The organism is Providencia sp. PROV182, from assembly GCF_028480325.1.
Lineage (GTDB): Bacteria > Pseudomonadota > Gammaproteobacteria > Enterobacterales > Enterobacteriaceae > Providencia > Providencia hangzhouensis.
Genome location: NZ_JAMPOL010000013.1, coordinates 1 through 115,343 on the forward strand (window position 1 = coordinate 1; position 115,343 = coordinate 115,343).

Below are 115,343 nucleotides of genomic sequence, written 5' to 3' on the forward strand. Positions count from 1 at the left end.
CATATTTTTTTCTGTTCGCTCAGCTTTCCACCAAATTTGACTTAGATAGCTAGTTTTTCCAGCGTTTTGAACCCTTCTGCTTCGAGAACAGGCTGTAATCCTTTTGCGTTGTCATCCATTAATAAGCAATATGCGAAATTTTCTTCCTCTGAATTGGCGATTTCTTCTTGATTATTAATGAGCCAAACGGTTCTTCTGGCGATTGCAGAACCTGAATCAATGAATCGAGTTCCATTTGGTAGCACTTTTTCGAGTTCTTCTATTAATAGAGGAAAATGCGTGCAACCCAAAATAACAGTATCGGGCGGCTCTGGCATTCGAATCCATGGCCTGACCGTTTGGGCGACTTCATCTAACGGTAAGGTTTCCCCATGTAACTTTCTTTCTGCAAGTTGAACTAATTCCGCAGAACCGAGAGAAATCACTTTGCAGTCTGTTGCAAACCGTTCGATCAGCTCTTTGGTGTATTCGCGGTTTACAGTGCCTTTCGTCGCCAATAAACCAACTACGCCATTACGCGTTAACTTGGTTGCGGGTTTAATGGCTGGAACAACCCCAACAACTGGGAACGTAAAATGTGCTCTCAAATTAGGAAGGCTGACCGTACTTGCGGTATTGCACGCAATAATCGCAATGGTTAAAGGATGTTTTGCAGCTATTGCATTTACGATTTGATAGACCCTATCAATAATGAACTCTTCGCTTTTTTCACCATAAGGGAAGGCTTCATTGTCGAATGCATAGATATAGTGAGCATTCGGGATCATTTTTTTGACTTCACGATAAACAGATAACCCGCCCACTCCAGAGTCAAACACTAGAATGGTCGGGCGAACAGATAGGTTGTTATCAGAAGTTGTAGCTTCCTGTAAGGAAATATTCTCTTCCAGCGGTGCGATAACCATACGCGGTCTCATAGTCTTTATCGAACATATTAGCTATTTTACCACGAATTGTGAGATGTGAAGTGATTGGATATGCAGCGGTGAGATCCCAGATGCTAACGCCGCCGACTTTAGTGCGTTGATAAGTTTCATTGGTATCATAACGACTGCCTATATATTGGTAAGTCAACCCCATATCTACAGCAGCAATGTTCCAATCTAGCTGGTATTTGACTTGTTGTTTTGCTCTACGATTAAGCACTTTATTTGTTTTTTCATTTCTTGGGTCTAGATACTGTAACGTGAGTTGATGGCTAAATAGGCCTGTTTGTAATTCACCATTCCACTCGACTCCTTTAATCTTTGCCTTGCCAATATTGTTATAAGAACTAGTTTGCGTCACTGGATCCGAAGTGAAATCAATCAGATTAGTTATCTCGTTTTCATACCCAGTTAATTGCCAAAACAATAACCCTGTTTCGCCTTCTAAACCAATTTCCCACTGCTTACTTTCTTCTGGTTTTAAATTTGGATTTCCTTTGATGTTCCAAGCAACATTATCCGTATAAAGCTGACCTAAGTTAGGGGCTTTATACGCTGTAGCATAAGAGCCGATTAACTTATATCCATCATAAAATTCCCAGCTTAAACCTGATTGCCATGTCGTGTGCCAGTTAAATTCAGAATGGTGATCTGAACGTACTGCCCCTTCCGCATTGACAGAGTCGATGAGTGCATATTGTCCTGTAAGATAAATACCTGTGTTATTGACGGTTTCTTTTTTACTTGTCATCGTATAACCACCGGGCTCAATGCTTTGACGTTGATAATCAACCCCAGCACTGATATTTCCTTTTTCTAATCTATAGCTATTACCCCATTGAAAGTTGTATTGGTCTGATTCATCAATTACAGAACCGCTACCATACCGCCCATTGTGATAGTTGTAGTTGTAATCTTTCATATGGCTGTAGCTCCCAAGCAAACTTGTAGAGTACTTACCATTCGCATATTTCAACCCAGACTCATATGTTCTGCTGTATAGCTTACGAGTGTCTGCTGGCGTACCGTCATAACTCGTACGATTGTCGTAACCATAAGCGCGTGCATAAGCAGAAAGAGCGGAAGAGAATTGATGCTCAACACCTAACCATAATGTTTTATTCAAAAAACCATCTTTATCGGGTTGAGGGCCCCCGCCTGTATTTCCTCTGGCTTCAACATCAAACCCTTTTGTATGAGTATAAGCACCCGCTGCCGTTACCGTTGTATTCTCACCAATTTTTTGCTGAGTCGAACCGTTATAGTTTTGATAACTGTGTGAGCCAATGCCTGCATTTAAAGTAGTGCCATCGTTATCACGACGAGTAATAATATTCACCACACCACCAACAGCATCAGAACCATAAACCGCTGAGCGTGCTCCGCGAATATACTCAATGCGCTGTACCAGAGAAATTGGGATTTGGCTCATATCAGATGAACCTGAAATGCCCGCCTGATTCAAACGAACGCCATCAATTAGAACTAAAACATGACGAGATTCTGTTCCTCTAATAAAAAGAGAGCTTTGTTGCCCCATTCCGCCACTTTGAGAAATATCTACTCCCGGCAAGCGCCTTAATACATCTATTACGGTATTGGATTGCCAATGGTCGATATCTTCACGAGTAACCACCGTCACTGGCGCTAATATAGAAGAAATAGGTTGTTCGAAACGATTAGCTGACACAACCACTTGGTCAGTTTTGTCATTTGCACTTGCCAAAGAAGAAGTAGCGCACAGTACTGCAAGCGCAGCGGCCGATAGCGGCAGCGACTTTTTATTATTCATTATGGTTACACTCGGAAAATCAATTTAATTAACATTCCGCGAGGTTGAATATAAGATCCGCGCGAATATTCAACGAAGCGATTGGATGCGTGGCAGGTATCGGACTTTTACCGTTGCGCGTCAGTCTTGGATTCACACCAAATTCCCTAAACCACAGCCTATTATCGTAAGTTGAATAGTAGTGAGTGTCTACGGATGGATAATGAAAACTGGACATCTTCGCCGCATTCCCTACAATTTCGCTCCTGATACGAATTTATTACTGCTTTATGGAGCCAAACATGCCAAACACCTCGCATACTGAAGACTACGAACAACAACTCGTAGAAAAAACGGATCGTTTAAAGGCGATGATGGCTCCTTTTAACGCCCCTGAACCTGAAATATTTTCATCTCCAACATCCCATTATCGGATGCGTGCTGAATTTCGTATTTGGCATGAAGGTGATGACCTGTTTCATATTATGTTCAATAAAGAAACGAAAGAGCGTATTCGTATTGACCAGTTTCCTGTTGCCAGCCAATTGATCAATGACATGATGGCGGCGTTATTGCCGTTAATTAAGCAAAATGAATTACTGCGTCATAAATTATTTCAAATTGACTATTTATCAACACTAAGTAATAAGCTGATTGTTTCGCTGCTTTACCATAAAAAATTAGGTGAAGAATGGATGGCAGAAGCAAAAGTGTTAAAAGCCGCTTTAGTTGAACAAGGCTTTGATGTGCAATTGATTGGCCGAGCGTCAAAAACAAAAATCATGTTAGATAATGATTATGTCGATGAAGTCTTACCTGTTATGGGTAAGAATATGGTTTATCGACAAGTTGAAAATAGCTTCACGCAGCCTAATGCACAGGTCAATATCAAAATGTTGGAGTGGGCAATTGGGGCAACGCAGAATTCGACGGGTGATTTATTGGAACTGTACTGCGGAAATGGAAATTTCTCTTTAGCATTAGCGCAAAACTTCGAACGCGTATTAGCCACTGAAATTGCAAAGCCCTCAGTGGCCGCTGCTCAATATAATATTGAAGCCAATAATATTGAAAATGTACAAATTATTCGTATGTCCGCAGAGGATTTTACCCAAGCCATGCAAGGTGCCCGTGAATTTAGGCGCTTGGAAGGTATTTCTTTAGCCGATTACCAATGCAATACTATATTCGTTGACCCGCCTCGCAGTGGTTTAGATGCAGAAACAGTGAAACTAGTTCAGGGTTATGAGCATATCCTATATATTTCATGTAACCCAGAAACGCTATGCGATAACTTAGCTGAGCTGACTAAAACCCATAAAATAGAGAAATTAGCCTTATTCGACCAGTTCCCTTATACCCACCATATGGAAAGTGGGGTATTACTGAGCCGCTATTAATTTACTAAAAAACAAAAACGCCGCAGTGATGTGAACTGCGGCGCCTTACTATTAGAAAAGTCGTATAAACTTAATTTTCAACTTCTTGTTCAAGTGCTAGCTCCGCTTTTTCTTTCTTACGTGCTTTCCAGCTTGAGTACATCCACAATGCGATAATGACAATAAAGGTTGCGGGAATAAAATTAGAGCCTATTTCAGGGTTTTGCACACGTAAAATCGCGGCATAGCCAAAAAGCCCAATAAAAAAACTACCGGCAACAAATTTTGGCAGCCCCATAGGCATCGCTTGATGCAAATAGCGCTGATGTAAACAATACACTGCCAATATCAGGGTTAAAATTGGGAAAAATGAAAAATCGACCAGCGAGTTAAACAGCGTTGAAAAGGTTCCATGGGTTGCAAGGCCAATCACAAAGGCTAGCAATAATGTGCTTCTTTCATAACTTTTTTGATCCGTCATTGATTCTCCTTATTATTTAGTCAGGTCTGGGTCAGTTTGATTTTGTTTTTCCTGTTCCCGGCGGTACCAGTAATAGGCGCCTTTCGCTATCATTCTTAACTGTAATACCAGCCGTTCTTCGAGATTTCTGCGTTTTTCTTCATCGATATCTAGCGCCTCTGCACCTGCGCTAAAGACAATCGTTACCATGGCCTCTGCTTGCATTTCAGTAAAATGGCGAGGCATACGGCTTTCAAGTTCAAGATAATCGGCCAATTCCGCAATAAAATGCTGAATTTCCCGAGCGACTGCCGCACGAAACTCAGCAGATGTTCCTGAACGCTCCCGCAATAATAACCTAAAGGCGTTAGGGTTATTACCAATAAACTCCATAAAAGTTGAGACTGATGTACGGATCACACTCCCGCCTTTTGCAATACGCTGCCTTGCTTGGCGCATTAGCTGGCGTAACATCAAGCCGCTTTCGTCGACCATCGTCAGCCCGAGTTCATCAACATCCTTGAAATGACGGTAAAATGAAGTCGGTGCAATCCCAGCTTCACGCGCAACTTCTCGCAAACTAAGGCTAGTAAAACTCCGTTCAGCGCTTAATTGGCTAAATGCGGCTTCGACGAGTGAACGCCGAGTTTTTTCTTTTTGTTTTGCTCTAACGCCAATTGTGTTACTCACGGTGATCCTAGTTTCTTATCATGAAAGGTAAATGTAATAAGCCTTACTCTTCGCCTAGCATACCTGAAAATAGCTAAACTGTTTTGGAGAAAAAGCGACTATCGCTACAATTTACTCATTTTCAGAATTTAACTTAGCCTTTTTCAATTAGTTTTTTAACACTGATATACTACCAACCTTTTATTAAACAATGCGTCAGCAAATCCTTGGAAGCATGCATAAATATGTGACTAGGGTAAGCGAGTGTAGCCAACGCTGTATCAATTTGAAAAACGACGAGGAAATTAGGTGAAATAACCAACTAATGATAACATCTTGTTGTCATTTTGTTTTAGAGCAGGTCTTACCTCATGCAACTTACCCATTTTGATGCAATAGTCATTGGTTCCGGTCCTGGTGGTGAAGGCGCCGCCATGGGGCTAGTGAAACAAGGAAAAAACGTTGCTGTTATAGAACGTTATAATAATGTCGGCGGAGGCTGTACCCACTGGGGAACCATTCCCTCAAAAGCCCTCCGTCATGCTGTTAGCCGTATTATCGAATTCAACCAAAACCCTCTTTATAGTGATAACTCCCGTAGCTTAAGCTCCTCTTTCTCTGAAATTCTTCGTCATGCTGAAACGGTAATTAGCCAACAAACACGCATGCGCCAAGGTTTTTATGAGCGTAATGGTTGCCAAATGTTTTCGGGTGAAGCCACCTTTATCGATGAGCAACATATCAGTGTCCGTTACGCAGATGGTAGTTGTGACGTTTTAAGTGCGGATAAAATCGTGATTGCCACAGGTTCTCGTCCATACTGTCCGTCCGATGTTGATTTCAATCATTCTCGAATTTATAACAGTGATACGATCCTCAACCTAACTCACGAACCTCGCCATGTCATTATTTATGGTGCCGGAGTGATAGGCTGTGAATACGCCTCTATATTTCGTGGATTAGGGGTTAAAGTTGATTTAATCAACACGCGCGATCATCTATTGGCCTTTCTTGACCAAGAAATGTCAGATGCCTTGTCGTATCATTTTTGGAATAGTGGCGTTGTTATTCGCCATAATGAAGAATATGAAAAAATCGAAGGGGTCGAAGACGGTGTTATTGTTCACCTGAAGTCGGGTAAAAAAGTCAAAGCAGACTGTTTACTGTATGCGAATGGTAGAACGGGTAACACGGATAGCTTAGGTCTCGCTAATGTCGGGATTGAGGCTGATGGCCGCGGTTTAGTTAAAGTCAATAAAGCATATCGCACCACTAATGAACATATCTATGCTGTTGGTGATGTCATCGGCTACCCAAGCTTAGCCTCTGCGGCCTACGACCAAGGACGAATTGCGGCCCGAGCCATTGGTGGTAGTTTAGGTGATGCTCATTTAGTAGAAGATATTCCAACAGGGATTTATACCATTCCTGAAATTAGTTCAGTTGGTAAAACAGAGCAAGAATTGACCGCAATGAAAGTACCTTATGAAGTCGGTCGGGCACAATTTAAACATTTAGCACGTGCACAAATCGCAGGTATGAATGTCGGTAGTTTGAAAATATTATTCCATAGAGAAACATTACAGATACTAGGCATTCACTGTTTTGGTGAAAGAGCGGCTGAAATTATCCATATCGGCCAAGCTATCATGGAACAAAAAGGTGAAGGTAATACTATAGAATATTTCGTGAATACAACCTTCAATTACCCAACAATGGCGGAAGCTTTCCGTGTTGCGGCTTTAAATGGTTTAAATCGACTATTTTAATTATTTTGTGATTTATGGTTGCCAATAACCTGGCAACCATCATCAACTAAAAAATAATATTGGCGGCTTAACCTTAAACTCTATTTTTATAATAGTTATCCATTGAGTTATAGATGGTCTCAGCTAATTGTTCATAGCGCCCACGTAACGGTGAACCCGGGCGATAAACTAATACAATTGTACGTTTCGGCTCAGGCTCAATACAATTTAAATAACATACCCCATCACGACAAACTTCATTTGGTACCGATAAATCAGGTAAAAGTGTAATTCCACTCCCTGCGGCCACCATATTTCTTAACGTTTCTAAGCTCGTTGCCCTGAAGTGTGTGTCTTCCTTCGCGCCCGCTTGGAAGCAGAAGCCCATCGCTTGGTCACGTAAACAGTGGCCATCTTCTAACATTAATAGCTTTTCACCTGACAACTCACTCATTTCAATCGTATCACGATCATGCCATGGGTGACTCTCATAAATAGCCAGTTTCATCGGTTCTTCGAATAACGGAACAACAATAAAAGGTTCCGTTTCTTTAACTTCCGCTAAAATAGCGCAATCTAATTTACCGCTGTCTAACTGAGCTAATAATTGCTGAGTTTGCGCTTCATGCAAATAGATTTCTAATTTCGGATGAGCTTGGTGCAATTGAGGAATAATATGAGGTAATAGATATGGCGCAACCGTTGGGATTAAACCAATATGTAATGGGCCCGACATACTTTCCCCTTGGAGGGCGGCCATTTCTTGTAATACTTTAATTTCACGCAAAATAGTACGGGCTTGTTCAACCAATAATAAACCTTGTTGAGTGAAAAGAACTTTGCGGCTGGTTCTTTCTAACAACATAACGCCAAGTTCTTCTTCTAATTTACGAATTTGGCCACTAAGAGTAGGTTGGCTAACATGACAAGAATCCGCGGCACGTCTAAAGTGTTTATGTTCGGCGAGTGCGACAAGGTACTCTAAATCTCGAATATTCATATTTCTTTTCCTTTCGTGAATTCTCTGTCAAACCAAAGATAGATAATACCAATCACTATATCGATATTGTTTTGTTTTATCTATTGATAAATTGAAAAATAGGGAGAAAACCTCATTTTCTGTACAAAACACGCAATAAAATGAAACAAAATGTAATATTTAGAAACAAAATGTGTCATTATTTACCCTCCTGTTATTTACAAAGAAAACACAACACCAGAAAAACATTAAGTTTTACTTATCATACTTAAAGCAGTATTAAATATCAGTGTAAACTCTACTTAAGATCGATATTAAAGTAAAAATCCAATTGACCAACCTCAAAAACATTTCAAGCTAGTACATGGGTACGATCTTAAAAAAAAGAAGAAGTAATTTTTTTAAATTTGAATTAATTTATTATTTTAGTTTTATAATTTCATGAGTGAAAATAACGTCATGTATAAAGTCCTTTAAAATCTTACACATAATTACACACACTTTTATTGTGGATAAACTCAAAATAACACCCTATATTTATTATAAGAAAAAAAAGCATAGAACAGCATCAATTCAAATTAATAGTTTTATATAGTCACCTAACTTCTGCAATATCCTCATCAATGATGATAATACGGAGGGCTAAATACTATGAACACTATTATCAGCTTTACCTTCCCCATAAATGATCTAAATAGCAAACAAAGTTATTACAGAAAACCACAAGCATGCCGATATAAGATATGCATGTATATGATGAGCAGTGATACAAGCATAAGTTTGAAAACTGCACATACCAATAAAAATCCTCTAGGGGGTATAACAACATAAATAGGTAATTCAAAATACTGATGAATACCAATATGAATGAGGTAATAAAAATGAAGAGTAAAAGCATCAAATACCAATTCAAGTATCGAAAACATAATTTAGAGCAATACTGAAACGTTTTCATTAATAATAAGGTGGTATTAACCAATATTATTTTGGAAACAAAGAACATCACTCTCCAAAGGTTTAAAAAAGAAATCACAATGCCTTATTTCTGAAACATTTTGTCATATTCATTTTCACTTTCAATTAAACTTTGTAAATTTGTATTTAAAAACAAATTAAAAATCTCAATATAACAGCCATTTTTTATATCTAAGAATGAATATATTCAAGGCGGTTTTAAAAAACGCCACAATAGATTAAACCACCCAAAAGGGGGGTTTTGATGCAAACACAGAACATTAAACACTAACAAACCAAATTTAACGGAATATTGTAAATATAAATCATTAAAAAATGACCCTAGAGATATATTAAAGCAGGTCATTTAGAATTATATTTTAATACATTTTTAGCTTTTAGATTTACACCTTTTTAGAGTTTTTCATTTTATAATTCTTCCCATAGCAAGATATATGAAAACTTAAACAAACCGAATTACAGAAATTTGAAATTAGGAGCAAACATTATGACTATTAAAAAAATCACTTCAGTATTAACTTTAACTTTCGCTTTAGCTGCAACATCATTCTTTACTACGAATGTACAAGCTGAAGGAAATCAAACAACCATTACTTTTAAAGCCATGATTGTCTCTCCACCATGTACCTATGACATTAATCAAAACAACACAACTTTGAATTGTTTTAATAATGAAAAAAACAAAATGGAATCTAGCCCAATTAACTTTTCCAAAGAGAAAAAATCCCCAGAATGGAAAAAATTAAATGGAGGCACGAGTATTTACCAATTCAATTGGACTAATAAAGAAAAAGGATATGCATTATTATCCGTGCAACACGCTTAATTAGAAAATAACCCAATTTTAAAAACACATTACATAAACAACTGATTTAAAACGAATTAAGTTGTAGGGCTCTATTATGCAAAAATCAATAACAGAAAGAGTATTTAATCGTTCATTAACAGCTTTAATATTAGTTTTAGCATTCAGTACATTCAATACCTATGCGAACCAAAGCCAAGAATCAGGCACTATTAGCTTCAATGGCGCAGTGGTTCACCCAACTTGTACGAATGCTGTCTCTGATACACATATTAAATTGAGTTGCTTGAATAATACTGAGTCTACAATGACAAATATTGGGCTAAATAATATTACTCAAGGAAAAGATTGGAACGTTATTAATGATGGTCGAAATGAATACTCATACAATTGGATCAATGAGGAGAAGCAATTAAGAATGTTAACCATTAAATATATTTAAAAACGAACGCGTTATGGGAATTGGGGTAGTCATGCTACCCCCCATTTTTATCTTCTATAACCGATCACAGCTCTAATCGTTTTTTTGCTTCTACAATAGCATTTGCCACTTGTTTCTGAGATACCCCGCCTTTTGCTAACCGCTTATCTAAACAAGATTGTAGTGATAAAACTTCATAGACATCCAACTGAATAGTGCTACTGAATTTTTGCAAATCACTTAAAGCCATTTCCTCTAAAGCTTTACCTTGCCCAATTGCGGCAACAACGGCCTCACCCACAATATGATGCGCTTCACGGAATGGAACACCTTTAGCAACCAGATAATCAGCGAGTTCGGTTGCATTCGCATAACCTTGCTTTGCGGCATCTTCACAACGACCACGACGAATTTGAATACCATCAAGAACCAACGCAGCCATGTGCATGCAATCTAACCAAGTATCTAATGCATCAAATAGCCCTTCTTTGTCTTCTTGCATATCTTTGTTGTAAGCAAGAGGGAGCCCTTTTAGGGTCATCATCATACCTGTCAATGCACCTTGGACACGCCCACATTTTCCACGGATCAATTCCAATGCATCAGGGTTTTTCTTTTGCGGCATAAGTGATGAACCCGATGTCACTTTGTCTGATAGCTCAACAAAGCCAGCTTCTCCACTATTAAAGAAAATTAAATCTTCAGCAAAGCGGGATAAATGAACCATACCGATACTTGCGTTCGATAATAATTCAAGAACGTGATCTCTGTCTGATACCGTATCCAAGCTATTACGCGTTGCAGAAGAAAAACCTAACCAAGAGGCAAGCTGCTCACGGTCGATATCATAAGCCGTTCCTGCTAATGCCCCACACCCTAATGGGCTGACATCTAAACGTTTTAAGGTATCTTTTAAACGGCTTTCGTCGCGCGCTAGCATTTCGCTATAGGCTAAACACCAGTGGGCAAATGTCACCGGTTGGGCACGTTGTAAATGGGTATAACCTGGCATTACTGCATCTTGGTTATTTTCTGCGGTGATGACCAACGCTTTTTGTAATTCGGTTACCGCTTCAAGTAGCAACGCAACTTGGTCTTTACACCACAATTTTAAATCTGTTGCCACTTGGTCATTACGGCTACGACCGGTATGTAATTTTTTACCTAAATCACCAACTTTATCAATCAGCTTACCTTCAACCCAGCTATGAATATCTTCTGCGTCACTTTGCAGGATAATTTCAGGGTTATCTTGCACTTCTTTCAGTAAGGAGTTTAGCGCTTGTTCTAAAGTTTGTTGTTCGCTATCAGACAATACACCAACTGTTACTAGTGATTTTGACCATGCGACTGAGCCGATAATATCTTGTTGCGCCAGGCGATAATCGAAACGCAATGAATCATTAAACTGTTTGAACCGTTGATCCGCTTGCTGACTAAAACGTCCACCCCAAAGTGCCATAACTAATCCCTACCTGATTGATAAAATAAGTTTTTAACCCCAACAGCAGTCTTGGCTGTCGGGGGACTACTATTTGATTTACTTCGCTTTGTTTTGTTCTTTCAGCGCACGGATACGTGAAGACAGCGAGTAAAGACGAATAAACCCACCTGCATGACTGTGGTCATAAACTTCATCTTCACCAAATGTGGCAAATTCCTCAGAATACAAGCTCTTATCCGCTTTTTTCTGAATCGCAGTCACTTGCCCTTTATATAATTTCAGAACAACTTCCCCTGTCACATCTTGTGCTAATGATTCAGCAGCCGCTTGCAGCGAGTGACGTAGTGGTGCGAACCAACGGCCATCATAAACTACATATGACATTTCTAAGCCGAGTTGCTCACGCCATTTGTAGCTGTCACGGTCAAGAACCAGTTGTTCAATACCACGTAATGCCGCCATCATAATGGTGCCTCCCGGGGTTTCATAGCAACCACGAGATTTCATACCCACTAAACGGTTTTCAACAATATCAATACGGCCCACTCCATGTTTTGCACCTAAAGTATTTAATGCTTCTAAACAGCCAAGTGGAGACAATGCTTGACCATTTACCGAAACGACTTCACCGTGTTTGACACCAACGGTAACTAATTCAGCTTCATCTGGTGCATCTTGCGGATCGACAGTCCATACCCAACAATCTTGGTTTGCAGCATTCCATGTGCTTTCTAAAACACCACCTTCCGTAGAAATGTGCCATGCGTTTTCATCACGGCTGTAGATTTTTTCAAGGCTAGCTGTTGTTGGAATATTACGCTCTTTCAGATAATCGAGCAGCGCTTCACGGGAACGTAAGTCCCACTCACGCCATGGTGCAACCACTTGTAACTGTGGTGCTAATGCCGTATAGGTGCTTTCAAAGCGCACTTGGTCATTACCTTTACCTGTTGCGCCATGGGCAACGGCATCAGCACCCACTTTTAAGGCAATTTCAACTTGCGCTTTAGCAATGATTGGCCGAGCCATTGAAGTTCCTAATAAATAGCTACCTTCATATAACGCCCCCGTTTTTAATACCGGGTAAATATATTCTTTGACAAATTCTTCTCGCAAGTCAACTACATAGCACTCGGACGCACCTGATTGCAGGGCTTTTTTCTCTACACCCACTAAATCTTCACGGTCTTGCCCCACATCCGCAACGAAGGCCACGACTTCGCAATCGTCATAGTTTTCTTTTAGCCATGGAATAATTGCTGATGTATCCAGGCCACCTGAATATGCTAATACAATCTTTTTAATGCCCTTTTTCATAACGTACCTATCCGCTCAATTAATATAGTTATTCCATGGCTCATTTATGATGCCAAGATCCGTGTTCCGATTGCTGTTCCATTAAACAGCTCGGGAAGTTGTTCTGCATGACGCCAACTTGCGATATCAACAGAGCGTTGTAAGGCTGCCGCAGCGTCTAACGCCGCATTGACCTTCACAATCATTCCATCGGTAATAATTCCCTGCTCAATGAGCTTTTGTGCTTTTTGCGTCGTCATTTCGTCAATTTTTTGGCCTTTACCATCCAAAATACCGCTCACATCAGACAGTAAAACCAAATCTGCGTTTAAGGCTTGGGCGATAGCGGTTGCAGCTTGGTCCGCATTTACATTCATCAACTCACCTTCTGGTGTGATACCTATAGAGCTGATAATGGGTAAATAGCCCGCACCTAACAATAATTTTAATAATTTCGCATCGCCAGGTTTGGCATCACCGACATGACCTAATTCTTCGTTTAATTGAGTCACTGTGGCACTTTGCCCATCACCGAGAGAAAGCCCTACGGCTGGAAGTTGATACTTCGTTGCCCATGCCAGTAATGTTTTATTCGCCGTACCCGCTAATGCCCCTGTAATGATATCGATTTGGTCTGCTGGCGTGACTCGTAACCCTTGCTTTTTAACGACAGGTAATTGCAGTTTTTGCATCAATTCATCAACTAAACAGCCACCGCCATGTACAATCACCAACTCACGTTGATGTGCTTGCCGATAGGTTTGAATCGCTGTAAATAATTTTTCAAGTGCCTCGACGCTATCAAGTAACACTCCGCCCAATTTAATCACTAAGGGTTGCATGGGGTTAATCCTTCTTAAAATAAAGACTGAGTTTCAGCAAAACCAAAACGAATATTCATGCACTGAACGGCTTGTGCTGCCGCACCTTTAAGTAGGTTATCTTCTGTACCCACTAAAATCAGGTGTTCACCTTTCAATACATAGCCAATATCACAAAACGGCGTACCAACTACCGATTTCAATGCAGGAACGCCTTTTTCATATAGCCGCACTAACGGTTTATTTTGATAAGCATCTTTAAACGTTTGTGTGATTTTTTCTGCCGAAACACCCGCTTTTACTTTGCACGTAATCGTTGCAAGGATGCCTCGAGAGAAATTGCCTAAATGTGGTGTAAAAATAACCTCTCTTCCCAAGTGGGTCGCAATTTCTGGCTGATGGCGATGAGTAAAGATGCCATAAGGTTGCAAACTCACTTCACAAAAGCTGTTGGTCATCGAGGCTTTACGGCCTGCTCCAGAGACTCCGCTGGTGGCATTAATCACTGGCCACATAGCTTCATCTAGCAAATTGCCTTCAATCAATGGTTTAAGTGCTAATTGGGAAACCGTTGGGTAACACCCTGGTACTGCGATCAGTTGCGCTTGACGAATTTTATCGGCCTGCCATTCTGCTAAACCGTAAACTGCTTGCATTAGCCATTCAGTATTTGTATGTTCAAAGCCATAGTATTGCGTATAGAACGCAGGATCTTGAACACGATAAGCACCCGATAAGTCGAACACAACGCAGCCCGCTTCAAGAAACTGAGGGGCTATGTCGTGGCTTACTTCATGTGCAGTGGCAAGAAAAACAACATCAATACCTTCCGCTGCTTCTGCGACATCGGTTAATGGCAGAACGGGAAGGTCTATGATGCCTTTATACTGAGGATGTAAATCAGAAAAACGTTTATTTGCATCCGCACTTTGCTTCGATACCATCAATCCTTGAAGATTAACTTCAGGATGGCGTTGCAAATAACCGGCTAATTCTGCTCCAGTATAGCCACTGGCCCCGATAATGAGTGTGTTCAACATATGCTTTCTACCTTGTACTCGTGACCCAAACAGTTTAATGTGTATTTTTATTCAAATAAAGTGCATGAATATTGATACTATTATGGATAAAGGCTGTCAACAGTGAATATTAAATTACCTGCATTTATTGAGATTTATCGTCAATTAATTGCGACTCCGTCGATTAGTGCGACTGATTCTCATTTGGACCAGAGCAATAAAGCCCTGGTGGAACTTCTCGGTGGGTGGCTGGAGACGTTAGGTTTTTCGGTCAACATTCAACCTGTGCCGGAAACGCGAGATAAATATAATTTGCTTGCATCTATTGGTGAAGGAAATGGTGGGCTGATGCTATGCGGCCATACCGATACCGTGCCCTTTGATGATGGACGTTGGAGTAAAAACCCGTTTGAGCTAACAGAGCATGACGGCAAGTTATATGGGCTCGGAACCGCAGATATGAAAGGCTTTTTTGCTTTTATTGTTGATGCGTTACGGGATATGGATTTAACTCAGCTCAAACGCCCTCTGCATATATTGGCCACTGCGGATGAAGAAACATCGATGGCTGGCGCACGTTATTTTGCAGCCAGTACAGCGCTAAGACCGGATTTTGCGATTATTGGTGAGCCGACGTCGTTACAACCGATTCGTGCGCACAAAGGACATTTATCAAATGCTATCCGCATTACTGGACAATCGGGGCATTCTAGTGACCCAGAACGTGGGGTCAATGCCATTGAATTAATGCATGAGTCTATTTCCCATTTGATGGACTTACGAAATACGTTAAAAGAACGATTTAACAACCCTGCATTTGTCATTCCCTACCCGACGATAAACTTTGGTCATATTCATGGCGGTGATGCAGCCAACCGAATTTGTGGTTGTTGTGAATTACACATGGACATTCGCCCACTCCCCGGCCTGACTTTGCAGGACTTAGATGAACTACTCAATGAAGCTCTTGAGCCTGTTAGTGCCCGTTGGCCAGGTCGCTTGGCGATCGAGCCCATGCATCCGCCGATCCCTGGCTATGAATGCCCAACGGACCACAAGATGGTGGCAGTAATTGAACAGTTGTTGGGGCAAAAAGCGGATACCGTGAATTACTGTACTGAAGCGCCGTTTATCCAAGAGCTCTGCCCGACGTTGGTTCTTGGCCCTGGTTCTATTGAGCAAGCACATCAGCCTGATGAATTTATCGATATGCGCTTTATTGAACCTACTCGCCAATTAATTAGCCAAATGGTTGAGCACTTCTGTTTCACTGAGTAAATCTGACTAGCCATCGATTTAAGCGCGACACTGAACAGGGTCGCGTTTTTTATCATGAATTATTTTCCTGTTGCCTTTGAAAAAACCTCAGCGTCATAATTTAATTTAAGTATTGACTATTGGTACCGATCTGGTAATTTCTATTTAGACGTCTAAACGTATAGACGCACAAATGGATATAATAACGTACAAAAAATAGTTAGTTTGCAAATTGCGAGGTTACAGGGTATGAGTTTTTTTCACGCAAATCAGCGCGAAGCGCTAAATCAAAACTTAGCTGAGTTAGATGGCCAAATTAATGTTTCATTTGAGTTTTTCCCACCTCGCAGTGAAGAGATGGAGCAGACACTATGGAAATCTATTGATAGGCTCAAAAACCTGAAACCTCAATTTGTCTCTGTGACTTATGGTGCAAATTCTGGCGAACGCGATAGAACGCACAGTATCATCAAAGATATTAAGGATAAAACCGGTTTAATTGCAGCCCCTCACCTAACGTGTATTGATGCAAGCCCTGAAGAACTGAAAGCCATTGCTCGTGACTATTGGAATAATGGTATTCGCCATATTGTTGCATTGCGTGGTGATTTACCTGACAACAGCCGTAAACCAGATATGTATGCTGTTGATCTAGTTGAGCTGTTAAAAGGTGAAGCGGATTTTGATATTTCTGTTGCGGCCTACCCTGAAGTTCACCCTGAAGCCAAAAGCGCTCAAGCCGATTTAATTAGTTTAAAAAAGAAGATTGATGCGGGAGCTAACCGTGCAATCACTCAGTTTTTCTTTGATGTTGAGAGCTATTTACGTTTTCGTGACCGCTGCGTCGCGACAGGTATTGATGTAGAAATCGTGCCGGGGATTTTACCCGTCTCTAACTTTCGTCAACTCGAGCGCTTTGCCAAACTGACTAACGTACGCATTCCTGCGTGGATGAGTAAAATGTACGAAGGGCTAGATGACGACCCTGAGAGCCGTAACCTTGTCGGCGCATCAATCGCCATGGATATGGTCAAAATTCTTAGCCGTGAAGGCGTGAAAGATTTTCATTTTTACACGCTGAACCGCTCTGAGCTCACCTATGCTATCTGCCATACTTTGGGAGTTAGGCCTTAATTTAGTCGGATGAGGCGAATATTTTGTCTCATCCCTTTGCTATTTTCTTCTATTCTTATACATATCTTCTATTTTCCCAGAAAAAAATATCAAATAGCTAGAACTAGTTATTTCTTGTTTAAAAAAGAACCAGTGTCTTTAAGGTAAATATATTAACGTGATATCTAAACTGATTAGATTTGCGAACTACTTTTCCACAATATAACTCATGCTATTATTTTCTTTATATTCAAATTCATTTTGCCACAATAATTATATTTAACGGTTAACGGTATAAATTAACTTTAAACATTATGAAAATCAGGGTTTAAATAAAAGTTACATAACTTAACATTATTGAAATATTAGTTTTTTATGAACATTAATTTATTTCCACTACATTTTTCGCCCATATAAAATCAAATAAAAACAACTAAAAAGCTAAATACATAGAAATAAAAACCATAAAAATGTAATAATTTAGTTAAATTGAGTGGTTTTTAGCATCATTTTATGAACACAATCAGCTCTTGGGAAAAATTATCTATAACCAAAATAACCATAACCCATCATTCACTCTACTGTTACTTTCTAATTATGACGGTTTTCATTAAATTATCTTTTTTATTTGAACACTTTTGAATTTTTCAAAAGACGGCGTATATTTAATATTGAGCTCAAGATTAATAGTATTTAATTACCACATGGTCATTGAGGAATTAAAACATGAGTAATAATGCATTAAATTCAAAACACAGTGGAATGGATGATGTCTACGCATCATTAGAATTATCCAAATCATTACCAAAAACCAAGTTTCCATTGAAAGAACAAGCACCACGTAATGTATTTAGTGCAGTACGCGATGAATTAATGCTAGATGGGAATTCACGCCAAAACTTAGCAACATTTTGCCAGACATGGGTGGATGATGAAATTCGTGATTTGATGGATTTGTCTATCGACAAAAACATGATAGATAAAGACGAATATCCACAAACAGCAGAAATTGAAAACCGCTGCGTACATATGTTAGCGGACTTATGGAATTCACCGGATGCAGAAAATACCCTTGGTTGCTCAACCATCGGGTCCTCAGAGGCTGCAATGCTTGGTGGGCTAGCGCTAAAATGGCAATGGCGCAAAAAACAAGCCGCTAAAGGAAAACCGACCGATAAACCTAATTTAATTTGTGGCCCAGTTCAAATCTGTTGGCACAAATTTGCTCGTTATTTCGATGTTGAACTCCGAGAGATCCCTCTTGAAGGTGACCGCCTCATCATGACACCGGAAGAGGTGCTCAAACGTGTCGATGAAAATACTATTGGTGTCGTACCGACCCTTGGAGTGACATTTACCTGCCAATATGAGCCCGTAAAAGCTGTACACGATGCGCTCGATAAACTGCAAAAAGAAACTGGACTGGATATTCCTATCCATGTGGATGGTGCTAGTGGCGGCTTCTTAGCTCCATTTTGTGCACCAGATTTAGAATGGGATTTCCGCTTACCACGTGTAAAATCCATTAATGCATCAGGCCATAAATTTGGTTTGGCGCCATTAGGCGCTGGCTGGGTTATTTGGCGTGAAGCCAAAGACCTTCCAGAAGAATTGATTTTTAATGTGAATTATTTAGGCGGTAATATGCCAACATTCGCACTGAATTTCTCTCGCCCTGGCGGTCAAATCATTGCTCAATATTATAATTTCTTGAGACTGGGTCGCGAAGGCTATGCAAAAATCCACAACGCTTGCTATGCAACTGCACAATACCTCAGCCGTGAAATTGAAAAATTAGGGCCATTTGAAATGATTTTTGATGGTGATAGCCAAACTGGTATCCCTGCATTAGCATGGAAACTGAAAGAAGGCACCGCCACCAGCAAATATTCCCTCTATGACATCGCAGACAAACTGCGTAGCCGTGGCTGGCAAGTTCCTGCTTACTCCATGCCAGCAAACCGTGAAGACCTTGTTATTCAACGTATTCTAGTGCGTCATGGGGTTAGTTTAGATTTAGCCGCATTACTCATTGATGACTTCAAACGCACCTTAGAGTATTTCGATAAGCACCCCGTCAATAAACCGCTAACAGAAGAAGAAGGCGGCGGCTTTAATCACAGTTAATTCTTTTATTCATGATTGTGTTGTTAACGAGCCAAAGAGCCTTAGGTTCTTTGGCTCCTACTGAGATCCGCCCTGAAAAGGCAGATTGTTTATCGATTTGAGGAGAACTCGTATGGCAACAACGACAGCTCCAGCCGCAAAGCAACTGACACTACTTGGCTTTTTTGCCATCACTGCATCAATGGTGATGGCCGTTTATGAATATCCAACATTTGCAACATCTGGCTTTAGCCTCGTATTTTTCCTGCTATTAGGAGGATTATTGTGGTTTATTCCTGTCGCATTGTGTGCCGCAGAAATGGCAACCGTAGAAGGTTGGGAGGAAGGTGGTGTATTTGCATGGGTTTCTAATACATTAGGCGAACGTTGGGGATTTGCCGCTATTTCATTTGGTTATTTACAAATTGCGATTGGCTTCATTCCTATGCTGTATTTCGTATTAGGGGCACTGTCTTATATTTTGAATTGGCCAGAACTAAATACAGACCCAATCACTAAAACGATAGGGGCACTTGTTATTCTCTGGGTATTGGCTTTCACCCAATTTGGCGGAACTAAATATACTGCCACGATTGCGAAAGTCGGTTTTTTCGCAGGCATCTTGCTTCCAGCGCTAATTTTGGTCTTTCTAGCGATCAGCTATTTAGCCAGCGGCTCTCCATTGGCCATTGAAATTAGTACTGAAACCTTTATTCCTGATTTCACCAAAATTGGCACACTCGTGGTATTTGTCGCCTTTATTTTGAGCTATATGGGTGTTGAAGCTTCAGCAACTCACGTTAATGAAATGAAAAACCCCGGTCGAGATTACCCCGCAGCGATGTTTTTACTCATGATAGCGGCAATTTGTTTAAGCTCAATTGGTGGGTTATCGGTAGCAGCGGTGATCCCAAACAGTGAAATTAATTTATCTGCTGGTGTGGTACAAACCTTTGAGGTTCTCGTTACCCACTTTAATTCCACTTTAGAGTGGGCAGTACGGATTATTGCCGCGTTGCTATTACTCGGCGTATTAGCGGAAATTGCCTCTTGGATTGTGGGACCTTCCCGTGGGATGTATGTCGCTGCACAAAAAGGAATTCTGCCGAAAAGCTTTGCCAAAGTGAATAAAAATGGCGTACCGGTAACACTGGTGATTTCGCAGTTGTTGATCACAACAGTCGCGATTATCGTCCTCACTAACACGGGTGGTGGCGGGAATATGTCCTTCCTGATAGCCCTGGCATTAACCGTTGTTATTTATCTGTGTAGCTACTTTATGCTGTTCCTCGGTTATATGCATTTAGTCTGCAAACAATCTGATAAAAAACGGGCATTCAACGTTCCGGGTGGTAAAAGCTTTAAATTGTTAATCGCGTTTGTTGGGTTAGTGATCTCAATTCTGGCATTTGTGGTGTCATTCTTCCCGCCAAGTTCATTGCCGGGCGGGGCAGATGATACGACTTACGTGACGCTGCTCGCGGTCAGTTTTGTGATTATCTTCCTGCTGCCTTTTGTGATTTATGCATTCCACAATAAAGCCGGAAAATCCACCAACGTCTCCATGGTGCATATCAAAACTCACAATGCTCCAACGAACCATTTCTTTATCCATCCTCGGGCGCGTTCGCCTTATCATCTGATCCATAATGATCAGAACAAAAAATAACGTTCGACAATAAACGAAAAGGCTGCCAATTGGCAGCCTTTTACTTATCACTAATTTATAAATAGCGTAATCAATTACTAGCCGGTATTACGCATTCCCGCCGCAACACCTGCAATGGTCACCATCAAAGCTTGCTCGACACGTGGGTCTGGCTGCTCTTGTTGACGGGAACGGTGTAAAAGCTCTGCTTGTAAGACATTTAATGGGTCAGTATAAACATTACGTAACGCGATGGATTCCGCTATCCAAGGTAAATCCGCCATTAGCGCTTCATCTTTTGAAACCGCCAGCACGCTTTTAATATCTTCAGATAACTGGTCACGCAGTTTTTGCCCTAATGGCCATAAGCGCTCTTCCACCAAGCGGTGGTCGTAATATTCCGCCAGCCATAAATCTGCTTTTGCATAAACCATTTCTAACATCGCAATACGCGTATTAAAGAATGGCCACTGCTGCCACATTTCATCAAGAATGGCTTGTTTGCCTTCTTTCTCAATGACATGTTTTAGCGCCGCTCCTGCCCCTAACCATGCGGGTAACATTAAGCGGTTTTGCGTCCATGCAAAAATCCATGGGATCGCACGCAAAGTTTCCACACCACCAGTTGGGCGGCGTTTTGCAGGCCGCGACCCAAGCGGTAATTTACCTAACTCTAGCTCCGGTGTTGCGGCACGGAAATAAGGCACAAAATCCGGTTGTTCACGTACATAATCACGGTACATCGCACAAGACACATCAGATAGCGAATCCATCACGGACTTCCACTCATCTTTTGGCTCTGGTGGCGGTAAAAGGTTCGCTTCTAAAATAGCACTGGCGTATAACGCAAGGCTGCTAATGGTAACTTGCGGCAAACCGAATTTAAAACGGATCATCTCGCCTTGCTCGGTTACCCGCAACCCACCTTTTAAACTACCCGGCGGTTGAGAAAGTAATGCAGAATGTGCAGGCGCACCACCGCGGCCAATTGTGCCGCCACGCCCATGGAATAATGTCAGTGTGACACCTTCTTTCTCACACAATTTAATCAGTGCATCTTGCGCGCGATACTGCGCCCATGAAGCTGCCATTACCCCTGCATCTTTAGCAGAATCCGAGTAACCAATCATCACCATTTGGCGATCATCGATAAGGTTGCGATACCACTCAATGCTTAACAGCTTGGTCATCACACTTTCTGCGTTATTTAAATCTTCCAGTGTTTCGAATAGTGGCGCGACGGGTAAGCGGACTGACGCCCCATTCTCTTTTAGCAGTAATTTAACCGCCAACACATCTGATGGGACTTTCGCCATTGAAATAACATAAGCCGCAACAGAATCATTTTTGGCTTTCGCAATCACTCGACAAGTTTCAAACACTTCCTGTGTTTCTGCACTCGGCTGCCAATCTTGCGGGATAAGTGGGCGTAAAGATTGTAGTTCTTCCAGCAAGAACTGTTGTTTTTCCTCTTCTGACCACTGCGAGTAATCACCCAACCCTAAATACTGAGTCAGCTCTGCAATGGCTTCAGTGTGACGAGTACTTTCTTGGCGCACATCAATACGTACCAGTTGCAAACCAAAGCTACGAATACGGCGCAGAGTATCCAACAACTGACCATTGGCAATAATTTTCATATTGCAGGCAATTAATGATTGGTAGCATGCGTATAGCGGGTCCCATAATTGGGCGTTATCCACCAATAAGTCTGCCGGTGGTAAAACTTGCTCGCCTTTTACACGGCGCTCTAAGTACTCTAGCGTCGAAAATAGTTGGCTACGTAAATTTTTCGCGATTTGGCGATAAGGCTCATCAACGTCATCCCCCCCAGCTAGCGCACGCAGCTCTGGGGTCGCTTCCGTCATCGAAAGCTCTGAAACCAATACTTGAATATCTTTGAGGAATAAGTCTGCCGCTTTCCAGCGACTCAGCAATAGAACTTGGCGAGTCACATCCGCAGTTACGTTCGGGTTACCATCACGGTCTCCACCCATCCATGAGGTAAAACGAATAGGATTGGCTTCAACCGGTAATACTGCCCCAATAGAGTCCTCAAGTTGTTCGTTAAATTCACGTAAGAAAGCAGGAACCCCTTCCCACAATGAATTTTCCACAACAGCAAAACCCCATTTAGCTTCATCAATGGGTGTTGGACGAATTTTACGAATTTCATCGGTATGCCATGATTGAGCCACCAATTGACGCAAGCGGCGCATGATATTATTGCGTTCATAATCCGCAATGTCATCATGGTCGAGTTGTGACAAACAGTTATTTACCTCAACTAATTTATGGATCAACGTACGGCGAGCAATTTCCGTTGGGTGAGCCGTTAAAACCAGCTCAATTGAAAGCTGTTCAACTGCTTTTTGGATATCACCATCAGTGAAGTTTTTGCCTTTTAATCGGCTAAACAGATTTTTCAATGCTACTGGGTTACTTGCCGCTTCGCCGTGAGGCGAAATACTGTGGTATTGCTCAGCGACGTTTGTCAGGTTTAAGAATTGGTTAAATGCCCTTGCAACGGGTAGCAATTCATCATTAGAAAGATTTTGTAATGTCATCAGCAGTTTTTGCCGCTGAACTTCATTACCTGCACGAGAAGATTTGGAAAGCTTACGAATGGACTCAACTTTGTCGAGTATGTCCTCACCTAAGGCTTCCTTGATAGTATCGCCGAGTAGCTTACCCAGCATACTGACATTACTGCGCATTGCGGAATATTGCTGATTCATGAGACTCCTGACCTTGTGCTTCTGGCAGAATGCATTCCCGCACGGTTCACGGTTAACAGACTGCTACCTGTTTCCTGTAACAAAATTTCAGTCGGCTGCGTTAGAGTTGTCGTTTTGTGATGCAGGCCGCTAAATTTACCCTTCAGTGTATATTCATATCAGAAAAAAATGACTTTGGGGGATTTTTCTGAAATTTAATTACAGCCTTATTTTTATTAATTTTTCTTATTTAAGTATTGTTTCAGCGCAATATATCGTCGATTCAGCACTTTTAAGACATGAATAATGTTTAAGAATTAAATCATCAGAATAAAAAACAGAAAATGAAGGGATAAATTAAAAATCTTCATGATGCATTAGTGCCCTCAATACCGAAGAGAACACCAATGCACTGAATAAATGATTATAAAAGTTGAGAGAGTCGGTTCAGATCCGATTGAATAGCACCCGCAGTCACATCGCGCCCCGCTCCAGGCCCACGGATCACTAATGGGTTATCTCGATACCAACGGCTTTCAATAGCAAACACATTGTCACCCGGTAATAATGAGGCCAGTGGATGTTCCGGCTTCACCGCTTCCACCCCCACTTTTGCTTTGCCTTTTACCGCATCAAACCGTGCGACATAACGTAGCACTAACCCAAGTTCTTGCGCTGCTTCTAAGCGCTGCTGCATTTGCTCGTTAATAACCGCACTGTTTTCAAAAAACGCGTCCAAAGAACCTGCCTGTGCTTGTTTTGGCACTAAAGACTCAACTCTCACATCATCCGGCTCGATGTCATAACCCGCTTCACGGGCTAAAATAATTAATTTCCGCATAACATCTTGCCCCGACAGGTCAATACGTGGGTCTGGTTCAGTTAACCCTTGCTGCCAAGCTTGCTCTACTAGCTCACTAAATGGGATGGAACCGTCAAACTGTAAAAATAGCCATGATAGCGTTCCAGAAAAAATACCACTGATAGTCAGGATAGAGTCACCGCTTTCTTTTAAATCACGTACTGTATAATTAATCGGTAACCCTGCCCCTACCGTCGCGTTATATAACCAGTGACGACCTGTTTTTGCGAACGCATCGCGAATTTGACGATATTGTGCCGTTTGCGCCGCCCCCGCAATTTTATTTGCACTAATCACATGAAAACCATAACTGGCAAAATCTACATAGTCATCTGCCAACGTTTCACTGGCTGTGACGTCTAATACCACTAAATCATCATAAGGGTGGGAACGCATCCATAAAAATAGGCTATCGTCCTCATGCTCTACGGCTTCATCATCAAAGAAAGCTAGTGCACGACTTGGGTCAATCCCTTGGTAATTCAGTAAGCTACGGCGGCTGTCTACTACGCCAGCTAGGACGAAATCAAAGTCACTACGTGCAGAAATTTTGTGTTGCTCCGCGGCAAAAAGTTCTAACCAACGCGCGCCAATATTCCCTTTACCAAATAACACTAAACCGATGCGTTTTTCTGCGCGGAATAAGCTTTGGTGCATCCCTTTAATTAGATGTTCCGTTTGGTTAGAACGCAAAACAGCAACTAAACTGATATCGTCCTCTGAATGCCAAATAAATTCAACAGGTTGCCCTTTTAATTCCTCATAAAAACGGTGGCTATGTAACGGTTTTTTACACACCCCCGCACCGACTAATGCAACCAGAGAAAAACCTTCACGTAATGATAATGACCCCGGTAAACCGGCTTCTTCAAGGGTATTTAAGGCACTTTCGACAATCTCGGAGGTATAGCACAATTGCAGTAACGAACGGTCATGATGAATACCGCGAGCCAAAGGGCGCAATTGAGCACGTTTAAGTAATAAATCCACATCTTTGCAGATTTGTTTAAAATCACGCCCCGCGGCGATACGCAATTCAATCAGACACACATCATCATGACTAGTCACGATTTTCGCACCAGCCCCTGATGCAAGCACCCGTTCAATTTTTGTTGAACCCTGTTCGGGTTGATAGCTACACCTTAATTGCAAATCAATGTTGCTCACAGAAACAGGCTGTAAAGTCCGTGTATGTAAAACGGGAGCCGCTAAACGCGCTAATTCACTAGCTTCATCAAGACGTAACAAAGGCAGCAAACACGCATCTTTCACTTTGCGAGGATCCGCGCTATATACCCCAGCGACATCACTCCAAATCGTCACTTTAGCAGCATCCGCCAACGCACCAACTTGTGTTGCAGAATAATCACTGCCATTGCGCCCGAGTAATACAGTTTCACCTTGCTGATTCCGTGAAATAAACCCTGTTACCACAATACGACGGTTAGGTAATTGCGTTAGCTGTTGCTGTAACAAATACCGTGACTGTATTTCATCAACTTGTGGCTGTGCCGCACGTTCCGCACGTAGAAATAAACGTGCATCGAGCCATGCACTTGCCATATCGGCTTGGGCAAGCACTTCTGCCATCAAGCGAGCAGACCAAATTTCACCGTGCCCGACCACTTCTGCATAAATCGCATCATTTATGGGTTGATCCAGCAATGCACTTAAACGCTCTAAATCGTGAATAAATAACTGGCTTAGCTCTGCAGCCTTTTGTTCAGGTAAAAGAGATTCAATTAAATCAAGTTGATAGCGGCGTAATGATTGCTGAGCTTGATGAGCCGAAATACGATCACTTTGGCTTAACTTTAACCAGTTAATCAACTGATTTGTTGTACTACCCGCGGCAGAAACCACCATTAAATCACCGGGTTGGCTATAGTTGGCCATAATTGTTGCAACGCGTTGATAGCACTTCGCATCGGCTAAACTACTGCCCCCAAACTTATGTAACTGGCGGTGGCAAGGAGCCACCTCAACCGCTGTTAGTACACTCATCAAAAAACTCCGCTAACGTTGTGCCGCAACCTGAAATGCGTGATCTAAGTCTGTGATTAAGTCCTGAGGATCTTCAATCCCCACTGAAATTCTTAGCAAGCTATCTGTGATCCCCGCTTGCGCACGGGCTTCTGCTGACATACCTGCATGTGTCATTGTAGCCGTATGGGAAATCAATGTTTCCACACCACCTAATGACTCCGCTAGTGTAAACAGGCTGAGTGAACGAAGAAAATGGCGAAGTTGTGGCTCATCACCTGCAAATTCAAAACTCAGCATCGCGCCAAAGCCTTTTTGCTGTTTCACTGCTATTTCGTGCCCGGGGTGATCTTCTAATGCAGGATAATACAATTTTTTTACTAAAGGCTGTGATTTAAGATATTTTACGATCTCTTGTGCATTTTGCTGTTGCTGTAATACACGTGGAGATAATGTCCGAATACCTCTCAATAGTAGGTAGCTATCAAAAGCGCCCCCAGTAACACCAATATTATTCGCCCACCAAGCAAGCTCTGTTACCCACTTTTCTTCTTTCGCAACCACCACTCCTGCAACAATATCAGAATGGCCATTCAAGTATTTAGTGCATGAATGCACCACAAAATCTGCACCTAGCGAAAGAGGCTGCTGCAAAATTGGGCTTAAAAAAGTATTATCTACAACGACTAATGCACCTACATCATGAGCCAACTGTGCAATATGCTGTATATCAAAAATTCTTAATAGTGGGTTGCTGGGTGTTTCGATTAACACTAATTTGGGCTTTTTCGCTAATGCAGCCTGCAATGCAGATTCATCACTTTGGTCGACAAATTGCACCTGATAAGCCCCACGCTGGCTTTGGCTATTAAATAACCGATAGCTTCCGCCGTAACAGTCATGTGGCGCAACGAGTAAATCCCCCGGTTGCAAAAAAACTGTACATAACAGGTGAAGCGCAGACATCCCACTGTTAGTCATTACCGAACCACTACCACCCTCAAGTTGTGCCAATGTTTTTTGCACAATATCACGCCCCGGGTTTCCACGACGTGAATAATCATGAGCTCTCGGTTCATTAAAGTCAGTAAAATTATAGGTACTGGATAAATAAATGGGAGGCACGACGCAACCAAATTGTTGGTCTTCATTTAATCCATTATGAATTGCGATGGTTGACGGCTTGTAAGTCATAAACGCTTCTCCTGAACAGTGATAGGCTAAATCATACCCATCGGATGTTTAGACGTCAACATATCTAGACGTCTAAACCTCTTTACGTTTATATCTAGTAATGGAATAATCAGCCCTAATAATTATGTGTAAATTGATAGTCAATCGCATAAGTGAACTTAACTCGTTAATTTTATATAATATCTTGTGATAAAATAAGTTAAGTCACGTCTAACATATATGCAGACGTTCTCGATTTAGGGCTTAGATTAAGTTTCTATTAAAAAGAATATGCATATTATTTTTTATTATTATTGAAAATATCCAAGGTAACCCATGGCTGAATGGAATGGTGAGTATGTCAGTCCGTATGCTGAACATGGCAAAAAGAGTGAGCAAGTAAAAAAAATTACAGTATCTATCCCTTTGAAGGTACTAAAAATTTTAACTGACGAACGTACTCGTCGTCAGATTAATAACTTGCGACACGCGACAAATAGTGAGCTCCTGTGTGAAGCTTTTTTACATGCATTCACAGGCCAACCACTGCCAAATGATGAAGATTTACGTAAAGAACGTAATGACGAGATCCCTGAAGCCGCAAAAGAAATTATGCGCGAATTAGGTATCGACCCTGAAACGTGGGAATACTAGCCCCAATTAGTCACCATTACGTATCTCAAAACTTTAACTACGTCGCACGCCTTGCGACGTAGTGCCTTTCCTTATGTTTTATTCAAGATAGCTATAACGATGATGGCGACGCGCTCAAGTCTAAAGTGAAAGTACGAATAATGATATTATGTTCGCCGTGCTTTACCGCTTCTAATTTCTTCATTTAGACATAAAAACACTTATTTTAGGCATTAAAAAAGGGAAACTCAGTTTCCCTTTTTTTCGCATTTCACAAGTTCGATTATTTTTTAGAACCTGGGATGCTGAAACGTTGGTTGAAGCGATCAACACGACCACCAGTCGCAACATCACGCTGTTTACCAGTATAGAACGGGTGGCAGTTACCACAAACGTCCAGGTTCAGCGAGTGACCAGCAGTTGAATTAATTTTCATTACATTACCGCAAGAACAAGTTGCAGTAACTTCTTCGTATTTAGGGTGAATACCTTTTTTCATGGGAGAACCTCTATTAAGGCCGTGTCGCCATTCCAGCCCTAACGCCGGACACCACACGTCGTGTTGATTGAATTTAATATATTGGTAAAAATAGATACCAAAGGCGGCGGATCATACAGAAATTCTGTTTATCACGCAATGAAAACCGAGTAAATTTTGTGGTACTCTAGTCAACAATCGCTCGCATTATCGCATAAAAAATAGACGGAAACCCAGATATGATCGTCGTTCAGGTGGCTTTACCTGTCCCTTTAAACCGCACATTTGATTATCGCCTTCCTGATAACATGCCACTACCAGTGATTGGCAGCCGTGTTATGGTGCCATTTGGCAAGCGCCAAGCCTTGGGTATTGTGGTAAAGCACAGCGATAAAAGCGAATTTGCTGAAGATAAATTAAAAGCCATCGAACTGGTTCTCGACCACCAAACGCTCTTCCCTGACGATATTTGGCAGCTCTTATTGTGGTCTTCACAATACTATCATTACCCAATAGGTGAAGTGCTCTTCCACGCATTACCCACACTATTGCGCCAAGGTAAACCTGCGGAATTTACCCCTATTTGGCAATGGCAAGTGACGGATGAAGGCTTAGCCGTTGACCTTAATGAGCTAAAACGTTCCCCAAAGCAGCAACAAGCTCTTGCACTTTTGCGTCGTAGACCCGTTTATCGCCATCAAGTAAGTGAGCTTGAAATCAGTGAAAGTGCTCTGCAAGCACTGAAAAAGAAAGCTTATATTGAGTTACATCCCGTTCAACCGACTAGCGAAAAGTGGCAACCAAGCTTTACAGTTTGTGGGGAAAGGTTGCGGCTTAATAGTGAGCAAGCGACCGCTGTCGGTGCTATACGTGCTGAAGATGACCAATTTTCGCCATGGCTACTCGCTGGGATCACAGGGTCCGGTAAGACGGAAGTGTACCTGAGTGTATTGGAAAATGTCCTTGCCCAAGGTAAACAAGCTTTAGTTTTGGTGCCTGAAATTGGCTTAACCCCACAAACGATTAGCCGTTTTCGCGAGCGCTTCAATGCGCCTGTTGATGTGTTGCACTCAGGCTTGAACGATAGCGAACGCTTAGCGGTTTGGTTACGCACTAAGCAAGGACAAAACGCCATTATTATTGGCACTCGCTCAGCGCTGTTCACCCCTTTCGCCCGCCTTGGCATTATTATTATTGATGAAGAGCATGACAGCTCATATAAACAGCAAGATGGCTGGCGTTATCATGCACGTGACTTAGCTGTTTTTCGCGCTAAAAAGAACAATATTCCCATTGTGATGGGTACTGCGACGCCATCACTAGAAACCTTATTCAATGTACAGCAACATAAGTATCGGCAATTAAATCTCACTATTCGTGCAGGTAATGCACGCCCTGCGGCTCAGCACCTTATTGATTTAAAAGGCCAGCCGTTAAAATTTGGCCTTTCTCACTTATTAATTCAACACATTAAAGAACACCTTGCACAAAACAACCAAGTCATTCTATTTTTAAATCGTCGTGGTTATTCCCCTGCATTAATTTGCCATGAATGTGGCTGGATTGCAGAGTGCCAGCGCTGTGACCACTATTACACCTTGCACCAAAATTTTCATCAATTACGCTGCCACCATTGTGATAGCCAGCGCCCGGTTCCTCGTCAGTGCCCACAATGTGGTTCAACTCATTTAGTGCCTGTAGGAATGGGAACGGAGCAACTTGAGGAAGGGATTTGTGAACTGTTCCCTGATACCCCCGTTACCCGTATTGACCGTGATACCACGAGCCGTAAAGGGGAACTGGAACAGCATTTAAACCAAGTACATGAAGGGGGGGCTAGAATTCTTATTGGCACACAGATGTTAGCCAAGGGCCACCACTTCCCTGATGTCACCTTAGTCGCCTTGTTAGATGTCGACGGGGCTTTATTCTCGAGTGATTTTCGTGCAGCCGAACGGTTTGCTCAATTATACGTGCAAGTTTCTGGTCGAGCAGGACGAGCTGGTAAACAAGGTGAAGTGTTCTTGCAAACCCACCACCCCGAACACCCATTGTTGCTCACGCTTCTTGAAAAGGGTTATCACGCATTTACCCAAGAAGCGATGGAAGAACGGCAAATCGCAATGTTACCACCTTACACCAGTCATATATTGATCCGTTCAGAAGACCACAATAACCAAGATTCGCGCCAATTTTTGCAAAATGTACGGCAATATATTAGTGAACATCCACAAAGTGATGCCAAAATGTGGATTTTAGGCCCCTCGCCGTCGATTCAAGCCAAACGTGGCGGGCGATTCCGCTGGCAATTGCTATTGCAACACCCTTCGCGGCTTTATTTACAACAATTTATGGCGAAACTGTTGCCAGAAATTATTCAACAGCCAGAAAGTCGCAAAGTAAAATGGAACATCGATGTGGACCCGACCGATTGTTAACTCATTATCAATGCTAAAGGATTCATTTTACCTAACCATTTAACTTTATAGGCCATACCAGTATTGTCTTTGCAGCATGTTGATAAATTTGAATTATTTGCCATATAATTCTAAACGACCAAATTGAGTATTTTTCATACACATTGAGTTTCATTTATCTTTTTGCCCTTAGAATTATTTTCAAAATTTGCGAAGTAGCTCTAAAAAATGACGCAAGTCACATTTTTTATGCAAACTAGGTAACAGATATTCTTGAGAAACCAATTAGAATAACCACTAATAATGACGTACTTGCGCCATTCAAAAAAAGCAAACGATTAAATCAATCTAAGGAAGGCGTTGTGGAAAGTAAAAAACACAATAACACGGCAACGATGAAAGATGTTGCTAGTGCCGCGGGCGTTTCGACAGCGACGGTGTCTAGAACACTTATGAACCCGGAAAAAGTTTCTTTGCAAACACGCCAAAAAGTCGAACAAGCGGTGATGGATGTTGGCTATTATCCTCATAACCTTGCTAGAAGCTATAAGCGCAATGAATCAAAGACTATTCTTGTACTCGTTCCTAATATTCGCGACCCTTTCTTTAGTGATGTCGTGTGCGGCATTGAAGAAATTGCCGCTCAAGAAGGCTATTTTGTTTTGATTGGGGACTGTAAACACCAAGAAAAACAAGAAAATGCTTTTATTAATCTCATTATTACCAAACAAATTGATGGCATGGTCTTACTGGGTTCCAATATTCCATTCGATATCTCAACCGAAGAGCAAAAAAACCTCCCTCCAATTGTGATGGCCAATGAGTTCGCACCTGAGCTAAAACTGCCTACCGTGCATATCGATAACCTCACCGCCGCATTTAACGCAACACATTACCTACAAAAACAAGGCCATAAACTGATCGCTTGTATTGCAGGCCCTGACCATATGCCTTTAAGCCAATATCGTTTAGAAGGTTATAAAAAAGCCATGTTACGCACAGGTGAAAAACTGCGTGAAAATTATATTATTCGTGGTGATTTTACCCATGAGGGTGGCGCTGAAGCAGTGAAAACATTGATGTCACTTCCTGAACCACCGACAGCTATCTTTTGCCATAGTGATATCATGGCAATTGGTGCAATGTGGCAAGCGAAAAAAATGGGCTTAAAGCTCCCTGATGACCTTTCTTTTGTTGGTTTCGATAACTTAGAGCAAGCAAAATACACCTTGCCAGCCCTAACGACTATCAACCAACCTCGTGCTGAAATTGGCCATCATGCGATGCAATTACTGCTCGAGCAGATTCATGGGCACAATGTTAATCCAGGCTCACGTCTCCTAGATTCTGATTTAATCATTAGAGAGAGCACAAAAGCGCCTAAAAGCTAGTCAAAGTTGCTCAGGTTAAGTAACATGTTAACCCAAATGATGACTAACAATTGATAACTAGTGAATTAATAGCGTGGCACAAAAAGATTATGTAGCTCGAGGGCGCTCATCCGCCCGTAAAAAAAGCAAAGGTAAATCAAAGAAAGCACAAGGACTACCAATGACAACATTGGTTGTTGCTGTCACGATTGTCGTGCTATTTGTTGGCGGCCTGTTTTATATCACTCAAAATAAAAAGGACACACCACAACCTCAGGTAGCTACTCCCACAACACCGGGTAGTACGCTTCCACCAAAGCCTGAAGAACGTTGGCGTTATATTAAGGAACTCGAACGTCGTGGTGTGGATATGCCAAATATTCAACAGCCGAGCACGGGGAATAATATTGTGCGCCCATCAGATTTAACACCTGAACAGCGCCAGCTATTAGAGCAAATTGATTCTGACAGACGCCAGCCTGTCACTAACTTGCAAGAAATACCTGCAAACGGTAAACCAGTACCGCGTTCACAAGTGCTCATCAATGAGCCTGCTCAACCTATCGAGCCAGTACAACGTAAACCGGCGGCCAATATCCCTCCAAAACTTGAGGCTCAACCAACCGCGCCTGCAACTCAACCACAAACGGCACCAAGCACTAAACCGACAAACAGCTTGCAAAATATGGTTGTTCAATGTGGTTCATTCCGTACAGCAGAACAAGCCGAGTCTGTACAAGCTACTTTGGCATTCTCAGGTATTGAAAGCCGTGTAAGCGCAGGTGGAGGTTGGCACCGTATCGTTTTAGGACCTTATTCCAAGTCCACTGCCGAAAAAATGCGTGACCGTGCAGCAGGTGCAGGTGTTTCCGGTTGTATTCTTCGTGCTTCTGGGGGTTGAAAAATTCCTCCTTCCCCCCCATGTACTGTTTTAATGTACTCATGAGCGGTACTTTGTGTCTTCAACCTAGTTCAAGTGATAGTTAATTAGACAACTATCACTTGAATTTAATCTTTTGAAAATCACATTCAACCGCATTCTTTTTTGTAATAAAACCAGGGGCTAACTCATGACAACAATCGTAAGTGTTCGCCGTAATGGCCAGGTCGTAATTGGTGGTGATGGACAGGCGACGATGGGTAATACCGTCATGAAAGGCAATGTCCGCAAAGTTCGCCGTTTATACAACGACAAAGTCATTGCCGGATTTGCCGGTGGCACCGCAGACGCATTCACATTATTTGAACTGTTTGAGCGCAAACTCGAACTGCATCAAGGCCATTTAACGAAAGCGGCCGTTGAACTTGCTAAAGATTGGCGTACCGACCGCATGCTTCGTAAATTAGAAGCCTTGTTAGCTGTCGCTGATGAACACACTTCACTGATCATTACGGGTAATGGTGATGTGGTTCAACCGGAAAACGACTTAATTGCGATTGGCTCCGGTGGCCCATATGCACAATCAGCCGCACGTGCTTTGTTAGAAAATACAGACTTAAGTGCTAAAGAAATCGCTGAAAAAGCGCTCGCTATTGCAGGTGATATCTGTATTTACACCAACCATAATGTCAACTTTGAAGAAATTTCTTCAAAATCATAAGGATTGCTAGTATGTCCGAAATGACTCCACGCGAGATTGTCAGCGAACTCGACAATCATATTATTGGCCAAAATAAAGCCAAACGTTCTGTTGCGATTGCTCTGCGTAACCGCTGGCGCCGTATGCAGTTAAACGAAGTATTACGTCACGAAGTCACACCAAAAAATATTTTGATGATTGGGCCAACAGGGGTAGGTAAAACTGAAATTGCCCGCCGCCTTGCGAAATTAGCCAATGCGCCATTTATCAAAGTTGAAGCGACCAAATTTACTGAAGTCGGCTATGTTGGTAAAGAAGTTGACTCGATTATTCGCGATTTAACTGACTCTGCCGTTAAAATGGTGCGTTTACAGTCTATCGAAAAAAATCGCTATCGCGCCGAAGAAATGGCTGAAGAACGTATTTTAGACGTTCTTATCCCACCAGCAAAAAATAACTGGGGGCAATCTGAACCAACGGATGAGCATTCTCCAGCCCGCCAAGCATTCCGTAAGAAATTACGTGAAGGCCAATTAGACGATAAAGAAATTGAAATCGAAGTCGCTGCATCCCCTATGGGTGTTGAAATTATGGCACCTCCAGGCATGGAAGAGATGACTAACCAGTTACAATCCATGTTCCAAAACCTAGCAGGCCAAAAACAGAAACCTCGTAAGATGAAAATCAAAGAGGCATTCAAACTGCTAGTTGAAGAAGAAGCGGCTAAATTAGTCAACCCTGAAGAGCTAAAAGAACAAGCGATTGAAGCGGTTGAACAGAATGGTATCGTCTTCATCGATGAGTTCGACAAAATTTGTAAACGCGGTGGCCAAAGTTCGGGGCCAGATGTATCCCGTGAAGGGGTTCAACGTGATTTACTGCCATTAATCGAAGGCTGTACCATTTCCACTAAGCACGGCATGGTCAAAACTGACCATATCCTGTTTATTGCTTCAGGTGCGTTCCAAGTTTCGAGCCCATCAGACTTAATCCCTGAACTCCAAGGCCGCTTGCCAATTCGCGTTGAGCTACAAGCTCTGACAACTGAAGATTTTGTGCGTATTTTGACTGAGCCAAATGCCTCATTAACTGAACAGTATAAAGCGCTGATGGCAACAGAAGGCGTGAATATTGAATTCACGACTGACGGTATTCGTAAAATTGCAGAATCAGCATGGCAAGTGAATGAGTCAACCGAAAATATTGGTGCTCGTCGCTTACACACAGTGCTTGAACGCTTAATGGAAGATATTTCTTTCGATGCCAGTGACCGTAACGGGCAAACTATCCAAATCGATGCAGACTATGTCAGACAGCACTTAGATGAGCTGGTGGCAGATGAAGACTTGAGTAGATTTATTTTATAATCTTATTAATTATCTGGTTTTCATGTATCCTTAATATACATCGACTAAAGTGCAGCTTTTATCGCTGCACTTTTTTCTATGAAATATTCTGCCCATTGCATTGAAAATACTCAAGTATCTCTCTATATGATGGGTTATTAAATTATTAAGATCACATCTCTAAAGAGTTTGAATTATAGGTAACTGCATGCAGTCGACATCCTCAACAATAAGTCGTAAACAAGCTTGGATTGAAAGTCTCCGCCCTAAAACCCTACCATTAGGGGTGATTGCGATTGTGACAGGCTCTGCACTCGCTTATTTAACTAATAATTTTAAATGGCCTGTCGCTTTATTAGCACTTATCACAGCGGGTTTATTACAGATTTTATCTAACCTTGCGAATGACTATGGTGATGCGGTCAAAGGCTCTGATACGGCTGAACGTATTGGTCCATTACGTGGCATGCAAAAAGGCGTTATCACGCAAGCGGATATGAAAAAGGCACTGAAGCTAAATATTACAGCGGCCTGTCTTTCCGGCTTACTGTTAATTATTGTCGCATGCGAAAAACCCGAGGATGCCATTGGTTTTGTCGCATTAGGGCTTATTGCTATCGTCGCTGCAATTACCTATACCGTGGGCAAAAAACCGTATGGCTACCTAGGGTTAGGGGATATTTCTGTTTTAATCTTCTTTGGCTGGCTAAGTGTTATTGGGACTTATTATTTACAAGCAAATAGTTTTAATATCATCACTGTCCTACCCGCAACGGCTTGTGGGTTGCTCTCTGTCGCAGTATTGAATATCAATAATATGCGTGATATCGAAAATGATATTAAAGCAGGTAAAAATACCTTAGCGGTGCGCTTAGGTCCCCAAGGGGCTCGAATTTATCACACCATTATTATTGTTGCGGCTATTTTATGTTTGGCCTTTTTTAATCTAATTTATTTACACGGCTGGAGCGGTTGGCTATTTTTACTCGCCGTACCAATGCTAATGAACCATTTACGCCGTGTTCTCAGCGACCCAACCCCCGAAGGTATGCGCCCTCTATTGGAAAATATGGTGAAAGCCGCACTCGTGACCAACGTTTTATTTTCCATCGGCGTCGTAATGAGCAAATAATATTCACTATTTGTCGTTTTTTTGACTTTTTCCGCCTATTTTTAGGCGGGTAACTTTGCCAAGTACAGTTCAAAAGGGATATACTGGTTGCCTCTTGCAGCAAAAAAGACCTAACTCCTATGAAATATGATACTTCCGAACTCTGCGATATTTACCAAGAAAGCGTCAACGTGGTAGAACCCCTTTTCTCCAATTTTGGTGGACGTACTTCATTTGGCGGTCAAATCATTACAGTTAAGTGTTTTGAAGATAACGGCCTAGTGTATGATTTGCTGGAAGAGGATGGTACAGGGCGTATCCTACTCGTTGATGGGGGCGGTTCTGTCCGTAAGGCACTTATTGATGCTGAAATTGCAAGGCTAGCTGTTGACAACCACTGGGAAGGAATTGTGGTTTACGGTGCGGTTCGTCAGGTAGATACCCTGATGGAACTCGACCTCGGTATTCAAGCTATTGCTGCGATGCCGGCAGGCTGTCCAGATGAAGGCATCGGTGAAAGTGATATTCGTGTTAATTTCGGCGGTGTGACTTTCTTTTCAGGTGATTACCTTTATGCCGATAACACCGGTATTATCCTTTCTGAAGAGCCATTAACACCTTATGGGAACAACGGTTTTGTCGAAGATGACAATATCGACGCATAATCCGTTAAAAATTCTATAAATAAGGGCTGCAATGATTTGCGGCCCTTATTTTTATATTCTACTACGCGAGGTATGACGAAAGTTTCTCTAAACCCTACAATGCGAGATATAACAAAGATTTCTCTAAATAATTCGTGTTGTAGGTAGGCGGCAAAGTCGATAAGACCCTAGGAGCATACATGAGTATGTGACTAGGGCGAAGAGACGAAGCCAACACCCCTACAACGCGAAGTATGACGAGAAATTACACTTCTTCCATCTTACCGAGTAAAGTCCGTAAACGCTCTTGCCAAGCTTGCTGCTCTTGTTTTAACTGTTCATTTTCACGCACCAGTGAATCCGTGCCTGATTTTGCTGTTTCAAGCTCTTGGCTTAACGCACCATTTTTATCTTTTAATTCATCGATTTCCATTTGTAACAGTGTGATTGTATCAATCGCTTGTTGCACTTTGGATTCTAGTTTCTCAAATACTTCAAATGACATAATTCTGGTCTCCCTTATCAGCTTTTACACGATTGTAAGTAGCATGATCCTCTGTGTCCAGTTCCTTCCTTCTGAATCGTAATAACCTTCATTAAAAAACACTGGTCAGATCACATCACAAAGGTCGAATCCATCACTATTTTTGATTGTTTTGTTTCGCTTTAGTGATGTAACACACACTTTTCAATTTCGATATTTCTCGTTTATGTTCTTTAACGATAAATTTACAGTTAATGATTTTCGATTAGAAAATCTTAACTTAAAAAAACATTACAATATTTTTCATTTTCGTAGGATAGAAACATATGAGCCAAATGACGACTACATCACTCACGGGTCAGTGCATCTCAGAGTTTTTAGGGACTGCGCTACTGGTCTTTTTTGGTCTAGGTTGTGTTGCTGCCGTTAGAATAGCGGGCGCACAACTAGGCCTGTGGGAAATTAGTATTATATGGGGCTTTGGCGTTGCTTTAGCCGTTTACCTAACCGCTGGCACCTCAGGTGCCCACCTAAACCCAGCCGTTACTCTCGCACTATGGCTATTCGCGTGTTTTGATAAGCGCAAAGTTGTTCCTTATATCATCGCACAGATGCTAGGTGGTTTCTTTGCTGCCGCATTAGTTTACTCAATGTATTCCCCTGTATTTTTCGATTACGACCAAGTCCATCACATCATTAGAGGCTCACAAGAAAGCTTATTTACTGCGGGTGTTTTCTCAACCTACCCAGCACCACAAATTAGTGTTCCTCATGCATTCTTTATTGAGGTCATTATTGCGGCCATTCTTGTTTGCTTAATACTCGCGCTAACCGATGATGGCAATGGTGTCCCACGTGGCCCACTTGCACCATTGTTAATCGGTATTTTGATTGCCGTTATCGGTGGGTCATTTGGCGCGCTCACTGGGTTCGCACTCAACCCTGCTCGTGACTTTGGTCCAAAGGTTGTCGCTTATCTCGCTGGTTGGGGTGATATCGCTCTGACTGGTGGCCGCGATATTCCTTATTTCCTTGTCCCATTGACAGCACCTATTGTTGGTGGTCTGCTAGGCGCATTCGCCTATCGCAAACTGATTGGTCGCCACTTACCTTACATGGTATGTGAAGAAGAGACCAAAACAGAAAAATTATCCGTTAAAAACACCAAATCCTCGGAACAGGCTTAAATTATGACTACTGAAACCACTATTGCGAAAAAGTATATTGTTGCACTCGACCAAGGCACAACCAGCTCACGTGCTGTCGTACTCGACCATGATGCGAATATTGTCAGTATTTCACAACGTGAATTCACCCAAATTTATCCTAAGCCAGGTTGGGTGGAACATGACCCAATGGAAATTTGGGCATCACAAAGCTCAACACTAGTGGAAGTACTCGCTAAAGCGGATATCCGTACCGATGAAGTCGCTGGGATTGGGATCACTAACCAACGTGAAACCACTATTGTTTGGGAAAAAGCCACAGGTAAGCCTGTTTATAATGCAATTGTATGGCAATGTCGCCGTACTGCTGACTTTTGTACCCATCTAAAACAAAATGACCGCGATTTAGAAGAGTATATTCGCCAAAACACCGGTCTGGTTGTTGACCCATATTTCTCCGGTACAAAAGTCAAATGGATTTTAGATCATGTTGAAGGCGCACGTGAGCGAGCTGAAAAAGGGGAGTTACTGTTTGGAACTGTCGATACTTGGCTCGTTTGGAAAATGACACAAGGGCGTGTTCATGTCACCGACTATACCAATGCCTCTCGAACCATGTTGTTCAATATCCGTAACCTCGAGTGGGATGACAAAATTCTCAAAGCGCTCAATATTCCACGAGCAATGCTTCCTGAGGTACGCCCTTCTTCCGAAGTCTACGGGCAAACCAATATTGGGGGGAAAGGTGGGACTCGTATTCCAATTTCAGGAATGGCGGGAGACCAACAAGCCGCTCTGTATGGCCAACTGTGTGTCAAATCAGGAATGGCCAAAAATACCTATGGAACAGGCTGTTTCCTACTTCTGAACACGGGAGAGACTGCTGTACGTTCAAATCATGGCCTACTGACGACTATCGCGTGTGGCCCAAAAGGTGAAGTCAATTATGCACTTGAAGGCGCTGTATTTGTCGGAGGTGCCTCTATCCAATGGCTGCGTGATGAATTGAAATTAATTGATGAATCAACAGACTCAGAGTACTTTGCCACTAAAGTGAAAGACAGCAATGGCGTGTATGTTGTTCCTGCCTTTACTGGTTTGGGAGCTCCATATTGGGACCCATATGCGCGCGGTGCTATTTTTGGCCTGACACGTGGTGCAAACCGCAACCATATTATCCGTGCAACATTAGAATCTATCGCTTATCAAACCCGTGATGTACTTGATGCAATGCAAGCAGATTCAGGTGAGCGCTTAAAAGCACTACGTGTTGATGGTGGAGCTGTCGCCAATAACTTCTTAATGCAATTCCAGTCAGATATTTTAGGTACTCCTGTTGAACGCCCTGAAGTGCGAGAAAGCACTGCATTGGGAGCCGCTTACCTTGCAGGCTTAGCCGTTGGTTTCTGGAGTAATCTTGATGAGTTACAGAGCAAGGCGACCATTGAGCGTGTATTCAAACCAGGTATTGAAACGACGGAACGTAATTTCAAATACGAGGGATGGAAAAAAGCCGTAGCTCGTGCCCAAGAGTGGGAAGATCGTGGCTAATCCATCTTTTAATCTGTTTTATTTCTAATATCCCAAAGGCCATATGAATCATATGGCCTTTTTTATTTTATCCCTACAAGTATGACTTTCTTCTAATAACTAATTAGTTAATCAATGAAAATGCAGTTATTAAAACAATAATAAATTAGACCGTTTTTTGCGGTTTATTTAGAATAATATTTCAATAAAATTCAAAATTAACCCTCAAAAAATGGATTATGGTAATGGATAACCTTAAAATATTTGCTGATGAGATACAGCAAGACAACTTACAACTAGGATGGTATAAAAAAGGGAGAGTGGCAATTATTCGGCAAGATACCACCTTAATAAATGCATTAAAGGATAACCCTGAACTATCCGCTGACGGCGAAAAAGCATTTAAGTTATTCAGTTGGTTAAGCAATAAACCTCGCTTAGCGGGTGAAAATAAAAAAACTTATTTATTAAGTGCCCTCGATACTGAACATTTCTCTGGATTTAGTTTCCACCCCAAGCAAAATTTATTTGTCGAAAGCTTTAATTCACCCCACGAATGGATTGACGGAGAAACCAGAGCACAAGCTCAGCTCGCTGATTTATTATTACCAAGCGGGCAATGGCATCGCCATTATAATATCGTCGTCTTGCCTGAAAATGCCAATGACAAACAAGTCGAGCTAGTTCGCCATTGGTTGGAACTCACCGGCGGCAGTTTATTGATAGTCAAAAATAAACACAAAAAACTATCAGCATCGACCCAACAACTCATTGATGAAATTAATCCAGTAGAGCCTATTGAGCAAGCCAGCCGCACCTTAGAAAATCACAGTTTCCAGCAAATTATCACCCTACCAACCCAAGCAATAAACTCATTGAAGCTAACCGATGAGTTACGAAAAAACAGCCAATATTTCTCAATATCTATAGAAAATATGAAGTATAACAAGGTGTTGTCTTCACATGACGCTCCAATTACAAAAACATCATCTTGGCAACAGATTGCCCATTCAGTCGAAACCGATGTAAATAAAATAATGGCAGTAAATCAGCTTCCTGCGGTTAAAATCCGCTATGAAAAGAATACCTTAAAACTTGTTGGTAAAAATATCATTTTTCGCCAGTTCCAATTGAAACAAACAAAACAGGCGATCTCTCGACATGATGCGCAAGAAAGCGTTCCTCAAATTCTACCTATTTTAGTAGCAGAAAACCCAGATGAGCTCCCAAATCAGTTAGTTGTGGGTGCCATAACAGGAAAACTACCAAATAGCCCCCATATTAAGGGTTACAAAATCCTTGAGCAGCCCAAATTTGGTCAATTAACGCTAAATAACACCACCAACGAATGGCAATACATTGCCAATAATGCCAAATTTAAAACCCACTCAGATCAATTTGATTTTATTGCTATGCTACCTAACGGGCAGCAATCCCAGCCCCTTTCCATTCAGTTACAAACCGCAAATGCACCACAACTGCGCATTCCTGGTAAACGCACATATTCCACTCCAGACCCTGTTTATCATGAACCTCAACGGCGTTACAACCCAACACCAAGTGATATGCAAATCCATCATATTCAACTTGCGCAAACTCACCTGCAGAGTATGACCGATAAGCACATGAGCTTAACAGCTAACCGCTGGGCGTTATTGAATGTAGAAATTACCAGCGAAACGGCGGCAAAATCCCCTGATATTGAAGCCATCGTCAGCAATAAAGAAAGAAAAATATTAGGTCGAGTGAGATTAACTGGCCCGGATCATTTGCTCCAAAAATTAACAGCGCTCCCCCAACAGATGAATGTTTCAGCGCAAAATTGGCATCAGCAACGCTTTACAGCTCCGCTAAAAGGTGAGTGGATACAACCGGATATCAACCTCGTTATCACTGTTAATGGCAAACCCATTATCACCGAAGAAACCAACCAACATGGCCTATTCTCCCCCAATGTCACCCTTGATAACCACTTAATTGTTCATGTTGATAGCCACAGTTTATATCAACAAGGACATGGAGTTTATTCATCCTCTCCATTAAGTTGGGGAAAAGAAGCGGCGACAATCTTACCAATTGGGCAGCTCACAGTGCATAGCCTTCCTGCTACGGTGAGTCACCCAAGCTTAACGCCACTTAGGACTGACACCAATAGCAACACCATTCCGTTTATTCATCCTCATTATGATAACCCTGAAGAGATTGACTATCACCCCAATGCACAAATTTTTTGGGCTTATAATAATAGCCATAAATACCAAACTGCTAACAATGCTGATTCTGATTATCAATATACTGCGATTGAAACCCTACCTTCAAATGTTGGCACTGCGCTATTAGGGCTTGGGTCGCCCAACAACGGTGGCGGGGTTCATGAACCTAACGTGATGTTTCATGAGATTTTTGGTCACGGTCTTGGCTTGCCTCATACCAATAAACTAGGTGATGATGATAAGTTAGTATACCCTTACGACCCTCACAGCCATGGCAAAAACCCAGCTTATAACCAATCTAGGCAATATTATGTCACTTATCACGATCTCCATAGTCACTTAAAACAGGCTATGCCGACCATGCTTTCTAGTTTTGTACCTTTTAGGAGCGGTGCTTATGATGCATTTTTGCCTCATCCTGATGTCTACAACCAAAAAATTCACCAATTTTTAAGCAAAAGAATACGCTGGCAAAGCAATAAAACTAAAGGGGAGGATACTGAAGATGGCGGGTTTGCAGGAGACGGTTTTTATCAACGCTGGGATCAAATTAACAAACAATGGGTCACACTAACTCAACAGAATTACTCAAAATATTATCACCTAACGCAAATTGAGCAATTCCCTCATCAACGTGATGTAGCGATTTATTGGATACAGCATCAGTTTACTAAAATGGCAGATAATACCCCACACCCTTATAGCACCATCACGGTTGACCGTACCATAGGAAGCTTGCCGGCCGATTACCATAACCTAAAAACAGGGGTTGGCCGTCCATTTGATATTAATGGTGACTATGCATTAACCGTCACTTATGCAACTCCGAATGGGTTATCGACCGAAGTATTGCAAATCCGACGTACAGAGAGCTTCAATATTGCAGATAAAGGCGAATTGGTTCAGTTTACTGTACATGAATTGAACTACAAAAAAGAGCTTGGGCAGTTGATCTCCCACTATAACAACCCGGATTCATTAGCTTGCCGTGTATTAACAAACAGTGATGGCTATTTATTACCCAACCAGTTGATTCTCGATAATTATTGGCAAGGTGCCCCTATTTACTGGGCAGCAACAGAAGAAGGCTTAATTGATTTTTCGACAGGTAAAGTCAATCTCGACAAAATCACCTCAAAAAGTGCACTTTGCGCCAAGTGGGTTGAAAAAGGCCGGTTACATCAACAATATTTTTCATTATCTGACCCATTTGGCCAAGATTCGCAGGTTGATACCTCTTTGAACTTTATTGCGCTCAATCACCTTGATACTCACGCAAGGCATTACTCAGCAATACCCGATGTGATCTACTACACAGTCGAGCAACCTTTAGTTGCGGATGTAAACTTCGAACAAACGGTGGATATTACTCACCTAAACTTGCCTGATGGCCAGTACTCTTTTTGGGTCACACTAAGGACAAGTGATGACCAAAAACAAATTCAAGAAAGCATACCAATAGAGGAATGGTATTTTTCAGTACAACAAAATCAATTAACAATAAAAGGCACGATAGACAGTACCCCTGAGTTAAAACTGGATGGAATAATCATTCATATAGACCAACACTTGCAGGACCATACTGTACCAAAGTTGATTTGGCTCCAACAAAACACTCAAAATCCAACAGGACAACTAGCAGAAAATACAAAATTTCTAGATTATAACCAACCAGTGATATTTAATTCAGGAGTCATGTTGCCGGAACTTATATCATCAATGCCAGAAGAGGAACCTAGCTCCTTGTATTCATCGGTGCTATCAATTCCGCCACAAAAGCAAGCTGATATACTGCTAAGCGCGTAATTTGATGGTCAGGCTGTCTTTTGCAGCCTGACCATATCCCATTAAACCATGCGTTCTGAGTGATTCATACGTTTTGCTAAAGGTAACCAGCACAACAATACAAGCGTCGACATTAAAAACATCAACAATCCTAAACTAAACTGCCCGTTCTGTGGTAACAAGGCGGAAACCCAAGTCGCAACACCTGAACCGACATTTTGTAAGCCGCCAACGAGTGCACCTGCGGCACCTGCCAAATAAGGGAAAGGCTCCATAGCCCCTGTCGTTGCTAATGGAAATAACATACCAGCGCCAAAGAAAAATACCGCTGCTGGGACTAACAATGTCCATGTATTCATAATCCCAAACCAGCCTGGTACCCACATCATAAAGCCAGCCAATAAACAAATAAGCACTGAGTGCCACATCAAATTATAAAACGTTTTTCCCTCTCGCCCTGCATACCAAGCGCCAAAGAAAGCGGCAGGAATCGGCAATATAAATAAAATACTCACGGTGATACTGCTTAGCCCTAATACACCGCCCATCAATACACCACTGCTGGCTTCAAATACCGCTATCCCAGCTAACGCACCAACTAGCATGGCAAGGTAAGAGAGAAATGAACCACTTGAAAGTAATTCACGATATGAGGCCAACATTCTGTACTTTTCTGGGGAAACAGGCCGCGTTTCTGGTAGCCAACGATACATACTCAATAATACTGAGGCTCCTAAGATAAATAGGAAAATATAGCAAGCATGCCAGCCCCAAAAGTGCGCTAATATTCCGCCAAACATGGGAGCCAATAATGGGCTGACTAACACCCCCATATTTAATAGGCTATTTGCATAACGCAGCGCTGTGCCTTTATATAAGTCACGAGGCATTGTTCTTGCCATTACACCGGCAACACCAGTTCCTAGCCCTTGTAACCCACTTGCCACTGTAAGTATATTTAGCGTTGGCGCGAAAATTGCCACAACCGTTGAAAATAAGAAAATCGTTAAACCGGTTAAAATAACAGGTCGGCGACCAATTCGGTCAGATAGCGGCCCATAAACTAACTGCGAAAAACCATAAGAAAATAAATAAGCCGCCATTACTTGTTGAACAGCACCAGAGGGCTCATTAAAATAAGCGGCAATTTCAGCAATGACAGGAACATAAATAGTTTGTGTCATTTGGCCGACTGCTGCCAATGCAATTAGCATTAATAGCAAATTAAAATGTTCCAGTTTTCTCATTTTTCTCTCAAATACATCCAATAATTCAAATGCACGCTATTTCGGACACAAAATAACGCCGCATTATTTCATTGTAATAACGCAAAATTATTTAGGTGCTTAATTATCAATATAAAAATACTGCTCTACGCTTTTATGCCATTTTTAATAAATAGCAAATAATGCGTTTTGCTTGAGTGTGACTAAGATAACAAAAGCAGCCATCTTTTCGTAGTAGTGCGACATTTTATATTTTTCAACAATGGCAGTAATATTCGCCAGCATTGTCAACATAACTGTACATTGAACTTTAAAATAGACCAATATTAAGAATAAAACACTGGAACACATTATCGATAAGCATAAATAATGAACTGTTTTAGTATTAAATCCTAGTGAACCATGCTTTGGCTCATTCACATCAAAAATGAGTTATTTTTCAGATGGTCGATTTTAAAATATGAAGAGGTGGGATCTATGGCAAATTGGGTAACAGGAACAGTGATTGAAGCCAAATTTTGGACTGATTCATTATTCAGCTTAGTCATTGAGGCGCCAATTAAACCCTTTACCGCCGGACAATACGCCAAACTGGCACTCGAAATCGAAGGCGAACGTATTCAACGAGCTTATTCTTACGTCAACGCACCTAGTGATAACCGACTTGAATTTTATTTTGTCATCGTCCCCGAAGGGAAACTTAGCCCAAAATTAGCACAATTAAAACCCGATGATACGTTACAGATCACGGATGAAGCAGCGGGTTTCTTCGTTTTAGACGAAATACCCGAATGTAAAAACTTATGGATGTTATCAACAGGTACCGCCATTGGGCCTTTTTTGTCCATCTTACAGGAAGGCAAAGACCTTGAGCGCTTCGAGAACATTGTTTTACTCCACGCTGTCCGTTATGAGAAAGATTTAAGTTATTTGTCCTTAATGAAAAAGTTGGAACAACAATATCAAGGGAAATTAAAAATTGTCACCGTGGTGAGCCGCGAACAATGTACAGGTTCATTATATGGCCGTGTTCCAGCCTTAATTGAAAATCATGCACTCGAAGAGGCTGTTGGCCTAGCCCTTTCGCCTGACACCTGCCACGTTATGCTATGTGGTAACCCTGAAATGGTCAGGGACACTCGCGATACACTAAAAAATAACCGTAACATGGTTAAACATTTACGCCGCAAACCTGGCCATATTTCGAGTGAGCAATACTGGTAATTTAGCATGCTACCCTGAAATATTTTCAGGGTAGCATTCATGTTATATGGTAGTCGGGCCACATGGTATTGACGCTATAAATAATCCACAGTTTCTGTTTCTTCACCATAATGATTAACACCATCCATTCCCATAAAAGCTCCGCAATCAAGTACCATTATCATAGTAATTAATAATGGTAAAAAGCGCCCTATCCCCCATTGCCATACAGGTTCAAATTGGCTGACGTCGATTGAAAAAAGAGCAAACGCCAATAAAATCAGCGCAAACCACCCACCCGATTTTCCACGGTCATGTAAACGCTTCACAAAGATAGCGGCCAAAGGGTAAAGTAGTAAAATAAATAACGATATAGCAAGTGTTTCAGAGAATAGCAGTGCATTTTGTAACAGGGCAATTACCGTCATTAAAATAAAAATGACAGCAATACCTACCCAAAATGGCCGGCGACCGATACGGCCTTTGAAGGAAAAAGCCCATTGTTGTAATGTCATTACCTATAATCCTGATACAATGTGGAAAACTAAAAATGAGTGGCTCAAAAATGACCCAAACTTTATTTCGTTCTGTATACGCCATCATAACCATTTTTGTACTTAGTGTGCCACAACTGGCTTTTGCTCAAAAAGTCCCAACGCTGCCAGATACTGACTTTGAGGTCTCCTATTTGGCCCCTGATGCGCCTTCTTTTAACCTCACTATTCCTGAATTACGTAACCAATTCAATCAAGCATACAAAGACTTATATCTTCATGAATATAAAGTAATTGCTAGCCAAGATATCGCAGCTCCCTATATTCGAGCAGCTTCTCGAATTAACCAACAAATTTATTCCTCTGCGGTGTTAGAACGCGGAAGTGAAAAAATTAAAAGTTTACAGATCACATTACTACCGTCTGATAACCCACAAGAAAACCAAAAAAATCGACAATTAATGGAAAGTTATACCATTGCAATGGTCCGTATATTCGCCCCTGAAGTTTCACAGGATAAAGCCCCTGAACTTACGGAAGCCTTAAATAAATTTATTGCCAATAATAGTGCAACTCACGCGGAAGAAGCTCGATTAGGCGCTTTAAGATATATTTTAGTAAAAAGTGACAATAATGTGCTTACTTTTGCTGTTGAACCGATTAAGCTAGAACAACAAACACCCTAAACTGACTGTGATCACGCTCTAAGAACAAGCATGATGAAAAGCAAAGCTATTATTATCCATTGTTCTTATAATGCAGAAGGTGAATGGCGACAACATTGTCACGTTACGCGTGTAACATAAGCGTGTGATGAATAACTTATTGATTAATCATTCAAACTCTCTGGTTGGAGGAAATAACATGCGACATCCATTGGTAATGGGTAACTGGAAACTAAACGGCAGCACACAGATGGTCAATGACCTCGTCGCTGGCTTGCGTAATGAACTCAGCAGCGTTGATGGCTGTGATGTGGCTATTGCACCACCTGCGATTTATTTGACTCAAGCTAAACATGCGTTAGCAGGCAGTCGCATTGCATTAGGTGCACAAAACGTTGACGTTAACCTATCAGGTGCATTTACAGGTGAAACCTCTGCTGAAATGTTAAAAGATGTTGGCGCCAAATACATCATTATCGGCCACTCAGAGCGCCGTACTTATCACAACGAAAGTGATGAATTTGTCGCTAAGAAATTTGCTGTCTTAAAAGAACAAGGTCTGATCCCAGTACTGTGTATTGGTGAAACTGAAGCTGAAAATGAAGCGGGTAAAACCGAAGAAGTCTGCGCTCGTCAAATCGATGCCGTATTGAATTCTTTAGGTGCAGAAGCTTTCCAAGGTGCCGTTATCGCTTATGAGCCAATCTGGGCTATCGGTACAGGTAAATCAGCAACACCAGCACAAGCACAAGCAATCCATAAATTTATTCGTACTCATATTGCGAAAAAAGATGCAGCCATTGCTGAACAAGTTATCATCCAATACGGCGGCTCTGTTAATGCCAGCAACGCAGCTGAGCTATTTACCCAGCCAGATATCGATGGTGCCTTAGTGGGTGGCGCTTCTCTGAAAGCTGACGCTTTTGCTGTTATTGTTAAAGCGGCTGCTGAAGCGAAAAAATCTAAATAAGGTTATTTTAATACCTTGAGATTAACCGCCAAATATTGGCGGTTTTTTATTTTAATTAATTCCAACTTGAATAAAAGCATCACATCAATATTTTTATTATTCTCATAATTACCAACCATATAATACAATTACCACTTAGTTTTAAATTTAATTAATATTTATTAATTAAATTTAAAACTAACAAATAAACATATGATTAAAAATCTTAAATAAAGTTATAAATAAAAATACACCTTTATACCGACAATAATAAAACTCCCAAAAATAACAACAAGATGCAACTTATTAGATTTTTAATTTATATATACCATTCATCATCTATTAAATAATAACGGTAGACAATCTATAAAAGTTAATACACATTTATCTCTCTAATCGCTCAACTAGATAATTAACACTAATAAAACTCACCCTGAAGGATAGATATGAAATATATAGTTGGTTTAATCTATAGCATCATAATTATATTCCCTACAATTTGTTTCTCTGAATTAAATAATGACTCTTGGCGAGTTAATACCAATATCTATTTGGAAATAGAAGAATATCAAGGACAACGGGATTCATTTAATAATAAAGTCTACGATAAAATCAGCACCGTTGGGCAACTAAAGCTTTTCAACCCGCAATCTGCCTGGCGCTTTGCTCTTGAACACCGCGAATCTTTAAGGAATCATGGCCGTAACTTCACGACTTCACGGGATTCTTACATTAGAAATCGCACGCAAATTGATGCTATCAAGAAAATGATTAACACCCCAACATCAGACTTAGAGCTTGGTTTTCGTTACAGAAAAGAGTCAAACGATGTCGAACCCAACACCAAAGCACGTTCTTCGAATCGTTTATATGGCTTAACTCCTGCCGGCGAGTACCGTTTCAATGATGATTGGTCTTTTAACTTTTGGCTCTCTTATTTTTATTACAGTAATTATTTCAATGACAGCAGTCATGAAGCAGAAACCGAATTTGGTGTGACCTATAAATATTCAGATGCATTAAAAGCAAAATTCACTGTTTATATTGATAACCAATGGGATAAACATTTCAGTACCCGCTTTTTACAATCACAAGTTCGTGCGTACCTACCCATTACCATTAAACCCAACTGGAAAATCACCCCCTATGCACGTTATTTCTTACAAGAAAATACCTATGATAAAAATAATTATTTAACACAGGAAATTAAAAATGGCTTCCGCATTGGCTCTCTCGTGGAATACCAAGTCACCCCATCACTGACTTTATGGAGTGAGTTTGCCTATGAACCTTCAACATGGAAATCACCTAAAAAGAATGGAATTACGTCAGGATATGATAATAAACAAACGCTATACCTAAGTAAAATTGGCGTAAAATACCAATGGTAACCTTTGGTTTGTAACTAACTTATTTCTCTTAAAAAAATAAGCCATGTGAAATATCATATGGCTTATATATTTTAAATTAGAAAACTACTTAAATATAAGAATAAAATATATTAAAAAGTAAATAATTAGTGAAAACATTAATTTTTTACGCTCTACCGTCGATTTAAATACCATTTAATTATAATTTATACTTACGTCACATAACAAAATAATATCAAGTTGAAATTATTCTAGGTTAAAATTAATTATTCTTGATAATTTGCTATTTAATATCAATGAGATAAATAAAGCCCCCTTCTCTATCTATTTGTACTCTATTCCTCTTACTCTGAAAGAGAGAATACTATCAACTGTGAGCACTCTCACATCATAAATATATCCAGCCACTTATTATTTTTTGAAAAATAACTTAGGGAAAATGAAAAATGAAGAAATTCACTTTACTTAGTGCTTGTATTTTCAGTGCATTTTCAATGGCGAACCCAATAACACAAGCCCAATTGAATGAATTATGGCAAGACAAACAAAAGTCTGCACAAGAAATAGTAAATAATATGTCCGAGGCTGAGAAAATTGGTCAGCTCTTCATGTTAGATTTCAGATATTGGAATAAAGACAGCCATGGAGAACCCGCTCCTTTTCTCGTTATGAATGATGAAGTTTCTAAGGTTATCAATCAGTACCACCTCGGTTCGGTGATCCTATTTAGAGAAAATCTGATTGATACACCACAAACTGTGGAGTTAATTAATAAACTTCAATCTTCCCGCAGTAACCTTCCACTATTTATTGGCACCGACCAAGAAGGGGGTTATGTCACCCGCTTACGCGTAGGCACCGAAATGCCCGGAAATATGGCATTAGGCGCAGCACGTAACCCAGCCCTTGCAGAGCTAACAGGGATGATCCACGGATATGAGCTATCCAGTCTTGGTTTTAATATCAATTTTGGCCCAGTTGTTGATGTTAATAACAACCAAAATAACCCAGTGATTGGGGTACGCTCATACTCAGATGATAAAAATTTAGTTGGCACTCTGGCCACCAGCTATATTCAAGGCATTCATAAATATAATTTATTGACGTCACTTAAACATTTCCCGGGTCATGGAAATGTCTCTGCTGACTCCCATGTTGATTTACCCGTTGTTAATTCCGACGCGAAAACATGGCGAGACACTGAACTCGTCCCATTCAAATACGCGTTATCTCATGGTGCTGATGCCGTCATGACCGCACATATCATTGTACCAGCACTGGATGACGATAAGATCACCACACTTGCAGGTAAACAAGTTGGCACCCCAGCGACGCTTTCCAAACCTATTTTGCATGGTATTTTACGCGATGAGCTCAACTATGATGGCTTGATAGTGACAGATGCCATGGACATGGGGGCTATTGCTGACAACTTCGATATTAATTGGGCGGTAGAAACCTCGTTACTCGCTGGCTCAGATATTATTCTTATGCCAATTAAAATGTGGGACTCCCAAGCGGTTTCTCGTTTAGATAACATGTACCGCTATTTAGAAACACAAGCAGAGAAAAACCCAGAACTGAAAAAACGTATTGATGAATCCGCAAAACGTGTAGTGCTGAAAAAGCTTCAGCAAGAAATTACAGCACAACCAATAGACTTAGTGAAGGCAGAACAAGTCGTCGCATCAAAAGGCCATAAAGATATTGAAAATATGGTTTCTGAGCAGGCTATCACATTAATTAAAAATGAGAATGTGCTGCCCTATCAATTAAAACCGCTAAATCGAATTTTCATTATTTCTGATGAAAAGCCACGCAATACCTTAATTCAAAAACAGTTAAATGATATCGCACAGGAAACGGGGGTTGCTATTATTACAGGCGAAAGTGTCGTTAAATTGAATGAAAGTACGCTAACTCAAGATGAAGCAAAAAAACTGGTTCAAAACCAAGATTTAGTATTACTGACGACCTATAATTTAAAGGATACGCCAACGAATGCTCAGCTTATCATTGATGCTGCAAACCAACTTAAAACCCCTATTGTTGTTATCTCTTCACGTAACCCCTATGACATTGCATACCTAAACGATGTAAACGCAAATATTGCCATCTATGGTATTACCGGATTTGATATCACCAATAATAACCGCAATTCGTTAGAAACCAATATTCGCAGCGGTTTACGGACATTATTTGCTAACACTCACGGCCAGCCGCTAAACCCACCTCAAGGGTTGCTACCCGTTAATATTAAAAACCCACAAGGTAACAAAGTGCTGTTCCCTTATGGTCATGGTGAAACCTACTCCACAATCAATTAATTACACAACCTATTAATTATTAACAATGATTTAGCCTTTATACCCCACGGTATAAAGGCCAGACACTAACGCCTTGAACTAAGGCATAAAAAACAAAATATACATAAAAATTAAAGGGTTAAAATGAAAACTTCACTGAATGGTTTACTTTTTGTTACTCTCACAGGATTGACAACATCCGTTTTCGCAGCTGATCAGGTCAATAATGATTACTGGCGCGTTTCTTCCAACGTCTATATGGAACTCGAAAAATTTGAAGGACACCATAATACCAGCGGTCGTAAGGTCTACGACAAAACCACGATGGTTGGCCAACTATTTTTAGCGAATCCTGAATCAAAATGGAGCTTTTTTCTGGAACATAAGGAATCATTAAGAAGCTACAACCACAATTTCTCAACATCCAAAGATTCTTTTATTCGTAATCGTACGCAAATTGGCGCTACTCGGAAAATGTATGCGAGCGATATTGGTCAGTTCAATTTGAATGTCACCTATCGTAAGGAATCAAATGACTCCGCACCGGGCACACAGGCACGGCCATCGAATACTATGTTTTGGTTAATGCCTAGCGGGACATACAATTTCAATGATAAGTGGGCATTTAACTTTTGGGATGCGGTTTACCATTACGATAATTTCCATGCCCCCAATAGTTATGAGTGGGAATCCGAACACGGACTTGTTTATAAGGTCAACGACTCTGCAACCGCCAAAGTCTATCTATACACCGATTGGACATGGGATAAAGACTTTAATAAGACATGGGAACAAAACCAAATTCGCGGTTATTTTCCTATCACGTTAAATCAGGACTGGAGCGTAATGCCTTATTTTCGTTATTATTTAAATGAACATAACTACGATAGTAACAAACGCACTACCCAGAAAGTTAAAGACGGCTACCGTGTCGGGACACAAGTTTTTTATAACTTAACACCAAAACTAACACTATGGGGCGGCTTCGCAGTTGAACCTAGTACTTGGGAAAACCCAAAAAATGCAGGTATCACCTCAGGTGGCAACAACCGTCAAACATTTTATCTTGGCCAGTTAGGTGTCAAATACCAGTGGCAATAAATTAACCTCATTCCTAGTCTGCCCCTCACAGGCTAGGAATAATACCCCATTTTAATTCTGTTTTTATTATACCCGCCCTTAACTATCATTACTCAAAATATTTATTACACCTAAGATAATACTCTAAATAGTTCAAATTGTAGGTAGGCGGCAAACAAACGAGACCCTAGGAGCATACACCAGTATGTGACTAGGGTGAGAGCGTGCAGCCAACACCCCTACAAATTGAAATATGACGAGTATTTAGGCGGCAAACAAACGAGACCCTAGAAGCATACACCAGTATGTGACTAGGGTTAGCGAACGTAGCCAACAACGCTACAGTGCGAAATATGAAGAGTATTAGCGTTGGATGATTTCGTCGAACACCCCCCCATTCGCAAAATGAGTTGCTTGTGCCGCTTGCCACCCTCCGAAACTTTCATCTACCGTCAGTAACTTAAGCTCAGGAAACTGCTGCTGATATTTTTTAGCCACTTCCACATTTCGTGGACGATAGTAGTTTTTCGCTGCAATTTCCTGCCCTTCAACTGAATAGAGGTGCTCTAGGTAAGCTTCGGCAACTGCCCTGCGGTCACGTTTATCGACAGTTTTATCAACAACAGCGACAGTTGGCTCAGCAAGAATCGAAATACTTGGCGTCACTATCTCAAACTGCCCACTTTCCCCTAACTCATTGATAGCGAGTAAAGCCTCATTCTCCCAAGCAATTAATACATCACCTATACCGCGTTCAACAAAACTATTGGTTGCGCCGCGAGCCCCCGAATCGAGTACTTCCACATTTTTATAGAGCTGTTTAACGAATTGTTTCGCTTTTTCAGGGTCTTGCTGATTTTTATCTAACGCATAGCCCCATGCTGCTAAGTAATTCCAACGTGCTCCGCCGGAGGTTTTCGGGTTGGGTGTCACCACGGAAACGTCTTTGCGGACTAAGTCGTCCCAATCTTTGATATTTTTCGGGTTATCTTTACGAACGAGAAAGACGATAGTCGATGTATAAGGAGCTGAATTATCGGGGAGCTTTTTTATCCAATTTTTATCTATACGGCCACTTTGTGCTATAGCATCAACATCATAAGCTAAAGCTAAGGTAACAACATCGGCTTCTAATCCATTCACCACTGATATGGCTTGCTTACCTGAGCCACCATGAGATTGCCGAACGGTAACGGTATCGCCCGTTTTCTTTTTCCAATAATCACTGAACTCCTGATTATATTGCTGATAAAACTCACGAGTCGGATCATAAGACACATTCAACAATTGAATATTTTTCGCCCAAGCCCCTGTTGCTAGCAGCAATAGCAATGCCGTCGTAAATTGTGATTTTGTTACCTGCCATGAACGTGTCATCCACATTTCCTCATTAAATTTATGATAAGAAGAGGCTGACAGATAGCATCAATTACGGGAAATAATTAAAAAGAAAAACTTATAAGAATGAGGAATATGTGAACAAAGAATAAAAGATAAAGACTTACAAATAGCCCTATTTTAAATAGTTTGAGTTGTGACTAGGCGGCAGCTCGGGGTGCATACATAAGTATGTGACCCGAGTAACCGAGAGCTGCCAACAACGTCACAGCTCAAAATATGACGAAGAAAAAGAAGAGGAAGAATTAGTACAGCTTCTTCGCCGTATCAAACCAATCTTTCTTAAAGACGCGCTTCATATTCATAACAGCATCAATAATGTCATGATGAACTAATTTTTCATTTTGGATACCAACACAGCGCCCACCATAGCCTTCTAACAGAAGTTGAATGGAATAGGCTCCCATGCGTGATGCCAAAATGCGGTCATAAGCAACTGGAGATCCGCCACGCTGGATATGGCCTAGAACCGTTGCGCGAGTTTCATGATGTGTTTCTTGCTCTATATATTTCGCTAACTCACCCACATCACAAACGTGTTCGGTAATAGCGACAATCGCATGGCGTTTACCTTTTTCAATACCACGCTTGATTTCAGATAAGAGTTCTTCGCGGTCAAAAGCCATTTCTTGCTCAGGTAATACTAAGAATTCACAGCCCCCTGCAATCGCAGCAGATAATGTTAAATCACCACAGTAACGCCCCATGACTTCAACAATCGAAATACGTTTATGGGAAGTCGAAGTATCACGAAGGCGGTCAATGGCCTCAACAACCGTTTCGAGGGCAGTAAAATAGCCGATGGTATAGTCTGTACCAGCAACGTCATTATCAATCGTTCCCGGTAGACCAATACATGGGAACCCTGCTTCCGTCAGTGCTTTAGCCCCCAAATAAGAGCCATCACCACCGATGACAACTAATGCGTCAATATGGTTTTTCTTCAGATTATCAAATGCGACTGCACGCACTTTTTCATCACGGAATTGTGGAAAACGAGCTGAACCTAAAAAGGTACCACCACGGTTAATCATATCCGACACGCTATACCGGTCTAATTGCTTCATGCGGTTTTCATATAAGCCAAGGTAACCGTCAAAAATACCCATGACTTCTAAACCTTCACCTAGTGCCGCACGAACCACACCGCGGATAGCGGCATTCATGCCTGGCGCGTCACCACCACTCGTTAAAACCCCAATTCTTTTAATCTGCTTGACCATGATGACCTCTGATTAATGAACATAAAATTGCAAATCGATAAAACCGTTACGCTGTTAATCTTTTTAACGCTAATTACACTGACTGACTAGTGCTGAATTGATTCACCTAACAGCATAATACGGCAAAGAGTGAATTATGCATCTGCTTTCCATCAAGCTTTTATGTTTTATTGTGATCCAGTTTACATAATTCTAGCCGATCACCCCAATAGGTAAATCCTTCAAGGTAAAAAAAGCCCTAGAGTACAAAATACAGCGTATTACCCTAGTCATACCTTAGTTTGAAATAAAAATTAAGTATTAATGATAACACTTAAATTCCTTCGATGCTGTACCTATAAAACAAAAGAAAAGCACCATTTTGGTGCTCTTTTGATTAACGAACAAAAACGAAAATAAAATGGGATTATGTATAGTAATAACGCGTTAAATGGAAAAAAATAGGCGCAGCAAAACACAATGAGTCAATACGATCCAGCATCCCACCATGCCCTTCAATAATCGCCCCAAAATCTTTAATACCACTATCACGCTTAATTGCTGACATACATAACCCACCCACAAACCCCATAATGGTAATAGCGAATGACATCAGCCCCGCAACCCACCAGCTAAACGGGGTTACCCAGTAAAGACAAACACCAATGAGTACTGAAGATAATACTCCGCCAATAAAACCTTCAATGGTCTTATTTGGGCTCAACTTAGGCACAATAGGCCGCTTACCCATTAACTTGCCAAAAACATACTGCAACACATCTGAAATTTGCGTCACAATAATCAAGAAAAGTAATAATTTTACGTTTTCGCCTTCATAGCCTTGAATATTCAACATCAATAACGCAGGGACGTGGCTTAAACAAAAAACAGCCACCAACATTCCCCACTGAATTTTTGCAGTGCGTTCAAGAAAATGAAAGGTATCTCCAGCTAAAGCAATACGGGTAGGCAAGAAAAGGAATACAAAAACAGGTACGAAAATTGAAAATAACCCATACCATTCAATACATACCAATACATATTGCAATGGAATAAAAACAAAGAAGCACCAAAATAATGCCTCGTGGTCACTTCGCCGTGTTGGCGTTAAGGTAATAAATTCTCTTAGTGCAAAGAACGATATCAGTGCGAATAAGATCACGACACCTATATTGCCAAGCACCACAGCAAGTACACAAATAATGCACATAACCCACCATGCGCGGATACGAGCATTCAAATTATCAATGGTTGGGTTACTTTTTTCACCTGAATAACGATATGCAAGAATACCACCAATAACACTAGCAAATACTAGTATCCCAAACACACCTGACAACAATAATACTAATTCCCTGTCCCCAATACTCATGGCATTAGCTCCTCAAGTGCTTCTTTGGCTCGCTGCAAAAAGTCGATTTTATTTTCATTCTCCATAATAGGCTCCAGAGGCTTACCAACGATAGCTGAGCAAATCACGGGCACAACAAGCTTTGACCCCTTCGGTAATACACGATTTAAATTTTCCAAATAGACTGGAACAACTTCAACATCAGGGTATTTTTTCGCGAGATGGTAGAGCCCACTTTTAAATTGACTTAGCGTTTCCCCATCACCACGCGTACCCTCAGGAAAAAATATTAATGAATGCTTTGACTCTAATACTGATTCTAAAGGAGCTAATGTATTATTTTGTGCGGGCTTATCGCCTTTTCTATCGACTAATACAGCGCGAAAAACCTTATTAACTAAATAACGCCGAAATGGTGTCTTAACCCAATAATCTTTAGCGGCAACAGGGTGAACAAAATGGCGCATTAACGGCGGCAACCCAGACCAAATAACCAAACCATCAAGATGACTGGAATGATTGGCATAATAAATACGTGAAGCCATTGAAGGTTGGCACCCGACCCAACGAGTGCGAACGCCAGTTAATAAACGGCAGGTTCCCGATAACAGCATGCCCATTCCCTTAGCTAAAAGAGAAATTCTCTGCACTTTTTCCATCTTTTTTCCTTGCTAACGTTTTATCAAACGAAAATTTGCAAAATTACGAAAAAACCTGAATATCGTTTAATTAACAAGATAGAGAGTCAATTACAGGAGTACAACGGGATAAGTTCTGATTTGTAATATAAGAAAAGTAATATTGAGATAAACAGCAGGGAATAAGTGATTGGTGTAGCAATATATCATCACATTACTACACCAGAATGACATCCAACTAACATCAATAATTAAATATTATTTTTTGTCAGCAGCAATACGGTCACGGATGTTTTGTGCGCGCTCGCTTGATGGTGGGTGAGAATCAAACATACTTGTTTCACTGCTACCCATTTTCGCTAATTTTTCAAAACCAGTAACTAAACCTTCAGTTTTAACACCGCGTTTTTTCAGTAAATCGTAAGAAAAGTTATCTGCTTCACTTTCTTGGTGCTGAGAGAACTGTGAGTTAATCAGTTTTTCACCCAGTGCAGCAACTTGTGATGCGCTCAGTTGTTCTGCTACGCCACCCGCTGATGATGCAGCAGTACGTGCAGCAACCGTTGCATAAGCAACTTGCATAGCTTTACGTGTATGACCTAATGCAACGTGGCCCATTTCATGACCTAAAACACCTTCGACTTCATTGTCATTCATCACATCCATCAGGCCACTGTATACACGTACACAACCATTCGCCATCGCCCATGCATTTACATCGCTAGTCATATAAACTTTATAGTTTACTGGGGTACCATCAACTTCGTTACCCAATGCTTTTGCGATTTTATCTAAACGTTTTGCATATTTGCTAGACGCTGGTGCAATTTTGTTTTGCGCATCCATTTCTTTACATGATTCATCACTGAATTTTTTAACGTCTGCATCACTCAGTGTTGCCGCTTGGAATAATTGCATACCTGAGTTAGTCAACATCCCTTGGTCTAAATTTTTACAACCCGTTAAAATGACAGCAGAAACAGCAACTGCCACAAGCGCTTTCATCTTCATAGAACATTTTCCTTTAGTATATAGGTATTATTTTTTAACAACGCTAAAGACTATGAATTTTGCGAAAAATAACAATAGGAATAAAGCCATAATTATCTAATATATGAATTTGATAACGTTTTGACTAAAATTGCAAAATGGGCAGAATATTATTCCAATAATAAGTACTATATAAGCTTCATACAAATAGTACTTAAATTTAGAGTAAAAAAATTCTAACTATTTAATAAATAACTCAATAATGCAAAAATCATTTTCTGTATTTTGCTCAATAGTAAATTGTAGATTCTCTCGATTTTCTTTGATTAGTAGAGTCTCGAATGGTTTTAAATAAAAGCAATCTGAATTAATAGTCACCCCCAAATTAGGGGTAATATTAAAAATTAAGATCTCACTTGCTCCACTGACCCAAGAGTTAATAAGCGCAGTATTCACCCATTGTAAGCGGGCTTGATATTTTTCAGGATTATAGATGACATTAAAATCACGAATTGCACCTTGGATAAGCTCCGCATAAACCTCACTTTCTCCATTAAAAGCAAAAAACTCTTTTTGCTTTAACGTCACCGCAGGGTTCTTATCCACATGTAAAGTAAGTCCTTCCCCTTCCAATACTCCAATAATACGTTGTCGATTTTGGAAAAACGAAAATGCTCCCGCCGCTTTAACATCTGCAATAGACACTCGCCAATCAAAATCATCTAAACCTTCACCATGACTGCGTGCCAATTCAAGTGTCGACCCTTGGCCATTTTTCCAAGGCATATTGCGATAATCTTGCGTCGTTAATATCTGAGTCATAAAGTGAACCCTACTTTGGTGGATACGTTATTTTTATAGTGAGCTTAGCTAATGGCTAGCCTAATCATAGATAAGCTATTTTTTAGATACTCTTAAACTGTAGCTTTAATCCGAGAGAATTAACGATTTTTATAATCGTCATAAATGTTGGATTTCCCTGTCCTGATAGCGCCTTATATAAACCTTCACGACTCATTCCAACTTCTTTAGCTAATTGGCTCATATTTCTTGCCTTCGCAATATCACCAAGTGCAGCGAGAACTAGACTAGGGTCACCTTCTTCTAGAATTTCGTTTAGATACATTTGTATTTCTTCTTCACTGTTTAAATACTCAGCGATATCAAATTCTTTTAATTTAGTATTCATAGTTCCCCCTCAACTTCACCAAAAAGGAGTTTAGCCTTATGGATATCCTTCTGCTGCGTTGCCTTTGTCCCACCACAAAGTAAAATTACAATAACATTGTTTTTCTGCTTTAGATAAACACGATACCTTTGTCCTTCATGTACCCTCAGTTCCGAAAAGCCATCACCAATGGGTTGAACATCACCATAATTTCCATTTTTTAACCGCCTAATTCTCATTAGAATTTTAGTTTTAGCTCGAATATCTCTAAGATTTTTGATCCAACTATCAAAACATTCCGTTGTTAGAACCGTGATCATAAGACTGCTCCTTGTCTTTATGTTTTTATCTTAGCAATCTTCGTTTAGTTGTCAACTATAGTTAACAACCATGAATAAAGGACTAGTTTAGAAACAAAAAAAAAGCCCCTAACAGGGGCTATAAAAGACAGGGATGGTGTCTATGGCAAGGAAAAACTTCACTTACTGCTACTTCACTACTTACTATGGAACTCAATATATGAAACTAACTAACTTGCATTACTACAGGCATTACTACAGGTACTAACAACTAAATTTACTGAAACTGCATCGCTTGAAATTCCGCCATTTTGTGTTGGTGAATATTTTCAAGCTCAGTTTTCTGCTCTGGCGTTAACAACTGGTACAATTCATGGTGAATTCGAGCCATTTCAACACGTTGTTCCAGTTCTTTTTGCATTCGCTTTTCAAGCTCTTCACGAACCGCTTTGTCATCAAAGCTATCCGCTATAATTAATTTGTGCAGCGCTTCACGTTCTTTAACTAAAGCAGTGTTATCAACATGATAATGACGCTGTGTTGCCATTAAATCACGTAATTGCTGGCGCTGTTTTTCATTTAACGTGATACCATTAAACATAAAGGTACTGGCACGTTCTTCACTGCTAAATAACTCATGATGTTGAAAGGGCACAACCGTATTGCCTGACGGCGTAGTTGGCTCAGACTGCATCTGTAACATCAAAGGTGTTGAACTTTCATTTGCAGCACTTTGTGGCTCTTCTGCAAAAGCAACCGCTGGCCCGAACACAAACGCAGAAGCTAAAACTAACATTGCGGTTTTATGTACTGTATTATGTACTTTGCTATGTGTTGTTCTCAGCATTTGACACCTTGTCTCCGAACTGTGCTCGTGATTCAATGTGAACAAATATACACCTGTGGCTGCAAACTAGCGTCAGAGCATGTAAAAGAACGTAAAGTCATGGAATCGTACAGATTGTTATCGTATTTTGGCAGTTGGAGGACTTAAAAAATGCATAAAATCCTATTAGTTGATGACGACCGTGAACTCACGTCGCTATTAAAAGAACTGCTGGAAATGGAAGGTTTCAATGTTGTCATCGCCTATGATGGTGAACAGGCATTACAGCAAATTGACTCATCCATTGACCTGTTACTACTTGATGTCATGATGCCGAAAAAAAATGGTATTGAGACATTAAAAGAACTGCGCCAAATCCATCAGACCCCCGTAATCATGTTAACGGCTCGCGGTAGTGAGCTAGATAAAGTTCTGGGCCTAGAATTAGGTGCAGACGACTATCTACCTAAACCGTTCAATGACCGTGAACTGGTCGCGCGTATTCGTGCTTTATTACGCCGCTCTAACTGGAGCGAGCAAACCCAAGGCGACAATAGCAATACCCCTGTTTTACAAGTTGATAAACTGCAACTTAACCCAGGCCGCCAAGAAGCCAGCTTTGATGATGAAATTTTGGACTTAACAGGTACCGAATTTACGTTGTTATATCTGCTCGCACAGCACCTAGGCCAAGTTGTTTCTCGTGAACACCTTAGCCAAGAAGTACTTGGGAAGCGCTTAACACCGTTTGACCGTGCTATTGATATGCATATTTCAAACTTACGCCGCAAACTTCCGGAACGCACTGATGGCCAGCCGTGGTTTAAAACCTTACGTGGCCGTGGATACTTAATGGTTTCTGCCACATGATCAACAGCTTAACCGCAAGGATCTTTGCGATCTTCTGGTTTACCCTCGCACTAGTATTAATGCTAGTGCTGATGGTGCCCAAGCTCGACTCTCGGCAAATCACCGTCCTTATGGAAAGTGAACAACGCCAAGGGGAGATGCTTGAGCAGCATATTGAAGCCGAACTCGCACAAGCTCCGATGAATGACCTACTTTGGTGGCGGCGTATTTCTAACGCCATCAAAAAATGGGCACCTCCCGGCCAACGGTTGATTATCGTCACCAGTGAAGGCCGTGTGATTGGTGCTATGCCAAGTGAAATGCAGGTGATACGTAACTTTATTGGCCAGTCCGATAACGCAGATCATCCGAAAAAGAAAAAATATGGACGAGCTGAAATCCTCGGGCCATTCTCCATTCGCGATGGGGAAGACCACTACCAGCTATATTTAGTTCGCCCAGCAAGCAGCCCGCAATCTGACTTTATTAACTTATTGTTTGATAGGCCTTTCTTATTACTGATTGCCACAATGCTGATCAGTGCTCCGTTATTATTATGGCTATCTTGGAGTCTTGCCCGCCCTGCTCGTAAGTTAAAAATGGCGGCCGACGATGTGGCGAAAGGAAATTTACGGCCACACCCAGAGCTAGAAGCCGGCCCACAAGAGTTCTTGTCTGCTGGGAATAGCTTTAACCAGATGATCAGCGCCCTTGATGGTATGGTTAGCGCACAGCAACGCTTAATTTCTGATATTTCTCATGAATTACGAACTCCATTGACACGCTTACAGCTAGCAACAGCCTTATTGCGCCGTCGCCATGGGGAAAGTAAAGAGTTAGAACGCATCGAAACCGAGACCCATCGCCTAGATAGCATGATTAACGATTTGCTGGTGCTATCTCGTAGCCAGCACAAAAACGAGATCTTGCGTGAAAATATCAAAGCCGATGAACTTTGGGGCGATATCTTAGATGACGCTAGCTTTGAAGCCGAACAAATGAACAAAACCCTCGAGGTCACTTCTAACCCCGGACCTTGGCCGCTATATTGCAACCCTTCTGCTGTCGGGAGTGCTTTTGAAAATATTGTGCGTAACGCACTACGCTATTCGCACACGCATATTGCCGTTGATTTCAAAGAAGAAAATAACGGTATTTTAATCACTGTCGATGATGATGGCCCTGGTGTTAGCCCTGCTGACCGTGAGCACATTTTCCGTCCGTTCTACCGCACGGATGAAGCTCGGGACAGGGAGACGGGTGGGACTGGTTTAGGTCTTGCAATTGTTGAAACCGCGATAACACAACATAAAGGTTGGGTGAAGGCGGATGATAGCCCATTAGGTGGTTTAAGGTTACAAATCTGGCTACCTGAACACGGCCGGTAAATTAATTTTATTCATACAAATAAACCCCCTTATTTTATTCACAATATGGGGGTTTATTTTTTCAGTCAACTTATACCTATTAATAGGGAATAGTCCTATATTGCATCTAAAAACAACAACTCCCAAATACCTAACCAATATAAAACTCTATTTTGCTGTTTTTCACACGCAAAAAAAAGAATAATAGAAAAGAATTTTTGAAATTAGCAACGTACTAGCCTATTAAAAAGTATATCGCTTTACATCTTAAGATGTTACTAATTCCTATACCTAACATATTAATCTGATATTCTGTTATTACTTAGTTAAAGTGTGATAGCTGAATTAATAGAAAGCACAGAAGCCCAACTCAATGCAAATTAAGATACTTATAATGTGGCGGATAATAATCATATTTTAACTCTATTTATAGGTTTTCATTTATTAACCTGTTCAATATTAGGCGAACTCAACTTCAAATGGATTTATCAATGAAAAATTTCAAGCTCACTAAGCTAGCAATACTTGCTGTGCTCGGAACCATCAGTGCACAAAGCATTGCAGGGGGATTAGTTCTACCAGATAACAACTTACGCAGTGACCTTGCTTGGCTTTCTGAACGTAACGTTATTCAAATTAGCTTATCCACTTGGCCACTGTCCCAAGAAGAAATCACGCGTTCTTTAAATAATGCAAATATTACTAATAGCGAACAAGAAGCCATTATTCAGCGCATTAAAAAGAACCTTGACCGTAAGAAAAACAGTGTTCAACTAGAAACTCACCTTGCATCTAGCCACAACTCAATGCCACAAGGCTTTGCTCAAAGTGAATATAGTGATATTCGCTATACCGTTTCAGGTAACTACAGCACTGACGATGTAGACTTAAACCTCACCGCGAATGGCGAACGTGCTTTACGTGTTGAAAATGGTTCTGATTACAACCTCAATGGTTCATATGGTGGTGTAAAAATTTGGAACCAGTGGGTAACTTTTGGTGAGATCCCACAATGGTGGGGCCCTGGCCACGACGGCAGCTTAATTCGCACCGATGCGGCTCGCCCTGTTACTGGCTTTTTGCTGCAACGCGCCGACCAAAGCCCATTTGAAACCCCATGGCTTTCTTGGATTGGCTCGTGGCAATATCAGCTCACCGCTGGCCAAATCAAACAATACTCATCCCAGCCAAACACTAAACTGATTGGTTTACGCATGACCATGAACCCAACTGATTTCTTTGAACTCGGCGGTTCCCGCGTGGTGATGTGGGGAGGCGATGGCCGTCCTAATAACTGGAATTCTTTCTGGAATGCCATGGGCGGTAGGGATAATACTGGTGATGTAAATGACGATCCGGGTAACCAACTGGCTGGTTTAGACTTTAAACTGAAACTTTACCCATTAATCGATCTACCTGTCAGCTTATATGGCCAAATGGTCGGTGAAGATGAAGCCAACCTTTTTCCATCGAAAAATGCCTTTATGGGCGGTATCGAGGGCTATCACACGCTATGGGGCCAACCATTAAATTGGTATATTGAAGGCGCCAACACTCACACTGAGTGGAATAAAGATAAAGTCATGTATCGCCACTTTATCTACACTGATGGCTATTACCAACAAGGTGCATCATTAGGCCATGGTATGGGCGGTGATGGCCGTATGTTAACCACCAAAGTGGAATATACCCTTGATGATGATAACCGTGTTAGCACACGTTTGATGTATGCGAAAGTGAATAAGTCTAACTTTGACGGCAACAAGTTATTCCCTAAATCTGAAACCATTAAAGGTGTTGATATGGGTTGGTGGCATAACTTTGACAATGACGTCAGTACTGACGCAAAAGTGTGGGTTTCAAAAACCGATTATGAAACACGTAATGATGTAGGTGCCGCGGTAACAGTAAACGTGCCATTTAAGTGGTAATCATCTTATAGTCACAAGCCATGCTTATTATTGAAATGGATTATGGGTAAACTATAATCCATTAGGTTGCTGACAAAGCAGGATAAAAGCGTGGTTTTTTTCTGCTTTGTGTTATCAGCCGAAAATCAATTCTTTGATTTTCCTTTGTTTTTTTCAAAACCTATCCAACCTGCAGCCAAGCCTAATCGGTTTGGCTGCAGTCTGACGGATTATAGGTAAACTATAATCTGTTTTTTTGCTAATTTGTTTCTGTTTTACAACAAAACATATCTAGCTGAAAAATAACCACAAAAATTGGGTAAATTAATATTATCAATCACGCATATTATTAATCTATTACAACGCCAAATTCGCGTAAAAATAGGTATGTTTTATTTTTGAGCTAATTATATCCACATTAAATGCAATGATATAAAAGACTTAACTTAAGCAAAATATTTAATCACGGCACAAGCGTATAATAAGAATTATAACCTGATAATTTAAAATAACTTATTCATTTGATACTCCTATTAGGACTATTCTCTAAGACAATCGCAGTGATAGTCACTACCTAGGTTTGGTGGTATTATTAAGCGCTTTTGCTTGACCCGATTCGCCATGAGGCATACCCTTTGGGCGGCAAAAAACAATAAGCCATGCTTATCAATTGAACGCGATAGCAAAAAATGTAACGTTTTCAATTAATAAGTATGCATTTACAATTTCAATGGTGCTCTGGGACCCGACAACCCAGTGCGGTAGCTATGACATTTTTACTCTAATACACTACAAATTAAAACACCCAGCGACTCAAACAGATGACATATGATGAAAAAATAGAAAAACTACCACAATTTTTAATTGTGTGTATTGCATTGTTTATTTCAGTTGATATTTACCTTTATATTCCATGCTTTTTAATTCTTTTGCTCATAATGCCACATAAGAGCATATTAATATCCAAACAAGTAACCTTACTTACCTTAGGTATAATTTTTTATTTACTGTTATTCCTCACCAATAAGGATAACCTTGCATTAACACAGCCCGAGTTTACAATCTTTAGATACATATTTTTAATATTAATCGCTTATTACCTATCTAGTTTTGAAAAGAATAAATATATATTTTCATTCTTATTTTCCTTATGTGTATTTGTATTACTGAGTTCATATATTACCATTATATATAGTTACATTCTTTTTAAGACACAAGGTATTAACTTAGGCTATGGGTTCCTGTTTAACCCAATTCACTCAATTTATGTGAAATCACCTAAAATTGCGCTATATATGTTAGTTAGTACTGCGACACTAGTTTTACTACCAATAAAAACAAAAAAAACAGCTGTTATTATTATAATTATAGGTTTAATCCTATCCATATATATTCAAAGCAGAACTACATTTATACTACTTTGCTTTTTATTAGTGTTAAAGTCGTATTATATATTTAAATCAAATATTAACTCAATGCTAATGATAACATTTATAATTGCTGTTGTGATTACTCTATTATTAATTTTAAACACACAATTAATCCACATCATCCCTGATATAGAAGACTCTCGCGTAACAACTTCGATATTAGAAAGTAAACGTTTTTTACTTTGGGCTGATGGCAGCGAAAAAATGCTATTAAATCCACTGGGTAATTTCAGTACAAATCATGACTTAGATGATACCGATTATTTTCACAACATCATACTAGATTCAGCAAAAATTTATGGTTGGCCCTCATTCATACTGTTATTATCCTTTTTTTCCTTTACCCTACTCAAAGTAATTGAGATAAAAAGACTCGATATATTATTTCTTTTTGTCATATATATTTTAATTATGTCTCAGGATGTGGTTATAGAAGGTAATTTCCAAATATTTCTGATTACATATATAACGACAATAATTCTTCATAAAATTACTATTGCTAATAGAGTAGCTAATCATTAAAAAGGTAAAACTATTGAATCTCCCTAAAGTAAGTATAGTCATTCCGTTTTACACTAAAGAGTGGTTTAACTTAGATATTACATTAGAAAGTATTTTTAATCAGACATATAAGAATATTGAAATTATTATTGTAGATGATAACTCCCCTATGAGTACTGATTGTTGTATAAAAAAATACATCAATGAACCTAAAATTAAAATCATCAAAAATAATAGTAATGTTGGCGGTGGCATTGCTAGAAATATCGGCATAAATAACTCTTCTGGTGAATACATTGCCTTCATGGATCACGATGACAAATGGTATAGTTCGAAAATTGAAAAACAGTTAGATAAGTATCTAGAAGAGATACAAAAAAAACCAGATCAGAACATTGTTATCTACTCTAAATGTCGAGTAATTGATAGTTCTATATCATATATAGTTCCTCGTTATGCTAAAGATGAAAACTCAAGTGTTTCTGAATATTTATTCTTACATAAAGGTTTAATACAAACTAGCGGAATATTTCTTCCAAAAAAACTAGCATTAACCTGCCCATTTCATGATCTAAAGCGTCATCAGGATTATCAGTTCTGTTTTTCACTAGAAGAAGTCAACTCTAAATTTATCATGATTGATGAACCACTTTATGACTTTATACAAATCCCCAAACTAAATGACAATCAATTCTCTTTAACTTGGTTAGAAAAATATAATAAATTTTTCACTAAAAAATCTAGTATTGGCTTTAAAAAGGTAATCATTTTACGAACCATGCTTAGAGAAAACAAATATTTATCTGGTTTCCTATATGCAATTAAAAATGATTTTTTTATTGATGGAACTAAAACAATATTTATTTCCATCTTAAAAAAAACTTTACCTTCTAGTATCCAACAATATATTCAAGTAACGATAAGAAAACGCAAATAATATTAAAACTTAAGGTTTACAAAATGAAGATTATCGCTTTTGTAGGAGAAACATTTGAGAAAAATAATGATTCCTATTTTGCAAAACCAACATCAGCCGCATTCCTCCAAAATGCTATAGGTAAAGATAATGTTTATGTTGCTTCATCGTTTAACAGCAAAAGTACATTATCTACAAATTATAGCACTCAGGTAGATAAACTGCATTTTTATGAATTTCCTCATTACAGCTCAACAAAAAACTTCGTCATTCAAACTGTAACAAAAAAAGGCTTCCTTAAAGAATATAAGGATACGGCTGATAAGATAATTCAAAAACATTCTGGTTCATATTTTTGGGTTAGGACTCCATCAATAGGCAGTATAGTATTTGGTTTACGGGTATTAAAATCAAATGAAAAGCTGCTACATCACATGTGTGCTGATGCATCTCACACATGGAAAGACAAAAAATATACTTTTATTAATAAGGTTGGAGGCTATATTTTATCCCGGATTATTCGCCTATTATTAGCGAATATATGTCGAAATAAAAATACAATAAACCTTTGTACAGGTGATATTTTAGAGAAATTTAGTAAAAAACACTCACCATTAAAAACCTATCAATTTGTTGACTTAATGTCAAAAAAATCAAATCTTATTAATGAAAATCAAACATCACGTACAAATGAGTCTAAACTTTTTCGATTAGCTTTTGTTGGGAGGCTCGTTGAAGATAAAGGCATTTTTGACCTATTGAATGCAGTAAAAAATCAACCAAAAAATGTTATGCTCAACATAGTAGGTGGAGGTGAATCTTACGAAGAAGTTATTGCCTTTATTAATAAAAATAAGTTAAATGACAGAGTGTTTATTCATGGCCAATTATCCTTTCATGAATTAGCAAAAATATATAAAGAAACAGACCTTACTATTGTTCCTTCAAATAACTACTATGAAGGTTTTCCGAGAGTCATTATGGAATCTTGGTCTTATGGAATCCCTGTAATAGTCAGCAATGTAGGCGGAATTAATGCTTTTGTTAAAGATAGAGTAAATGGATTGATCATGCAACCAGGAGACACTAAAGAATTAGAGGAACTAATCAGTTTAGCAATAAATAATAAAGACATTTATCGCTCAATAAAAAATGGTGCCACCGATATGGTAGAATATTCAAGTTTTGAATATTGGTCAGATAAAATGCTATCCATAATAAAAGAGAATAATAATGAAGCATAAATTACTGTTACTATACTCATGGTTAATTAGAACTTTATTTTTCTTATTCCCTGATATACCATTTATCATGCGAACAAGGGGTTTTTTCTACTCATTAGCAATGAAAAAGAGCGGAAAAAACCTGCAAATAGCCTCCTCATCAGTTTTAAAAGGGCTAGAAAATCTCAGTGTAGGTAATAATTGTTTTTTCGCTATAAATACAATTATTAGCGCATCTACCTATATAACTATAGAAGATGAAGTCATGGTTGGATATGCCAGTATCATAGAATCTGGTAATCATACTCTAGAAAATTCGTCGTATCGTTTTGGCCCCCCTAAAAGGGAACCAATCATTATTCATTTTGGAAGTTGGATTGGAGCCAACTGTACAATTTTAGCAGGAGCTATTATTCCCCCTTCAAGCTGTATTGCTGCAGGAACTTCATTAGGTAATAAACTATCTAAACCAGGTATATATTACAGAAAATCCTCACTTCAACATAAAGAATAAACAATCATGAATATTTTATATAAAATTATAGAAATAATTCCTTTAAGACTCAGACTCCAAATTTTTTATTTTTTAAAATTCAAAAAAAAACTTAATTTAAACTCCCCGTCTCTGTATTCGGAGAAAATTCAGAAAAGGAAGCTAAAATTAGATCCAAAATATTCATTATTATCGGACAAACTCGCTGTCAAAAATAATATTAAAGCCAAAATAGGTAATGAATACATCATTCCAACCATTGCATCTGCAAACTCAATTGACGAGATTGATTTCAGCTTATTACCCAATAGCTTCGTAATAAAAACAAATTTTGGAAGTGGCCATAATCATATTGAAATCATTAAGAATAAAAACAATATGAACATAAATAATGTCTTAGAAAAATTTCGAAAAGCCATGAGTGATAAGTATATTGGCTCTCTACTTGGGGAAAGCCAATACAATGCAATTCCAAAAAAAATTCTTATTGAAAAATTTATTGATAATAGTGGAAATGATATTGATGATTTTAAGTTTCATATCTTTAACTCAAAAGAAGGTTTTTTACAAATTGATTTTGACCGATTTTCAAACCATAAAAGAAATCTCTATGATTTGAATTTCAACAGGCTGGATTATGATTTATGTTATACTGGGGGTACATATAATTTACCTAGCAAAGAGTTGCTCGAAAACATGAAAAACATTGCTTTCAAGCTATCTCAAGATTTTGACTACGTAAGGGTAGATTTATATCTAGTCAATAACAAAATATATTTTGGTGAAATGACATTTACTCCAGGAAGTGGATTTGAAAAATTCACGCCATCTATGGCTGATAATTTCTATGGCGAACTATGGGTTCAAAAATAAAAAGAAGATATTTATATGAATAAGCTATTATTTATTGGTGATATTTGCTCTCACGGCTATAAAGAAAATGATTGTATCGATTTTCAAAAAACCAAATTATATACCTTTCTAAATAATTTTGATGGTAAAATAATAGGAAATCTAGAAGCCCCCATACTAGAAAGTAATTTAATAAACAACACTAATAAATTTTCCCTTTTGAATCCACCATCTAATAAAGTATTTTTTGATTTTTGTCATATCGTAACTTTAGCCAACAATCATATATTTGATCAGGGCATTGAAGGATACACAACAACTATTGACTTTCTTTCCACTTTGAAAATAAATTATTTAGGGGCAGGAAAAAATATAGATGATGCCAGAAAGCCAGTTATTGTAGAACTAAATGAGTGTAAAGTTGCCTTACTTTCATATAATTGCTATTCAACAAACTCATTCCTAAATGCAGACTCCAGTAATTATGGAACCGCACCTTTACTGTATGAGTTTATTGAAAAAGATATAGAAAGTGCCAAAAATAATTATAATGCAGACATTGTGATTATTTTACCGCATTGGGGTATTGAAAACCAGTTTTTTCCCACTGCTGAGCAAATTTGTTTCGCTCGAAGAATCATTGACTCTGGCGCAGATGCTATTATAGGTAGCCACACGCATACGATACAAGTGAGTGAAATATATAAAGGGAAAAATATATATTATTCTTTGGGCAATTTCATCTTTAACAACTTCTGTATTAATTCATCTCAAACCTATTATCAATCAAAATTTAACAAAGAAGGATTGATTATTGAGCTAACCATTGAAAATAACACAGTTAAAGCTAAAGAGCACTTTTTGAAGTTTAATGAAAATATGCTTCCTGAGTTGAGTTCTACCGATGAATTATCAACCCCTATAGAAAAAAACAATAAAAAACTTGAATTATTTACTAAAGACTTAAGCTGTAACAATTGTCATCCTGAGCTTAGCCTTTCATTAAAATATAATGGAAATGCAATGCAAATATTATATAGCTCAACCAGTATAGAAAATAGCATTATACTTAATATTGAAACCGTAAAATCAAAAATAAAAAGATTAGTTATTCATAAAATTAGAAAGCTATTAAGGTAGTATCATCGCTATATTTTATTTTCACAATATAAAGTACCTTTCTAAATTTTTATATTAACATCCATCATAGTGAGATTAAAACTTGAAAATAGCAATCGCAGGGACTGGCTACGTCGGTCTATCTAACGCCATGTTACTGTCACAACACCACGAAGTGGTTGCTGTGGATATCATTCCTGAAAAAGTGGCAATGTTAAACAACCACCAATCACCGATTGCCGACACGGAGATTGAACAGTTTTTAACAGAAAAAACACTGAATTTCCGTGCGACAGAAGATAAAGTGGAAGCTTATACGGACGCACAGTACGTCATTGTTGCAACGCCGACAGACTACGACCCAAAAACTAACTATTTCAATACAAAATCGGTGGAATCGGTCATTCACGATGTGAATGAAATTAACCCAGCCGCCACGATTATCGTCAAATCGACTATCCCTGTCGGGTTTACCGCACGTTTACGGGAAGAATTTGGTTATGCTAATGTAATTTTCTCCCCAGAATTTCTACGTGAAGGTCGCGCATTATGGGATAACCTGCACCCGTCCCGTATCGTGGTGGGCGAGCGCTCTGAACGTGCACAAATTTTTGCCGATTTGCTGCTTGAAGGCGCCATCAAAAAAGACGTTCCCGTGTTATTTACCGATGGAACCGAAGCGGAAGCCATTAAACTGTTTGCGAACACTTACTTAGCGATGCGCGTAGCCTACTTTAATGAGCTAGATACTTACGCAGAAAGCCGTGGTTTAAATGCACGTCAAATTATTGAGGGCGTTTCGTTAGACCCACGTATTGGCAACCATTATAACAACCCATCATTCGGCTACGGTGGTTATTGTTTACCTAAAGATACCAAGCAATTGCTGGCCAACTACGATGACGTACCGAATAACTTAATTAACGCGATCGTGGAATCCAACCGCACCCGTAAAGACTTCATTTCTGATGCATTAATTGCTAAAGCACCGCGTAAAGTGGGTGTTTATCGCTTAGTAATGAAAGCAGGGTCAGACAACTTCCGTGCCTCTGCCGTACAGGGGATCATGAAGCGCATCAAAGCCAAAGGCATTGAAGTCGTGGTGTATGAGCCAGTGATGAAAGAAACTGAGTTTTTCCGTTCAAAAGTAGTGAATGACTTAGCGGAATTTAAAGCCCAGTGTGACATCATTTTAGCCAACCGTATGGTACCTGAAATCGAAGATGTGGCGGATAAAGTCTATACCCGTGATTTATTTGGTAATGATTAACTCGGTAACAAAGGTATGTCTGAAATTATAACTCAAGAATTAGTTTCTATTATTATGCCTTGCTATAACGCAGAGCAATATATTAAAGAATCAATTAATTCTGTATTAACCCAAACTTATCCCCATTTTGAATTAATTATTATTGATGATTTATCCACCGATAATTCTATTAATATTATTAATTCATTTAATGACAATAGAATAAAACTCATTCAATTAGCACAAAATGGCGGTGCTGGTGTTGCTAGGAATACTGGTATAGAGGCCGCCCAAGGTAGGTTTATTGCTTTTTTAGATAGTGATGACCTCTGGCGTTCAAATAAATTAGAAATACAACTGAAGTACATGCTAAAAGGGAATTACCCCCCTTTCGTATACCCAATATCAAAAGTTTACTAAGGAAGGAAAAGGTAAATTTGTCATTCCTCCAAGCACAGTTACATATAAGGAACTTCTTTATTGTAATGTAATTGGTTGTTTAACGGCAGTCTACGATACGAAGACCTTAGGCAAACAATTTATGCCACTAATTAGAAAAAGACAAGATATGGGTTTATGGTTAAAAATATTAGCAAAAGGCCATACTGCATACTGCTGCCCACAAGTCCTTGCTGACTATCGAACTGACTCTGGCATGACCCAAAATAAAATTGATGCGGCTAAGTATCAATGGAAATTTTATCGCCAAGAGCTGAATTTCAATCTCTTCAAATCAACTAAATATTTTATAGGTTATGCCATTAAAGGCGTAATTAGGAAATAGACACAGGACTAACTATGCTAGCAATCATCGGTGGTTCCGGTTTTATCGGCACCCGCTTATCTAATCAATTAGAATCCCAAAATATTGACTTTAAAATAGTTGATATCAAAAAAAGTGAAGCACACCCTGAAAAATGGGAATTTGGTGATGTCACAAAACCTGAAACATTAATTGAGCCATTAAAAGGTTCAAGCGTCATTATTAACCTATCTGCAGAGCATAAAGACAACGTTCATCCGATTAGCCTTTATTATGACGTCAATGTTGATGGGGCAAAAAATGTCTGTGATGTGGCTGAACAACTTGGCATTAAACATATTGTATTTACCTCTTCTGTCGCTGTTTATGGCTTTGTTGAAAAAGAAACTGGCGAAGACGGTGAATACCATCCGTTTAATGACTATGGCAAATCAAAACTTGAAGCCGAATATGTCTATGATGCATGGCAAGCCAAGTCAGCGGATAATATTTTAGTCACCATACGCCCAACGGTTGTTTTTGGTGAAAATAACCGTGGTAACGTTTATAATCTATTCCGCCAAATTGCTTCAGGTCGTTTCTTAATGATCGGTGCTGGGAATAACCAAAAATCCATGGCTTATGTTGAGAATGTTGCAGCATTTATTCATTTTGCGACTACGTTTACAACAGGCAAACACGTTTTCAATTATATTGATAAGCCTGATTTCACTATGAATGAGCTGACAACTATCATTTGTGGTGCATTAGATAAACCAAAATCAAATATCCGAGTTCCTTACCCTATTGGGATATTAGGTGGTTACTGTTTTGACATTCTTTCTAAAGTGACAGGTAAAGAGTTTCCAGTCAGCAGTATTAGAGTGAAAAAATTCTGTGCAAGAACACAATTTAAATCAAACTACATTGCTGATACCTCATTTACACCACCAGTTACACTGGAAAAAGGTATCGCCAATACAGTTCAATACGAATTCAAATAAAATCGGCTGATGCCTTAACCATTTTGCTATAGGGATAGAGTGTTTTATGAAGCGTCTTTCTGTTGCTGTACTCATGCTAACTGCATTAACAGGCTGTACAGTCACCCCTGGTGCCTATATGTCAACCTCTGGCAAAAATGTGGTTGATACGGGTGACCGTGACATTACAAAACTGGTTGATATCTACCCAATCTCCCCAAAACTATTGGATGATATGTATACCGCACCAACCATTGCCAAACCAAACTCTCAGTTAGAAAAGCAACTGACTAACTATGAGTACCGTGTAGGTGCTGGTGATGTATTAACCATCACAGTTTGGGACCACCCTGAACTGACCATTCCTGCGGGTTCTTACCGTAGTGCGCAAGATTCCGGTAACTGGGTGCATTCAGATGGCACAATCTACTACCCGTATATCGGTAAAGTTAAGGTTATCGGTAAAACTGTCACGGAAATCCGCACGCTGATCAGCAACCGCTTAGCGACATATATTGAATCCCCACAAGTGGATGTCAGTATTGCCGCATTCCGCTCACAGAAAATGTATGTGTCCGGTGAAGTGGCAAAACCGGGTACACTGCCAATTACTAACGTGCCGTTGACGATTTTAGAAGCCTTTAATAATGCAGGTGGGTTAACGGAAAAAGCCGATTGGGATAATGTGGTGCTTACCCGTAACGGCAAAGAAATCAAAGTCTCATTACAAGATTTAGTTCAGTATGGGGATTTAACTCAAAACTACCTCATGCTGCCAGGTGACGTGCTGTATGTGCCGCGTAATGACTCACAAAAAGTGTTTGTCATGGGTGAAGTCGGTCAACCAACCACACTGACTATCGACCGTGCAGGCATGAGCATCACTGAGGCACTAAGTAAAGCAAGCGGCCTTAACCAAACAACTGCCAATGCAACTGGTGTATTTGTTATTCGCCCAATCAAAAACCAGCCAGCTGCAGATAAAGAGCTTGAAGCCCTCCTGCCGAAAAAAATGGCCGCGGTCTATCAGTTAGATTTATCCGATGCCACATCACTTGTGATGGGCACTGAATTTAAACTGCAACCTTATGATTTGGTGTATGTCACTGCGGCACCAGTGGTACGTTGGAACCGCCTGATTACCCAACTGTTACCAACTATCGCTTCATATAATCAATTGACCGAAGGTACCAAGCGTATTCACGATTGGTAATCGACATGTTTAATCATATCCTAGTTGTTTGCATGGGTAATATTTGCCGCTCTCCTACGGGAGAGCGTTTATTGCAACAATATTTCCCCACCAAAAAAGTCGACTCAGCAGGGATTATCGCCAAAAATGATCTCCCTGCCTATGACAGTGCCATCCGTATTGCCGAGCAGCATCAGCTTTCCTTGGAAAACCATCAATCACGCCGCTTAACCAGCGAAATATGCCATAAAGCAGACTTAATCCTAGTGATGGAAAACGATCATATTGCTAAAATCCACCAACAGTTTCCGCAAACGCGTGGCAAGGTGATGTTATTTGGGCAATGGATCAATAAAACCGAAATCCCTGACCCCCATAAACGCAGTGATGAAATGTTTGAACATGTTTATCAGTTAATGGAAAAAGCCGCGATCGCTTGGCAAGGAAAAATTTAATTTTATTTATTGGATGACTTAACATTTAACCTATTATGAACACAACAAAAAATAGCTCCCCAGCCTCAGATGAAATCGATCTGCTCGCCCTATTTAAAGTTTTGAAATCCAACACCATTAAAATTGGGTTTTTTACTGTTATCTTTGCAGCCATTGCAGTGGCCTATAGCCTACTTGTAACACCCGTTTACCAAGCTAATGCTACACTGCAATATGATAAAATGAGCCAAGTATCATTATTAGACCAAATGAGTAATGCCATGCCATTTGCGAATAGTAATACACAAGCTGATTCTGAAATTGAAGTAATTCAATCCCGTATGGTATTAGGTAAAACCGTTGCGGATTTAAACCTTGATGCACTTGTTACACCAACAGGCTTTACCAGTAAGTTGCTTGGTGAAACAGCACCTTTAGACATCACTGTATACCAGTTGCCTGACCACTTAGTAGGAGAGCCCGTAACCCTAACCTTTACCAGTGAAAAGACCTACTCGCTGAATATTGATGGTCAAATTTTTGACGGTAACGTTGGTGAAGTCCTTAAACAGGGTGAAATTAACTTACTGGTTGCGAACTCGTCAGCGAAAGCAGGTGATGAATTTACCTTAGTAAAAAATGCCCGTTACTCTGCCATTGAAGATTTGCGTAATACCTTAACCATTGCAGAAGTAGGGAAAGGAACAGGCATTATCAGTTTAGCCATTAAAGGTGAAGATAAAGCAGAGAACGTCAAAATCCTCAACAGTATTATCCAAAACTACGTTGACCAAAATACCGAGCGTAAGAAAGAAGTCACCAACAATACGTTAGTCTTCTTAAAAGATTATTTACCGACAATTAAAACAAAACTGGATAACTACGAAAACCAGCTTAATGCGTTCCGTAAAAAGAATGAGTCTATCGATTTATCTTTAGAAGCTAAAGCCGCATTAGATACCGCATTGCAAGTGGAAGAAAAACTCAATGAATTGACTTTTAAAGAAGTGGAAATTCAGCAGCTATACACCCGAAACCACCCTGCATACCAGTCTTTGTTAGATAAACGCCAGCAATTGTTACGCGAAAAAGAAAAAATCAGTAAAAATATTCAAAAGCTGCCCAATACCCAGCAAGAAATCGTGCGTTTAACCCGTGATGTTGAGTCTGAGCAGGCCATTTACACGCAATTAGTGGCTAAGCAGCAAGAACTCAGCGTACTTAATTCAGGTATTACTGCCGATGTACGAATTATTGACTCTGCTGAATCTCAACCTAAGCCTATTGCACCGAAAAAATTCCTGATTGTCGCCCTTGCTACTATCCTTGGTTTAATTGTTGGCTGTGCCTATGTAATTGCCCGCGAGTTCTTTAATAACAAAATTAAAAGCACCGAAGATATTGATGCACTGGGTGTGAATGTCTATGCCACAATCCCATTCTCTACTTATGAGAAAAAACTGATTGAGGCAGGTAATAAAAATCCATTAGCCATTGAAAACCCGGCTGATACTGCAGTTGAGGCCATTCGCTCCCTGCGTACCAGCGTTTACTTCTCGGTCATGAACCAAGGGAATAACTTGGTGATGGTGACTAGTGCATCCCCGGGGGTAGGGAAAAGCTTTGTCACCTCCAATATGGCGGTGGTACTGGCTAATGCTGGCAAAAAGGTGTTATTAATCGATACCGACTTACGTAAAGGCCGCTTGCATAAAGCCTTTGGTTTAAACAATAAAGCAGGGCTATCTGAGTATTTATCACAGCAAAGTTTAGAATCCCCAACGATTCATACCAATGTGATTGAGAACCTCGATGTCATTTGCCGTGGTAAAAACGTTACTCACTCTTCTGAATTACTGATGGGTGAGCGCTTTAAACAGTTGCTAGATAAAGTGAAAAACCAATACGATATCGTGGTGATTGATACCGCACCAATCTTAGCCATCACTGACTCGGCGATTATTGGTAAGTATGTGGGTACATCATTGCTCATTGCCTTCTACGGCGTGAATACCGTAAAAGACGTGGACTTATCACTCAAACGCTTTAAGCAAAATGATATCGAAATCACAGGTGTGATACTCAACGGTATCGATGCCCGATCTGACGACTATAACTATCACTATGAGTATTAGAATTTAATGTTATAAAAAGACCAACGTGTAATTACGTTGGTTTTTTTATTAGGTGAAACTATTGAATACTAGAATTTTAAAAAATGCAGCATGGATGATTTCAGAAAAGTCCATAGCAATTATTGGATTGTTTTTTGTCACATCATATGTCGCAAAATATGTTGGCCCAGAGGTATTTGGTATAATAGCCTTAGCAACTGCCACATTTCAGATAATACAAATCATTGCCCAACTAGGTAATGATAATATAATATTTAAGCGAGTATCTAAGAAAAAAGAATCAGGAATAAAATTAATTAGGTCAACTTTCTTAATAAGAACTATAATTTACTTTTTAATATCCATACCAACATTATATTATTTTCAATCCTATAAAAACAACATAACCTTTATATTTTCCATTGCTATTTGTATCGCTTGCTATTTCTCTTCAATTGACATTTACTCCATCTATAATAATGCCATATTAAAGTCAAAATTAAATACCATTGCAAATATAACTGGTTTGAGTATAGGCCTCACTCTTCAATTTATCATTGCACATAATAAACTTAATCCAATATACTTAACTATCCCAATAATAGTTGTTACACTCATACCACTACTAATTCGATTTTACTTATTCCCTAAAATAGGTAAAATAAAAAGAAAAGACAAATCAAAATATAATAAATATATTTTCCTATCTGGGATTAGTATTGTTTTTTCAACTTTATCAGTCGCTATTTACACCCGAATAAATCAATTTATGATTTCATATTTAGAGGGAGAGTATAACCTAGGTATTTATTCTGTTGCTGTAACACTATCTACTGCATGGATATTCATACTAATCGCAATAATAAACTCAACACTTCCATCTATTTTTGGCGAAAAAAGTGAATCTAAAGCAGTAAGCATCGCTGCTAACTTAAATATCGTAGTTTTAGTTATCTCAATCATTGTACTTGCTTTTATTTACTTTTTTGGTCACTACTTTATTCAGTTATTATTTGGTGAATCATATATTATGGCAAGTAAACTTTTAGTGATTTTATGTTTTTCCACTATATTTTCAAGTTTAGGAACTATTTCAGCAAGATTTATTGTTCGCCATTCAGGGTACTCATTTTTATCTAAAAAAATGTTTATCATGGTTTTACTTAGCATTCCTATCTCATATACCATGATTAAAATTTTTGGACTAAAAGGCGCGGCCTATAGTGTATTAATTATTGAAATATTATCATTGACTATAATGAACTATTTTTTCAAAAAAGGTCTTATATTTAATTTACACAAAGAAACCTTGAGGCTTCCTAAAAGGTTCTTTGACATCATGTCTTACATACGTCGCAAATAGCCACAACAACTTATACTATGAATACTATGCTTAATAATAACCAAGTCTTAGTCACTGGTGGCCTTGGCTACATTGGTAGCCATACCTGTGTGCAGATGATCCAGCAAGGAATGCAGCCGATTATTTTAGATAACCTGCATAATGCTAACCTTGAAGTGCTTAACCGTATTGAAGCGATTACGGGAACAAAACCCGTGTTTTACCAAGGGGATGTGCGCGATAGCCAAATTTTAGACACTATTTTTGCCAATCATCAAATTCATTCAGTGATCCACTTTGCAGGCCTTAAAGCCGTGGGTGAGTCGGTTGAAAAACCAATTGAATACTATGATGTTAACGTCAATGGCACACTGGTATTAGTGGAAAGCATGAAAAAAGCGGGTGTAAAAAGCCTGATTTTTAGCTCTTCTGCTACAGTATACGGTGAGCCTGAGCATATTCCATTAACGGAAGAAGCATCGGTGGGTAATACCAATAGCCCGTATGGTACCAGCAAGTATATGGTTGAGCGCATTTTGACTGACTTAAATATTGCAGATAGCGAATGGTCTATCTCATTACTGCGCTATTTTAACCCTGTAGGTGCTCATAACTCAGGTTTGATGGGGGAAGACCCGAATGGTATTCCAAATAATCTGACACCATTTATTGCGCAGGTCGCGGTAGGTCGCCGTAAAGAGCTCGCGGTGTTTGGTGGAGACTACCCAACTAAAGATGGTACGGGTGTGCGTGATTATATCCATGTGATGGATTTAGCAGATGGCCATATTGCTGCTTTAAATAAAGTTAGTCAGCAAGCTGGCCTACATATCTATAACCTAGGAACAGGGACTGGGACAAGTGTCTTGGAAGTCGTTGCTGCTTTTGAAAAAACAGTCGGTAAACCCATCCCTTATACTATTTCAGCACGTCGTCCTGGTGATATTGCAGAATACTGGTCAACGCCAGCGAAAGCACAACGTGATCTAGGTTGGACAGCAAAATACTCCATCCAAGATATGGCTGATGACGTTTGGCGTTGGCAGTCGATGAACCCTAATGGTTATAACAGCTAACCTCAACGAGTTATTTCTATAGACGGGCCTTAATGGCTCGTTTTTTGTTTTTAGGGTACAAATAATTTTTTACGGCTGCTATAAAAGTTCCACATGAAAACAAACCCATTTGCGCGTAAACTCTTCCCATCATTTATTATCACAAATATCAGCTTAACGTTATGCCACACATTGTTTTATTCGAACCAGAAATACCGCCAAATACGGGCAACATTATCCGCCTTTGTGCCAATACTGGCTTTGATTTACATCTTATTCACCCTCTTGGGTTTACATGGGATGATAAACGCCTACGCCGTGCAGGGTTGGACTATAGCGAATTTGCCGATATCAAACACCATCATGATTATTTTGCTTTTTTAAAAAGTGAAGGGCTGAACCCAGATAATAACCAATCTGAAAGTGGTGCCCGTGTGTTTGCCTTAACCACTAAAGGTAAACCAAGTCATAGTAATGTTAGCTATCAAGAAAATGATTATTTGATGTTTGGCCCTGAAACCCGGGGGCTACCGCCTTATGTGCTAGATAACATGCCAATGGAGCAAAAAATTCGTATTCCGATGTTGGCAGATAGCCGCAGTATGAATTTATCCAACTCGGTGGCAGTCGTAGTGTTTGAGGCATGGAGGCAGTTGGGGTATGCAGGGGCGTTATTGAAAGATTAATGCCATATTCGAGCTGTATAGTATGGACTCCGATTCTTTGAATCCTATTACAGCTCGATTTATGAAAATAAGCTTTTATTTTCTCATTAAATAATGAAGGAGGAGATTAGGTGAAAATTAGTCTTAAAAAGCAAATTAAAAATACGACTACTGAAACTGTAAATAGTGATAGTAAACTGACAGAAACCGCCTACTTATTATATTCTCCAGCCAATGCCGAACACCTAAAAAATCTATTGCTCAGTTTAAAGCAGGTAACATATTCAAATGAAAGATCTTTGAAAAATAGGCATAACGAGTTTCAGAAATAATTAACTCTCTCAAATCCCATCCCCATTTTCAAAACCCCAAATACTACCATTAAAGTTTTGATCCATTTCTAAGGACGGTTTATCGCTAGTTGGTTTACCGACAATGCGTGCTGGAACCCCTGCTACCGTGGTGTGTGGTGGAACGGGGTGAAGTACAACAGAACCTGCGCCAATTTTTGCGCCACGGCCAATTTCAATATTGCCTAAGATTTTTGCCCCTGCACCAATCATCACCCCTTCTCTTACTTTAGGATGGCGGTCGCCACAGGTTTTCCCAGTACCGCCTAATGTGACGGATTGCAAAATTGAGACATCATTTTCGACAATGGCCGTTTCCCCAATCACAATACCTGTTGCGTGGTCAAGCATAATGCCACAACCAATACGGGCCGCTGGGTGGATATCGACACCAAAAGAAACGGAGATTTGATTTTGCAAATAAACCGCCAGCGCTTGGCGGCCTTCTTTCCACAGCCAATTACCGATGCGATAGGCTTGCAAGGCGTGGAAACCTTTTAAATACAATAATGGCGTGGAGTATTTATCAACGGCAGGGTCACGTAAGCGAACCGCCGCTAAGTCCATTGCCGCAGAGAAAATCATACTTTCGTCATTGCGATAAGCGGCTTCCACAATTTCGCGCACTTCAAGAGCAGGCATAATAGGTGAGCTCAGTTTGTTAGCTAGCATATAACTGAGCGCACTGCCTAAATTGTCGTGCTTTAATAATGTCGCGTTAAAAAAACTGGCGAGGAGTGGTTCGCAGTCCGCAAGAGACTTCGCTTCATCTTTAATGAAACCCCAAATTCTATCCAGTTCTTCACGCGACATAATCACTCACCTATCTATTTTTATTAATCATGCAGCTTTGGCATATCGGCAATTTCATCTTTCGTCGCACGCCCTAATAGGGCTTGCGCTGCCTCTAACACATTTTTATGACGATAAAGGATCTGATAAATTTGCTCAGTAATTGGCATTTCAACACCTGCCCGCTCAGCTAGTGCGCGAACTTCTTTGGTATTACGATAGCCTTCAACCACTTGGCCAATCTCTTTTTCTGCATCTTCAACGCTAACGCCATCGCCTAGCATCATGCCAAAACGGCGGTTACGGGATTGGTTATCGGTACAGGTTAACACAAGGTCACCTAAGCCTGCCATCCCCATAAAAGTTGCAGGGTCTGCTCCCAAAGCTGCACCTAAACGACTCATTTCCGCTAAACCACGGGTAATCAATGCGGTACGTGCATTCGCACCAAACCCCATACCATCGGAGATCCCTGCGCCAATTGCGATGACATTTTTTACAGCACCACCCAGTTGCACTCCAACCATGTCAGGGTTCTTATAGACGCGAAAACTCTTGCCACAATGGAATAATTTTTGTAAATCATCACCAAATTGGCTATCGCTTGCCGCCACGGAAATTGCCGTTGGTAAACCTGCGGCTAATTCTTTCGCAAATGTCGGGCCAGAAAGTACTGCCAGCGGAATTTCATTGCCTAATACCTCACGTGCCACTTCTTGCAACAAACGGCCAGTATCTCTTTCTAAGCCCTTAGTCGCCCAAATAATACGGGAGTCTGCGCGTAAGTATGGCTGGATTTGTTTTAGTACATCACCAAAAACATGGCTCGGTACGACAATCAAGATATTGGGGCTCGCCTCAACGGCGCGTTTTAAGTCCGTTTCGAGAGATAAACTATCAGGGAAAGAAACGCCAGGCAAAAACGCCTGATTACTGCGGTCTTGTTCTAATTGATGAATGTGTTTTGGGTCATGGCCCCATAGCACAACCTGATGTGCATTACGTGCAAGCGTAATGGCTAAAGCGGTGCCGTACGAGCCGGCACCGATCACTGTCATTGAAGCAGTATTCATTAAGCGTCCTGTTGAGCTTCTGAGTTCTGCGCTTGTTCACCTTGTTGCTGCTGTAAATAGTTCATGAACAGTGCATCAAAGTTAACTGGCGCTAAGTTCAATTGTGGGAATGTACCACGGCCCACTAAGCTAGTGATCGCTTCACGTGCATATGGGAACAGGATGTTCGGGCAGTATGCACCTAAGCAATGTGCCATTTGAGTACCTTCAATGCCTTCGATAGAGAAAACACCCGCCTGCTGCACTTCACACAAGAAAGCTGTTTCTTCACCTAAAGTTGCCGTAGTAGTGACACGTAAAACAACCTCATAAACACCTTCAGACAGCTGAGTTGAAGAAGTATCTAAATCTAATTTGATTTCTGGTTGCCACTCGTGTTGAAAGATGTGTGGTGCGTTAGGTGCTTCAAATGAAACGTCTTTTGCATAAATGCGTTGAATTTGAAAGACCATTTCTGAGTTGTTTTGTTCTGACATAAGTTTAGTACCTTTTAACTTCCATATGAATTTTCCCTGTTATTCTTTGAGCTACAGGGGTGTTCGCTGCATTGCGCTACCCAAGTCACATGCTGATGTATGCTCCTTGGATATCTTCACTTGCTGCCTACCTGTAGCCCAAATAATTCAAGGGAAACCCTGTTATTCTGAGCTACAGGGGTGTTCGCTGCATTACGCTACCCAAGTCACATACTGATGTATGCTCCTTGGATATCTTCACTTACTTCTTACCACGAGCTAAAGGAAGGTTTTCACCTGCCCAGCCAGAGATCCCTTCTTTCAGGACAAAGACTTTTTCAAAACCGTGTTGTGCCAACTGTTCAGCAGGTTTACCTGATTCCATACCACTTGCAGAAACGATAATCACTGGTTTCTGTTTGTGTTTTTCTAATTCACCTAAATTATTCTCTTTAATTTCAGACGGTGTTAAGTTAATAGAATCAATAATGTGCCCTTTACGGAAATCGTCACGAGAACGTAAATCGACAACAACCGCCTCTTCTTTATTAATCAGTGTAATCGCTTGTGAACGAGCAATCACTTTCGTTTTAGAGAAAAGGCCTTTAAAGGTCATAACAACCACAGCCACTAATAGCGCTATCCAAACCAGACTCAATAACATGTTCCGGCTTACAAATTGCATGATTTCTTGGATCATGGGGGGCAATCACTCCCGTTAGTTAAAAACAAATATCAAAGGGTTCTGAGTATACCTTTGTGTTGAGCTAATTACAGCCAATTCCCGCAAACTCGCTTGTTTTTTTTGCGCTAAGGCACGCAAAATTAACACTGTTCACTGAAAAACCGCGTTTCTATTTCGAGGCGGTACGCAAATATTTTAACATAAACGTGCGAAACAGGTCTAAGTCGTGCTTCAAATAGGCAGTGAATAAGAAAAAAGTATTGAATACTGGCTATACAAAATAAATCAGTGATAATAAAACTGTATTATTTAACTTAATATAGTTCTAGTTCAGGGCAAAAATCCGAATTTATAAATGTTTTCAATACTATTTGTTAGACAGTGCTGGAAACCATCACTTGCAGATGAAATAATCAGCTATTGTATTTAATTGAGGTGATTTATCACGATGGCCAATACACATTATCGAATGAAAATTTCATTTATTCGTCAGGCTATTAGCGCTCTCTTTGGGTTAGGGCTGCTTGTTCTCGCCCCAACACAAACTGTGTTTGCCAACCAGATCACTGAAAATAAAGGCCAGCTACATGATTTACTCAAAAGTATTGCTGAAAAAGAGAAAAGCGTAAAAGAACAACAAGCCAAGCGCTCAGCACTACTTGAGCAACTCAAACAACAAGAACAAAGTATTTCTGCGGCCGGTCGTAGCCTGCATCAGACTCAAAACCAGCTAAAACAATTAGATAAAGAAATTGTTTCCTTAAATAGCAATATCAATCAGCTACAAATCAAAAAACAACAACAAGAGAAATTATTAGCTGACCAACTAGATGCGGCCTTTCGGTTAGGTAAACACCAAGGATTAACCTTAATGTTCAAAGGTGAAGAAGGCCAACGAGAAGAACGTATTTTGGCCTATTACAGCTATTTAAATCAGGCGCGTGAAAAAAATATTGTTGCTTTAGAAGAAACCACTAAAGAATTACAAGAACAAAAAGAACTCGAACAAAAAAAACAAGCCGAACAAAAAACAACGCTGGCACGCCAACAACAAGAAAAGCGTAAGCTGGATAACGCACGCGCTTCGCGGCAAAAAACCCTAAATGCCCTTGAAAGTACATTAAAAGAAGACCAAAAAAATCTTGCTGTTCTAAAACAAAACGAAGCGAGATTACGCGATAAGATTGCCCGCGCTGAACGTGAAGCCAAAGCCCGAGCAGAGCGAGAAGCCAAAGAAGCGGCACGTATTCGCGTGCAAGTGGCTGAAAAAGAACGGCAAGCCAAACAGAAAGGCTCAACCTATAAACCATCTGAAAGTGAACGCTCACTGATGTCACGTACAGGTGGTTTAGGACGCCCTGCTGGGCAAGCTATTTGGCCTGTTCGCGGCTCATTACTCCATAACTATGGGGATGTCATTTCCAGCGAGTTACGTTGGAAAGGCATGGTTATCGCGGCTAATGAAGGAACCCAAGTCAAAGCTATCGCCGATGGGCGCGTGCTACTGGCTGACTGGTTACAAGGCTATGGGCTAGTTGTCGTCGTTGAACACGGTAAAGGCGATATGAGCCTCTATGGCTATAACCAGAGCGCCTTAGTGAATGTCGGCCAAGAGGTTAGAGCAGGGCAGCCGATCGCCTTAGTGGGTAGCAGTGGCGGCCAAGAGCGACCAGCACTCTATTTTGAAATCCGCAGACAAGGTAAAACCGTAAACCCACGTCCATGGTTAGGCCGATAAATATAGTTAGGGCGATAAATTTTAAATTCAATTAATTAGGATAACGTTATGCTGAAGCACTTACCCGTTCGACCACTCATTGTTTTGTCATTATTAATGATGTGTCTACCGGTGAGTGCGGCAAAATTGGCGATTGTGATTGATGATTTTGGTTATCGCGTTAAAGAAGACAACCAAATTCTAGCGTTATCCCCTGCGGTAACTATTGCAATTTTACCGAGCTCTCCCCATGGCCGTGAAGTCGCAGAAACAGCCCATCAGCAAGGGCGCGATATTCTCATCCATATGCCAATGAAACCATTGAGCAAACAACCGCTAGAGAAAGACACATTGGCTCCATCAATGAGTGCAGAGGAAATTGACCGTATTATTAAAAATGCGATAACCCGAGTTCCTTATGCAAAAGGCATGAATAACCATATGGGGAGCGAGATGACATCAAGCTTACCCGGTATGCAGAACGTGATGCGCAGCCTGTCAAAGTCAAACTTGTTTTTCCTCGATAGCGTAACCATTGGGAATACCCAAGCAGGTAATGCAGCCAAAGAATACGGCGTTCCCACGTTACGTCGCCATATTTTTATTGATAACCACCAATCGGAAGAAGAAACGCGCACTCAATTGAATAAAGCCGTTGCCTATGCGCGCAAACACGGTAGTGCGGTAGCAATTGGCCATCCACACCCATCTACCGTACGCGCCTTACAAAAATACCTTGCCCAACTCCCTGCTGATGTTGAATTAGTTGCCGTTAGTGCTCTGCTGAGCCCTCAATCTTCAACTAAACAACCAACATCATTAAGAATGTTATCTGAAGAAGCGAAAAAAACACCGACACAACCTCAAACCAAGCAAGCAGTACAAGATGAAATAAAAACACCACCAACCAAAGATGCTACTGTTGGGCAACCCGAAGCGGCTAGCCAACCAGAAAATGTGATTATTCCGCAAGAACTCGGTATATGTGAGTTTACATTACCGCCTGCTAAGCCACAGGGGATTGATTTTATTATGTTTGTGGTTGAGAGTATTTATAACGATAAGGCTTTACAACCTTTGTTGGTACAGGGCGATAGAGCCCAAAAGCGCCCGCTTTTCAAGCAACAGCAGTAGATCATTTTCGATTCCCCTTCTTGGTTCAAAAAAGCCAAAAAGGGGAATCGAGATAATTAATTTAATCCCAGTTTAAAATCACTTTACCAGATTGGCCTGAACGCATGATATCAAAGCCTTTTTGGAACTCATCAATCGAGAACTGATGGGTAATTATCGGTGATAAATCCAAACCAGATTGAATGAGTGTCGCCATTTTATACCATGTTTCAAACATCTCACGGCCATAAATTCCCTTAATAAACAGTCCTTTGAATATTACTTGGCTCCAATCTGTTGCCATCGAAGCAGGGGGAATCCCTAATAGTGCAATTCTGCCACCGTGGTTCATGGTGTCTAACATGGTCTGAAAAGCTGCTGGTGAACCAGAAACTTCCAGTGCAACATCAAAACCTTCTTTCATCCCCAACTCATTCATCACGTCTTTTAAATTTTCACGACTGACGTTCACTGCACGGGAAACACCCATTTTTTTCGCCAATTCAAGTCGATAGTCATTCACATCCGTGATAACAACATGGCGGGCCCCCACATGTCGGCACACTGCAGCCGCCATGATACCTATAGGGCCAGCACCTGAAACCAGCACATCTTCCCCCACTAAATCAAAGGAAAGAGCCGTATGAACTGCGTTGCCAAATGGGTCAAAAATAGCCGCTATTTCATCAGGGATATTATCGGGAATTTTAAAAGCATTAAATGCAGGGATCACCAGATATTCAGCAAAACACCCTTCTCGGTTAACCCCCACCCCAATCGTATTGCGGCAAAGATGAGTACGGCCACCACGGCAGTTTCGGCAGTGGCCGCAAGTAATATGCCCTTCCCCTGACACTCGGTCACCAATTTTAAAGCCTTTGACTTCCTGCCCAATCGCAACAATTTCCCCTATATATTCATGACCGACAACCATTGGGACAGGAATGGTTTTCTGCGACCATTCATCCCAGTTATAGATATGTACATCCGTACCGCAAATCGCAGTTTTACGAATCTTAATCATCACATCATTGTGCCCGAGTTCCGGTTTCGGAACATCTGTCATCCATATACCTGGTTCAGCTTTCAGTTTGGACAGTGCTTTCATAAAAGACCTTTTATTTGATTATTTTTAGTTTTCTACCAATGCGGGTGAATGCTTCAACAGCGTGTAAAATATCCTCCTCACTATGTGCTGCAGACATCTGAGTACGAATACGTGCCTGGCCTTGTGGTACAACAGGGTAGAAAAAGCCCGTGACATAAATACCTTCATCGAGTAGCTCTTTCGCAAAAATTTGGGCGAGTTTGGCATCACCTAACATGACAGGGATGATGGCGTGATCAGCGCCAGCGAGGGTGAAACCTGCTGTGGTCATTTTTTCTCTAAATAACACGGCATTACGCCATAATTTTTCACGTAATGAATGGCCTTCTTTCATCATATCAATCACTTTGATTGATGCGGCAACAATCGCAGGGGCGAGAGAATTCGAAAACAAATAAGGACGAGAACGCTGACGCAGCCATTCAACTACCTCTTTTTTCGCTGCCGTATAACCACCAGATGCGCCGCCAAGGGCTTTACCTAATGTCCCCGTGATAATATCGATACGCCCCATCACATCGCAGTACTCATGGCTACCACGACCATTTTCCCCAACAAAACCAACAGCATGTGAGTCATCCACCATCACCAATGCTTGGTATTCATCCGCAAGGTCACAAATGGATTTTAAATCAGCGATAACGCCATCCATTGAGAACACGCCATCTGTGGCAATTAAAATATGGCGAGCTCCTGCTGTTTTGGCTTCCTCTAAGCGTACTTTTAATTCCACCATATTATTATTGCTGTAGCGGTAGCGTTTTGCCTTGCTTAGCCTGACCCCATCAATAATGGATGCATGATTTAATGCATCTGAAATAATCGCATCTTCCGGCCCTAACAAGGTTTCAAATAGCCCACCATTTGCATCAAAACAGGATGAATAAAGAATCGCATCTTCCATGCCCAGAAAATCTGCCAATTTGCGCTCTAAAACTTTGTGGCTGTCTTGCGTTCCACAAATAAAGCGTACAGACGCCATACCAAAACCATGGCTATCCATTCCCCGTTTAGCGGCTTCGATGAGCGCGGGATGGTTAGCAAGACCAAGGTAATTATTTGCACAGAAATTAATAACCCGCTGGCCACCTACAATTTCAATGTCAGCATCTTGTGAAGTCGTAATAATGCGTTCGTTTTTAAATAATCCATCGGCTTCAATTTGTACCAATTGTTCTTGAATCTGCTGATAAAATCTTTCTGACATGATTTTTTCCTGTATAGAGACTATTAATAGAGTTTAATAATAGTCTCTATGTGTGGCGATATTCACAGCATAAATAAGTCAAGTTTGTAGCCAAGATCACGATATTTACCTTGTTCTCATTTAAGTGTCAGCTCAATTCTCTTCTATCAATGCTACCGTCTGCGCCAAGAGATGTTATTATAGTCACCAATTACGATTCTATTTTCTTAACCCATTTGAGGTATACCCAATGATCATAGTCACTGGTGGAGCTGGTTTTATTGGCAGCAATATTATTAAAGCCCTAAATGCAATCGGCCGTACAGATATCTTAGTCGTTGATAATCTGAAAGACGGCACTAAATTCGCTAACCTTGTTGACCTTGATATTGCGGATTATGCAGATAAAGAAGATTTTATTGGCAGCATCATTGCGGGTGATGATTTCGGTGATGTCGATGCGGTATTCCATGAAGGCGCTTGCTCGTCAACCACTGAATGGGATGGAAAATATATGATGGACAATAACTACCAGTACTCGAAAGAGTTACTGCACTATTGTCTAGACCGTGAAATCCCGTTCTTATACGCTTCTTCCGCAGCAACTTATGGCGGCCGCAGTGATAACTTTATTGAAGAACGCCAATTCGAAAAACCATTGAATGTCTATGGTTACTCAAAATTCCAATTTGACCAATATGTACGTGAAATTCTGCCAGAAGCGGACTCACAAGTCTGTGGTTTCCGCTATTTCAATGTCTATGGGCCAAATGAAGACCATAAAGGCAGCATGGCAAGCGTTGCTTATCACTTAAATAAACAAATTAATGAAGGGCAAAACCCAAAACTGTTCGAAGGTAGCGATACTTTCCGTCGTGACTTTATTTATGTAGGTGATGTGGCTGCGGTCAATTTATGGTTCTGGGAAAATAATGTTTCCGGTATTTTTAACTGTGGTACAGGACGTGCGGAATCTTTCCAAGCTGTTGCTGATGCTGTTACTGAATTCCACAAAGATAAAAATGTGGCCATCGAATACATTGAGTTCCCTGAAAAATTAAAAGGTCGTTACCAAAGCTTCACACAAGCTGACCTCACTAAGCTACGTGCCGCTGGCTATACTGCACCATTTAAAACGGTTGCAGAAGGTGTCACCGAATATATGCACTTGCTCAATAAAGACGCGTAACGCTTATTTCTGAAAAATCATTTATGAAAATATTGGTGATCGGCCCTTCATGGGTAGGGGATATGATGATGTCACAAAGCCTTTATCGCACGATCAAGGCTTTACATCCCCATGCACAGATTGACGTGATGGCGCCACAATGGTGCCGTCCTTTACTCGCCAAAATGCCTGAAGTTAGCGAAGCCATTCCTATGCCGCTTGGGCATGGTACACTGGAAATTGGTGAACGTCGTCGATTAGGCCAAAGTTTACAGGCAAATGGCTATGACCAAGCGATTGTGTTACCCAATTCCTTAAAGTCTGCACTTGTGCCTTTCTTCGCAAAAATCCCCAAAAGAACGGGATGGCGTGGTGAAATGCGCTATGGTCTACTCAATGATATTCGCCCACTCAATAAAGACGCTTTTCCTTTAATGGTGCAGCGGTATGTTGCGCTTGCTTATGATAAGCAAACTATTCGATCAGCTGCTGATATTCCGACACCTATTTTACCGCCTAAACTGGTGACTATACCGCAAGAAGTCACTGAAACTCTGCAAACCTTTGGGGTTGAAGGTTCTCGCCCTGTTATTGGTTTTTGCCCAGGCGCAGAATTTGGGCCCGCCAAACGTTGGCCCCACTACCACTACGCTTCTCTTGCTCAAACACTCATTAGCCAAAAAGGCTATCAAGTGTTGCTATTTGGTTCACAAAAAGACCACGAAGCGGGTGAAGCCATTCGTTTAGAGCTGACCGATGATGCTAAATTGCATTGCCATAATTTTTCAGGGAAAACATCTTTAGAACAAGCCGTTAATCTAATCGATGCCTGTACTGCAGTTGTCAGTAATGACTCTGGTTTGATGCATGTCGCGGCAGCGCTAGGTAAACCTCTTGTCGCCTTATATGGCCCAAGTAGCCCTGACTTTACACCGCCATTATCAGATAAAGCAGAAGTGATCCGCCTAATTACGGGGTACCACAAAGTGCGTAAAGGTGACGGTGAAAGTGGTTATCACCAAAGTTTGATTGATATCCAACCCCAATTAGTTATCGATGCGTTAGCTCGGTTAAATATAGGTATTGAATGATGAGAGTATTATTAGTCAAAACATCTTCAATGGGAGATATTTTACACTCATTACCTGCGCTGACCGATGCACAACAAGCCATACCCGATATCCAGTTCGATTGGGTCGTTGAAGAAGGCTTTGCACAAATTCCAACATGGCATAGTGCCGTTAACCAAGTGATCCCTGTGGCCATTCGTCGCTGGCGTAAAAATTGGTTTTCTGTACCGATCAGAGCCGAACGTGCAGAATTTTGCAAGAAATTACAAGCAACTCATTATGACGCAATCATTGATGCGCAAGGGTTATTGAAGAGCGCCTTTCTTGTCACCCGCTTAGCTCATGGCGATAAACATGGCTATGACCGCCATAGTATTCGCGAACCATTAGCCAGCTTCTTTTATGACCATCGTTACGCAATTAGTAAGCAACAACATGCCGTTGAACGTATTCGCCAGTTATTTGCCAAAAGTCTTGGTTACGCCTGCCCAACACAGCAAGGCGATTACGCAATTGCTCGACACTTTTTACAGTCAGAAGAAGAGCATCAAAGCCCTTATGTCATTTTCCTGCACTCAACTACTCGTGATGATAAGCACTGGCCTGAAAAAAATTGGCGAGAACTCATCGGGCTAATGGCTGGGAGTGGTATCAAAATCAAATTACCGTGGGGAGCACCTCATGAGCAACAGCGCGCAGAGCGATTAGCAAAAGACTTTGATTTTGTAGAGGTTTTACCTAAACTTACTTTAGCCGAAGTTGCACAGCAAATTGCTAATGCTAAAGCCGTGGTTTCTGTCGATACTGGGCTTAGCCATTTAACAGCCGCGCTTGATAAACCCAATTTTACCCTGTTTGGCCCCACTGACCCCGGCTTGATTGGAGGATATGGGCAAGGGCAGCATGAAATTAAGTCAGTTGATAATTCAATGACAAGTATTAGTGCTGACGAAGTTTATCAGCAACTAATTGACACGATAAAATAAACGGTTAGCGTTTGAATATAAAGTAACCGTTTATTTATATCAGCTTACTATGCCCTATTTCATATTCTCTGGCGCAATAAACCCAAAGCACATAGTTTCAGGTTCTGCATCTGGCTCAGAACGATAAATCACATCTTCTTTTTCTATCGTAAACTGTGGCCAGAACTTACGAACCTTAGCGAAGTTTTCATGGGCACAATCATCGTATTTTTTACCCAGTAATAAAGCTCCATGTTGACGAATTTCAGCTTCCGTAATCTCACGGTTATACACATTCGGTGGCATATGCTTTTCCATAGACCAAGGCTGAATGACATGTGGCCTGTCCTTGCCATAAATAATAAACCATTGATACTGATTATCTTCGCCACCGACATATTTTACAGGTGTGTTATAACGTTCATGCCAACGCTGTTCCCCATCTGCAATTAAGGTTTTAACACCAATAAATTTTTGCCCCGCCCCACGAATATTCGCAGCCTGAACGGTAATATAACCAACTACCACTAAAACACCAAAAATTGCAAAACCCACTAATGACTTCTTAAACGGTTTTCTTGGCATTTCTATTATTGAGCCAACAAATAGCGGTGCGCTGATAGCCATAAATGGCTGCAGCCATTCAGTTATTCGACCACCATCGTGGAAAGAGAACCAGCCATATATCACCACTAATGGAAATAAAATAATGAAGTTAGCCATGCGGTTAGGCAAAGCTTTAGGCCACCCTAGCTTTCCACCACAGCTATAAACGACAATCGCCGCAATCACTAATGGGTAAAACACGCTTAGTGCCGCTTGTGTGGTGTGAAGATTAAACCCAGGGTCGATTTGTGAATCCACCCATTTGAAAGCCGAAAAGTCCGTTGCCATCAACCAAAAGAAATTTGGCAATACCAAAGCAAACCACAATGCAATCGCAAGGTAAAAAACAGGATGACGGTAACTTTGGCGAACTTGTTTCACAAATATAGTTAACAAGAAAACAGACCCAACTAGCGCCAATGTTGAATATTTTCCCATTGTTGCAAGGCCTGCAAATAAGGCAAATGGTAACCACCATACTGGGTTATCATCAACCGCACGTAAAAAGAAATAAATAACCCAAGGCCATAATGTCACTAGAATATAGTTATCATTATAAGGAATGATATCGAAATTAATGACACCCGATAAATTCAACATTAGCATTGCAAACCAAGCGAAATCGCGACGCCCAGTTAAACGGAAGGCTAGTTTCCATACCCCAAGTAAGCCAAATGCAATACCCACAAAATGGCTAAAATACCAATAAAAGCTATAGGGGATATCGAGGTAAATTGCAGGCCACATCATTACGCCAACAAACCATGGGTTTTTAGGTGATCCCCACTCCCCATTCATTCCCCAATTCACTGCCTCTACTGTGTCATAAGGTACAGTAGGGTCGAAATAAAAACTCGCTAAGATCCAAACTATGGCATAGCTTATGACCCATACATAAACATATTTATTTGAAATTGATTGATTAATGGCTGGCATATAGTCTTAGAAAGATAAGCAAAAGTTCCAACATTCCATTTGGATACTACCCTAATAGTAATAAACCAAATCGAATGACTCTATAATAAACGAGGCAGTGTACTATAGTTTAAATGCAATGCTAGGATGTGCCAGAAAATATTCACAATCTATTGTTGTAATGTTCAAGTTAATATTCAAAAAAAGACATTACTTGGGATTATTGCTCTCGCGGGGGCAAATAGGGCTGCAATAGTTTTAATAATCTTTGAAGGGCACCTTGGTTCTCATGAAGAACTTCGGCGGCATGACGTCCATAATATAACCGGTAATCTTCATCAGAAAGCAAACTCGTCACGGCTTGAGCCATAGATTCACTGTCTGTCACCGTAATTAAGCCATCTGCTTGAGTCAGTTTTCCGCAAATATCTTTAAAATTAAATGTGTGAGGCCCCATTAACACAGGTAGCGCATGGGCTGCTGCTTCGAGTGGGTTATGCCCCCCAGTTTCGACCAAGCTTCCCCCAACAAAGGCAATATCCGCAATTCCATATAGCAACATCAATTCGCCCATGGTATCGCCAATCACCACTTGGACATCTGCAGTAGGGATCGTATTGGCACTACGACGAATAAACGTTAAACCAGCTTTTTGAGTTAGTTCTTCCGCTTTTGCAAAGCGTTCAGGGTGACGCGGTACTAAAATTAATAATAGATCAGGAAATCGTTTTAATAACTGTTGATGTGTTTCTAAAACAATGGCTTCCTCACCCTCATGAGTGCTGGTCGCTATCCAAACTGGGCGATGTGCTGCCCATTGGCGGCGTAAAGTTATTGCCCTGACAGCTAATTCAGGCGTCACTGAGATATCAAACTTCAAGCTCCCCGTTACACTCAATTGCATCCGCCGTAACCCTAATTGAACGAAGCGTTCACCATCTTCCTGATGTTGTGCTGCGACCATAGTGACATTACGTAGCATACGTTTCACAAAGCTACCGAGCTTTTGATACCCAGCAGCAGAGCGCTCAGAAAGTCTCGCATTTGCAATAACCAATGGAATTTTACGTTTATACAATTGGTTAATCATGTTTGGCCATAATTCAGTTTCCATAATGATCACAAGTTTTGGGTCGACTTGTTTCAGGAAACGACGCATAGAACCAGGGAGGTCATAAGGTAAATAGACGTGGTCAACATCATCGCCAAATGCAGAAAGAACACGCTCTGAGCCAGTTGGCGTCATTGTTGTTACTGTAATTGGCAGAGACGGATAGTGATGGCGAAGTGCACGGACTAGTGGAACGGCTGCAAGAGTTTCCCCGACAGAAACTGAATGTAATAAAATGCCTTGAGGTTTTACTTTTCCTGCACAAAAGCCGTAACGTTCGCCCCAACGTTTACGATACGCAGGCGCTTTACGGCTGCGCAGCAATAGGCGAACCCATATAAATGGCTGGATAAGATAAAGAAGTACCTGATATAAACGCAGCAATAACATTCGATCTGATTCACTTACCAAAATTGGCGCTATCTTACCATAAAGCTCAGATAAAAGTGTGCAGAATATGCACCTAAAAATAGCAGTAAAATCTTATCTACAGTTGCAACCATGCTAGATAGCCGATAATGTTAGCGCTTATTCATGCTATTTTTTCGAATAGAAAATACAAACAACGAGATACTATCGCCATGAAACATAAGGCTATTTACCCTGGTACGTTTGACCCTGTGACATCAGGACATGTTGATATTGTTACCCGAGCAGCAGCAATGTTTGACCATGTCTTGTTGGCTATTGCAAATAGCCAACGAAAAAACCCGATGTTTTCCCTTGATGAGCGCGTTGCCCTTGCTAAAGAGGTGACTTCTCACCTTGATAATGTTGAAGTTGTTGGGTTTTCTGAATTGATGGCTAATTTTGCACAAAAAAATGGCGCTAATATTCTTATTCGTGGCGTTCGTTCTGTGGCTGATTTCGAATATGAGTGGCAATTAGCGAATATGAACCGCCATTTTGTTCCTGACTTGGAAACCGTATTTTTATTACCATCGCAAAGTTTGTCCTTTGTTTCTTCTTCTTTAATCAAAGATGTTGCCCTTCACGATGGTGATATTTCGTCTTTCCTACCCCCAGTGGTTGCTGAGGCAATGCTAAAGAAACTCAATAAAAAATAGCAAAAGCGCACTATTTTTGACACTGCGGACAAAAGAAAGTACTGCGTTGCCCCTGTTTAATGCTTTCTATTGGCGTACCACACATTGAGCAGGGTTCCCCCTTTTTCCCATAGACAAACAATTCTTGGGCAAAGTAACCCGGCTTACCATCCGACTGTAAAAAATCTTTTAGTGTCGTGCCGCCTTGCTCAATGGAGCGTTGTAACACCTTTTTGATCTGTTGCACGAGTTCAGTAATTTCAGCCAATGTTAATGTATTAGTGATTTTTTCAGGTGATATTTTCGTCGCAAATAATGCTTCATTGGCATAAATATTACCCACACCAACAACCACTTTGTTATCCATTAACCACGGCTTAACGGCCACTTTTTTCTTTTGCGCTAATTCATAAAGATATTGGGGATTAAAGGCATCTGATAATGGCTCAGGTCCTAAGTGTGCAAGTACCGAACTGTTTTCTAAATCATCACACCAGAGCCATGCGCCAAAACGACGAGGGTCCGTATAGCGCAGCACTTTGCCATCTCGCATAACTAAATCCACATGGTCATGTTTTTCTTCAGGTAATTCTTCGGTCAAAATACGCACACTACCAGACATTCCCAAATGAACAATAATCCAACCTGTTTGCAATTCAATCAGTAGATATTTGGCCCGACGTTGGACACTCAGAACCGCTTCATCTGATAAGCTTTTAATTTGTTCACTGACCGGCCAACGTAATCGACTGTTGCGTACAACTGCATAAGAGATTGTATTTCCGACTAAATGTGGCTCTATTCCACGGCGGCTGGTTTCAACTTCTGGTAGTTCTGGCATATATAAACTCACATTTCTTGCTTAGGGATACCATTTTGCAATCACCCTCATGAGCTCATCTTTAACAATTTCCCAAGTGAAATTATCATAAGCATGTTTTTTGGCATGATAGGCTATGTCTTGGCTATTTGGGTGCTCTAACGCACTAGTAATATCTTCAGCCATACTTAAAGGCGAAAGTGGCTCCCTGAAAATAAACCCAGTTTCATTATGTGAAATAAATTCCACCATTGCTCCTCGCTGGCTCGCTATCACAGGGCGCCCGGAAGCCATCGCCTCTAATGCGACCATACAAAATGGCTCTGGGGCGATGGAAGGTACAGCAACCACATCCGCAAGAGAATAATAGTGTCGGATCTTTTCAGGATGAACACCACCTAAGAAAATACATTGTTCATCCAAATTTTTTGCATAATCTTTTACTTCATCTTGATATTGCGCTAATTCACCTTTTAACGCGGCATTTGGGTCACCCACAATGACGAGCTTATAACGAGGGCCTTTTTTAAAGAAAGTCTCGCACGCCTGCATTAATTCAAGTAATCCTTTATCCCTAGCGATTCGGCCAGCGAATAAAACTATTTTATCTTCTGCTGTTAACCCAAAATCCTCACGTTTGACCTCAGGAGGCTGAGCATAGATTTCACCATCAAACCCATTACGGACCACTTCAATAAGCGCATTTGGTAAACGTTCTCTGTACCAATTTTTCATAAAATGGCTTGGCACAATGATTTTTATGTTCTCAGGGACATCTTTAGGCTCGTACAAATTATGCATGTGTAACACAACATTATTATGTCCTTCTTTCTTAATTATTTTTTTGAAGGATTTAATATGATTGTGAACAAAAATAACACTTTCATTCGGGTTTGGCGAAAATTGATGTTTAATTTTGACAATTCTATCTGCATAAGAATATGGGTCTAATCTTGTCCATTTCTTGAATAGCCTTGTATACACTTTTCCAAACTTAATACGCTCAATTTCACAATACTTATTAACAACAGAATGAGCACTATACCCATCATTTCGTATACAAACGATTCGGTTTTCAATGTCTAATCGTTTGGCGACATTGTACATCCACGATTCAATTGCTGCCGCACTTTTAGGCGGTATAGAAAATATAGGAGAAACCGTTAAGATAATTTTATTAATCATCATATTATTTTCTTTTTTTTGCGTATTTTTCAAACAAATAGCAAATGCCCGACAAAATACCTGATAAATACGCACCCCGCTTTAATAGGTGTTTATATTCCTTTTTCCTTTCAACAAATTTAGTGGCATGTTTTAAATCATCCTTTGTCCAAGGTGATTGTGCTAATGCTTTATAAAAAGACTGAGAAGAAGGATAATTCGCCCATGTGTGCCAAGGTTTACTCACACCAGTGTAATGAATTAAAACCGTTTCGGGTGCAATAATGGTTTGGTATTTTTGATGTGTTCGGTCATACAGCTCATTTTTTAGGGTGTAAACTGTATTAAATTTTTTATTAAGCAGTATCAGGTCATTTCTTAAAATAAGGTTTAATACATCTTGATCAGGGTATTTAAACCGTTGTTTCGCATTTTCTGCAGACAACAACTCAAAACATTGCAGAGTAACTCGTTTTTCGTGCCACTTCTTTAAATTCACAAACATAACACCCGAGTTAAAATAGGTCTCAGATAACTGTGGTGTGTGTAATCGCGTTTCACTTTTTGTTCTTACACCGATGTCATCAGCAATAACACCACAAACTTTGTCTTCAATTAAATTGGCTGCCAAATCTAATTGACCATCACAGATAACATCCGCATCTAAATATAAGGCAACATCATAATCTTTCGAAAGATAATCTAAAGCAACTAACCGAAAGTACATCGCTGAGGACCAAACATCAGAAGCCGGCAATGTTTTTAATAATTGATTATCCAATTCATAAACATGAAATTCAGCTGAAAACTGATGAGAAATAACCTTCAATTTCTCTAAAAAGCTAGGGCTGACTTTATCTAAAAAATAATGAAATCTGAAGAACGTATTTGGGTTATTAATAAGTAAAGAGACCGCTGAAACACCCGCACCAAACTGATAGTTTTCATCCGAACCATAAATAACATCAAGACATGGTAAAGAGGTATTACTAGCATTAGCCCCCTCATTTAGCAGATATTTATTTGTTATCAGGTTATTCATGGCACACTCTCTTCTGCTTGGTTGAACTATGCCCCATCATGGCGATTAAAAACCCCAAAAGAATACCTAAGGGTTTAAGGTCCACTTGTTCAAACATCCCACGAACCAGATAAAAGCCAATAAGACTTAACAGCAATGCAATGAAGGCAAAGTAAATTTCCGGTTCATCAGACCTATTTTTTATCCCTTTCATTGAGGCATAACACATTGACAAAAATACCGCACTAAATATCGCCAACCCTGCAATACCCGCACCAAACCAAATATAAAGCCAAATATTATGAGGCCCGATTGACCGCTTAAATCTCCATTCCGAATGATTTTTTACAACACTGTTGTACTTTTCATGATAGATTTTATCGCCAATACCATATCCGATAACTGGATTTTCCAATATGAGCTCAAAAGCGGTTCCTTGGGTTCCATTAGTATAACGGTGAGAGCTATCTGTCTGCTCCAGCTTATAAAATAGTTTTTTACTTGTATCGGGATAAATTAGCTTAATTGAAATAAGCGAAACTAACAAAAAACATAATACAATCCCAATTAGCTTCCAAGGACGTTTAAAACACAAAAATAATAACCCCGCGACTGCAACTGCAACCCATGCCCCACGAGCTAGCGTTCCAAGTAAAACAAACAGAAATACAATACTTAAAATATAGAAATAAATAAGTTTAGATTTAGGTAATAAATACCAAAGAATAGGAAGTATTGGAAAGAAGAAAACTAACGCATCCGAAACATGCCTAAAATCATAAGTAGTAAACGGCAAGATACCCTGCTGATAAGCTATATAGTAGCGGTATAACTCAACAAGTAAAACTAAGGCTAATGATGCAGTAAAACTCGTTAATAATAGTTTTGAAATATCTTTTAGGCTTTCTCTATATAAAATAATCGGCAATAAAAGAGATAGACTCAGTATTCCATAATTTAATAAATTATTGTTGAGGATCTTAATCGACACACTTGGTATGTTCGAATAAGCCACTGATATATAAAGAAAGATAGAAAAAGCACCAACCAAGTATAATAGCTTATTATTTAATTTTTCCAACACTTTTTTTGTATCTAAAGATAGATAAACCAAAGATGTCGCTATCATCAAATAGAACAGAATATGCTTATATCTCGTTACATTTTCCACAAAAAAAAGAACAACAAAAATTAGTACCAAAGTCTTGTTATACTTTGAGAGAATACTTTCATTTCTTTCTAAAAAAGACATAACTTACCCAATTATTATTTAATTTAGTTTAACCCAGAAATACTGAAGATTATTTTTTATCCCAGAGAAAACCTTTCCTTGGTTAAACATATGCTTCGCACAATAACGCAAATGATTACTGCTTTTAGCCTTCAGTAACGGAATATCTTTCCAAGGCGATGCGTCCTTTGCACTAATAAAGGGTTGAGCTGTTGGATAATTCGCCCACTCATGCCAAGGCTTAGTTGGGCCAATATAATGAATCAATACCGTTTCAGGCGTGATTGGGTTTTCTTTTTTGCCTTTTTGCAGCTCATAATTGATGCTGTATTGAGTGTTATATTTGCCATCAAGGTAAATGACTTTCCCTGTTAATAGCATATTTAAAATGTCTTGGTCTAAATAGGATAATTTTGCTTTCACAGCATCTTGGGAAAGTAAATCCATTGCTTTAGTTGAGATATCAAATTTTGACCAATTCACTAAATTTAAAACTAAAAACCCTGCATTAAAATACCCCGAAGCAATACTTGGGACTCCTAAAGCATCAGCTCTTTTTTGCCACCAATTGCGATCCCTTTCAGGCACAACAGCAGCGATTTCATCATCTTTAAATTGAATATTTAGCAATGGCTGCAGCGTTCCTTGGCACATAATATCTGCATCCATATAAATCATTCTATTTAACTGGTTTGAAAAGTAGTCCGCAATAATAAACCTAAAATAAGTTGCATATGACCAATTTTTGGTACTTGGAAGCGATTTAAGCTGTTCACAGTCAACTAAATAAACTTTAATACTCGTCTTATATTGCTCAGCGAGCTGTTTAAATAATTTATTTTGCTCATCATCAAAATAGTCAGTAAATACATGAAATGAAAAAGAGATATCAGAATTGGTTTTTAATAGAGAAGCAATCGAGATCCCACATCCATATAGAAAATTACGGTCAATCCCATAGGAAATATGTAAGCTGTCATTATTAACAATCGCATCAGATGACGATAAATCAATTTGTTGTGTAACCGCATTTTCTTTATTGAAGAACATTTATATCTCTCTTCTTTCTTTGACTTACAATGACTTTCTAATTGTACGTTCTTTAATTTGTGCAGCTTTGCTTTCCGCTTTAGCGATCAATGACGCTTCCTGTTGCAGAATATCTCGTAGCGATAAGCCAAAGTAGACTTTCATAAAACGAAGAACATCACGCTGAGTGAGCCCAATATTTAATGATGAATAATATAAACCAATTAAGTCTTTATTTCGCCAACGAATTGGAACAGAATTTCTGAGTTGTGCTCTGTGCAAATCAATAACCGATATTTTTAGCTGTTCTTCATTTCCCGTAAATGGCAAATGCAGTAAAAAATGGCAAATATAACAATCACGATGGTTAATACCCGTTGCGTGCATTTTACGCACCATTTTCGCGACCCGACGAATAATCATTTGCTTGGTACTGAAAGTTGGCGGGTTATCTAACCAATTTGCACAATAATCCTCCAAACTCACCGTCGGGGTCAAATCTTCAGTAATAATAAAGGAGTGGCGACGAAGAGGATTAACCCCTTTTTGCCCGAAAGCTCGGCCATTCATAGTATCTACCCCCACTTGGGTAAGTTGATGAATAGCATTCCACTCTCTATCAGCCCCTAATACCGGCAACCGAAAAGATAATAAGTTTTTAAGGACTTCTTTCAGTGTAGTCCCATAATGAATTTTTATAAAATAGCTACGCCCTTCAAGTTCAAAGCGCAGCGTTTTACGTGTCTCTAACGCACGAAAAACTTCACCTTGTAACTTATCAGCTTCGATAAAGGGATCTTTATTTTTCCACAACTCGCTAAAAGGGGTTTTTAACTCAATCATTTGCTTCCCCCTAAAATAATATCTGCGGCTTTTTCTGGTAAACTATACAAATCTTCTGTATCCGCAAAATAGCACGCATTACTTGCCCATTGTGCTAATTGAGCCGGATTTTTTAAACTATTTTCTAAAGCCAAGTTTAAAACGGTTTGTTCAAAAGGTTCATTTACCACAATACCGCATTGAGCTTGGCTAATAAATGAAGCATATCCACACACTTCTGTGACAATAATCGGTAAACCTGCAGTAATCGCTTCTAATAACACGATACCTGCAGCTTCTTGATAAGCCGGATGCATTAATATATCGGCTGCTGCCATTAATTCGGCAATATCATTACGTCCGCTAAAGAAAGAGACTTGTGAGCCGATTCCCAGTGTTTTCGCTAACTGCTGGTATTTCACCGGTTTATCTTGGCCAACTACCATCAATAACGTGTTTTTCTTAATGTCTTCGGGCAATGCCGCAATGGCTTTTATGGTCCGGTCAACACCTTTACGTTTGAAGTCAGAGCCTACCTGCAATACTAAAAATGCAGATTCAGGTATTTGATTTTTTTCACGATAAACTCTTTTGGCGTCAGCAATTTGTTTATCATATTTTCTATCTTGGGCAATACCGGGAGGTAGCATATGAAAACGCTCATTTTCAGTTCCATAATGCTTTTTAAAATGACTAATTTGATGTGGCGTTAACATTAATAGCTGTGTCGGTTTCCCCACTGCAAAAACCGCTTTTTCAAATGCGGCATAGTGTTTATAGCGAGGTGTCAGCTTATACAAAAACCCTTTTTCTTCAGCGACTTTTTGTGCATAACAGACATCAGCTGCATAATAAACATCCAACCCTGGCATTTTATTGAAACCAATTATCCGCTCAGCAGGATGCTGCTTTAAATGAGCTAACACCCAGTCACAATATTGTGCATTTCGCCCATGATTCGTCTTTGAAGTTACCGGCACGATAATAATTTCAAAACCACTAGGCTTATCACCTTCCCATGATTGGGTATAAACACGGACGTGATGACCACGTGACTGGCATTCAGTTGCAATACGTAGGAAATCCCGCTGTAACCCACCAAACGGAAAGTATTTATATAAGCAAAATGCCAGATTCATGTTAATACCTTGTCATCATAGAGCGAATATTCATCGGCAACATTTTCTCTGTTGCTTTAATTACATCAGAAGCTGGAATAATGGATAAATACTTTTTATCACGATCTAGCTCTTCTCTCGGTGGCATAGTTTCATAATCACCCGCCCAAAACTGAACGACATTATCGCTCCAAGGCCGCCAAAAAATATGATTTGTCGCACCGAAAAGGCACACTATTGGCGTTTTAACTGCAGCAGCAATGTGCATTGGTGCCGAATCAACACCAATAAATAAAGCAGCATGAGCAATCAATGCACCTAGCTCAGGAAATGAAGTTTTCCCTGCAAGCTCAGTAACGGGCTTTGTTTGGCAGCCATTTGCAATATCACTGATACATTCCAAATCTTCTTTACTCGGCCCCGAAGTTAAAACCACTTGATAACCCCGAGACTGCAGTGCATCAATGACGGCTGAGAATTTTTCATTATCCCAACACTTAAAAGCTTGGCGCGCTGTTGGTTGGATGACGACATAGCTGCTATGGACACCAAGGCTTAATAACCTTTCATCAATATTTTTCCAATCCTGCTCTGAATAAGACATAGTTAGATGTGTTTTTAGTTCTTTTATTTCTAACGGCTTGAGCACAGATAAGTTATTTAGAACAACATGTTCACCCTCAGGCTCTGTCAGATGCGTAAAACTATTACACCAATATTTAGAGTCTCGATGGGCAAACTGATGGGAAATTTTTGTGTCAGCAGGAATAGCCCGAACCAATACACTCACCATCCATTGGTCTGCTAGATTAACAACTAAATCATATTTATTTTTACGCAGCTTTAGCAGTAATTTAATAAAATTACATGCTTTACTCAGCCCACCACTTTTTTTCCCCGCCATGCCGTACAAAGCATTAATTTCAGCATTTTCAGAGAGGATAGGGATAGTATCCTGATAAAGCAAAACATCAATTTCAGCATCAGGATATTGGTGTTTTAATGAGCTGATAACCGGTGTTGTCAGCAGCATGTCCCCATGAAACCTCATCTTGATCACAAGAATTTTTTTAAACTGTTTTTTCACCAGGCACTCTTAATCAAGTCTATATGTAAAAGACAATAGTCATTCGACAACAAATATCATTATTAATTCAATGAATACTCTCTATGTTACTACTTTCATTATAATGGTCATAGCTTCGAATGCGCATATCATCGATAACCCAAATTTTAGGTAAAAAAAAACTCAGCCGAAGCTGAGTTTTTAACGCAGAAAGCAAAATTATTTAATTTTTGCTTCTTTGTAGATCACATGCTTACGAACAACTGGATCGAATTTTTTCAGTTCCAGTTTTTCTGGCATTGTGCGCTTGTTCTTCGTAGTGGTATAGAAATGACCTGTACCTTCAGAAGAGACTAGCTTGATTTTCTCGCGAATACCTTTAGCCATTTTTTAGCTCCTTAGTACTTCTCACCACGGGTACGCAGTTCAGCAAGAACAGCATCAATACCCTTTTTATCGATAACACGCATACCTTTAGCAGATACACGCAGTGTTACGAAACGTTTCTCAGACTCAACCCAGAAACGGTGAGAGTGCAGGTTTGGCAAAAAACGACGTTTGGTCGCGTTTAATGCGTGTGAACGGTTGTTACCGCTCATTGGACGCTTGCCAGTAACTTGGCAGACTCGTGACATGTCTATTCTCCAAAAATCTAATCAGCTCGAGCTTTTTTGTTCTGGGTATGGCCGCCTCGTCAGGCTTAGGAGCCCATCTCAGCAAACTTTCATTGACTGAAAAAACCGTTAATACCTGAATAAAGATTTACTTTACTAAGACGTAAAAATTTACTGAGATAGGCCCTTCTCGCCAAACCCAAGATCCTTAAAGGTGGCGTAGTATACGCTTTCAATCGTTTTCACTCAAGCCCAACACAAAGAAAGTTGTCATTTTTTAGGCAAAAAAATAATTTTATAACCACCCTCGTTCTACAAATGAGACACATTGCTTATGCCCGACGACAAAATGGTCAAGTAGTTTAATCCCCATAATAGCGCAAGCTCGCTGGATTCGCTCTGTCACTTGCCTATCAGCTGTACTGGGTTCTGGGTTACCCGATGGATGATTATGGGCTAATATAATACCGTTCGCATTCATTTTTATGGCAAAGCGAATAATTTCTCTGGGGTGGACTTCAACTTTGTTCAAAGTACCTTTAAACAACTCTTCATGGCAAATAATTTGATTTTTATTATTTAAAAATATCACGACAAAAACTTCACGCTCTTGCCCTGCGAATAAATCCAACAACTTTGCTTTCAACTGTTCAGGCCCAGTCATCACATCTTCATATAAAAATTGTTCAGAGAAAAAGCGTCGAGCTAGTTCACTGACGGCCTGTAGTTGGGTAAATTTACAACTCCCCATTCCTTTACAGTGTTTTAGTTTTTCGTAGTCTGCTTGTAGAAGCAAATACACTGAACCAAACTCCTGTATTAAACGCTTCGCAAGCTGCAAAACAGGTTCACCTTGGCTCCCTGTACGCAAAAAAATAGCGAGTAGCTCAGCATCAGATAACGCAGCCGCCCCGTATGCGAGTAGCTTTTCTCTTGGTGGTAAATCTAGATGTTCACTCATCATATTCTTTGTCCCTAAATCCCTTGCATCCTTTTTATCTAGCCTAAAAAACATTCACAACCCCTCACATATGGGTTTGCGTAGCGCTTCGCAAAAATAGTACTGTGACGAAAAATCGAGCGCGCCACCTCTAGCTTCTCTGTGGTAATATGCCTCCCATGTTGACCGAATTGGATAAAAATAATGAATCAACTATCACTATTAGGTAAGCAGATAGTTATTGGTATTAGTGGGGGCATTGCCGCTTATAAAATCCCTGAACTTACCCGCCGTTTGCGCGATAAAGGTGCGATTGTGCGTGTTGTAATGACTCAAGGTGCAAAAGCCTTTATTACACCTTTAACCTTACAAGCCGTTTCAGGGCATCCTGTTTCCGATGACTTACTCGACCTAGCCGCTGAGGCTGCCATGGGACATATTGAACTCGCTAAGTGGGCAGATATCATTATTCTAGCGCCTGCTACTGCGGATTTAATTGCTCGCCTCAGTGCAGGAATGGCAAATGATTTACTCACAACAGTTTGTCTTGCTTCCGCTGCACCGATTGCACTTGTGCCAGCAATGAACCAACAAATGTACAAAGCAAAAGCAACGCAAGAAAATTTAATCAAATTGCAACAACGCCAATGTATGATTTGGGGGCCGGACGCAGGTAGCCAAGCTTGCGGTGATATTGGTCCTGGTCGCATGATTGACCCACTAGAAATTGTTCGTCTAACCAGTGAGTTTTTTACCCCTAAACTCGACTTACAAGGTATCAAATTAATGATCACTGCTGGCCCAACACGGGAAGCACTCGACCCCGTTCGTTTCATCAGCAACCATAGTTCGGGGAAAATGGGTTTTGCCATTGCTAAGGCAGCCAGTCAACGTGGTGCTGACGTCACTTTGATTGCGGGCCCTGTAAATATTGAAACACCAGAAGGGGTTAAGCGGATTGATGTCACGAGCGGCCTAGAAATGTATGAGCAAGTTCATCAAACCATTACAGAGCAAAATATTTTTATTGGTTGCGCCGCAGTTGCAGATTACCGAGCAAAAAACATTGCTGAAAACAAAATAAAAAAACAAGGTGATGAAGTTTCGATTACACTTATCAAAAATCCAGATATCGTGGCTAGTGTCGGCAACCTAAAACACAATAGGCCATATGTTGTTGGGTTTGCAGCTGAGACCCAAAATGTGGAAGAATACGCACGCCAAAAACGACAGCAAAAACAACTCGATCTCATTTGTGCCAATGACGTCTCACTAGCAGACAATGGATTTAATAGCGATAACAACGCGTTACATATTTTTGATGCTAACGGTGATACACGTTTGCCTCACTGCAATAAAAACGAATTAAGCCACTATTTACTTGACGAGATACTTCAACGTTATGAAAAAAATTGACCTAAAAATCCTTGATAGCCGTATCGGTAATGAATTTCCTCTACCAGCCTACGCCACTACAGGTTCTGCTGGTTTAGATTTACGTGCATGCCTTGATGCACCTATCGATCTGGCGCCAGGTCAAACAGAACTTATACCAACGGGTTTAGCCATTCACATTGCTGATGAAAGCCTTGCTGCTGTGATCTTACCTCGTTCAGGTTTAGGACATAAACATGGCGTCGTACTTGGTAACCTAGTTGGGCTCATTGACTCTGATTATCAAGGGCAACTTATGGTGTCTGTCTGGAACCGTAGTGATAAAACTTTTACTATTGAACCCGGTGAACGTATGGCTCAAATGGTATTTGTCCCGGTTGTTCAGGCGGAATTTAATATTGTTGATGATTTTGACGCAACAGAGCGTGGGGCTGGCGGTTTCGGCCATTCCGGCCGTCAATAAATAGAATATCCTGATAACAAATATGCTAGATAGAACCTGAATTAGGTTCTATCTTTATGAATAAAAACAATCAGCCGCATATTTTCTTTCAGGAAGCTTGCTCAACATTACTTATATTTTAAACATTTTTTAAATCCATTTTGCTTTGTAAGTCTCTTTACTAAGAGCAAAATTTTGGATAGTTTGTTTTGCTGTTTTAGCAGGGGTCTTATTAGACATGGCAGAAAAAGCGACAACACAAAAACGTAACAGACGTGATGAGATTTTACAGGCTCTTGCGTTAATGTTAGAAAGTAGTGATGGTAGCCAACGCATTACAACAGCAAAACTTGCTGCTACGGTTGGTGTATCAGAGGCTGCGCTGTATCGTCATTTTCCGAGTAAAATGAAAATGTTCGATAGCCTCATTGGGTTTATTGAAGACTCATTGGTTTCGCGCATTAATCTGATTTTAAGTGATGAAAAAGATACGATAATTAGAATTAAACTAATACTAGCGCTAATACTTGGTTTTTCAGAGAAAAACCCTGGGCTAACGCGTATAATGACAGGCCACGCTCTGATGTTTGAGCAAGATAGGCTTCAAGATCGTATTAATCAATTATTTGAACGTATAGAATCGCAATTGCGGCAGGTGTTGAAAGAGAAAAAAATACGTGATGGTCATGGGTTTATTCATGATGAGTCACTGCTTGCTTCTCAGCTATTAGCCTTTTGTGAAGGAATGCTCTCACGTTTTGTACGTTCTGAATTTCGTTATCGGCCAACCGTCGAGTTTGAATCGCGCTGGCCTTTAATTCTAGCTCAGTTACAATAACCGATTGTTTATACTACTCACCCCGCCCATCATTGGGCGAGGGCTTTTTTTACTCGATTCCGTATTGTTCGCGGTAAGCCTTCATAGCCGCTAAATGTTCCTGCATACCTTCCTGTTCAGAGAGGTAAGTGATTAAATCGCTCATGGTAATAATTGAGTAAACTTTACAGCCATAATCACGCTCAACCTCTTGCACTGCTGAAATGTCACCTTTACCTTTTTCTTGGCGATCAAGGCATAGCAAAACACCATTCAACGTCGCTTGTTGTTGTTTAATAATTTCCATTGACTCACGAATTGCCGTTCCTGCAGTAATAACATCATCAACTACCACAACACGCCCTTTCAAAGGACTCCCAACTAACACGCCACCTTCCCCATGGTCTTTAGCTTCTTTGCGATTGAAGCAATATGGCATATCGATGTCATGATGTTCAGAAAGTGCTACCACTGTCGTCGTTGCGATAGGGATCCCTTTATACGCAGGGCCAAAGATGACATCACACTCAATTGCACTATCTTGTAATGCTTGTGCATAAAAACGACCGACAAGTGCCAGATCACGCCCTGTATTAAATAACCCCGCATTGAAAAAATAAGGGCTTTTACGACCTGATTTCAGCGTAAACTCACCAAATTTAAGTACCTGTTTTTTCATGGCAAGTTCAATAAAATCGCGCTGATAGGCTTTCATTGGTCATTCTCCTCGTTGATGATTATTTATCTATATTCAAAGCTGCTAATTGGTTGATGAACCAGCAGACATAAAAAAGGCGACTATTTAGCCGCCTAATTAATGATTAACTTACTTCAGCGCTTCTCGCTGAGCTTCAAAAATGGTATTTAAACCTGTTTTAGCTAATGCCAATAGAGCAAGTAGCTCTTCATGACTAAATGGTTCGCCTTCTGCGGTGCCCTGCACTTCAATCATTCGGCCATCATCCATCATCACAACATTCATATCTGTTTCAGCGGCAGAATCTTCAACATATTCAAGGTCACATAGGGCTTCTTGATTTACAATTCCGACGGAAACGGCTGCAACCATTGATTTGAGTGGGCTTTTTGCAATTTTACCTTGCTCAACCATGTTATTCAGTGCATCAACTAGAGCCACACAGGCACCAGAAATCGCCGCTGTACGTGTACCGCCATCCGCTTGGATAACATCACAGTCTAAAGTAATGGTGTACTCGCCTAACTTTTTAAGGTCAACAGCAGCACGTAAAGAACGTGCAATTAACCGTTGGATTTCCATCGTACGACCCGTTTGTTTTCCTCGTGCAGCTTCACGTTGATTACGTGAATTTGTTGCGCGCGGTAACATACCATACTCCGCTGTAACCCAACCTTGCCCCTGCCCTTTTAAAAAACGAGGAACACCTTCTTCAACAGTTGCATTACATAACACCTTCGTGTCGCCAAACTCAATAAGAACAGAGCCTTCTGCATGCTTAGTATAGTTGCGCGTGATGGTAATCGGGCGCATTTGGTCTGCTTGTCTATCTGCTGGGCGCATGGTGTTATCTCCATTATCAACTCAAATTGGGACGCATTATACGTTGTTCAAGCGATAATGCCTATCCTGTCATCCTGCATAGCGTTATAATCTCCTAAATCTTTACGATAATGGGAACGAATTATGATCCGTAGTATGACCGCTTTTGCCCGTCGGGACATCAAGGGTGAATGGGGGAATGCGGCCTGGGAGCTGCGTTCCGTGAACCAACGTTATTTAGAAACGTATATTCGCTTACCTGAGCAATTCAGAAGCCTTGAGCCCGTCATTCGCGAGCGCCTGCGTTCTCGCTTAACTCGTGGAAAGGTGGAATGTAGTCTACGCTTTGAGTTAGATGGCGCAAATCGTGGCGAGTTAATCCTAAATGAGCAATTAGCCCGCCAATTAATCAGTGCTGCGAATTGGGTTAAAAATTACAGCCATGAAGGTGAAATCAACCCATTAGAAATTTTGCGTTGGCCTGGAGTAATGTCAGCTGGCGAGCAAGATTTAGACATAATTAGCGAACAACTAATGGCAGGGTTAGATGAAGCGATTGATGCCTTTATCCAAAGCCGTGAAGCTGAAGGGGCATCCTTACATACACTTATTGAGCAGCGACTTGACGGTGTGCTAGCAGAGGTCGCCAAAGTACGTCAACACATGCCAGAAATTCTACAATGGCAACGTGAACGCTTACAAAACAAGTTAGAAGAAGCTGACATTCAAGTGGATAACAACCGCTTGGAACAGGAACTTATTCTATTGGCTCAACGTGTTGATGTTGCAGAAGAATTGGATAGATTAGAAGCACACGTTAAAGAAACACGTAATATCTTGAAGAAAAAAGAGGCAACTGGCCGCCGTCTTGACTTTATGATGCAAGAATTTAACCGTGAAGCGAATACGTTAGCGTCAAAATCAATTAATAGCGAAGTCACAACTTCAGCAGTTGAGCTCAAAGTATTAATCGAACAAATGAGAGAACAAATTCAAAACATCGAATAATCACTCTGTTACGATTTTAATCTATAAAAAAGCCAACCGATGAAGTGACCTTATTTATCGTTTGGCTTTTTTCTTTGAAAAGATTCTCAAATTAACTCGAAATAGGTGCTAATTGTCACGATTTTTGAACCTATATTCCACAACAACCCTTCGAAGATATTAAAAAATTTTTACCCAAGAAGTATTCGGGGAAAAATAGACTATTACCACGATATTCATTATTTCTTTCCAAATAATGAATAGAAACGATTAAATCAATTTCCATAGAAATACATAATCATTTGATTTTTAATCATAAATATTATTTTCTTCCTGTTTTTTCAAAAAATAAGATCTCGCTCATAAATCAATCAAATGTTTTGAGTTCAATCACAGATAACAAAACAGATCTTTGACACCACAATAACTGCTTATTAACATCCATCTTGTATACAAGTTGAATTCAATATAAATACAATAAGGTTGATTACCTCGATAAACCAATAAAAAGGTAACTCTATGTCACATAATGATTCTGTTGTAACACCAGCAACAAAAGACTCACCAGGGCGTTTACGTTGGGGATTAGCAGCAATATTTTTTATTATCGGTTTGATTGCATATATGGATCGCGCCAATATTTCCATTGTTGCCGAACATATGATGACCGATTTAGGAATGAGCAAAGTTCAATTTGGCTTTTTGGGTGCGTTATTTTCGCTTGGCTATGCACTTGCCCAAATTCCAAGCGGAATACTTGCAGAACGGTTTGGTAGCAGGCTTATCGCAACCATTAGCCTTTACGTTTGGTCCGCATTCACAATATTAACGGTCGTTGCCCCTACCTATATTTGGCTATGTATCGTACGCTTCCTATTTGGTGTTGGAGAAGCGCCGCTCTACCCTGCGAATGCCGTCTTTAATACATGGTGGTTTCGCCAAAATGAAAAGGCACGAGCCGCTAGCTTCTTACTTGCCGGTTCCTATTTCGGGCCTGTGATTGCCCCCACCCTTACCGTATTTATTATGATTTCGTTCGGGTGGCATGCCGTTTTCTATATCTTCGGTGTGATTGGTATTCTTATCGGTATGATTTGGTATTTCTTTGCCAGAAATAAGCCTGAACAACATCCAAAAATTTCTCAAAGTGAAATTGCATTTATCCAAGGAGGCCGAACAATTAGTGAGCAAGGAGGTGCTGATGTTAAAGCCCCTTGGCGCAAATTTATGAAAGAACGTCCGTTCTGGGCTGTTGGTTTCCAATATTTTTTTGTCGCCTACATGACCACCTTATTTATGATTTGGCTCCCCACCTATTTACAAGAGGCTCGTGGTTTCTCATTAACCCAAATGGGCGTTGCCGCCAGTTTTCCTTGGCTAGCAATTTGTATCGCGGTACTCACTGCAGGTTCAATTTCTGATTGGTTACTCAACAAAGGGTACTCACAGTTAGTCGCTAGGGGATATATCGCCATTACCGGTTTTATTCTCTTTATTGTGGGTATTTGCGGCGCTGCTCAAACTGAAAGTGCCATTGCGAGTGTTGCATGGCTAACTCTTGCACTCGGTTCTCTAGGATTACCAGTTGTGACCTCTTGGGCAATTGCAGCAGATAAGGGCCGCCAATATGCAGGCTCTGTCAGTGGATGGATGAATTTATGGGGTAATCTCGGTGGTGTTATTTCCCCCATTCTATGTGGCTGGCTTGCACAGCATTTCGGCTGGACCGTCGCTTTACTTTTCAATGTGATACCTATCAGTTTAGCGATTGTTTGCTGGTTTTTCATTCAGCCAGATAAACCATTAGCTGCGGCAGTTAATCCTGACTAATTTTCACCCATATACATTATGTTCAATACAATAAATAAAGGTGTCCCTATGTTTACATTAAATCCTCGTGTTGCCTGTTTTAGCTCGGAAATTATCGAAAGTTGCCGTGATGTTTGCCCGTCAACTATTGGACACATGACTGACTTCGGTTTTCTCAAAACATTACGCCCACAAATTGAACAATGCCAATTTATTGGTAATGCTGTAACTGTTCGTATTCCACATATGGACTCATCTGCCGTACACAAGGTTTTCGACATTGTGCAAGAAGGCGATGTTGTCTGTATCGATATGTCAGGGGATTATGATCGTGCTTGTTGGGGGGAAATGGTTTCTTATATGGCACGGGCAAAGAAAATTGCCGGTGCTGTCATTGATGGTTGTGTCACTGATATCAAAGCATTACGTGAGATTGGCGTTCCTATTTATGCACGTAAAGTGAGTCCGTTAACAACTCGAATTTTAGGTATTGAAGGCGCAATTAATGTGCCGGTTAGCATAGATGGCGTAACGATCCATCCTGGTAACTTAATCATCGCAGATGGCGATGGCATTTTAGTCGCAGATGAAGTTACTCTGCAAGAGTATCGCCAACGAGCCCTTAATGCCCAACATGCTGAAATTGATGTTAAAAAGCGTATTGATGCCGGTGAAACATTAGCGGCAATTTCAGGTGCTGCGAAATTTTTTGAATAAGGAGGCTCTATGAAGATTGCAATTGCTCAGCTAGCCAGTAGCTCAGATAAAGCTCTAAATTTAAAAAAAGCCTGTGAAGCTATACAAAAAGCCGCTCAAGGTGGTGCCGACCTCGTCCTATTACCGGAAATGTTTATGGCTTTTGTTCCAGCGGATAGTGGTATTAGCTATACCGATGTCGCAGAGGCTGTTGATGGCCCTTTTGTCTCTCAGTTGGCAAAAGCCGCTCAACAATACGGTATTTATGTGACCTGTGGCATTTATGAAAGTGCCCCGAATGAGCCGAAAAGAGCTTTCAACACGACAATTATGTTGAACCGCCAAGGTGAGCTTATCTATCACTACCAAAAAACCCACCTGTACGATGCCTTTTCATATCAGGAATCCCTTAATATCATTCAAAGTAATAATGAATTAAAACCTGTGGAAACGGAATTTGGCAAAATTGGCGTTTTAGTCTGTTATGAACTGCGTTTCCCAGAAGTTGCTCGAAAACTAACCTTAGCTGGCGCTGACCTTATACTCGTTCCCACAGCATGGGT

104 protein-coding genes and 1 riboswitch (1 of these 105 running past the window's edge) are annotated in these 115,343 nt (G+C 40.3%); of the genes, 57 read left to right on the forward strand and 47 right to left on the reverse strand.

From position 1 onward, the window contains the following. Positions 1–41 precede the first annotated feature (41 nt). Together murI and btuB are read right to left on the reverse strand one after the other, a co-directional pair. Positions 42–905 carry a glutamate racemase gene (murI, locus tag PR834_RS11735; RefSeq protein WP_004265357.1) on the reverse strand — a complete coding sequence of 288 codons (864 nt, stop codon included), beginning with the start codon at positions 903–905 and terminating at the stop codon, positions 42–44. After that, entirely contained in the window at positions 850–2,718 is a 1,869-nt protein-coding gene (gene btuB, locus PR834_RS11740) for a TonB-dependent vitamin B12 receptor BtuB (protein WP_272525120.1), read from the reverse strand. Before btuB ends, murI begins: the two co-directional genes overlap by 56 nt. 74 nt (positions 2,719–2,792) lie before the next feature. After that, a riboswitch (cobalamin riboswitch) is annotated at positions 2,793–2,887 on the reverse strand. Between the two features lie 112 nt (positions 2,888–2,999). Between btuB and trmA the strand changes: the two genes are divergently transcribed. Then, complete coding sequence (gene trmA, locus PR834_RS11745) at positions 3,000–4,097, forward strand: tRNA (uridine(54)-C5)-methyltransferase TrmA (protein WP_272525121.1); 1,098 nt, start codon at positions 3,000–3,002, stop codon at positions 4,095–4,097. A gap of 70 nt (positions 4,098–4,167) precedes the next feature. Here trmA and PR834_RS11750 read toward each other — a convergent pair whose 3' ends face one another. After that, complete coding sequence (locus PR834_RS11750; RefSeq protein ID WP_004265352.1) at positions 4,168–4,557, reverse strand: YijD family membrane protein; 390 nt, start codon at positions 4,555–4,557, stop codon at positions 4,168–4,170. A gap of 12 nt (positions 4,558–4,569) precedes the next feature. Then, the gene (fabR, locus tag PR834_RS11755; RefSeq protein ID WP_004265350.1) at positions 4,570–5,226 is read right to left on the reverse strand and encodes an HTH-type transcriptional repressor FabR; all 657 of its coding nucleotides are present in this window, start codon (positions 5,224–5,226) and stop codon (positions 4,570–4,572) included. A 350-nt stretch (positions 5,227–5,576) separates the two neighbouring features. Here fabR and sthA point away from each other — a divergent pair, with 350 nt between their 5' ends. After that, a complete protein-coding gene (gene sthA / locus PR834_RS11760) occupies positions 5,577–6,974 on the forward strand; it encodes a Si-specific NAD(P)(+) transhydrogenase (protein WP_004265342.1) in 1,398 nt (465 codons plus the stop codon). Positions 6,975–7,047: 73 nt separating this feature from the next. Here the strand turns inward: sthA and oxyR are convergent, their stop codons facing one another. Further along, positions 7,048–7,953: a DNA-binding transcriptional regulator OxyR gene (oxyR, locus tag PR834_RS11765; protein ID WP_004265340.1), complete on the reverse strand. Its 906-nt coding sequence runs from the start codon at positions 7,951–7,953 to the stop codon at positions 7,048–7,050. Positions 7,954–9,394: 1,441 nt separating this feature from the next. On the opposite strand from oxyR, the gene PR834_RS11770 reads away from it, so the two are divergent. Beyond that, the gene (locus PR834_RS11770; RefSeq protein WP_272536672.1) at positions 9,395–9,733 is read left to right on the forward strand and encodes a pilus assembly protein; all 339 of its coding nucleotides are present in this window, start codon (positions 9,395–9,397) and stop codon (positions 9,731–9,733) included. 76 nt (positions 9,734–9,809) lie between these two features. Next, the gene (locus PR834_RS11775; RefSeq protein ID WP_196724881.1) at positions 9,810–10,154 is read left to right on the forward strand and encodes a hypothetical protein; all 345 of its coding nucleotides are present in this window, start codon (positions 9,810–9,812) and stop codon (positions 10,152–10,154) included. 64 nt (positions 10,155–10,218) lie between these two features. On the opposite strand, the gene argH is transcribed toward PR834_RS11775, so the two are convergent. The 4 genes from argH to argC all read right to left on the reverse strand — a co-directional run bounded on the left by argH (position 10,219) and on the right by argC (position 14,734). Continuing rightward, complete coding sequence (argH, locus tag PR834_RS11780; protein WP_112308368.1) at positions 10,219–11,595, reverse strand: argininosuccinate lyase; 1,377 nt, start codon at positions 11,593–11,595, stop codon at positions 10,219–10,221. A 78-nt stretch (positions 11,596–11,673) separates the two neighbouring features. Then, complete coding sequence (locus PR834_RS11785) at positions 11,674–12,894, reverse strand: argininosuccinate synthase (RefSeq protein WP_272536673.1); 1,221 nt, start codon at positions 12,892–12,894, stop codon at positions 11,674–11,676. A gap of 44 nt (positions 12,895–12,938) precedes the next feature. Further along, a complete protein-coding gene (argB, locus tag PR834_RS11790) occupies positions 12,939–13,715 on the reverse strand; it encodes an acetylglutamate kinase (RefSeq protein WP_004265333.1) in 777 nt (258 codons plus the stop codon). A 14-nt stretch (positions 13,716–13,729) separates the two neighbouring features. Beyond that, entirely contained in the window at positions 13,730–14,734 is a 1,005-nt protein-coding gene (gene argC / locus PR834_RS11795; protein WP_112308369.1) for an N-acetyl-gamma-glutamyl-phosphate reductase, read from the reverse strand. 102 nt (positions 14,735–14,836) lie between these two features. Between argC and argE the strand changes: the two genes are divergently transcribed. The 4 genes from argE (at position 14,837) to gadC (ending at position 20,858) form a co-directional block, all read left to right on the forward strand. Next, positions 14,837–15,991, forward strand: a complete 1,155-nt coding sequence (argE, locus tag PR834_RS11800) for an acetylornithine deacetylase (RefSeq protein ID WP_272536674.1) — start codon at positions 14,837–14,839, stop codon at positions 15,989–15,991. A 228-nt stretch (positions 15,992–16,219) separates the two neighbouring features. Beyond that, the gene (gene metF, locus PR834_RS11805) at positions 16,220–17,104 is read left to right on the forward strand and encodes a methylenetetrahydrofolate reductase (RefSeq protein ID WP_110592826.1); all 885 of its coding nucleotides are present in this window, start codon (positions 16,220–16,222) and stop codon (positions 17,102–17,104) included. Between the two features lie 705 nt (positions 17,105–17,809). After that, positions 17,810–19,210 (forward strand): glutamate decarboxylase, encoded by a 1,401-nt coding sequence (locus PR834_RS11810; RefSeq protein ID WP_004265325.1) that lies wholly within the window; start codon positions 17,810–17,812, stop codon positions 19,208–19,210. 112 nt (positions 19,211–19,322) lie between these two features. Continuing rightward, positions 19,323–20,858, forward strand: a complete 1,536-nt coding sequence (gene gadC / locus PR834_RS11815; RefSeq protein WP_164456194.1) for a glutamate:gamma-aminobutyrate antiporter — start codon at positions 19,323–19,325, stop codon at positions 20,856–20,858. Positions 20,859–20,935: 77 nt separating this feature from the next. Here gadC and ppc read toward each other — a convergent pair whose 3' ends face one another. The 3 genes from ppc to metB form a co-directional block, all read right to left on the reverse strand. Beyond that, entirely contained in the window at positions 20,936–23,575 is a 2,640-nt protein-coding gene (gene ppc / locus PR834_RS11820) for a phosphoenolpyruvate carboxylase (RefSeq protein ID WP_094961902.1), read from the reverse strand. A gap of 403 nt (positions 23,576–23,978) precedes the next feature. Further along, positions 23,979–26,420 (reverse strand): bifunctional aspartate kinase/homoserine dehydrogenase II, encoded by a 2,442-nt coding sequence (locus PR834_RS11825; protein ID WP_112308371.1) that lies wholly within the window; start codon positions 26,418–26,420, stop codon positions 23,979–23,981. Positions 26,421–26,432: 12 nt separating this feature from the next. After that, on the reverse strand, positions 26,433–27,593 hold the full coding sequence (gene metB / locus PR834_RS11830; protein ID WP_004265317.1) for a cystathionine gamma-synthase: 1,161 nt from the start codon (positions 27,591–27,593) through the stop codon (positions 26,433–26,435). 315 nt (positions 27,594–27,908) lie between these two features. Here metB and metJ point away from each other — a divergent pair, with 315 nt between their 5' ends. Further along, positions 27,909–28,226, forward strand: a complete 318-nt coding sequence (metJ, locus tag PR834_RS11835) for a met regulon transcriptional regulator MetJ (protein ID WP_004265315.1) — start codon at positions 27,909–27,911, stop codon at positions 28,224–28,226. A gap of 262 nt (positions 28,227–28,488) precedes the next feature. On the opposite strand, the gene rpmE is transcribed toward metJ, so the two are convergent. Beyond that, the gene (rpmE, locus tag PR834_RS11840) at positions 28,489–28,704 is read right to left on the reverse strand and encodes a 50S ribosomal protein L31 (RefSeq protein WP_004265313.1); all 216 of its coding nucleotides are present in this window, start codon (positions 28,702–28,704) and stop codon (positions 28,489–28,491) included. 218 nt (positions 28,705–28,922) lie between these two features. On the opposite strand from rpmE, the gene priA reads away from it, so the two are divergent. The 7 genes from priA (at position 28,923) to rraA (ending at position 37,172) form a co-directional block, all read left to right on the forward strand. After that, complete coding sequence (gene priA / locus PR834_RS11845) at positions 28,923–31,121, forward strand: primosomal protein N' (protein WP_272536675.1); 2,199 nt, start codon at positions 28,923–28,925, stop codon at positions 31,119–31,121. A gap of 341 nt (positions 31,122–31,462) precedes the next feature. Then, positions 31,463–32,491: a DNA-binding transcriptional regulator CytR gene (gene cytR / locus PR834_RS11850; RefSeq protein WP_004265308.1), complete on the forward strand. Its 1,029-nt coding sequence runs from the start codon at positions 31,463–31,465 to the stop codon at positions 32,489–32,491. A 73-nt stretch (positions 32,492–32,564) separates the two neighbouring features. Further along, entirely contained in the window at positions 32,565–33,371 is an 807-nt protein-coding gene (ftsN, locus tag PR834_RS11855) for a cell division protein FtsN (RefSeq protein WP_094961900.1), read from the forward strand. A 169-nt stretch (positions 33,372–33,540) separates the two neighbouring features. After that, positions 33,541–34,071: an ATP-dependent protease subunit HslV gene (hslV, locus tag PR834_RS11860; RefSeq protein WP_004265304.1), complete on the forward strand. Its 531-nt coding sequence runs from the start codon at positions 33,541–33,543 to the stop codon at positions 34,069–34,071. Positions 34,072–34,082: 11 nt separating this feature from the next. Continuing rightward, positions 34,083–35,417, forward strand: coding sequence for an HslU--HslV peptidase ATPase subunit (hslU, locus tag PR834_RS11865; RefSeq protein WP_004265302.1), 1,335 nt, complete (start codon positions 34,083–34,085; stop codon positions 35,415–35,417). A gap of 187 nt (positions 35,418–35,604) precedes the next feature. Then, positions 35,605–36,528, forward strand: a complete 924-nt coding sequence (locus PR834_RS11870) for a 1,4-dihydroxy-2-naphthoate polyprenyltransferase (RefSeq protein ID WP_004265301.1) — start codon at positions 35,605–35,607, stop codon at positions 36,526–36,528. 119 nt (positions 36,529–36,647) lie between these two features. Next, entirely contained in the window at positions 36,648–37,172 is a 525-nt protein-coding gene (gene rraA / locus PR834_RS11875) for a ribonuclease E activity regulator RraA (RefSeq protein WP_136135349.1), read from the forward strand. Positions 37,173–37,416: 244 nt separating this feature from the next. On the opposite strand, the gene zapB is transcribed toward rraA, so the two are convergent. Continuing rightward, the gene (zapB, locus tag PR834_RS11880) at positions 37,417–37,656 is read right to left on the reverse strand and encodes a cell division protein ZapB (RefSeq protein WP_004265299.1); all 240 of its coding nucleotides are present in this window, start codon (positions 37,654–37,656) and stop codon (positions 37,417–37,419) included. Between the two features lie 305 nt (positions 37,657–37,961). Here zapB and PR834_RS11885 point away from each other — a divergent pair, with 305 nt between their 5' ends. From PR834_RS11885 to PR834_RS11895, 3 genes are all read left to right on the forward strand, one after another. Continuing rightward, positions 37,962–38,822, forward strand: a complete 861-nt coding sequence (locus PR834_RS11885; protein ID WP_272536676.1) for an MIP/aquaporin family protein — start codon at positions 37,962–37,964, stop codon at positions 38,820–38,822. A gap of 3 nt (positions 38,823–38,825) precedes the next feature. Further along, positions 38,826–40,352 carry a glycerol kinase GlpK gene (glpK, locus tag PR834_RS11890; protein ID WP_004265295.1) on the forward strand — a complete coding sequence of 509 codons (1,527 nt, stop codon included), beginning with the start codon at positions 38,826–38,828 and terminating at the stop codon, positions 40,350–40,352. A 224-nt stretch (positions 40,353–40,576) separates the two neighbouring features. Beyond that, positions 40,577–44,350 (forward strand): hypothetical protein, encoded by a 3,774-nt coding sequence (locus tag PR834_RS11895; RefSeq protein WP_272536677.1) that lies wholly within the window; start codon positions 40,577–40,579, stop codon positions 44,348–44,350. A 41-nt stretch (positions 44,351–44,391) separates the two neighbouring features. Here the strand turns inward: PR834_RS11895 and emrD are convergent, their stop codons facing one another. Both emrD and PR834_RS11905 read right to left on the reverse strand, forming a co-directional pair. After that, positions 44,392–45,576 (reverse strand): multidrug efflux MFS transporter EmrD, encoded by a 1,185-nt coding sequence (gene emrD / locus PR834_RS11900; protein WP_004265291.1) that lies wholly within the window; start codon positions 45,574–45,576, stop codon positions 44,392–44,394. A gap of 144 nt (positions 45,577–45,720) precedes the next feature. Continuing rightward, positions 45,721–45,849, reverse strand: a complete 129-nt coding sequence (locus tag PR834_RS11905; protein ID WP_256372551.1) for a hypothetical protein — start codon at positions 45,847–45,849, stop codon at positions 45,721–45,723. A 183-nt stretch (positions 45,850–46,032) separates the two neighbouring features. Here PR834_RS11905 and fpr point away from each other — a divergent pair, with 183 nt between their 5' ends. Continuing rightward, entirely contained in the window at positions 46,033–46,779 is a 747-nt protein-coding gene (fpr, locus tag PR834_RS11910) for a ferredoxin--NADP(+) reductase (protein ID WP_036959105.1), read from the forward strand. Between the two features lie 74 nt (positions 46,780–46,853). Here fpr and PR834_RS11915 read toward each other — a convergent pair whose 3' ends face one another. Continuing rightward, positions 46,854–47,273 carry a DUF805 domain-containing protein gene (locus PR834_RS11915; RefSeq protein WP_004265285.1) on the reverse strand — a complete coding sequence of 140 codons (420 nt, stop codon included), beginning with the start codon at positions 47,271–47,273 and terminating at the stop codon, positions 46,854–46,856. 35 nt (positions 47,274–47,308) lie between these two features. Between PR834_RS11915 and PR834_RS11920 the strand changes: the two genes are divergently transcribed. From PR834_RS11920 to PR834_RS11940, 5 genes are all read left to right on the forward strand, one after another. Next, complete coding sequence (locus tag PR834_RS11920; protein WP_004265284.1) at positions 47,309–47,938, forward strand: DUF1454 family protein; 630 nt, start codon at positions 47,309–47,311, stop codon at positions 47,936–47,938. Between the two features lie 178 nt (positions 47,939–48,116). Further along, positions 48,117–48,887 (forward strand): triose-phosphate isomerase, encoded by a 771-nt coding sequence (gene tpiA, locus PR834_RS11925; RefSeq protein ID WP_036959102.1) that lies wholly within the window; start codon positions 48,117–48,119, stop codon positions 48,885–48,887. A gap of 425 nt (positions 48,888–49,312) precedes the next feature. Further along, positions 49,313–50,257, forward strand: a complete 945-nt coding sequence (locus tag PR834_RS11930) for an OmpG family monomeric porin (RefSeq protein WP_004265280.1) — start codon at positions 49,313–49,315, stop codon at positions 50,255–50,257. Positions 50,258–50,682: 425 nt separating this feature from the next. Further along, complete coding sequence (locus tag PR834_RS11935) at positions 50,683–52,563, forward strand: glycoside hydrolase family 3 protein (RefSeq protein ID WP_004265278.1); 1,881 nt, start codon at positions 50,683–50,685, stop codon at positions 52,561–52,563. A 123-nt stretch (positions 52,564–52,686) separates the two neighbouring features. Next, positions 52,687–53,643: an OmpG family monomeric porin gene (locus PR834_RS11940; protein WP_004265276.1), complete on the forward strand. Its 957-nt coding sequence runs from the start codon at positions 52,687–52,689 to the stop codon at positions 53,641–53,643. Positions 53,644–53,985: 342 nt separating this feature from the next. Here the strand turns inward: PR834_RS11940 and PR834_RS11945 are convergent, their stop codons facing one another. From PR834_RS11945 to PR834_RS11985, 9 genes are all read right to left on the reverse strand, one after another. After that, the gene (locus PR834_RS11945; RefSeq protein ID WP_136135346.1) at positions 53,986–54,999 is read right to left on the reverse strand and encodes a sulfate ABC transporter substrate-binding protein; all 1,014 of its coding nucleotides are present in this window, start codon (positions 54,997–54,999) and stop codon (positions 53,986–53,988) included. Positions 55,000–55,265: 266 nt separating this feature from the next. Continuing rightward, positions 55,266–56,243: a 6-phosphofructokinase gene (gene pfkA, locus PR834_RS11950; RefSeq protein WP_004265237.1), complete on the reverse strand. Its 978-nt coding sequence runs from the start codon at positions 56,241–56,243 to the stop codon at positions 55,266–55,268. Between the two features lie 406 nt (positions 56,244–56,649). Next, entirely contained in the window at positions 56,650–57,594 is a 945-nt protein-coding gene (locus PR834_RS11955) for a phosphatidate cytidylyltransferase (protein WP_196731880.1), read from the reverse strand. Continuing rightward, positions 57,591–58,232, reverse strand: coding sequence for a lysophospholipid acyltransferase family protein (locus PR834_RS11960; protein ID WP_094961883.1), 642 nt, complete (start codon positions 58,230–58,232; stop codon positions 57,591–57,593). The genes PR834_RS11955 and PR834_RS11960 overlap by 4 nt, the downstream gene beginning before the upstream one ends. Positions 58,233–58,469: 237 nt before the next feature. Further along, positions 58,470–59,222 carry a M48 family metallopeptidase gene (locus PR834_RS11965; protein ID WP_004265231.1) on the reverse strand — a complete coding sequence of 251 codons (753 nt, stop codon included), beginning with the start codon at positions 59,220–59,222 and terminating at the stop codon, positions 58,470–58,472. A gap of 219 nt (positions 59,223–59,441) precedes the next feature. After that, positions 59,442–60,023 (reverse strand): HutD/Ves family protein, encoded by a 582-nt coding sequence (locus tag PR834_RS11970; RefSeq protein ID WP_136135344.1) that lies wholly within the window; start codon positions 60,021–60,023, stop codon positions 59,442–59,444. 82 nt (positions 60,024–60,105) lie between these two features. Continuing rightward, the gene (locus PR834_RS11975) at positions 60,106–60,390 is read right to left on the reverse strand and encodes an addiction module antidote protein (protein ID WP_004265229.1); all 285 of its coding nucleotides are present in this window, start codon (positions 60,388–60,390) and stop codon (positions 60,106–60,108) included. After that, on the reverse strand, positions 60,387–60,689 hold the full coding sequence (locus PR834_RS11980; RefSeq protein WP_136135343.1) for a type II toxin-antitoxin system RelE/ParE family toxin: 303 nt from the start codon (positions 60,687–60,689) through the stop codon (positions 60,387–60,389). The genes PR834_RS11975 and PR834_RS11980 overlap by 4 nt, the downstream gene beginning before the upstream one ends. Before the next feature lie 256 nt (positions 60,690–60,945). Next, on the reverse strand, positions 60,946–61,515 hold the full coding sequence (locus PR834_RS11985) for a Spy/CpxP family protein refolding chaperone (RefSeq protein WP_196731881.1): 570 nt from the start codon (positions 61,513–61,515) through the stop codon (positions 60,946–60,948). A 150-nt stretch (positions 61,516–61,665) separates the two neighbouring features. Between PR834_RS11985 and cpxR the strand changes: the two genes are divergently transcribed. The 19 genes from cpxR (at position 61,666) to PR834_RS12075 (ending at position 82,262) form a co-directional block, all read left to right on the forward strand. Beyond that, positions 61,666–62,364 carry an envelope stress response regulator transcription factor CpxR gene (gene cpxR / locus PR834_RS11990; protein ID WP_004265224.1) on the forward strand — a complete coding sequence of 233 codons (699 nt, stop codon included), beginning with the start codon at positions 61,666–61,668 and terminating at the stop codon, positions 62,362–62,364. After that, a complete protein-coding gene (gene cpxA, locus PR834_RS11995) occupies positions 62,361–63,731 on the forward strand; it encodes an envelope stress sensor histidine kinase CpxA (protein ID WP_004265222.1) in 1,371 nt (456 codons plus the stop codon). Before cpxR ends, cpxA begins: the two co-directional genes overlap by 4 nt. A gap of 470 nt (positions 63,732–64,201) precedes the next feature. Further along, positions 64,202–65,641, forward strand: a complete 1,440-nt coding sequence (locus PR834_RS12000) for a capsule assembly Wzi family protein (RefSeq protein ID WP_196724867.1) — start codon at positions 64,202–64,204, stop codon at positions 65,639–65,641. A gap of 1,944 nt (positions 65,642–67,585) precedes the next feature. Beyond that, complete coding sequence (locus PR834_RS12005) at positions 67,586–68,488, forward strand: glycosyltransferase family 2 protein (protein WP_196724866.1); 903 nt, start codon at positions 67,586–67,588, stop codon at positions 68,486–68,488. A 23-nt stretch (positions 68,489–68,511) separates the two neighbouring features. Continuing rightward, positions 68,512–69,711, forward strand: coding sequence for a glycosyltransferase (locus PR834_RS12010; RefSeq protein WP_196724865.1), 1,200 nt, complete (start codon positions 68,512–68,514; stop codon positions 69,709–69,711). Further along, on the forward strand, positions 69,701–70,204 hold the full coding sequence (locus tag PR834_RS12015) for an acyltransferase (protein ID WP_196724864.1): 504 nt from the start codon (positions 69,701–69,703) through the stop codon (positions 70,202–70,204). The genes PR834_RS12010 and PR834_RS12015 overlap by 11 nt, the downstream gene beginning before the upstream one ends. Positions 70,205–70,210: 6 nt before the next feature. Next, positions 70,211–71,056 (forward strand): ATP-grasp fold amidoligase family protein, encoded by an 846-nt coding sequence (locus tag PR834_RS12020; protein ID WP_196724863.1) that lies wholly within the window; start codon positions 70,211–70,213, stop codon positions 71,054–71,056. 15 nt (positions 71,057–71,071) lie between these two features. After that, positions 71,072–72,175: a CapA family protein gene (locus PR834_RS12025; protein WP_196724862.1), complete on the forward strand. Its 1,104-nt coding sequence runs from the start codon at positions 71,072–71,074 to the stop codon at positions 72,173–72,175. An 82-nt stretch (positions 72,176–72,257) separates the two neighbouring features. Next, complete coding sequence (locus tag PR834_RS12030) at positions 72,258–73,424, forward strand: nucleotide sugar dehydrogenase (protein WP_196724861.1); 1,167 nt, start codon at positions 72,258–72,260, stop codon at positions 73,422–73,424. 15 nt (positions 73,425–73,439) lie between these two features. Next, complete coding sequence (locus PR834_RS20395) at positions 73,440–73,823, forward strand: glycosyltransferase family 2 protein (RefSeq protein ID WP_272538158.1); 384 nt, start codon at positions 73,440–73,442, stop codon at positions 73,821–73,823. A 121-nt stretch (positions 73,824–73,944) separates the two neighbouring features. Continuing rightward, a complete protein-coding gene (locus PR834_RS20400; RefSeq protein ID WP_336298234.1) occupies positions 73,945–74,187 on the forward strand; it encodes a hypothetical protein in 243 nt (80 codons plus the stop codon). 14 nt (positions 74,188–74,201) lie between these two features. After that, positions 74,202–75,149 carry an NAD-dependent epimerase/dehydratase family protein gene (locus PR834_RS12040; RefSeq protein WP_196724859.1) on the forward strand — a complete coding sequence of 316 codons (948 nt, stop codon included), beginning with the start codon at positions 74,202–74,204 and terminating at the stop codon, positions 75,147–75,149. 46 nt (positions 75,150–75,195) lie between these two features. Next, entirely contained in the window at positions 75,196–76,341 is a 1,146-nt protein-coding gene (locus PR834_RS12045) for a polysaccharide export protein (RefSeq protein WP_196724858.1), read from the forward strand. Positions 76,342–76,346: 5 nt separating this feature from the next. Further along, on the forward strand, positions 76,347–76,775 hold the full coding sequence (locus PR834_RS12050) for an arsenate reductase/protein-tyrosine-phosphatase family protein (protein WP_196724857.1): 429 nt from the start codon (positions 76,347–76,349) through the stop codon (positions 76,773–76,775). A 35-nt stretch (positions 76,776–76,810) separates the two neighbouring features. After that, on the forward strand, positions 76,811–78,889 hold the full coding sequence (locus PR834_RS12055; protein WP_196724856.1) for a polysaccharide biosynthesis tyrosine autokinase: 2,079 nt from the start codon (positions 76,811–76,813) through the stop codon (positions 78,887–78,889). A gap of 61 nt (positions 78,890–78,950) precedes the next feature. After that, the gene (locus PR834_RS12060) at positions 78,951–80,231 is read left to right on the forward strand and encodes an oligosaccharide flippase family protein (RefSeq protein ID WP_196724855.1); all 1,281 of its coding nucleotides are present in this window, start codon (positions 78,951–78,953) and stop codon (positions 80,229–80,231) included. Between the two features lie 26 nt (positions 80,232–80,257). After that, the gene (gene galE, locus PR834_RS12065) at positions 80,258–81,286 is read left to right on the forward strand and encodes a UDP-glucose 4-epimerase GalE (RefSeq protein WP_196731912.1); all 1,029 of its coding nucleotides are present in this window, start codon (positions 80,258–80,260) and stop codon (positions 81,284–81,286) included. 161 nt (positions 81,287–81,447) lie between these two features. Continuing rightward, positions 81,448–81,951 carry a tRNA (uridine(34)/cytosine(34)/5-carboxymethylaminomethyluridine(34)-2'-O)-methyltransferase TrmL gene (gene trmL, locus PR834_RS12070; RefSeq protein WP_096863620.1) on the forward strand — a complete coding sequence of 168 codons (504 nt, stop codon included), beginning with the start codon at positions 81,448–81,450 and terminating at the stop codon, positions 81,949–81,951. A gap of 110 nt (positions 81,952–82,061) precedes the next feature. Continuing rightward, positions 82,062–82,262: a hypothetical protein gene (locus tag PR834_RS12075; protein ID WP_196731882.1), complete on the forward strand. Its 201-nt coding sequence runs from the start codon at positions 82,062–82,064 to the stop codon at positions 82,260–82,262. A gap of 9 nt (positions 82,263–82,271) precedes the next feature. Here the strand turns inward: PR834_RS12075 and cysE are convergent, their stop codons facing one another. From cysE to PR834_RS12095, 4 genes are all read right to left on the reverse strand, one after another. Continuing rightward, positions 82,272–83,093 (reverse strand): serine O-acetyltransferase, encoded by an 822-nt coding sequence (gene cysE, locus PR834_RS12080; protein ID WP_110592794.1) that lies wholly within the window; start codon positions 83,091–83,093, stop codon positions 82,272–82,274. 23 nt (positions 83,094–83,116) lie between these two features. Next, a complete protein-coding gene (gene gpsA / locus PR834_RS12085) occupies positions 83,117–84,145 on the reverse strand; it encodes an NAD(P)H-dependent glycerol-3-phosphate dehydrogenase (protein WP_004265161.1) in 1,029 nt (342 codons plus the stop codon). Next, on the reverse strand, positions 84,145–84,621 hold the full coding sequence (gene secB / locus PR834_RS12090) for a protein-export chaperone SecB (protein ID WP_004906947.1): 477 nt from the start codon (positions 84,619–84,621) through the stop codon (positions 84,145–84,147). The genes gpsA and secB overlap by 1 nt, the downstream gene beginning before the upstream one ends. 241 nt (positions 84,622–84,862) lie before the next feature. Next, positions 84,863–85,300: a rhodanese-like domain-containing protein gene (locus tag PR834_RS12095; protein WP_004265159.1), complete on the reverse strand. Its 438-nt coding sequence runs from the start codon at positions 85,298–85,300 to the stop codon at positions 84,863–84,865. A 433-nt stretch (positions 85,301–85,733) separates the two neighbouring features. Between PR834_RS12095 and envC the strand changes: the two genes are divergently transcribed. Next, the gene (envC, locus tag PR834_RS12100) at positions 85,734–87,023 is read left to right on the forward strand and encodes a murein hydrolase activator EnvC (RefSeq protein ID WP_196731883.1); all 1,290 of its coding nucleotides are present in this window, start codon (positions 85,734–85,736) and stop codon (positions 87,021–87,023) included. Between the two features lie 48 nt (positions 87,024–87,071). After that, positions 87,072–88,136, forward strand: coding sequence for a divergent polysaccharide deacetylase family protein (locus tag PR834_RS12105; protein WP_196731884.1), 1,065 nt, complete (start codon positions 87,072–87,074; stop codon positions 88,134–88,136). Between the two features lie 61 nt (positions 88,137–88,197). On the opposite strand, the gene tdh is transcribed toward PR834_RS12105, so the two are convergent. Together tdh and PR834_RS12115 are read right to left on the reverse strand one after the other, a co-directional pair. Then, complete coding sequence (gene tdh, locus PR834_RS12110) at positions 88,198–89,223, reverse strand: L-threonine 3-dehydrogenase (protein ID WP_004265155.1); 1,026 nt, start codon at positions 89,221–89,223, stop codon at positions 88,198–88,200. Positions 89,224–89,233: 10 nt separating this feature from the next. Then, positions 89,234–90,430, reverse strand: a complete 1,197-nt coding sequence (locus PR834_RS12115; RefSeq protein ID WP_112308425.1) for a glycine C-acetyltransferase — start codon at positions 90,428–90,430, stop codon at positions 89,234–89,236. A 229-nt stretch (positions 90,431–90,659) separates the two neighbouring features. On the opposite strand from PR834_RS12115, the gene rfaD reads away from it, so the two are divergent. The 3 genes from rfaD to rfaC are packed head-to-tail and all read left to right on the forward strand — an operon-like array spanning position 90,660 to position 93,633. After that, positions 90,660–91,598: an ADP-glyceromanno-heptose 6-epimerase gene (gene rfaD / locus PR834_RS12120; RefSeq protein ID WP_004265152.1), complete on the forward strand. Its 939-nt coding sequence runs from the start codon at positions 90,660–90,662 to the stop codon at positions 91,596–91,598. Between the two features lie 23 nt (positions 91,599–91,621). Beyond that, positions 91,622–92,668, forward strand: coding sequence for an ADP-heptose--LPS heptosyltransferase RfaF (gene rfaF / locus PR834_RS12125; protein WP_196731885.1), 1,047 nt, complete (start codon positions 91,622–91,624; stop codon positions 92,666–92,668). Beyond that, complete coding sequence (gene rfaC / locus PR834_RS12130) at positions 92,668–93,633, forward strand: lipopolysaccharide heptosyltransferase RfaC (protein WP_196731913.1); 966 nt, start codon at positions 92,668–92,670, stop codon at positions 93,631–93,633. The genes rfaF and rfaC overlap by 1 nt, the downstream gene beginning before the upstream one ends. Positions 93,634–93,687: 54 nt before the next feature. On the opposite strand, the gene PR834_RS12135 is transcribed toward rfaC, so the two are convergent. Beyond that, positions 93,688–95,154, reverse strand: coding sequence for a glycosyltransferase family 39 protein (locus PR834_RS12135; RefSeq protein ID WP_196731886.1), 1,467 nt, complete (start codon positions 95,152–95,154; stop codon positions 93,688–93,690). A 199-nt stretch (positions 95,155–95,353) separates the two neighbouring features. Then, complete coding sequence (gene waaA, locus PR834_RS12140; RefSeq protein WP_004265144.1) at positions 95,354–96,634, reverse strand: lipid IV(A) 3-deoxy-D-manno-octulosonic acid transferase; 1,281 nt, start codon at positions 96,632–96,634, stop codon at positions 95,354–95,356. A gap of 191 nt (positions 96,635–96,825) precedes the next feature. Between waaA and coaD the strand changes: the two genes are divergently transcribed. Then, on the forward strand, positions 96,826–97,311 hold the full coding sequence (gene coaD / locus PR834_RS12145) for a pantetheine-phosphate adenylyltransferase (protein WP_036959128.1): 486 nt from the start codon (positions 96,826–96,828) through the stop codon (positions 97,309–97,311). Positions 97,312–97,321: 10 nt separating this feature from the next. On the opposite strand, the gene mutM is transcribed toward coaD, so the two are convergent. From mutM to radC, 11 genes are all read right to left on the reverse strand, one after another. Then, positions 97,322–98,131 carry a bifunctional DNA-formamidopyrimidine glycosylase/DNA-(apurinic or apyrimidinic site) lyase gene (gene mutM / locus PR834_RS12150; RefSeq protein ID WP_004265140.1) on the reverse strand — a complete coding sequence of 270 codons (810 nt, stop codon included), beginning with the start codon at positions 98,129–98,131 and terminating at the stop codon, positions 97,322–97,324. 21 nt (positions 98,132–98,152) lie between these two features. Further along, positions 98,153–99,298: a glycosyltransferase gene (locus tag PR834_RS12155; protein ID WP_231137158.1), complete on the reverse strand. Its 1,146-nt coding sequence runs from the start codon at positions 99,296–99,298 to the stop codon at positions 98,153–98,155. Position 99,299: 1 nt separating this feature from the next. Then, the gene (locus PR834_RS12160) at positions 99,300–100,316 is read right to left on the reverse strand and encodes a glycosyltransferase family 8 protein (RefSeq protein ID WP_196731887.1); all 1,017 of its coding nucleotides are present in this window, start codon (positions 100,314–100,316) and stop codon (positions 99,300–99,302) included. Continuing rightward, a complete protein-coding gene (rfaL, locus tag PR834_RS12165; RefSeq protein WP_196731888.1) occupies positions 100,309–101,547 on the reverse strand; it encodes an O-antigen ligase RfaL in 1,239 nt (412 codons plus the stop codon). Before rfaL ends, PR834_RS12160 begins: the two co-directional genes overlap by 8 nt. Before the next feature lie 18 nt (positions 101,548–101,565). Next, on the reverse strand, positions 101,566–102,576 hold the full coding sequence (gene waaO / locus PR834_RS12170) for a lipopolysaccharide 3-alpha-galactosyltransferase (RefSeq protein WP_004265131.1): 1,011 nt from the start codon (positions 102,574–102,576) through the stop codon (positions 101,566–101,568). A 24-nt stretch (positions 102,577–102,600) separates the two neighbouring features. Then, entirely contained in the window at positions 102,601–103,398 is a 798-nt protein-coding gene (gene rfaP / locus PR834_RS12175) for a lipopolysaccharide core heptose(I) kinase RfaP (RefSeq protein WP_004265130.1), read from the reverse strand. Continuing rightward, positions 103,395–104,516, reverse strand: a complete 1,122-nt coding sequence (locus tag PR834_RS12180; protein ID WP_004265128.1) for a glycosyltransferase family 4 protein — start codon at positions 104,514–104,516, stop codon at positions 103,395–103,397. The genes rfaP and PR834_RS12180 overlap by 4 nt, the downstream gene beginning before the upstream one ends. A gap of 1 nt (position 104,517) precedes the next feature. Further along, positions 104,518–105,582, reverse strand: a complete 1,065-nt coding sequence (gene rfaQ, locus PR834_RS12185) for a lipopolysaccharide core heptosyltransferase RfaQ (RefSeq protein ID WP_196731890.1) — start codon at positions 105,580–105,582, stop codon at positions 104,518–104,520. Between the two features lie 198 nt (positions 105,583–105,780). Next, on the reverse strand, positions 105,781–105,948 hold the full coding sequence (rpmG, locus tag PR834_RS12190) for a 50S ribosomal protein L33 (RefSeq protein ID WP_004265124.1): 168 nt from the start codon (positions 105,946–105,948) through the stop codon (positions 105,781–105,783). A gap of 11 nt (positions 105,949–105,959) precedes the next feature. After that, on the reverse strand, positions 105,960–106,196 hold the full coding sequence (rpmB, locus tag PR834_RS12195) for a 50S ribosomal protein L28 (RefSeq protein ID WP_004265123.1): 237 nt from the start codon (positions 106,194–106,196) through the stop codon (positions 105,960–105,962). Between the two features lie 274 nt (positions 106,197–106,470). Beyond that, positions 106,471–107,136 (reverse strand): RadC family protein, encoded by a 666-nt coding sequence (gene radC / locus PR834_RS12200; protein WP_094962934.1) that lies wholly within the window; start codon positions 107,134–107,136, stop codon positions 106,471–106,473. Positions 107,137–107,319: 183 nt separating this feature from the next. On the opposite strand from radC, the gene coaBC reads away from it, so the two are divergent. From coaBC to slmA, 3 genes are all read left to right on the forward strand, one after another. Continuing rightward, positions 107,320–108,531, forward strand: a complete 1,212-nt coding sequence (gene coaBC, locus PR834_RS12205; protein WP_196731891.1) for a bifunctional phosphopantothenoylcysteine decarboxylase/phosphopantothenate--cysteine ligase CoaBC — start codon at positions 107,320–107,322, stop codon at positions 108,529–108,531. Beyond that, on the forward strand, positions 108,518–108,973 hold the full coding sequence (gene dut, locus PR834_RS12210; RefSeq protein ID WP_094962911.1) for a dUTP diphosphatase: 456 nt from the start codon (positions 108,518–108,520) through the stop codon (positions 108,971–108,973). Before coaBC ends, dut begins: the two co-directional genes overlap by 14 nt. A 217-nt stretch (positions 108,974–109,190) precedes the next feature. After that, entirely contained in the window at positions 109,191–109,790 is a 600-nt protein-coding gene (gene slmA / locus PR834_RS12215; RefSeq protein ID WP_004265112.1) for a nucleoid occlusion factor SlmA, read from the forward strand. A 49-nt stretch (positions 109,791–109,839) separates the two neighbouring features. Here slmA and pyrE read toward each other — a convergent pair whose 3' ends face one another. Both pyrE and rph read right to left on the reverse strand, forming a co-directional pair. Continuing rightward, positions 109,840–110,484 (reverse strand): orotate phosphoribosyltransferase, encoded by a 645-nt coding sequence (gene pyrE, locus PR834_RS12220; RefSeq protein WP_196731892.1) that lies wholly within the window; start codon positions 110,482–110,484, stop codon positions 109,840–109,842. Positions 110,485–110,595: 111 nt separating this feature from the next. Next, positions 110,596–111,309 (reverse strand): ribonuclease PH, encoded by a 714-nt coding sequence (rph, locus tag PR834_RS12225; protein WP_004265108.1) that lies wholly within the window; start codon positions 111,307–111,309, stop codon positions 110,596–110,598. Positions 111,310–111,432: 123 nt separating this feature from the next. Here rph and PR834_RS12230 point away from each other — a divergent pair, with 123 nt between their 5' ends. From PR834_RS12230 to PR834_RS12245, 4 genes are all read left to right on the forward strand, one after another. Continuing rightward, a complete protein-coding gene (locus PR834_RS12230; RefSeq protein WP_036959080.1) occupies positions 111,433–112,296 on the forward strand; it encodes a YicC/YloC family endoribonuclease in 864 nt (287 codons plus the stop codon). Between the two features lie 498 nt (positions 112,297–112,794). Beyond that, positions 112,795–114,105, forward strand: a complete 1,311-nt coding sequence (locus PR834_RS12235) for an MFS transporter (RefSeq protein ID WP_110592780.1) — start codon at positions 112,795–112,797, stop codon at positions 114,103–114,105. A gap of 48 nt (positions 114,106–114,153) precedes the next feature. Further along, a complete protein-coding gene (locus tag PR834_RS12240; RefSeq protein ID WP_112308435.1) occupies positions 114,154–114,801 on the forward strand; it encodes an RraA family protein in 648 nt (215 codons plus the stop codon). Positions 114,802–114,810: 9 nt separating this feature from the next. Continuing rightward, positions 114,811–115,343 carry the 5' portion of a carbon-nitrogen hydrolase family protein gene (locus PR834_RS12245; protein ID WP_272536678.1) on the forward strand. It continues 259 nt past the right edge of the window, so only the first 533 of its 792 coding nucleotides appear in the window; the start codon lies at positions 114,811–114,813; its stop codon lies beyond the right edge, outside the window.

Coding starts and splice junctions, on each gene's coding strand:
- rfaD (WP_004265152.1), top strand. CDS start 90,660: ATGATCATAGTCACTGGTGGAGCTGGTTTTATTGGCAGCAATATTATT.
- PR834_RS12115 (WP_112308425.1), bottom strand. CDS start 90,430: ATGTCAGAAAGATTTTATCAGCAGATTCAAGAACAATTGGTACAAATT.
- PR834_RS11970 (WP_136135344.1), bottom strand. CDS start 60,023: ATGACTCAGATATTAACGACGCAAGATTATCGCAATATGCCTTGGAAA.
- PR834_RS11870 (WP_004265301.1), top strand. CDS start 35,605: ATGCAGTCGACATCCTCAACAATAAGTCGTAAACAAGCTTGGATTGAA.
- coaBC (WP_196731891.1), top strand. CDS start 107,320: ATGAATCAACTATCACTATTAGGTAAGCAGATAGTTATTGGTATTAGT.
- rfaC (WP_196731913.1), top strand. CDS start 92,668: ATGAGAGTATTATTAGTCAAAACATCTTCAATGGGAGATATTTTACAC.
- PR834_RS12000 (WP_196724867.1), top strand. CDS start 64,202: ATGAAAAATTTCAAGCTCACTAAGCTAGCAATACTTGCTGTGCTCGGA.
- rpmB (WP_004265123.1), bottom strand. CDS start 106,196: ATGTCACGAGTCTGCCAAGTTACTGGCAAGCGTCCAATGAGCGGTAAC.
- priA (WP_272536675.1), top strand. CDS start 28,923: ATGATCGTCGTTCAGGTGGCTTTACCTGTCCCTTTAAACCGCACATTT.
- gpsA (WP_004265161.1), bottom strand. CDS start 84,145: ATGAATACTGCTTCAATGACAGTGATCGGTGCCGGCTCGTACGGCACC.
- radC (WP_094962934.1), bottom strand. CDS start 107,136: ATGAGTGAACATCTAGATTTACCACCAAGAGAAAAGCTACTCGCATAC.
- PR834_RS12160 (WP_196731887.1), bottom strand. CDS start 100,316: ATGAATAACCTGATAACAAATAAATATCTGCTAAATGAGGGGGCTAAT.
- argB (WP_004265333.1), bottom strand. CDS start 13,715: ATGCAACCCTTAGTGATTAAATTGGGCGGAGTGTTACTTGATAGCGTC.
- PR834_RS11750 (WP_004265352.1), bottom strand. CDS start 4,557: ATGACGGATCAAAAAAGTTATGAAAGAAGCACATTATTGCTAGCCTTT.
- waaA (WP_004265144.1), bottom strand. CDS start 96,634: ATGTTATTGCTGCGTTTATATCAGGTACTTCTTTATCTTATCCAGCCA.
- PR834_RS11825 (WP_112308371.1), bottom strand. CDS start 26,420: ATGAGTGTACTAACAGCGGTTGAGGTGGCTCCTTGCCACCGCCAGTTA.
- tdh (WP_004265155.1), bottom strand. CDS start 89,223: ATGAAAGCACTGTCCAAACTGAAAGCTGAACCAGGTATATGGATGACA.
- PR834_RS12235 (WP_110592780.1), top strand. CDS start 112,795: ATGTCACATAATGATTCTGTTGTAACACCAGCAACAAAAGACTCACCA.
- trmA (WP_272525121.1), top strand. CDS start 3,000: ATGCCAAACACCTCGCATACTGAAGACTACGAACAACAACTCGTAGAA.
- PR834_RS11940 (WP_004265276.1), top strand. CDS start 52,687: ATGAAAACTTCACTGAATGGTTTACTTTTTGTTACTCTCACAGGATTG.
- metF (WP_110592826.1), top strand. CDS start 16,220: ATGAGTTTTTTTCACGCAAATCAGCGCGAAGCGCTAAATCAAAACTTA.
- PR834_RS12040 (WP_196724859.1), top strand. CDS start 74,202: ATGCTAGCAATCATCGGTGGTTCCGGTTTTATCGGCACCCGCTTATCT.
- pfkA (WP_004265237.1), bottom strand. CDS start 56,243: ATGGTCAAGCAGATTAAAAGAATTGGGGTTTTAACGAGTGGTGGTGAC.
- ppc (WP_094961902.1), bottom strand. CDS start 23,575: ATGAATCAGCAATATTCCGCAATGCGCAGTAATGTCAGTATGCTGGGT.
- PR834_RS12045 (WP_196724858.1), top strand. CDS start 75,196: ATGAAGCGTCTTTCTGTTGCTGTACTCATGCTAACTGCATTAACAGGC.
- waaO (WP_004265131.1), bottom strand. CDS start 102,576: ATGTTCTTCAATAAAGAAAATGCGGTTACACAACAAATTGATTTATCG.
- PR834_RS11960 (WP_094961883.1), bottom strand. CDS start 58,232: ATGGAAAAAGTGCAGAGAATTTCTCTTTTAGCTAAGGGAATGGGCATG.
- tpiA (WP_036959102.1), top strand. CDS start 48,117: ATGCGACATCCATTGGTAATGGGTAACTGGAAACTAAACGGCAGCACA.
- PR834_RS12025 (WP_196724862.1), top strand. CDS start 71,072: ATGAATAAGCTATTATTTATTGGTGATATTTGCTCTCACGGCTATAAA.
- metB (WP_004265317.1), bottom strand. CDS start 27,593: ATGACTTACAAGCCGTCAACCATCGCAATTCATAATGGATTAAATGAA.
- rph (WP_004265108.1), bottom strand. CDS start 111,309: ATGCGCCCAGCAGATAGACAAGCAGACCAAATGCGCCCGATTACCATC.
- PR834_RS11775 (WP_196724881.1), top strand. CDS start 9,810: ATGCAAAAATCAATAACAGAAAGAGTATTTAATCGTTCATTAACAGCT.
- PR834_RS11935 (WP_004265278.1), top strand. CDS start 50,683: ATGAAGAAATTCACTTTACTTAGTGCTTGTATTTTCAGTGCATTTTCA.
- rraA (WP_136135349.1), top strand. CDS start 36,648: ATGAAATATGATACTTCCGAACTCTGCGATATTTACCAAGAAAGCGTC.
- PR834_RS11985 (WP_196731881.1), bottom strand. CDS start 61,515: ATGCTGAGAACAACACATAGCAAAGTACATAATACAGTACATAAAACC.
- murI (WP_004265357.1), bottom strand. CDS start 905: ATGGTTATCGCACCGCTGGAAGAGAATATTTCCTTACAGGAAGCTACA.
- btuB (WP_272525120.1), bottom strand. CDS start 2,718: ATGAATAATAAAAAGTCGCTGCCGCTATCGGCCGCTGCGCTTGCAGTA.
- PR834_RS11945 (WP_136135346.1), bottom strand. CDS start 54,999: ATGACACGTTCATGGCAGGTAACAAAATCACAATTTACGACGGCATTG.
- PR834_RS11905 (WP_256372551.1), bottom strand. CDS start 45,849: ATGTTGACAATGCTGGCGAATATTACTGCCATTGTTGAAAAATATAAA.
- PR834_RS11980 (WP_136135343.1), bottom strand. CDS start 60,689: ATGATCACGGTTCTAACAACGGAATGTTTTGATAGTTGGATCAAAAAT.
- PR834_RS12095 (WP_004265159.1), bottom strand. CDS start 85,300: ATGATCCAAGAAATCATGCAATTTGTAAGCCGGAACATGTTATTGAGT.
- envC (WP_196731883.1), top strand. CDS start 85,734: ATGGCCAATACACATTATCGAATGAAAATTTCATTTATTCGTCAGGCT.
- PR834_RS11770 (WP_272536672.1), top strand. CDS start 9,395: ATGACTATTAAAAAAATCACTTCAGTATTAACTTTAACTTTCGCTTTA.
- PR834_RS12105 (WP_196731884.1), top strand. CDS start 87,072: ATGCTGAAGCACTTACCCGTTCGACCACTCATTGTTTTGTCATTATTA.
- PR834_RS11810 (WP_004265325.1), top strand. CDS start 17,810: ATGAGTAATAATGCATTAAATTCAAAACACAGTGGAATGGATGATGTC.
- PR834_RS12020 (WP_196724863.1), top strand. CDS start 70,211: ATGAATATTTTATATAAAATTATAGAAATAATTCCTTTAAGACTCAGA.
- PR834_RS12155 (WP_231137158.1), bottom strand. CDS start 99,298: ATGATGATTAATAAAATTATCTTAACGGTTTCTCCTATATTTTCTATA.
- rfaP (WP_004265130.1), bottom strand. CDS start 103,398: ATGATTGAGTTAAAAACCCCTTTTAGCGAGTTGTGGAAAAATAAAGAT.
- trmL (WP_096863620.1), top strand. CDS start 81,448: ATGCCACACATTGTTTTATTCGAACCAGAAATACCGCCAAATACGGGC.
- PR834_RS11955 (WP_196731880.1), bottom strand. CDS start 57,594: ATGAGTATTGGGGACAGGGAATTAGTATTATTGTTGTCAGGTGTGTTT.
- PR834_RS20395 (WP_272538158.1), top strand. CDS start 73,440: ATGTCTGAAATTATAACTCAAGAATTAGTTTCTATTATTATGCCTTGC.
- PR834_RS11895 (WP_272536677.1), top strand. CDS start 40,577: ATGGATAACCTTAAAATATTTGCTGATGAGATACAGCAAGACAACTTA.
- rfaL (WP_196731888.1), bottom strand. CDS start 101,547: ATGTCTTTTTTAGAAAGAAATGAAAGTATTCTCTCAAAGTATAACAAG.
- PR834_RS11930 (WP_004265280.1), top strand. CDS start 49,313: ATGAAATATATAGTTGGTTTAATCTATAGCATCATAATTATATTCCCT.
- PR834_RS12050 (WP_196724857.1), top strand. CDS start 76,347: ATGTTTAATCATATCCTAGTTGTTTGCATGGGTAATATTTGCCGCTCT.
- slmA (WP_004265112.1), top strand. CDS start 109,191: ATGGCAGAAAAAGCGACAACACAAAAACGTAACAGACGTGATGAGATT.
- sthA (WP_004265342.1), top strand. CDS start 5,577: ATGCAACTTACCCATTTTGATGCAATAGTCATTGGTTCCGGTCCTGGT.
- metJ (WP_004265315.1), top strand. CDS start 27,909: ATGGCTGAATGGAATGGTGAGTATGTCAGTCCGTATGCTGAACATGGC.
- PR834_RS11915 (WP_004265285.1), bottom strand. CDS start 47,273: ATGACATTACAACAATGGGCTTTTTCCTTCAAAGGCCGTATCGGTCGC.
- PR834_RS12230 (WP_036959080.1), top strand. CDS start 111,433: ATGATCCGTAGTATGACCGCTTTTGCCCGTCGGGACATCAAGGGTGAA.
- PR834_RS12055 (WP_196724856.1), top strand. CDS start 76,811: ATGAACACAACAAAAAATAGCTCCCCAGCCTCAGATGAAATCGATCTG.
- PR834_RS12015 (WP_196724864.1), top strand. CDS start 69,701: ATGAAGCATAAATTACTGTTACTATACTCATGGTTAATTAGAACTTTA.
- cpxR (WP_004265224.1), top strand. CDS start 61,666: ATGCATAAAATCCTATTAGTTGATGACGACCGTGAACTCACGTCGCTA.
- PR834_RS11785 (WP_272536673.1), bottom strand. CDS start 12,894: ATGAAAAAGGGCATTAAAAAGATTGTATTAGCATATTCAGGTGGCCTG.
- PR834_RS12240 (WP_112308435.1), top strand. CDS start 114,154: ATGTTTACATTAAATCCTCGTGTTGCCTGTTTTAGCTCGGAAATTATC.
- argH (WP_112308368.1), bottom strand. CDS start 11,595: ATGGCACTTTGGGGTGGACGTTTTAGTCAGCAAGCGGATCAACGGTTC.
- PR834_RS11885 (WP_272536676.1), top strand. CDS start 37,962: ATGAGCCAAATGACGACTACATCACTCACGGGTCAGTGCATCTCAGAG.
- hslU (WP_004265302.1), top strand. CDS start 34,083: ATGTCCGAAATGACTCCACGCGAGATTGTCAGCGAACTCGACAATCAT.
- PR834_RS11965 (WP_004265231.1), bottom strand. CDS start 59,222: ATGAAGATGAAAGCGCTTGTGGCAGTTGCTGTTTCTGCTGTCATTTTA.
- oxyR (WP_004265340.1), bottom strand. CDS start 7,953: ATGAATATTCGAGATTTAGAGTACCTTGTCGCACTCGCCGAACATAAA.
- emrD (WP_004265291.1), bottom strand. CDS start 45,576: ATGAGAAAACTGGAACATTTTAATTTGCTATTAATGCTAATTGCATTG.
- rfaF (WP_196731885.1), top strand. CDS start 91,622: ATGAAAATATTGGTGATCGGCCCTTCATGGGTAGGGGATATGATGATG.
- fpr (WP_036959105.1), top strand. CDS start 46,033: ATGGCAAATTGGGTAACAGGAACAGTGATTGAAGCCAAATTTTGGACT.
- PR834_RS11975 (WP_004265229.1), bottom strand. CDS start 60,390: ATGAATACTAAATTAAAAGAATTTGATATCGCTGAGTATTTAAACAGT.
- glpK (WP_004265295.1), top strand. CDS start 38,826: ATGACTACTGAAACCACTATTGCGAAAAAGTATATTGTTGCACTCGAC.
- cpxA (WP_004265222.1), top strand. CDS start 62,361: ATGATCAACAGCTTAACCGCAAGGATCTTTGCGATCTTCTGGTTTACC.
- PR834_RS12135 (WP_196731886.1), bottom strand. CDS start 95,154: ATGCCAGCCATTAATCAATCAATTTCAAATAAATATGTTTATGTATGG.
- pyrE (WP_196731892.1), bottom strand. CDS start 110,484: ATGAAAGCCTATCAGCGCGATTTTATTGAACTTGCCATGAAAAAACAG.
- coaD (WP_036959128.1), top strand. CDS start 96,826: ATGAAACATAAGGCTATTTACCCTGGTACGTTTGACCCTGTGACATCA.
- PR834_RS20400 (WP_336298234.1), top strand. CDS start 73,945: ATGCCACTAATTAGAAAAAGACAAGATATGGGTTTATGGTTAAAAATA.
- PR834_RS11920 (WP_004265284.1), top strand. CDS start 47,309: ATGAGTGGCTCAAAAATGACCCAAACTTTATTTCGTTCTGTATACGCC.
- cysE (WP_110592794.1), bottom strand. CDS start 83,093: ATGTCGCGTGAAGAACTGGATAGAATTTGGGGTTTCATTAAAGATGAA.
- zapB (WP_004265299.1), bottom strand. CDS start 37,656: ATGTCATTTGAAGTATTTGAGAAACTAGAATCCAAAGTGCAACAAGCG.
- hslV (WP_004265304.1), top strand. CDS start 33,541: ATGACAACAATCGTAAGTGTTCGCCGTAATGGCCAGGTCGTAATTGGT.
- PR834_RS12180 (WP_004265128.1), bottom strand. CDS start 104,516: ATGAATCTGGCATTTTGCTTATATAAATACTTTCCGTTTGGTGGGTTA.
- gadC (WP_164456194.1), top strand. CDS start 19,323: ATGGCAACAACGACAGCTCCAGCCGCAAAGCAACTGACACTACTTGGC.
- secB (WP_004906947.1), bottom strand. CDS start 84,621: ATGTCAGAACAAAACAACTCAGAAATGGTCTTTCAAATTCAACGCATT.
- argC (WP_112308369.1), bottom strand. CDS start 14,734: ATGTTGAACACACTCATTATCGGGGCCAGTGGCTATACTGGAGCAGAA.
- galE (WP_196731912.1), top strand. CDS start 80,258: ATGCTTAATAATAACCAAGTCTTAGTCACTGGTGGCCTTGGCTACATT.
- rpmE (WP_004265313.1), bottom strand. CDS start 28,704: ATGAAAAAAGGTATTCACCCTAAATACGAAGAAGTTACTGCAACTTGT.
- rpmG (WP_004265124.1), bottom strand. CDS start 105,948: ATGGCTAAAGGTATTCGCGAGAAAATCAAGCTAGTCTCTTCTGAAGGT.
- PR834_RS12010 (WP_196724865.1), top strand. CDS start 68,512: ATGAAGATTATCGCTTTTGTAGGAGAAACATTTGAGAAAAATAATGAT.
- dut (WP_094962911.1), top strand. CDS start 108,518: ATGAAAAAAATTGACCTAAAAATCCTTGATAGCCGTATCGGTAATGAA.
- mutM (WP_004265140.1), bottom strand. CDS start 98,131: ATGCCAGAACTACCAGAAGTTGAAACCAGCCGCCGTGGAATAGAGCCA.